At 64.0% G+C, this 92,827-nt stretch carries 91 protein-coding genes (1 of these 91 running past the window's edge); 23 read left to right on the top strand and 68 right to left on the bottom strand.

Translation table 11 applies throughout. The features are described from left to right. Nucleotides 1-21 precede the first annotated feature (21 nt). Together MTBSS4_RS04620 and MTBSS4_RS04615 are read left to right on the top strand one after the other, a co-directional pair. Nucleotides 22-1,341: a recombinase family protein gene (locus tag MTBSS4_RS04620; RefSeq protein WP_173982220.1), complete on the top strand. Its 1,320-nt coding sequence runs from the start codon at nucleotides 22-24 to the stop codon at nucleotides 1,339-1,341. Next, a complete protein-coding gene (locus MTBSS4_RS04615) occupies nucleotides 1,338-1,724 on the top strand; it encodes a hypothetical protein (protein ID WP_173982219.1) in 387 nt (128 codons plus the stop codon). The genes MTBSS4_RS04620 and MTBSS4_RS04615 overlap by 4 nt, the downstream gene beginning before the upstream one ends. Here MTBSS4_RS04615 and MTBSS4_RS04610 read toward each other — a convergent pair. From MTBSS4_RS04610 to MTBSS4_RS04590, 5 genes are all read right to left on the bottom strand, one after another. Beyond that, a complete protein-coding gene (locus tag MTBSS4_RS04610; RefSeq protein ID WP_173982218.1) occupies nucleotides 1,713-2,210 on the bottom strand; it encodes a TIR domain-containing protein in 498 nt (165 codons plus the stop codon). The genes MTBSS4_RS04615 and MTBSS4_RS04610 overlap by 12 nt on opposite strands. A 12-nt stretch (nucleotides 2,211-2,222) precedes the next feature. Beyond that, the gene (locus MTBSS4_RS04605) at nucleotides 2,223-2,849 is read right to left on the bottom strand and encodes a hypothetical protein (RefSeq protein ID WP_173982217.1); all 627 of its coding nucleotides are present in this window, start codon (nucleotides 2,847-2,849) and stop codon (nucleotides 2,223-2,225) included. Further along, entirely contained in the window at nucleotides 2,846-4,012 is a 1,167-nt protein-coding gene (locus MTBSS4_RS04600) for a toll/interleukin-1 receptor domain-containing protein (protein ID WP_173982216.1), read from the bottom strand. Before MTBSS4_RS04600 ends, MTBSS4_RS04605 begins: the two co-directional genes overlap by 4 nt. 623 nt (nucleotides 4,013-4,635) lie before the next feature. After that, the gene (locus tag MTBSS4_RS04595; protein WP_217425497.1) at nucleotides 4,636-6,528 is read right to left on the bottom strand and encodes an ATP-binding protein; all 1,893 of its coding nucleotides are present in this window, start codon (nucleotides 6,526-6,528) and stop codon (nucleotides 4,636-4,638) included. Between the two features lie 169 nt (nucleotides 6,529-6,697). Beyond that, nucleotides 6,698-7,096 carry a hypothetical protein gene (locus tag MTBSS4_RS04590; protein WP_173982215.1) on the bottom strand — a complete coding sequence of 133 codons (399 nt, stop codon included), beginning with the start codon at nucleotides 7,094-7,096 and terminating at the stop codon, nucleotides 6,698-6,700. Nucleotides 7,097-7,304: 208 nt separating this feature from the next. On the opposite strand from MTBSS4_RS04590, the gene MTBSS4_RS04585 reads away from it, so the two are divergent. Genes MTBSS4_RS04585 through MTBSS4_RS04575 form a run of 3 tightly spaced genes read left to right on the top strand, consistent with a single transcriptional unit; the run spans nucleotide 7,305 to nucleotide 10,580 of the window. Beyond that, nucleotides 7,305-8,804 carry a recombinase family protein gene (locus tag MTBSS4_RS04585; protein WP_256367399.1) on the top strand — a complete coding sequence of 500 codons (1,500 nt, stop codon included), beginning with the start codon at nucleotides 7,305-7,307 and terminating at the stop codon, nucleotides 8,802-8,804. After that, complete coding sequence (locus tag MTBSS4_RS04580; protein ID WP_173982213.1) at nucleotides 8,801-9,679, top strand: plasmid partitioning protein RepB C-terminal domain-containing protein; 879 nt, start codon at nucleotides 8,801-8,803, stop codon at nucleotides 9,677-9,679. Before MTBSS4_RS04585 ends, MTBSS4_RS04580 begins: the two co-directional genes overlap by 4 nt. Beyond that, nucleotides 9,663-10,580: a plasmid partitioning protein RepB C-terminal domain-containing protein gene (locus MTBSS4_RS04575; protein WP_217425496.1), complete on the top strand. Its 918-nt coding sequence runs from the start codon at nucleotides 9,663-9,665 to the stop codon at nucleotides 10,578-10,580. Before MTBSS4_RS04580 ends, MTBSS4_RS04575 begins: the two co-directional genes overlap by 17 nt. Before the next feature lie 181 nt (nucleotides 10,581-10,761). Here the strand turns inward: MTBSS4_RS04575 and MTBSS4_RS04570 are convergent, their stop codons facing one another. Together MTBSS4_RS04570 and dndA are read right to left on the bottom strand one after the other, a co-directional pair. Beyond that, on the bottom strand, nucleotides 10,762-13,371 hold the full coding sequence (locus MTBSS4_RS04570) for a DNA phosphorothioation-associated putative methyltransferase (protein ID WP_173982212.1): 2,610 nt from the start codon (nucleotides 13,369-13,371) through the stop codon (nucleotides 10,762-10,764). A 36-nt stretch (nucleotides 13,372-13,407) separates the two neighbouring features. After that, the gene (gene dndA, locus MTBSS4_RS04565; RefSeq protein WP_173982211.1) at nucleotides 13,408-14,544 is read right to left on the bottom strand and encodes a cysteine desulfurase DndA; all 1,137 of its coding nucleotides are present in this window, start codon (nucleotides 14,542-14,544) and stop codon (nucleotides 13,408-13,410) included. A gap of 87 nt (nucleotides 14,545-14,631) precedes the next feature. On the opposite strand from dndA, the gene dndB reads away from it, so the two are divergent. The 4 genes from dndB to dndE are packed head-to-tail and all read left to right on the top strand — an operon-like array spanning nucleotide 14,632 to nucleotide 19,618. Continuing rightward, nucleotides 14,632-15,726 (top strand): DNA sulfur modification protein DndB, encoded by a 1,095-nt coding sequence (gene dndB / locus MTBSS4_RS04560; protein WP_173982210.1) that lies wholly within the window; start codon nucleotides 14,632-14,634, stop codon nucleotides 15,724-15,726. Next, nucleotides 15,716-17,257: a DNA phosphorothioation system sulfurtransferase DndC gene (gene dndC, locus MTBSS4_RS04555; protein ID WP_173982209.1), complete on the top strand. Its 1,542-nt coding sequence runs from the start codon at nucleotides 15,716-15,718 to the stop codon at nucleotides 17,255-17,257. The genes dndB and dndC overlap by 11 nt, the downstream gene beginning before the upstream one ends. Next, entirely contained in the window at nucleotides 17,239-19,230 is a 1,992-nt protein-coding gene (gene dndD / locus MTBSS4_RS04550; RefSeq protein WP_173982208.1) for a DNA sulfur modification protein DndD, read from the top strand. The genes dndC and dndD overlap by 19 nt, the downstream gene beginning before the upstream one ends. After that, nucleotides 19,220-19,618 carry a DNA sulfur modification protein DndE gene (gene dndE, locus MTBSS4_RS04545; protein ID WP_173982207.1) on the top strand — a complete coding sequence of 133 codons (399 nt, stop codon included), beginning with the start codon at nucleotides 19,220-19,222 and terminating at the stop codon, nucleotides 19,616-19,618. Before dndD ends, dndE begins: the two co-directional genes overlap by 11 nt. Nucleotides 19,619-19,637: 19 nt before the next feature. Here dndE and MTBSS4_RS04540 read toward each other — a convergent pair whose 3' ends face one another. The 7 genes from MTBSS4_RS04540 to MTBSS4_RS04510 form a co-directional block, all read right to left on the bottom strand. Continuing rightward, nucleotides 19,638-20,588, bottom strand: coding sequence for an O-methyltransferase (locus tag MTBSS4_RS04540; RefSeq protein ID WP_173982206.1), 951 nt, complete (start codon nucleotides 20,586-20,588; stop codon nucleotides 19,638-19,640). Nucleotides 20,589-20,590: 2 nt separating this feature from the next. Continuing rightward, entirely contained in the window at nucleotides 20,591-21,925 is a 1,335-nt protein-coding gene (locus MTBSS4_RS04535) for an ATP-binding protein (RefSeq protein WP_173982205.1), read from the bottom strand. A 34-nt stretch (nucleotides 21,926-21,959) separates the two neighbouring features. Further along, nucleotides 21,960-24,134, bottom strand: coding sequence for a DEAD/DEAH box helicase family protein (locus tag MTBSS4_RS04530; RefSeq protein ID WP_173982204.1), 2,175 nt, complete (start codon nucleotides 24,132-24,134; stop codon nucleotides 21,960-21,962). Continuing rightward, the gene (locus MTBSS4_RS04525) at nucleotides 24,131-24,595 is read right to left on the bottom strand and encodes a hypothetical protein (RefSeq protein WP_173982203.1); all 465 of its coding nucleotides are present in this window, start codon (nucleotides 24,593-24,595) and stop codon (nucleotides 24,131-24,133) included. The genes MTBSS4_RS04530 and MTBSS4_RS04525 overlap by 4 nt, the downstream gene beginning before the upstream one ends. After that, entirely contained in the window at nucleotides 24,595-26,622 is a 2,028-nt protein-coding gene (locus tag MTBSS4_RS04520) for an AAA family ATPase (RefSeq protein ID WP_173982202.1), read from the bottom strand. The genes MTBSS4_RS04525 and MTBSS4_RS04520 overlap by 1 nt, the downstream gene beginning before the upstream one ends. A gap of 13 nt (nucleotides 26,623-26,635) precedes the next feature. Beyond that, entirely contained in the window at nucleotides 26,636-26,977 is a 342-nt protein-coding gene (locus MTBSS4_RS04515) for a hypothetical protein (RefSeq protein WP_173982201.1), read from the bottom strand. A gap of 97 nt (nucleotides 26,978-27,074) precedes the next feature. Continuing rightward, entirely contained in the window at nucleotides 27,075-28,091 is a 1,017-nt protein-coding gene (locus MTBSS4_RS04510; RefSeq protein ID WP_254432377.1) for a YafY family protein, read from the bottom strand. Between the two features lie 156 nt (nucleotides 28,092-28,247). Between MTBSS4_RS04510 and MTBSS4_RS04505 the strand changes: the two genes are divergently transcribed. From MTBSS4_RS04505 to MTBSS4_RS04490, 4 genes are read left to right on the top strand one after another with little or no spacing between them, the layout of a single operon-like run. Continuing rightward, nucleotides 28,248-28,700: a phospholipase D-like domain-containing protein gene (locus tag MTBSS4_RS04505; protein WP_254432376.1), complete on the top strand. Its 453-nt coding sequence runs from the start codon at nucleotides 28,248-28,250 to the stop codon at nucleotides 28,698-28,700. Continuing rightward, nucleotides 28,687-28,929 carry a hypothetical protein gene (locus MTBSS4_RS04500; protein ID WP_254432375.1) on the top strand — a complete coding sequence of 81 codons (243 nt, stop codon included), beginning with the start codon at nucleotides 28,687-28,689 and terminating at the stop codon, nucleotides 28,927-28,929. Before MTBSS4_RS04505 ends, MTBSS4_RS04500 begins: the two co-directional genes overlap by 14 nt. Next, entirely contained in the window at nucleotides 28,926-29,306 is a 381-nt protein-coding gene (locus tag MTBSS4_RS04495; RefSeq protein WP_173982199.1) for a hypothetical protein, read from the top strand. Before MTBSS4_RS04500 ends, MTBSS4_RS04495 begins: the two co-directional genes overlap by 4 nt. Continuing rightward, nucleotides 29,303-29,944 (top strand): YfbR-like 5'-deoxynucleotidase, encoded by a 642-nt coding sequence (locus tag MTBSS4_RS04490; RefSeq protein ID WP_173982198.1) that lies wholly within the window; start codon nucleotides 29,303-29,305, stop codon nucleotides 29,942-29,944. Before MTBSS4_RS04495 ends, MTBSS4_RS04490 begins: the two co-directional genes overlap by 4 nt. A 104-nt stretch (nucleotides 29,945-30,048) precedes the next feature. Here MTBSS4_RS04490 and MTBSS4_RS04485 read toward each other — a convergent pair whose 3' ends face one another. The 18 genes from MTBSS4_RS04485 to MTBSS4_RS04400 form a co-directional block, all read right to left on the bottom strand. Continuing rightward, nucleotides 30,049-30,648, bottom strand: coding sequence for a hypothetical protein (locus MTBSS4_RS04485; RefSeq protein ID WP_173982197.1), 600 nt, complete (start codon nucleotides 30,646-30,648; stop codon nucleotides 30,049-30,051). Next, nucleotides 30,635-31,264: a glycoside hydrolase family 19 protein gene (locus MTBSS4_RS04480; RefSeq protein ID WP_173982196.1), complete on the bottom strand. Its 630-nt coding sequence runs from the start codon at nucleotides 31,262-31,264 to the stop codon at nucleotides 30,635-30,637. The genes MTBSS4_RS04485 and MTBSS4_RS04480 overlap by 14 nt, the downstream gene beginning before the upstream one ends. An 11-nt stretch (nucleotides 31,265-31,275) precedes the next feature. Then, a complete protein-coding gene (locus MTBSS4_RS04475; RefSeq protein WP_173982195.1) occupies nucleotides 31,276-33,603 on the bottom strand; it encodes a host specificity factor TipJ family phage tail protein in 2,328 nt (775 codons plus the stop codon). Next, complete coding sequence (locus MTBSS4_RS04470; RefSeq protein WP_173982194.1) at nucleotides 33,600-33,995, bottom strand: NlpC/P60 family protein; 396 nt, start codon at nucleotides 33,993-33,995, stop codon at nucleotides 33,600-33,602. The genes MTBSS4_RS04475 and MTBSS4_RS04470 overlap by 4 nt, the downstream gene beginning before the upstream one ends. 72 nt (nucleotides 33,996-34,067) lie before the next feature. Continuing rightward, complete coding sequence (locus MTBSS4_RS04465) at nucleotides 34,068-34,592, bottom strand: DUF1833 family protein (RefSeq protein ID WP_173982193.1); 525 nt, start codon at nucleotides 34,590-34,592, stop codon at nucleotides 34,068-34,070. Then, nucleotides 34,585-34,917 carry a hypothetical protein gene (locus MTBSS4_RS04460; protein ID WP_173982192.1) on the bottom strand — a complete coding sequence of 111 codons (333 nt, stop codon included), beginning with the start codon at nucleotides 34,915-34,917 and terminating at the stop codon, nucleotides 34,585-34,587. The genes MTBSS4_RS04465 and MTBSS4_RS04460 overlap by 8 nt, the downstream gene beginning before the upstream one ends. 13 nt (nucleotides 34,918-34,930) lie before the next feature. Further along, entirely contained in the window at nucleotides 34,931-35,368 is a 438-nt protein-coding gene (locus MTBSS4_RS04455) for a hypothetical protein (protein WP_173982191.1), read from the bottom strand. Nucleotides 35,369-35,370: 2 nt separating this feature from the next. After that, entirely contained in the window at nucleotides 35,371-36,714 is a 1,344-nt protein-coding gene (locus MTBSS4_RS04450; protein WP_173982190.1) for a hypothetical protein, read from the bottom strand. Between the two features lie 2 nt (nucleotides 36,715-36,716). Then, nucleotides 36,717-37,283 carry a hypothetical protein gene (locus MTBSS4_RS04445; protein WP_173982189.1) on the bottom strand — a complete coding sequence of 189 codons (567 nt, stop codon included), beginning with the start codon at nucleotides 37,281-37,283 and terminating at the stop codon, nucleotides 36,717-36,719. A gap of 4 nt (nucleotides 37,284-37,287) precedes the next feature. Next, the gene (locus MTBSS4_RS04440) at nucleotides 37,288-37,698 is read right to left on the bottom strand and encodes a hypothetical protein (RefSeq protein WP_173982188.1); all 411 of its coding nucleotides are present in this window, start codon (nucleotides 37,696-37,698) and stop codon (nucleotides 37,288-37,290) included. A gap of 11 nt (nucleotides 37,699-37,709) precedes the next feature. After that, nucleotides 37,710-38,579, bottom strand: a complete 870-nt coding sequence (locus MTBSS4_RS04435; RefSeq protein WP_173982187.1) for a hypothetical protein — start codon at nucleotides 38,577-38,579, stop codon at nucleotides 37,710-37,712. 6 nt (nucleotides 38,580-38,585) lie between these two features. Next, a complete protein-coding gene (locus tag MTBSS4_RS04430; RefSeq protein WP_173982186.1) occupies nucleotides 38,586-39,083 on the bottom strand; it encodes a hypothetical protein in 498 nt (165 codons plus the stop codon). Continuing rightward, a complete protein-coding gene (locus MTBSS4_RS04425; RefSeq protein ID WP_173982185.1) occupies nucleotides 39,080-42,061 on the bottom strand; it encodes a tape measure protein in 2,982 nt (993 codons plus the stop codon). The genes MTBSS4_RS04430 and MTBSS4_RS04425 overlap by 4 nt, the downstream gene beginning before the upstream one ends. Nucleotides 42,062-42,064: 3 nt before the next feature. Beyond that, on the bottom strand, nucleotides 42,065-42,250 hold the full coding sequence (locus tag MTBSS4_RS04420; protein WP_173982184.1) for a hypothetical protein: 186 nt from the start codon (nucleotides 42,248-42,250) through the stop codon (nucleotides 42,065-42,067). Between the two features lie 26 nt (nucleotides 42,251-42,276). Further along, complete coding sequence (locus tag MTBSS4_RS04415; RefSeq protein WP_173982183.1) at nucleotides 42,277-42,792, bottom strand: hypothetical protein; 516 nt, start codon at nucleotides 42,790-42,792, stop codon at nucleotides 42,277-42,279. Next, entirely contained in the window at nucleotides 42,789-43,778 is a 990-nt protein-coding gene (locus MTBSS4_RS04410; protein WP_173982182.1) for a phage tail tube protein, read from the bottom strand. Before MTBSS4_RS04410 ends, MTBSS4_RS04415 begins: the two co-directional genes overlap by 4 nt. Nucleotides 43,779-43,801: 23 nt before the next feature. After that, a complete protein-coding gene (locus tag MTBSS4_RS04405) occupies nucleotides 43,802-44,230 on the bottom strand; it encodes an acyl-CoA transferase (RefSeq protein WP_173982181.1) in 429 nt (142 codons plus the stop codon). Next, entirely contained in the window at nucleotides 44,230-44,868 is a 639-nt protein-coding gene (locus MTBSS4_RS04400) for a DUF6441 family protein (RefSeq protein WP_173982180.1), read from the bottom strand. The genes MTBSS4_RS04405 and MTBSS4_RS04400 overlap by 1 nt, the downstream gene beginning before the upstream one ends. A 190-nt stretch (nucleotides 44,869-45,058) precedes the next feature. On the opposite strand from MTBSS4_RS04400, the gene MTBSS4_RS04395 reads away from it, so the two are divergent. After that, complete coding sequence (locus MTBSS4_RS04395; protein WP_173982179.1) at nucleotides 45,059-46,267, top strand: ankyrin repeat domain-containing protein; 1,209 nt, start codon at nucleotides 45,059-45,061, stop codon at nucleotides 46,265-46,267. A 27-nt stretch (nucleotides 46,268-46,294) separates the two neighbouring features. Here the strand turns inward: MTBSS4_RS04395 and MTBSS4_RS04390 are convergent, their stop codons facing one another. Genes MTBSS4_RS04390 through MTBSS4_RS04355 form a run of 8 tightly spaced genes read right to left on the bottom strand, consistent with a single transcriptional unit; the run spans nucleotide 46,295 to nucleotide 53,362 of the window. Next, the gene (locus MTBSS4_RS04390; RefSeq protein WP_173982178.1) at nucleotides 46,295-46,591 is read right to left on the bottom strand and encodes a hypothetical protein; all 297 of its coding nucleotides are present in this window, start codon (nucleotides 46,589-46,591) and stop codon (nucleotides 46,295-46,297) included. A 2-nt stretch (nucleotides 46,592-46,593) separates the two neighbouring features. Continuing rightward, nucleotides 46,594-47,616: a major capsid protein gene (locus tag MTBSS4_RS04385; RefSeq protein ID WP_173982177.1), complete on the bottom strand. Its 1,023-nt coding sequence runs from the start codon at nucleotides 47,614-47,616 to the stop codon at nucleotides 46,594-46,596. A 15-nt stretch (nucleotides 47,617-47,631) separates the two neighbouring features. Beyond that, a complete protein-coding gene (locus MTBSS4_RS04380; protein ID WP_173982176.1) occupies nucleotides 47,632-48,021 on the bottom strand; it encodes a head decoration protein in 390 nt (129 codons plus the stop codon). Nucleotides 48,022-48,033: 12 nt separating this feature from the next. Then, nucleotides 48,034-49,242: a S49 family peptidase gene (locus MTBSS4_RS04375; RefSeq protein WP_173982175.1), complete on the bottom strand. Its 1,209-nt coding sequence runs from the start codon at nucleotides 49,240-49,242 to the stop codon at nucleotides 48,034-48,036. 8 nt (nucleotides 49,243-49,250) lie between these two features. Continuing rightward, the gene (locus tag MTBSS4_RS04370) at nucleotides 49,251-50,675 is read right to left on the bottom strand and encodes a phage portal protein (protein ID WP_173982174.1); all 1,425 of its coding nucleotides are present in this window, start codon (nucleotides 50,673-50,675) and stop codon (nucleotides 49,251-49,253) included. A 2-nt stretch (nucleotides 50,676-50,677) separates the two neighbouring features. Beyond that, nucleotides 50,678-50,887, bottom strand: a complete 210-nt coding sequence (locus MTBSS4_RS04365) for a phage head-tail joining protein (RefSeq protein ID WP_024080787.1) — start codon at nucleotides 50,885-50,887, stop codon at nucleotides 50,678-50,680. A 2-nt stretch (nucleotides 50,888-50,889) separates the two neighbouring features. Continuing rightward, nucleotides 50,890-52,854: a phage terminase large subunit family protein gene (locus MTBSS4_RS04360; RefSeq protein ID WP_368667761.1), complete on the bottom strand. Its 1,965-nt coding sequence runs from the start codon at nucleotides 52,852-52,854 to the stop codon at nucleotides 50,890-50,892. Next, nucleotides 52,817-53,362: an elements of external origin gene (locus MTBSS4_RS04355; RefSeq protein WP_173982173.1), complete on the bottom strand. Its 546-nt coding sequence runs from the start codon at nucleotides 53,360-53,362 to the stop codon at nucleotides 52,817-52,819. Before MTBSS4_RS04355 ends, MTBSS4_RS04360 begins: the two co-directional genes overlap by 38 nt. Nucleotides 53,363-53,463: 101 nt before the next feature. Between MTBSS4_RS04355 and MTBSS4_RS04350 the strand changes: the two genes are divergently transcribed. The 3 genes from MTBSS4_RS04350 to MTBSS4_RS04340 all read left to right on the top strand — a co-directional run bounded on the left by MTBSS4_RS04350 (nucleotide 53,464) and on the right by MTBSS4_RS04340 (nucleotide 54,688). Further along, nucleotides 53,464-53,820, top strand: coding sequence for a hypothetical protein (locus MTBSS4_RS04350; protein WP_173982172.1), 357 nt, complete (start codon nucleotides 53,464-53,466; stop codon nucleotides 53,818-53,820). 97 nt (nucleotides 53,821-53,917) lie between these two features. Beyond that, a complete protein-coding gene (locus MTBSS4_RS04345; protein ID WP_173982171.1) occupies nucleotides 53,918-54,481 on the top strand; it encodes a DUF3489 domain-containing protein in 564 nt (187 codons plus the stop codon). 9 nt (nucleotides 54,482-54,490) lie between these two features. Next, the gene (locus tag MTBSS4_RS04340) at nucleotides 54,491-54,688 is read left to right on the top strand and encodes a hypothetical protein (protein ID WP_173982170.1); all 198 of its coding nucleotides are present in this window, start codon (nucleotides 54,491-54,493) and stop codon (nucleotides 54,686-54,688) included. On the opposite strand, the gene MTBSS4_RS04335 is transcribed toward MTBSS4_RS04340, so the two are convergent. The 3 genes from MTBSS4_RS04335 to MTBSS4_RS04325 all read right to left on the bottom strand — a co-directional run bounded on the left by MTBSS4_RS04335 (nucleotide 54,658) and on the right by MTBSS4_RS04325 (nucleotide 55,404). Continuing rightward, entirely contained in the window at nucleotides 54,658-54,855 is a 198-nt protein-coding gene (locus MTBSS4_RS04335) for a hypothetical protein (protein ID WP_173982169.1), read from the bottom strand. The two genes, MTBSS4_RS04340 and MTBSS4_RS04335, sit on opposite strands and share 31 nt — an antisense overlap. 3 nt (nucleotides 54,856-54,858) lie before the next feature. Next, the gene (locus MTBSS4_RS04330) at nucleotides 54,859-55,128 is read right to left on the bottom strand and encodes an HU family DNA-binding protein (protein WP_173982168.1); all 270 of its coding nucleotides are present in this window, start codon (nucleotides 55,126-55,128) and stop codon (nucleotides 54,859-54,861) included. Nucleotides 55,129-55,194: 66 nt separating this feature from the next. Continuing rightward, nucleotides 55,195-55,404 (bottom strand): hypothetical protein, encoded by a 210-nt coding sequence (locus tag MTBSS4_RS04325; protein WP_173982167.1) that lies wholly within the window; start codon nucleotides 55,402-55,404, stop codon nucleotides 55,195-55,197. 92 nt (nucleotides 55,405-55,496) lie between these two features. Between MTBSS4_RS04325 and MTBSS4_RS04320 the strand changes: the two genes are divergently transcribed. Both MTBSS4_RS04320 and MTBSS4_RS04315 read left to right on the top strand, forming a co-directional pair. Then, nucleotides 55,497-55,661, top strand: coding sequence for a hypothetical protein (locus tag MTBSS4_RS04320; RefSeq protein WP_173982166.1), 165 nt, complete (start codon nucleotides 55,497-55,499; stop codon nucleotides 55,659-55,661). A 2-nt stretch (nucleotides 55,662-55,663) separates the two neighbouring features. Beyond that, nucleotides 55,664-55,873, top strand: a complete 210-nt coding sequence (locus MTBSS4_RS04315; RefSeq protein ID WP_254432374.1) for a hypothetical protein — start codon at nucleotides 55,664-55,666, stop codon at nucleotides 55,871-55,873. On the opposite strand, the gene MTBSS4_RS04310 is transcribed toward MTBSS4_RS04315, so the two are convergent. From MTBSS4_RS04310 to MTBSS4_RS04220, 19 genes are all read right to left on the bottom strand, one after another. Continuing rightward, nucleotides 55,860-57,119: a site-specific DNA-methyltransferase gene (locus MTBSS4_RS04310; protein ID WP_173982164.1), complete on the bottom strand. Its 1,260-nt coding sequence runs from the start codon at nucleotides 57,117-57,119 to the stop codon at nucleotides 55,860-55,862. The genes MTBSS4_RS04315 and MTBSS4_RS04310 overlap by 14 nt on opposite strands. Beyond that, complete coding sequence (locus MTBSS4_RS04305; protein WP_173982163.1) at nucleotides 57,109-58,488, bottom strand: site-specific DNA-methyltransferase; 1,380 nt, start codon at nucleotides 58,486-58,488, stop codon at nucleotides 57,109-57,111. Before MTBSS4_RS04305 ends, MTBSS4_RS04310 begins: the two co-directional genes overlap by 11 nt. A 2-nt stretch (nucleotides 58,489-58,490) precedes the next feature. After that, a complete protein-coding gene (locus MTBSS4_RS04300) occupies nucleotides 58,491-59,357 on the bottom strand; it encodes a phosphoadenosine phosphosulfate reductase family protein (protein WP_173982162.1) in 867 nt (288 codons plus the stop codon). Next, nucleotides 59,354-60,562, bottom strand: coding sequence for a DNA cytosine methyltransferase (locus MTBSS4_RS04295; RefSeq protein WP_217425499.1), 1,209 nt, complete (start codon nucleotides 60,560-60,562; stop codon nucleotides 59,354-59,356). Before MTBSS4_RS04295 ends, MTBSS4_RS04300 begins: the two co-directional genes overlap by 4 nt. 386 nt (nucleotides 60,563-60,948) lie before the next feature. Further along, on the bottom strand, nucleotides 60,949-61,431 hold the full coding sequence (locus tag MTBSS4_RS04290; RefSeq protein WP_173982160.1) for a DUF6362 family protein: 483 nt from the start codon (nucleotides 61,429-61,431) through the stop codon (nucleotides 60,949-60,951). Next, the gene (locus tag MTBSS4_RS04285; RefSeq protein ID WP_217425495.1) at nucleotides 61,428-61,895 is read right to left on the bottom strand and encodes a crossover junction endodeoxyribonuclease RuvC; all 468 of its coding nucleotides are present in this window, start codon (nucleotides 61,893-61,895) and stop codon (nucleotides 61,428-61,430) included. The genes MTBSS4_RS04290 and MTBSS4_RS04285 overlap by 4 nt, the downstream gene beginning before the upstream one ends. 632 nt (nucleotides 61,896-62,527) lie before the next feature. Next, complete coding sequence (locus tag MTBSS4_RS04280; RefSeq protein WP_173982159.1) at nucleotides 62,528-62,809, bottom strand: hypothetical protein; 282 nt, start codon at nucleotides 62,807-62,809, stop codon at nucleotides 62,528-62,530. A gap of 39 nt (nucleotides 62,810-62,848) precedes the next feature. Next, nucleotides 62,849-63,604, bottom strand: coding sequence for a hypothetical protein (locus MTBSS4_RS04275; RefSeq protein ID WP_173982158.1), 756 nt, complete (start codon nucleotides 63,602-63,604; stop codon nucleotides 62,849-62,851). 18 nt (nucleotides 63,605-63,622) lie between these two features. After that, nucleotides 63,623-64,600 (bottom strand): helix-turn-helix domain-containing protein, encoded by a 978-nt coding sequence (locus MTBSS4_RS04270; protein ID WP_173982157.1) that lies wholly within the window; start codon nucleotides 64,598-64,600, stop codon nucleotides 63,623-63,625. Nucleotides 64,601-64,854: 254 nt separating this feature from the next. Beyond that, the gene (locus MTBSS4_RS04265) at nucleotides 64,855-67,881 is read right to left on the bottom strand and encodes a DUF927 domain-containing protein (RefSeq protein WP_173982156.1); all 3,027 of its coding nucleotides are present in this window, start codon (nucleotides 67,879-67,881) and stop codon (nucleotides 64,855-64,857) included. After that, nucleotides 67,878-69,182, bottom strand: coding sequence for an ATP-dependent RecD-like DNA helicase (locus MTBSS4_RS04260; RefSeq protein ID WP_173982155.1), 1,305 nt, complete (start codon nucleotides 69,180-69,182; stop codon nucleotides 67,878-67,880). Before MTBSS4_RS04260 ends, MTBSS4_RS04265 begins: the two co-directional genes overlap by 4 nt. A gap of 5 nt (nucleotides 69,183-69,187) precedes the next feature. Further along, nucleotides 69,188-69,820 (bottom strand): hypothetical protein, encoded by a 633-nt coding sequence (locus MTBSS4_RS04255; RefSeq protein ID WP_173982154.1) that lies wholly within the window; start codon nucleotides 69,818-69,820, stop codon nucleotides 69,188-69,190. Further along, nucleotides 69,817-70,614 (bottom strand): hypothetical protein, encoded by a 798-nt coding sequence (locus MTBSS4_RS04250; protein WP_173982153.1) that lies wholly within the window; start codon nucleotides 70,612-70,614, stop codon nucleotides 69,817-69,819. Before MTBSS4_RS04250 ends, MTBSS4_RS04255 begins: the two co-directional genes overlap by 4 nt. 11 nt (nucleotides 70,615-70,625) lie before the next feature. Next, a complete protein-coding gene (locus MTBSS4_RS04245) occupies nucleotides 70,626-70,982 on the bottom strand; it encodes a DUF6511 domain-containing protein (RefSeq protein WP_173982152.1) in 357 nt (118 codons plus the stop codon). Nucleotides 70,983-70,993: 11 nt separating this feature from the next. After that, nucleotides 70,994-71,221: a hypothetical protein gene (locus MTBSS4_RS04240; RefSeq protein WP_173982151.1), complete on the bottom strand. Its 228-nt coding sequence runs from the start codon at nucleotides 71,219-71,221 to the stop codon at nucleotides 70,994-70,996. Between the two features lie 40 nt (nucleotides 71,222-71,261). After that, nucleotides 71,262-72,011, bottom strand: coding sequence for a hypothetical protein (locus MTBSS4_RS04235; protein ID WP_173982150.1), 750 nt, complete (start codon nucleotides 72,009-72,011; stop codon nucleotides 71,262-71,264). 19 nt (nucleotides 72,012-72,030) lie between these two features. Further along, the gene (locus MTBSS4_RS04230) at nucleotides 72,031-72,867 is read right to left on the bottom strand and encodes an ATP-binding protein (RefSeq protein WP_173982149.1); all 837 of its coding nucleotides are present in this window, start codon (nucleotides 72,865-72,867) and stop codon (nucleotides 72,031-72,033) included. A 95-nt stretch (nucleotides 72,868-72,962) separates the two neighbouring features. Then, nucleotides 72,963-73,442, bottom strand: coding sequence for a hypothetical protein (locus tag MTBSS4_RS04225; protein WP_173982148.1), 480 nt, complete (start codon nucleotides 73,440-73,442; stop codon nucleotides 72,963-72,965). Next, entirely contained in the window at nucleotides 73,439-73,687 is a 249-nt protein-coding gene (locus MTBSS4_RS04220; protein ID WP_173982147.1) for a hypothetical protein, read from the bottom strand. The genes MTBSS4_RS04225 and MTBSS4_RS04220 overlap by 4 nt, the downstream gene beginning before the upstream one ends. Before the next feature lie 97 nt (nucleotides 73,688-73,784). Here MTBSS4_RS04220 and MTBSS4_RS04215 point away from each other — a divergent pair, with 97 nt between their 5' ends. The 4 genes from MTBSS4_RS04215 (at nucleotide 73,785) to MTBSS4_RS04200 (ending at nucleotide 76,860) form a co-directional block, all read left to right on the top strand. Continuing rightward, nucleotides 73,785-74,450, top strand: coding sequence for a LexA family transcriptional regulator (locus tag MTBSS4_RS04215; RefSeq protein WP_173982146.1), 666 nt, complete (start codon nucleotides 73,785-73,787; stop codon nucleotides 74,448-74,450). 267 nt (nucleotides 74,451-74,717) lie between these two features. Further along, a complete protein-coding gene (locus MTBSS4_RS04210) occupies nucleotides 74,718-75,161 on the top strand; it encodes a DUF2924 domain-containing protein (RefSeq protein WP_173982145.1) in 444 nt (147 codons plus the stop codon). Then, complete coding sequence (locus tag MTBSS4_RS04205) at nucleotides 75,158-76,477, top strand: recombinase family protein (protein WP_173982144.1); 1,320 nt, start codon at nucleotides 75,158-75,160, stop codon at nucleotides 76,475-76,477. The genes MTBSS4_RS04210 and MTBSS4_RS04205 overlap by 4 nt, the downstream gene beginning before the upstream one ends. Continuing rightward, nucleotides 76,474-76,860, top strand: coding sequence for a hypothetical protein (locus MTBSS4_RS04200; protein WP_173982143.1), 387 nt, complete (start codon nucleotides 76,474-76,476; stop codon nucleotides 76,858-76,860). The genes MTBSS4_RS04205 and MTBSS4_RS04200 overlap by 4 nt, the downstream gene beginning before the upstream one ends. A 51-nt stretch (nucleotides 76,861-76,911) precedes the next feature. On the opposite strand, the gene MTBSS4_RS04195 is transcribed toward MTBSS4_RS04200, so the two are convergent. The 6 genes from MTBSS4_RS04195 to MTBSS4_RS04170 form a co-directional block, all read right to left on the bottom strand. Beyond that, complete coding sequence (locus MTBSS4_RS04195; RefSeq protein ID WP_173982142.1) at nucleotides 76,912-77,892, bottom strand: DUF4268 domain-containing protein; 981 nt, start codon at nucleotides 77,890-77,892, stop codon at nucleotides 76,912-76,914. 505 nt (nucleotides 77,893-78,397) lie between these two features. After that, entirely contained in the window at nucleotides 78,398-80,302 is a 1,905-nt protein-coding gene (locus MTBSS4_RS04190; protein ID WP_173982141.1) for a hypothetical protein, read from the bottom strand. Next, the gene (locus MTBSS4_RS04185) at nucleotides 80,286-84,659 is read right to left on the bottom strand and encodes a hypothetical protein (protein ID WP_173982140.1); all 4,374 of its coding nucleotides are present in this window, start codon (nucleotides 84,657-84,659) and stop codon (nucleotides 80,286-80,288) included. Before MTBSS4_RS04185 ends, MTBSS4_RS04190 begins: the two co-directional genes overlap by 17 nt. A gap of 62 nt (nucleotides 84,660-84,721) precedes the next feature. Next, nucleotides 84,722-88,015 carry a DUF499 domain-containing protein gene (locus tag MTBSS4_RS04180; protein ID WP_173982139.1) on the bottom strand — a complete coding sequence of 1,098 codons (3,294 nt, stop codon included), beginning with the start codon at nucleotides 88,013-88,015 and terminating at the stop codon, nucleotides 84,722-84,724. Between the two features lie 15 nt (nucleotides 88,016-88,030). After that, complete coding sequence (locus MTBSS4_RS04175; protein ID WP_173982138.1) at nucleotides 88,031-90,781, bottom strand: DUF1156 domain-containing protein; 2,751 nt, start codon at nucleotides 90,779-90,781, stop codon at nucleotides 88,031-88,033. Then, a protein-coding gene (locus MTBSS4_RS04170) for a helicase-related protein (protein ID WP_173982137.1) crosses the window boundary here: on the bottom strand, nucleotides 90,778-92,827 show its 3' portion. Its footprint extends 1,466 nt past the window's final position; the window shows 2,050 of its 3,516 coding nt (coding positions 1,467-3,516); the start codon falls outside the window, past its right edge — the gene reads right to left on this strand; its stop codon occupies nucleotides 90,778-90,780. Before MTBSS4_RS04170 ends, MTBSS4_RS04175 begins: the two co-directional genes overlap by 4 nt.

The raw sequence follows: 92,827 nt of genomic DNA, 5'->3' as shown, positions 1-92,827 counted from the left end.
GAAGAACTGGAGGAAGGGGGCATGAGAACCGCCGGAACCAAGCCGATCCGCAAGCTGCGCTGCGCCGTCTACACCCGCAAGTCCACCGAGGAGGGGTTGGAGATGGAGTTCAACAGCCTCGATGCCCAGCGGGAATCCTGCGAAGCCTATGTCGCCAGCCAGAAGGCCGAGGGCTGGGTGCTGGTGCCGACCCATTACGACGATGGCGGCTTTTCCGGCGGCACCCTGGAACGTCCCGGCCTGAGGCGTCTGCTGGCCGACATCGAGGCCGGGCTGGTCGATGTGGTGGTGGTCTACAAGATCGACCGTCTCTCGCGCTCGCTGATGGATTTCTCCAAGCTGGTCGAGGTGTTCGACCGCAACGACGTCACCTTCGTCAGCATCACCCAGTCGTTCAACACCACCACCAGCATGGGGCGCCTCACGCTGAACATCCTGCTGTCCTTCGCCCAGTTCGAGCGCGAGGTGATCGGCGAACGGGTGCGCGACAAGGTGGCCGCATCGCGGCGCAAGGGAATCTGGATGGGCGGGCCGTTGCCCTTCGGTTACCGCTGCGCCGACCGCAAGCTGCTGGTGGTGGAGGAAGAAGCCGCTACCGTCCGCATGATCTTCGAACGTTTCGTCCGCCTCGGCTCCGCCACCATGCTGGTGCGGGAACTGGCCGTCGAGGGCGTCACCCGCCGCGGCAAGAAACTGGACAAGGGCGGCCTCTACAAGATGCTGGCCAATCCGCTCTATATCGGCAAGGCGGTCCACAAGGGCGTGGCCTATGACGGCGAGCACCAGCCGATCATCGATCAGGCCCTGTGGGACAAGGTCCGCTCCATCACCGAAATCTCCCCCCGTGTCCGCGCCAACCGCACGCGGGTGCAGACGCCCGCCCTGTTGAAGGGGCTGATCTTCGCCCCCGGTGGCCGCGCCATGACTCCCAGCCACACCCGCAAGAACGGGCGGCTGTACCGCTACTACGTCACCACCAACGTGATCAAGGAAGGCCCGGACGCTTGCCCGGTCGGCCGCGTTCCCGCCGCCCAGGTCGAGAACGCGGTGATCGACCAATTGCGGTCACTGTTGCGGACCCCGGAGATGGTGGCCCGTACCTGGAAAAGCGTCCGCGCCGAGGGCGCGGCCATGACGGAGAAGGAGGTCGCCGCCGCTCTGGGCCAGCTTGATCCCCTGTGGGACGAACTGTTCCCCGCCGAGCAGACCCGCATCGTCCAGCTTCTGGTCGAGCGCGTCGATATCTCCACCGACGGCGTCCACATCGCACTCCGCACCGAGGGGCTGGCCCAGCTTGCCGGAGAACTGAAACCGGCCAAGGGACGGAGGGCCGCGGCATGACCACGGTGTTCGTGCCGATGACCTTCCGCCGCATCGGCGGGCGCAAGCGCATCGTTCTGCCCGATGGTAGCCTCTACAATCCCGAGACGCGGGTGTCGGTCGATAGCCCCATCGTCCGGTCGCTGGCGCGAGCCTTCCGCTGGCGGCAGTTGCTGGAATCCGGTCGTCACGCCTCCATCAACGAACTGGCCAAGGCCGAACGGGTCGATCGTGCCTTTGCCAGCCGAGTCCTCCGCCTGACGCTGCTGGCCCCCGATATCGTCGAGGCCATCCTCGCCGGGCGGCAGCCAGAAAAGCTGACTGTGCGAGCGCTGCTGGGGCCGTTTCCGGTGGAGTGGGCGGAGCAGCGGCGGATGTTCCTGGACGGAGAATCAATTTTCTGAGCGTATTTTGATGGCTTCCTCGACTGCATTCGAAATATGCTCTTTAATCCAGTCGTACCTATCTTTGCTATTAGTCCCTTGAGGATTGTAGCATTTTACTATTGATGATAGTTTTTTTCCTGAATTTCCGTGCGTTACATAATCGAATGGATTGCTTCCCTTTTCTGCAATGTTTCCATCTGAATTCTTTAGTCCATGAATATTAATTCCAACGACCCCAAGTCCGCCGTCCCATGCCTTTATTATTTCATAGTTTATCCACTTTCGGTTTGCCGTATCTGACCCAACCAGTACAATCGCGCATGTTCGCCGTTCCATTTGCTCGGCAATCCATTTTTTGATGGCCGTATCTCCGCCCTTCTTGATGGTTTCCCACGAATTATCGGAGACGGCTTGATTGCCTTCGATTGCGCCAATTTGCCTGACTTGGCTTGCGCGCCAGTTGTCGGGAACATAGTGAAAGCTGAAGAAGCATCGACGGGCCATGGGAAATCCTAGTCAGGAAGTGGAAGAGCTGCCGCCGGTCCCGACGCTACTGTCGCAGCGTTTGTCCCGCGGATTGATTTTTAGGCTCCGGTAGAACAGGCCGAGGTAGTCCAGCGACATGGCTGTCGCGTCATCGAGCGTATGCAGCTTCTCGTGGACCTTCAGGGCGGCGCCGCCGGTCGAGGCCACACTGATGATTGGGGCCTTCGTATGGAGTTCGGCAAACATCTCCACCTCGGCTTCCGTGCCGTCCATGCCGCCGATCAGCACGGCGGCCCCGTAGTCGTAGGCTCCGATCATCTCTCGGCGCATCAGAGCTAGGCTCGCCGCCTTGTCGTCAGCCACGCCGTCGGTGTAGGTGACGTTCCCAAACGCCTTGTTGTCATCCGGGAATTTCCCATCGAAGTAGCGGCTCTGGTACAGCCTCACCCAGGCGGAATAATCGACGCCGAGATCCTCGGCGGCGGCACGGATAACGGGCGTAATGCCGGGATGACCGCCCCACACAATAAGGCGCCGCCCCAGGGCCACGGTCACCAGCGCTGAGACCGCGAACTGGATCAAGGTCACATCGGCCGTTTCATGGTAGTCCCCGCGACCGGGCTCCGGTACGCTGGCCGACAGAAAGATGGCGTTCATTGCGTGGGGGCCTCCCAATCAGGAAGCACCCAGTTAAGCTCGTGGGCAGCGATGCAACGTACAACGGGGATATGGGCACCCAGCCATTTGAGATGCTCAAGGACCCGTGGCGGGCAGCCCTTGGTGTCGTATACAAGCGCATGGGCGCCGTTGACGCCGTCCTCCGAATTGATGGCGGCTTGATGTAGGCATTCAGCGGTGGGAATGCCCAGGCTGGTGAAGGCCAGAACCTTGGTGCCGCCACTGAGGCGGATAACAGTGGAGCGATGGGGGCCGACCCCTTCCACGACACCTTGGATGGCCTCGACCTCGCTCTTGATCCAGCCAGCAAGGTACGATTGGCGGATCGCTATACTTTTGCTTCGCACCGACTCAACCTGGGAGCAGATGGCGGTCAGGGCGTCCGAGGACAATTCGCCGGTCATCGTCAGATCGTGGGCAGCCAGCTTCATGGCGGTGGCGGTAGCCATGGCGACCTTCGGTGCAACCATCGTCGCAGGCCATTCGACGCGCAGGATGCTGATGCGCTTGCCCAGCGCCCGGAAAAATTCCTGGGCCGTCCATGAGCTGGTGAAGTAGTCTGGCGTATGGAGCATCACCACCACGTCCGAGTCCGACAGCCGGTGCCACAGCTCCTCCTGGAACTTCTTGCCAGCCAGGACATCGTGGGTGTCCAGGAATACGTCGAACTTGCGCGCGCTCAACTCCTCGAACAGCTGCACCGCGGCCATCCGCGACTCCGTGCGCCGATAGCTGACGAAAACCCGTCGCCGACGGGGCAGCAGCCCCACGCATTCCAGTAAGGCTGCCGCCAAGCCAGTGTAATCCTCATCTTGGCTGTCCAAGTCGAGACCATTCAGATGACGGAGGCCGGGCGGGGTTTCTACGCCGAATTGCGTAAGGCCGGACACCACAGGAATGATGGGAACTTCCTGGCGCACCAGCCGGGTTAGCTCCGGCGTGTCCTTTGCCCCAGGAAACCCAAAGTACAGGGCTGCTGCAGCCATACCCGGCTTCGGGGTGAATGCGGCCCCCGACAAACCGACCTCGACACCGAGGGTCAGGGCGAATTCTCCCACCATGCGGCCAAGCGTTTTACGCAGCTTGGCTTCGACGTGGTCAGCAGGCTGTCCGAGAAATCCAAGATAGTAGATAGCGGACATGGAGAATTCCAACCGGAAGGCAGGGCCAACTCTTTATTCGTCCAAGCTAGCAGCACGAGCCCTGTCTGTCGATGCAACTCCCACAAAAAACAATCTTTAATCGACTCAAGTGCCGCACCTTCCCTTGCGGAACTTGCTCAACCCTCTGGTGATCTAGCTTTGTGCAGCTATGTGGGAGCGGTAACGCGCTATCAATTCGAATGCCCGCTTCCAGCCTCCCGACCGGCCCTTCCCATTCCAGCCCAAAGCCGGAGATACCGTTGATACAGCGAACGGACTCCGTCGCCGGACACCTTCGGTTCTCCACGAAAATCGCCAAACTACACGGCGCAGCGATTCCTGAAGTATTATTGAATTCCAGGGGGCTGCCGACCTGTTGATACGGAGGAGCGTGTCAACAGGTCTGGAGAGAAAAGGCGCCACAGAGAGAGAAGCCCGCAGATTCCCGGCAAACTCATGTCAGCACATAGACATGCGAAAACTGCACGGAACCTTGGGATATCCAAGGCCGCGTCTTAGCGGTAGAGCCGGTTTGTCTTGTGAGAATGGCGTAGGAAGGGGGACTCGCAACCAACCCTCTCCGCTGTAGAATCAATCACTTACAGCCCCCCCCCGGTAGCCCGTCATTCCGGTTCCGGAGGTGACACGACATAACGTTGGTCTGGGTGATTTTCCATTTCCGGAATGGTGTACTGCAGCTGCCCTTCGGCGACCATGGGGCTGAGATAGTCCCTGACCAGCGGCTTGGGATCCTGCCTTCCCAGGATGGTCGCAATCTCACGGGCGCTGAAGGATCGCCAGCGGCACAGATCCTGAATTAGCATCCTCAATGTCTCACGGCGGGGCTTACTGCCTTGGGCTGGAATGCGCTCCCGCAGGTCGGCCGGAATCGTCACCAGGAGGTGGTGACTATCTGGGCCGACCTGGTGACTATTATCGGCGACCTGGTGACTATCCGGGACGCGCCTGCCAACGCTCTGGGCCGGCGGGCGCACCATTGCCTCATGGAAGTGGGGGCCGGGGACGTAGTAGGCTCGGCTGCCGCCCCCTTTCATCTCCAGCAACTGCAGATCGCGCAACCGCCGCAAGTGGCTCGAGGCATTGAGCGTGTCAGTGCGGTTGATCGCCCGGTAGGCCGCGTTATCGATGGCGCCCAATTCGCGGACAAACACCAGGGCGCGGGCCTCCTCATCGTTGATGGCCTCGTTCGTCAGTTGCCCAAGCCAGGCGAGATCGTCTGGCCCAAGGAAATGATGGAACAGGAAGGTTGCGACGAATTGGTCCGGCCGCCGCGATGATTCGAAGGTCGGCGGTAATAGACCGTGCGCCATCATCAGCTCGCGCATAGCACGGATGCCGCTTCCCTTGGTTTCGGCGATGTTCACCTCGTGCAGGACGGCGGCAAGGCGGGGGTTCCGGGTTTCGGAGCCGGGTTCGCCAAGCTGCTCTTCGGCCTTCAACGAATGTCCAGGATTGCGAATTTCCAGGCGGTTGGCATACCGGATGATCTGAATGGCACCATGGATGCGGTAGCTGCGGTGCATCACCGCGTTTACGATGGCTTCGCGGATCACCCGCAGTGGCAACGCCGGTTCGTCTTCGCGGGCGAGAGCCCCTTCCGGTAGCGAGAAGGACTGGAACAGTTCGTCCCGCACGGTATTTGTGGCGCGCCGAATGGCGGTGAACAGCGGCACCCGGATCTCTAGGGTGTCAAAGCGATGATCTGGATTTTCCACCCATTGCCGACCGGGAACGCGAATGTAGTCGATGCGCATCATGGGGAAACAGCGACGGAGGGCCATCGCCGTTCCAAAAAGCAGAATGCCGGCTACCGTAGGCTTCAACTCACCCTTGTCGCGGCGCGCGCAGCCCAGGGACCGAAGAAGGTCTTCGTCGGGCCAGGCAAGTTCTTCGGCGTCGGGATTGATCGAACGCCGCAGTTGCCGGTACTCGCCAATCGCGGCTGGGTCAATATCGCTCAGGTCGGAGTCGGTGACGATGGCTGCATCCAACGTGTCAGTCTGGTGGCCGGAATACAAGGCGATCAGATCATCCTCAGTCCCTTCCTGATCGGTTGGGCCAACGCGCCTGAAGGCGCCGCGCGGCAGACCGAGATTCGGGAAATAGATCGGTTTATCGGTCGGGCTTGCCTCCGGCACGTAGACGACGATCACCGTCTTTCCTTTTAACTGCTCAACAGCAACGCGTGGCCGGATGGGGCGGTTGAACACGCTGGCACATTGGCTCACCAGATCAGATTGTACCTTGTCGGGATCGGCGATCCCTTCCACCACATAAGCGGTGCCGAAAAGGTCCATGGGGTCGCGCACGACTCCCAAGAGCAAATGCCCTCCTCCCAGGCCAGGTTCATTGGAGAACGCACAAACACTCTGCATAACGGAGCGGTCGACCTGGCTACAGCGCTTCGCCTCGATGCGATGAGACTCATCGAGTGATGACAATTCCTGGAGTAGGTCTTCGGCTAAACGCATCATCATTTTGTCCAAGGACAGCATATATCATCTTTGACTTCACTCCACCCGATCTGGCAGCGCAAGCCAATAAATGCAAGAGGGTGCTTCCCATCCGGAACTCGAGCATGCCCTCCATCTATCACGGCCCAATAGGACTGTCATCGCTGGCCTCCGGCCGGTCAAGGGCGCAGCCGTCCACTCCGCTTTCGCCCTAGCGGCCAGCGTGCCCGGATATTCTGTCATCGGCATCGTCCTTGGCCGTCAGCCGGTCGATAAATTCCACCGTCTCCACGAGCCTCTCGCGGACCTCGCCGAGCTTGGTCGTGGCCACCGCGCTCGGTCGGCCGGCCATGCCCAGAAACGCCTCAAGGACCGCGTCCGAATGGTGCGCCAGCGCGATCAGGTGCTCCCCGCTGGGACCGTGGGTGCCGGCGAACCAGTTCTTGACGGTTCGCTCACCGGCGCCGGTCCAGCGCATGGCGATCTTTATCCCCTGATGGCTGGTTCCAAGCTGCTCCCGCAAGGCGGCGGCGATCATCGTCGCATATTCCGCCGTGCCTTCCTGCTGGACATTGCCCCCAGGAAAAACCTTGCCCTTTTTCGGCAACATATTTCCGCCGCTCCGCGTCAAGATAAGGTGTTGGAGCGCAGACGATAGGAAGTAAACCGGCCAGATTGGGTGCTGTAACCTGCGGTCGATTTTGATGCCGGGAGATCGGCCGCCAGACCAAGGATCTCGGGAGTTGGAAAATTATGGCCGACACGGTGCCGGGGAACGCGGCGCAACACCCGCGGTCGCGGTACGGGCCGCGCAGTATGTGCGGATGTCGACCGAGCATCAGCAGTACTCGACGGAAAACCAGGAGGACGCCATCCGCCAGTATGCCGCGCGGCGCGGCATCGATATCGTCAGCACCTACGCAGATGAGGGCAAGAGCGGCCTCAACCTTGAAGGCCGGGATGCCCTCAAGCGGCTGCTCGATGACGTGCAGGGGGGACGGGCCGACTTCTCCTTGATCCTGGTCTATGACATCAGCCGTTGGGGTCGGTTCCAGGACGCCGACGAGGCCGCGCACAACGAATTTGTCTGCAGGCGGGCTGGGATCGATGTGCTGTATTGCGCCGAGCCGTTCGAGAATGATGGCAGCTTCGGCTCCGACATCCAGAAGATGCTCAAGCGCAAGATGGCCGGCGAATACAGCCGTGAGCTCTCGGTCAAGGTCTTCGCCGGGCAATGCCGCCTGATCGAACATGGCTACCGGCAGGGTGGTCCGGCCGGCTACGGTCTGCGCCGCCAACTGGTCGACCAGGCTGGCGCCGCCAAGGGTGAACTCACGCGTGGCGAGCACAAGAGCATTCAGACTGATCGCGTCGTGTTGGTCCCGGGGCCGGGCGACGAGGTGGAAATCGTCCGATGGATGTACCGGGCCTTCGTCGAGGACGGGATGTCCGAGGGCGACATCGCCGCCCAGCTCAACGGCCGCAGCCTCGTCACCGACCTTGGCCGCCCGTGGACACGCGGCACGGTCCATCAGGTGCTGATCAACGAGAAATACATCGGCAACAACATCTGGAACCGGATGTCGTTCAAACTGAAGAAGAAGCGGGTGAAGAACTGTCCCGACTTGTGGGTACGGGCCGAAGGCGCCTTCGAGCCCATCGTCGACCATCCCCTGTTTGAGGCCGCCCAGGCGATCATCCGCCAGCGGGCGGTTCACTATTCCGATGAGGAGATGCTGGATGGGCTGCGGCGATTGCTGCAGGAGCGCGGCCATCTCTCCGGCCTGGTCATCGACGAGGCCGAGCATTTCCCATCGAGCTCGGCCTTCCGCAGCCGGTTCGGCAGCCTGCTGCGGGCCTACCAGATGGTGGGCTATTCGCCCGGCCGGGATTACCGCTACATCGAGACCAACCGTGCCCTCCGGCGCATGTACCCGGACATCCTGGCCGGGGTTATCGCCAACATCGAGCGCCTCAGCGGCAGTGTCCAGTGTGATTCGGCGACCGACCTCCTCACCATCAACGACGAGTTCACCGCCTCTATTGTCATCGTGCGCTGCCTGACGATGGCGAGCGGAACGCTGCGCTGGAAGATCCGCTTCGACGCCGGCCTGCGGCCTGACATCACCGTCGCCATCCGCATGGATGCTGAAAACGAGCATCCCCTCGATTATTACTTACTGCCCCGTGTTGATGTCACCGCGGGGGCCGTCCGCCTGAAGGAGGACAATGGCATCTATTGGGATGCCTACCGCTTCGAGTCCATCGACCACTTCATCTGGCTGGCATCGCGTGCCAGCATCAGGAGCGCCGCATGAGCGAAGACGCCCAGCAGATCCACATGATCGCGGTCGACTCCATCAAGGTGCTGAACCCGCGGGTCCGTAACAAGCGAATCTTTCAGGAACTGGTCACCAGCATCGCCCATCTCGGCCTGAAAAAGCCGATCACCGTCAGCCTGCGGGGGGACGGCTCCGGCTATGACCTGGTCTGTGGCCAGGGCCGGCTAGAGGCGTTCGTCGCGCTGGGCCAGAGCAAGATCCCCGCCGTGGTCATCCAGGCATCAAGGGATGACTGCTTCGTTATGTCGCTGGTGGAGAACTTGGCGCGCCGCCACCACACCCCGCTCGAACTGCTGCGAGAGATCGGCTCGCTCAAGGACCGCGGCTATTCCATCGGCGACATCGCGGCCAAGACCGATTTCAGCAGCGAGTACATCTACGCCCTTTGCTATCTTCTGGAGCATGGCGAAAAGCGCCTCCTCGCCGCCATCGAGCGGGGGGTGATGCCCTACAGCATCGCCATGGAAATTGCCAAAGCGAAGGATGCCGACGTTCAGCAGGCGCTCGCCGAGGCCTACGAGGCCAAGGCGCTACCAGGCAATCAACTGGTGGCCATCCGACGGATCATCGAGCAGCGTAATCTCAGCGGCAAGCGCATGCAGATGACCGGCGGCAACCGGTCACGGAAACAGGTCACCGCCGACGCCCTGGTTCGCGCCTACCGCAAGGAAACCGAGCGCCAGAAGTTGCTGGTCAAGAAGGCGGCGCTGATCCAGAGCCGGTTGATCTTCGTGGTGAATGCCCTGCGTCGCCTGTTGGCCGACGATCATTTCGTCACCCTGCTGCGGGCCGAATCGATGAATACCATGCCGCGCCCCTTGCAGGAGCGTCTGGGTGGGGCCGGAGGTTGACGTGCCGCAGATGGTGAAAGCTGCATTCGAGTCCGCCCTCGTCACCCTGCCGGTGGAGGTCATCCTACCGCTGCATCAGGTGACGGCGGCCCAAAGGCAGTCGGTCAAATGCAAGCTGATCGCCACCTCCATCGCGGAAATCGGCATCATCGAGCCGCTGGTCGTCGCACGGCCCAAGGACGGCGACGGCCGCTACCTGCTGCTGGACGGGCACCTCCGCCTTGCCGCGCTCATGGACATGGGGGAACGCGAAGTCCGCTGCCTCGTTTCCGACGACGACGAATCCTATACCTACAACAAGCGGATCAACCGGCTGGCGACCATCCAGGAGCACTACATGATCGTCCGTGCCATCGAGCGGGGCGTCCCGGAGGAAAAGATCGCCAAGGCCCTCGACGTCGACGTCAAGCAGATCAAGCGCAGGCGCGGCCTTCTGGAGGGCATCTGTCCCGAGGTCATCGACCTGCTGAAGGACAAGTCGATCAATACCAAGACATTCGAAACACTGAAGCGGATGAAGCCTGCCCGACAGATCGAGGCGGCCGAACTGATGAATGCGGCGGGGAATTTTTCATCGAGCTATGCCAAGGCCATTCTTGCCGCCACCCGCCAGCACGATCTGGTCAACCCTGAGCGTCCGAAGCAGGTGGGCGGGATCACCGCCGAGCAGATGGCCCGGATGGAACGCGAGATGGAGGCGTTGCAGCGGGATTTCAAAGCCGTCGAGGCCTCGTATGGCGACGACGTCCTCCAACTGGTGATCGCCACCGGCTACCTCTCGAAGCTGATCGGCAATTCCGAGATCGAGCGCTATCTTTCCACCTACCACCCGGAATTCCTGGAGGAGTTCCGGGCGATCATCGCCGCTGCCTCTCTTGACCAGGCGGGACCGGCGGTCTGACGCCTGATGGGGGACCCGGACCCGATAAGCGCGGGGACCGCCGGAGACGCCGTCGCGAGGGACGGATCAATGGCGGGGTGGGGATGGCGGCGAACCCGCACGGAGCCCACCACGTCGGCCGAGCTATTTGCCTCCGGACAGCCTTACGTCCAACTTTTCCAAGTCACGCCATTTACCAGATTTAAATTGTCATCTTCTTTGGAATGAGCCTCCCATTTGTCGATCTCATCTCAAATACTTCGCGACTACGCTCAGGGCCGTAGCTTACGTGGATGGGGCGATCATTGCCGTAGTAGTAGAGGCGATCATATGAAGTATTCGCAGAGACCCACCTAGCCACTTCGAGCATATCCTCGTCCTGAACAAGAAAGTCGCACGCAGCCCCTAGACGCGGGCAGATGGGCCTGCCTAAGCGGTTGACCTCGTGAGCGGCATGCTGGTCCAGATTTGGCGCAATACGCCCAGGGATAAGTTTGGCTAGTTCCTGTGAGCAGAAGCCGTAGGTCAGGATGACGGAACCGTACCAGTCGATGACCGGATCAAGGACGTTTTCTGCGAGCTCGCGTAGCGCGCGGTAGCTATGGAGCTGCCGAGGAAGGTTGGGTAGTCCGGTACGCAGTGCTGTCTCGCCGCAGACAATGAGGTCACGATAGGTCAGGTGGGCGCCGCAGCGGTCGTCGAGGGCGGGAGGCTGGTCGTCGGTGACGATGGCATGGCCGTCGATCTTTAGCCCAGCCTCCCGCAGCGCCTGACCAAGCTCGACCTCGGATGGGCCGCGGGACAATTCATCGACTTCGGCCAAGTCCTCAATGCGCCGGTCAAATTCGGCCTGCTCGGCGAAGCCCAGCATCTCCTCGTTCATGAACCGGGTCTTGAGGTAGAGGGTGACCGGCTCGAACTCGGTCTCCGGTCCGTAGGTAAAGACCCTGACGTCCTGGGTTCGAAGGTTGACCTTCACCCGCTCGACGACGTTGGGGAGTGGTGCGCTGAAGTCGTCGCACAGCATCATGGTGACCTTGCCGGACGCCAGGTGGATTTTCACCAAGTCGGCCATTGAGACATCGCCATAGAGCACCGCGGCGCAGCCCACGTAGACCCTGAGGACGGCAGGCAGGCGCCCCACCAGCGAGCTGTGCAGCTGGAGTGACTTGCCCTCTATGAGCCATCCCAGGCCCTTCTCGGCGGCCCGCTGGGCGGCCTGGGCAATGGCGTCGGGCGCCGCCACTTCGGCCATCAACCCGTCCGCGGCGGCGGTCGCGCTGACGTAATCGCCCCAGAAGGCCCGGACGTCCCGCTGTAGGGTGATGTCCAGCTGCCGGTATGGCTTGCGGCGGGTGAACCGCTGCAGCGCCAGGTAAACCAGGATGTCCTCGATGCGCTGGGCTCGGGCTGCTTCCATGGCCTCGTGGTCCAGCCGTTCCCAGGCGGCTTTCATGGCCCGGCCGAGGCTGCCGAAAGCCGTCTCCAGTTCTTGGTGGTGGTCGAACTCGTCCAGGGCCGGTTCGCGGCCCAGCTCGGCCCAGCGGCGACATAGCAGGTCGAACTTGGCCGGGCAAAGCTCCCACGGATCGGGCTTGCGTGGCTTCGGCTCTTTCGGCGGCCACGGCGCCGGTGCGAGCTTGATCTTCGGCACCCGGACCTTGGGCTCCTTCGGCGGCCTGGGCGGTCGCGGCAGACGCGGGACGGGCGGCCTCAGGAACCTGATGCGAGTGCGTGACCTGCCGATTTGGAACCGCTGCTCGGCGGCTGAGTCCTTGAACACCAGGAACACACCAGGCGCCAAGGCGATGGCGCCGGTACGCAGCGTGCCCTCCACGTACTGCCGAAGCTCTGCCTGGCTGTAATATTTCTGGAAGGTGTTGCGGCGCGTCAGTACGCCATCAGCGTAGGGCTTGCCTTTCACCTCGTCTTCGGAGGCCAGCATGGCCGAGACGCAGAGGGCAACGTCCGCAAGCTCATAGGCGCGTTGTAGCGCCTCCCGTCGCTCGGCCGGGTCCTCGATGACGTTGATGACGAAGCCCAGGTTGACGAACTGTGCCCGGTGAATGGGGTTGCCGGGAGCGTAATGCGGGTCCCAACCGGCCACAGCGATACCAGCCGACCGCAGTCCTGCGATGTCGTCGCCGCGTCCGCAGCCATAGTCGAACATAGTGGTCGTGGTGTCGATGAGCCCCAGCCGGAGCATCGCCGACACCGGCGCCGACAGGCTCTGGCGGGAGAGCGCCGTCAGGTGGCGGAATACCGGCAAGCCATCGTCAGGCTCGAACTCCTCATCGCCATCGTCTTCCACGTTGCCGACGGGCACCACGTCGTGGTCAACCACCCGGTAGCCGCGCTCCCGTAGCAGTGCCTCCCACTGTAGCCGGAAGCCGATCCTGACGGTGTCCTCGAACAGGCCCAGGCCCTCGATGTCTGCGGTCAGTTTAGCGAAGCGTTCGACTTCCTGGTGTCCAGGAGGAAGGAACAGTTCCTTCCGGTGCAAAATGGGCGGGTTCTGAGAGTCGCGGTAGTCGCGGTAGGTGAACCGGCCGGTGGCCGTGTCGACCTTCCAGGACCGGGCCAGCGCGGGAAATGGCTGATCGAAGAAGCCCGGGTAGTCGAGGAGTGAAAGTGAGCCGCCATGGAGGTCCAGGCGCACGACGTTGTAGGCGCCTTCGGCAAGGCGGGCTCGTTGCGCGGCCTTGGCCACGGCCGCCTGGGTCTCGGGGGCGGCCTGGTCGAGCGCCGAGACATGCAGGTACTGCCGCAGCCCGACGACTTTGCCCTTGGCGCGGACCTCCGGTGCCTCCATTCCCCCGGCCTCCCTATGCTCTCGGCGGCGACAACATCAAAGCATCTGGCGAATTCCCGCGGCAACAGCACTCCAGTCGGGCTCGGGCGTCATATGGCACCACGATAGGCGTAGGGCGCCGGAGGCGCGTTCCTCGCTCAGGCCCATGGCCAGCAGTACATGACTCAGTTCGTAGCTGTTGGAGGTGCAGGCAGAGCCGTTCGAGACGGCAATCACCTCCTTGAGCGCCACCATCAGGGCCTCGGAGTCGATGGCGGGGATGGAGAAGTTCAGCGTGCTGGGCAGCGTGCGCGCCGGGTCACCGTTCAACTGGATGTCGAACGGCTCCAGGGCCGCCAGGGCGCGGGCCTTGAATTCCTCGCACGCCTTGCGCCGCGCTCCATGGTCGCGCAGCGCCACCTCGGCCGCCTTGCCCAGGGCCGCGATAAGCGGCGCCGGGAGCGTGCCCGACCGCAGGCCAGCTTCCTGGCCGCCGCCGACCATGATGGGGCGCAGAGGTGGCCGGGTGCCGCGGCGGCGCTTCATAATGAGGGCGCCAACGCCCTTGGGCGCGTAGACCTTGTGGCCGCTGATGCTGATCAAGTCGATGCGGGGCGAGCGTAAACCATCCAGTTCCTTGCCGAAGCCCTGGGCGGCATCGACGTGGAAATAGCAGGCGTGCCAGGCCAGCGCCTCGGCGATCTGGGCGACAGGCTGCACCACGCCGGTCTCGTTGTTCACCTGCATCACGGAGACCAGCAAGGTCTCCGGCCGGATAGCCGCCGCGATGGCCGCAGGCTCGACCCAGCCCTGCTCGTTGGGCGCCACCACGGTCACCTCGAACCCGTCCTCGCCCAGGCGCTGGCACGGCTCCAGGACGGCCTTGTGCTCAATCTGCGTGGTGACGATGTGGGTTAAGCCCTTCTTCCGGCCATGATGCGCCAGGCCGAAGATGGCGATGTTGTTGCTCTCGGTCGCTCCGCTGGTGAAGATCACATCCTCGGGCTGGGCATCGACCACCCTGGCGATGTGTCGCCGCGCCTCGTTCACCGCGACCTTGGCCCGGGTGCCGTATGCATGGGTGCGGCTGCCGGGGTTACCGAATTCGACATCGAAGAACCGCATCATCTCTTCGCGGACCTCGGGGGCCAGCGGTGTCGTCGCGTTGCAATCCAAATACGTCGGGTTGGTCATGTTGGACACCGCTGTATGTTTCCAAGTTGACAAACATGGTGCTGGTATAGCACGTTCCGGCAGCTTCGCTAATACCCAAGGCGTGCCATGACTGGTTTCGAGTATGTGTTCCCGGCTATCCGCGGCGTTCAGGCCCGGCGGGAATACTATGTCTCCATGTGTCCGTTGCGGCTGCTGCCGAAGGTTTTCCTGTTCAACGAGGCGGAAATGGTGCCCGAATTGAGGGCGCAGCGCCAATTGAACAAGGCCCGCTTGCCGGAAATGGCGCGCTACATCAACGACAATCCCGACGACTATGTCTTCTCCGCCATCACCGCTTCCATCGACGCCGAGGTGAAGTTCGAGCCCTTGGGGTCCAGCGGCGACGCCAGCAGCATCGGCATCTTGAAGGTCCCGATGAATGCCCGCTTCGTCATCAACGACGGTCAGCATCGGCGGGCTGCTATCGAGATGGCAATTCGCGAGAAACCTGCCATCGCCGATGAGAGCATCGCTGTCGTGTTCTTCCTTGACCTTGGGCTCGAGCGCTGCCAGCAGATGTTTGCCGACCTGAACCGGCACGCGCTGCGACCGTCCCGGTCGCTGGGGGTGCTCTACGACCACCGCGACGATAAGGCCAAACTGGCCAAGCTGGTCGTGGCCCGGTCGCCGGTCTTCCGCGACGTGGTCGAAATGGAAAAGACGAACCTGTCGCCGCGGTCACGCCGCCTGTTCACCCTGAGCGCCATCTACATGGCCACGGCCGCCCTGCTGACCAATGTGGACCTCGAAGGGGCCGAGGTGCGGGCCAAACTGGCCGCCGACTACTGGGAAGAGGTGGCCAAGCACATGAAGGAATGGGAGATGGTCCGGCAGGGCATGATCTCCGCCGGTGAGGTCCGTGAGGACTTCATCCACTCCCATGCCGTCGTTCTCCAGGCCCTGGGCCGTATGGGCAACTGCCTCATGCATCTCCACCCAGACGATTGGCAGTCCCGCCTTAAAGTTTTGGAGACTATCGATTGGCACCGGAAGAACTCGACCCTTTGGGAGGGGCGGGCTCTGATTGGTGGCCGGGTGTCCAAGGCCGAGCAGAATGTCATCTTGACTACGAACGCTATTAAGCAGCATCTGTCGCTCCCGCTCTCGCCGGAGGAACAGCGGCTCGAGGACGGTTTCAGGAGAGGCGATTATGTTCGGTGAAAACAGGCCCGCATCGGCATTCGCCGAGGTTGGGCTCAAGAAGGCCGTCGCGGCCTTGATGGACGAGATCGCCGAGCTCTACGAGAGCGATGAAATTCCCTGGGTCGTGGGTTACAGCGGCGGCAAGGATTCGACCGCCACCCTGCAGCTGGTGTGGATGACCCTGGCGGCCATGCCGGAGCACAAGCGCAAGAAGCAGGTCCACGTCATCAGCACCGACACCCTGGTCGAGAACCCGGTGGTCGCCGCCTGGGTGCTTCGGTCGCTGGACACCATGCGCGTGGCTGCGGACAAGTCCGGCCTGCCCATCTCGGTCCATCGGCTGACCCCGGACCCTGCCAACTCCTTCTGGGTCAACCTGATTGGCCGTGGCTATCCGGCGCCGCGCCCCAAGTTCCGCTGGTGCACCGAGCGGCTGAAAATTGCCCCGTCCAACAAGTTCATCAGCACCATGGTACGCGAGAACGGCGAGGCCATCGTTGTGCTTGGTACCCGGAGGGCGGAAAGTCAGGCCCGCGCCCGCGTGATGAACCGGGCAGAGTCGCGCCGGGTGCGCAGTCGCCTCAGTCCCAATGAGTCTCTGCCCAGCGCCTACATTTTCAGCCCCATCGAGACCTGGACGAACGACGACGTCTGGATGTTCCTGAATCAGGTACCCAATCCATGGGGCGTCAGCAACAAGCAGCTGATGAACCTGTACCAGGGCGCGTCCCCTGATGGTGAGTGCCCGCTGGTCATCGACAGCTCGACCCCCAGCTGCGGAGACAGCCGGTTCGGTTGCTGGGTCTGCACCCTGGTCGAGAAGGACCGGTCCATGCAGGCCATGATAGTCAACGACTCCGACAAGGAGTGGATGCGGCCGCTGCTACGCCTCCGCGACCTGCTGGATGCGCCGGACCGAGACAAGCGCGACTTCCGCCGTATGAACGGCCGCCTGCAGCTTTACGTCGACCATGAGGGCAAGGAGCAGCTGGTCCACGGCCCATACCTGCAGGCGGTGCGCGAGGACTGGCTGCGCGAGCTGCTGCGCGCCCAGAACGAAGCCCGTGACGCAGCACCGGTCGGCATGCAGGAAATCGAGCTCATCACCATCGAGGAGCTGGAAGAAATCCGGCGCATCTGGGTGGTCGAGAAGCACGAGATCGAGGACAGCCTGCCGCGCATCTACTTCGAGGAGACCGGCCAGTCCTACCCCGGCGGCCGGGTCGATGACGCCATGATGCTCACGGAGGCAGACGTGGGCGTGCTCAAGGACGTGTGCGGGGATGACTTGCTGCATTTCCAGCTGGTGCGCGAGTTGCTCTCCATTGAACGCAAGCACCGGGTCATGGTGAAGCGATCGGGTATTTTCCGCGAAATCGAGGACGCAATCCGCCGGGGCTTCTTTGAGAGCGAGGAGGACGCCTTCGCGCACGCGGTATCCCGTCGGCGCGCCAAGGATGGCGAGCTTCCGCTGGACGCGACCTTCGATGAATTTCCCGACGAAATGACCGACGTGCAGGACGCTGAAGAATGCTCCTCGACAAACTGACCCTCCACAACGTCGGCACCTATCTGGGGCGCCAATCCGTGGTGCTGACCCCCACCTGCCCGGACCGGCCGGTGGTGCTGTTCGGCGGCCTGAACGGCGCGGGCAAGACGACCATCCTGGATGCCCTGCAGCTGTGCCTGTACGGGCCGCATGCCAAGTGCTCGGGCCGCAAGAACCTGTCCTACGACGAGTACCTGCTGCAGACCATCAGCCGCGGCGCCGACATCCCCGAGGCGGCGGTCGAGCTGTCCTTCCGGCACATGCGCGAGGGCCGGGAGAACCGTTTCCAAATCCACCGTTCCTGGGCCAAGACCGGCAAAGGCTGCACCGAGCGCCTGGAGGTCATAGTCAACGGCCGCCTCGAACCGCTGCTGACCGAGAACTGGGCCGAGCAGGTCGAGGAATTCCTGCCGTCCCGCATCGCTCCGCTGTTCCTGTATGACGGCGAAAAGATCGAAGGCTACGCCGACCCGCAATCGTCGGCGCGGATGATCGCCACCGCCGTCTACAACCTCCTGGGCCTGGACCTGGTGGAGAAGCTGTCGGCCGACCTAGTGCTGCTCGAGCGCCGGAAGCGGACGGAGACCAAGGACGCCACCGACCGCGAGCGCATCACGGCTCTCGAGAACGAGTTCTACGAGGTCGAGCAGGAACGCCGTGCCTCCCATCAGCGACAGGCTCGCTTGCGAACCAAGCTCGACCAGTCGCGCAAGCGCCTGCATGAGTGCGAGGAGAAGTACCGCCAGGAGGGCGGTGCCTTGTATGAGCGCCGGGCGGAGCTCGAGGCCGCGCAAAGCCGGACCAGCGCCAAGCATGTCGAGGTGACCAAGAACCTGCGTGAATTTGCTGCCGGACCGGCGCCCTTGCTGCTCGTCCAGGATCTGTTGGCCGAGGTCGCCGCCGCCGACGCCCATGAGGCCAAGGCCCTGCTGATGCGTGATGCCGCCACCATCCTGAAAGAGCGCGACCAGGACATCCTCGACCGGCTCGGCTCCTGGGGCACCGGCGAAAGGACCATCACCAAGCTGAGGCGGTACTTGCAGCAGGACATCGAGGAGCGCGAGAACTCCTATGTCCAGCCGGTCTTCGCCTTGAGTCCCGAGGCGCGCGCCATCCTTACCGAACTGCGCGCCGAAGTGCTGCCGCGCACCGAGAAGGACCTTGTCGCCCTGCTGGACGAGGAGTCCGCGGCGCTGGCCCGCATGGAGGACGCCGCCGCCGCGGTGGCGGCCATTCCGACCGCCGATGCGCTGGCCGCCGTTGTCGCCCAGCGGGAGCACCTGCTAGCCGAGGTCGCCTCCCTGGAAAACGACCTGCGCAAGGCCGAGACCGAGGAAGAAGCCCTCAACCGGGACATTGACCGCCGAGCCCGCGAGTTGGAGCGCCTGCGGCGTGAGACGGCCGAGGAGCAGGTTGCCGTCGGCGAGACCATGCGCGTCATCAGCTACTCGGAGAAGGTTCGGAACACCCTGGCCAAGTTCCGCGGCGAGATCGTGCGCCGCCATGTGGAGCGCATCGAGACCCTGGTGCTCGACAGCCTGAAACAGCTCCTGCGCAAGGACAGCTTGGTCAAAACCGTCCGCATCGACCCGGACACCTTCGCCCTGGACCTCAACGACAAGAATGGCAACGTGCTGCCGCCCGAGCGCCTCTCGGCAGGCGAGCGCCAGCTGCTGTCGGTCGCCATCCTGTGGGGCTTGGCGCGGACGTCGCGGCGGCCGTTGCCGACGGTCATCGACACGCCGCTGGGCCGACTGGACTCGACCCACCGGGAACTGCTGCTGACCCGCTACTTCCCCAAGGCCAGCCATCAAGTCATCCTGCTGTCGACCGACGAGGAGATCTTCGGCCGCTATTACGACAACCTGAAGCCATGGATCGGGCGGAGCTACGAGCTCGAGTTCGACGATACCTTGGCGTCCACCACCATTCGCGAAGGCTACTTCGGCGGGGAGGCGCGCCATGGCCATTGAGCACGTCAAGCTGTCGTACCAGGCCCGCGAGCAGCTGATCCGCCTGAAGCGTCACACCGGCATCGAACACTGGAACGTGCTTTGCCGTTGGGCGCTCTGCGTGTCGCTGGCCGAAGCCACCGTGCCGCCGCCGGTGAAGATCGCGGCGGACAGCAACGTCGAAATGTCCTGGCGCGTGTTCGGCGGCCGCTATGCTGAGCTACTCACGGCCCTGATCCGCCAGCGGTGCCTCAGGGACGGTCTGGACACCGATGACGAGACGGTGTCCACCCAGTTCCGCTTGCATCTCCACCGCGGCATCGGTTATCTGGCAACCGACCGCAACATTCGCAGCATCGCTTCGTTCGCGGCCATTGCCGGAGTTCAGCAGGCGACAGGAGCAGCATAAATCCTGCCGTCTGCGAGCTTCAAAAATCAGTCGCGACGAAGTTGGGTAGATACCGATAGACCTTGGCGAACTGGTGGGCATCGCTTTCAGGCATTGAGCCATAGTCTATAGCGGTACCAGCCTTTAACGGCATCTGGCTCTCCAGCTTTTTGAGCTCGCGGCTGGTCAACTTCGGAACGTCGATACGGAAAGCCGCCTCGTCGTTACGAGTAAAATCAAGCTCTGCAAAGCCGCATTGGTCAAAAATGTTCTGCTGCCCCCGGTCAAATAGGGCGACCCCAACAGTCATCATCTTTGCGCCATCTTCATAGTGGAAGTTGAAAATCTGCCGGAACAACATTTTTTGGGGGTCTGGCCTCATGCTGTTCCGAAGTGCGAGAGCTTCTTCAATTTGATTTATAATTGCTTTTCTGAAAACCTTAGCCGTGCCCCAGCCAAGTAGGTCCGCATCGGTTAGGTTAATCTCGACGTATGGATCGCCAAGTTCATCGCGGATCGCCTGGACATTTTTGGTCGGCTCTGTCGGAGAGAAGCCCTCTGGATTGCACTGAACAGACACGATGAGGATGCTGCCACTGCATGCGCGGGACACGAAGCTGCGGACATCGTCCAATACCGATCTCGACAAGCGTCCATCGTAGTCTAGCCATGCGATACTGCGCAGTGACAAATCTATGTTTGGAAGCTGGGTTGTTGTCGTTCCCCAGTTCATCTCGATGAACGAGAAGGGAAGGTTGTCCAGGAAGCGCTGTTGGTCTCCTTCTTCCTTCTCAATGCTTATCATCCTGCTTATTCCGAGGGCCCGATGGAATAGGATGAAGTCACTGAAGTAGACGGAGCCCATCCCAATATATTGGTAGCTTTCGATGCTCCCGAATCGAATCTTCTGGAAGGCGGCGCATAGCATATTTCGCTCAGCATATTTCGCCGGGCGAATCCGATAATCAATTTTCCTGTAGCTCTTCGCCATCTTCAGCTCTCCGACGAGAACTGGCTATAATACAAGTCGAAAGTTGTTTCACCGACTTCGCGGGCTGAGCGAGCGGAAAGAGCGTTTTGAAGCGCCTCAATCTGGTCCCTTGGTCTGCGGTATTGGATAGAGACCAAAGGGGGCCCTTTCTTGATTGCGCGCTCTGGATAGATAAATGGGCCGCTCCTGGAAATATCTCTGATACGCAAAGGCGCCGCGCGCTTGATCGCATCGTTGAGCGGGCGCTCTTGTTCAGGCGAATCCTTTTCGTCGTCCAGGCGCCGCAGAAAATCGAGAACACGCCGCATCGGTTCGAGCATATCGAGAAATACTGCTTTGTATATTTCTGAAAACTCGTCCACACCAGTCTTGGTGGTATTCCAGGGGAGAAGAGAGGCATCCTCAGAATCAAAGAAAACGTAACCACGGAACATTGCGAACTGGTTGTGATATTTTGGTGCAACCACCCCGTCGGTTTCAGCCAGTCGGCCCCAGCCGGTCAATGCATTCTGATCGGCTTCCAGCACCATTCGCCCATTGCAGAAGATGTACCAGCCCGCTTGACGGGGATTGGGGGCCTGGACTCCGGCAAAAATCCTGACCAGGACCCTTGCTCCGTTAACCAGGAGCTCCTTTTCGATTTTCTCAGGCTCAAAGCCTTCTGCCTTGAGAAGTGTCCATGGAGAAGAAAGTAATGGCGTACCGTTAAATACGATTTTCAACCCTCTGTCGATGTATTGCTGCTGGGCTGATGCAATCTCCCGGCTCAAAGAGTTCTGGAATGTAGTGAGCCCAAAGGATGATGCCGTGGCGCTACGCAAGCGCGTCACAATGATTTCTGTTCCGGTCTCATCCTCAGGTATATCAAGCTCTCTTTCGGCCTCAGTGAACTTAAAGCGCCACTGAGTCGAGTCGGCCTCCCAGACATCGACGTCCACATCCAGAATGAATCTATCAGCGGCGCTTTTAGAAATTACCTTAAACTGTCTGCCGAACTTAAACAGTGCTCGCTTCATCCCGACGCCGAATTGACCAACGGAATTAGGAGTCGAAGGCATGTCCTTTGGCCTTCCAATTCTGAAAGCATATCGCTTGGCAAGGTCTATTCCTATGCCGCCACAATTGTCCTTTATCTTGAATGTATCGCCGTTGACTGTAATTTCTATTTTAAGGTCACTGAGGTCCGCATCCGGTTCAGGGCGAAGGCGTCGAGCTCCGTCAACGCTGTTGTCAACCAAGTCAATAATTGCCCTATTTAGTCCGATGTCCCGAGTCAGCATCTCGACGAATAAGGACTTTGTCGGCAGAACATCGACATCGTCATCGTGATCGGTCATATCGGCTCCTGCAGTTCGGTATAATCAGGTCTTTCTAATCTTGGTGCTGCAATGACCCGACAATGAGTTCGTGCAACAAGTCATACTCGGCCAGCAGCGGCTTCACCTTCTCGAATACCTGGGTGAAATTGCGGGCTAGGCCAGCGAACTCGGCGACGCGCTTCAGCTCGGCGCTGACGAGGCTGCGCTCCAGCGAATAGCTGTCATCGCCCATCTTCGGCACGCGGACCAGGAAGTCGTGGATGACGGCGAAGTCCTTGCCAGACGACCGGCGCAGGATACGGCCACGGCGTTGTATGAACTGCCGCGGATTGCGCGAGCTCGCCATGATGTAGGCCGTGCGGCAGGACGGGACGTCGACGCCTTCGTCCAGGCATCGGATAGCCACCAGGCCGTCGATGATACCGAGGCGGAAGTTGTCCAGGATCGCCTGACGCTCCTTGCGGCTTTCATGGGCCGTGAAGTGGCTGGTGCGCCAGCCGTATTCCCGCACCAGCAGGGACACGGCGTCGACCTGCCGCATGGACTCGGCTTCGTCCTCGTCTTCCACCGAGCCGTCGCCGCAATAGAGCAGCGTCATGGGCTCGACGCCGCGTTCGGCCAGCAGGTCGCGCAGCAGCCCCAGCTTGTTGTAGGCCGAACCCAGGATGCGGGCCCGCTGCATCAGGGCCGCCGTCAGCGCCTGGCTCTCCTCGGCGTCAGCGCCGGAGAGCATCAGGCTGCGGATCTTGTTGGAGATCTCGATGTAGTCCTGGGTCTCCTTGTCCGTCAACTCGACGACATGGACATGGTAGTCGTAGGGCGTGAGGACGTCGTCCTCGAGGGCCTCCTTGAGGCCGTAGGTGCTGACCACCGAGCCGTAGCAATCCTGGACCCGTTCATTTCGGGTTTCCGACATGTAGTCGAACGGTGTCGCCGACAGGCCCAGGCGGTAGCGGGCCTGCTTGGGGATGTTGTTGGCTAGCCGCTCGCTGCCATGGTGATGGCACTCGTCACCCACCCACATCAAATCCTCGCTGGGCAGGCGCTTCAGCACGTCCTGGAACTTGTCCGAGGTCAGGGTGGCGTTCACGACCACGAAGGACAGGGCCTGGATGCCGCCGCTCTGGAAGGACATCGACAGCTCGCTGGCCTTCTCCAGCCAGTTCTGCCAGCCGCCGAAGCAGGGGATAGCGCGCCAGCCGAACAGGGCCATTTCCTCGACCCACTGCTCGGCTAGGCTCTGATACGGGACAGCGACGATCAGGGCCAAGCGTCCCTTGGTCATCAGCATCTTCGTGGCGGCGTAGATGGCGGTGACGGTCTTACCGGCGCCGGTGGCCAGGGCGAGGATGCCGAGGTAGTCGGCCGCCTGCCACTTGTTCAGTGCCAAGCGTTGGTGACGCCGTATGTCGAACTCACGTCCCTTGTAGACCGTGGGGAGGCTGGGCAACGAGGAGGTCGTCTTGCTCTCCTCCTTGGGCGCGTATTTCCGCCGCATCTCGTCCCAGATGGCCAATTCCAGGTCGGGTGTCACCATCCCGGCCCGGGAGGTGGCGAACTTGATCAGCTCTTCCTTGGCCGCGGTTGGAAAGTCGATGACGATGGCCCGGTTCTCGTTGTTGTCCCACAGAGATTGGAAGCCACCGGAGAATTCGTCGTGGTAGTCGCGGACGGATTCCTTCCAGGACGGATAGACCGAAATGGACTCGAAGTTGAAGTCGGGCGAAAGCGCGCTCTGCGACTCGTTGGCCGACCCGGCGAAGACCACCGAGTTGCCCTCGCCGTCGTAAAAGACACCGATTTTCTCATGGTACATGCCTTTGCGGGTCAGCGCGACCTTGATGTCGAGCCGTCCGAAGGCAATGAGGTTCGACAGCGCATGCAGGCGGCATTCGAACAGGCTGTCCGAGATGTCCTTGATGAGGGCCTGGACCTCCTGGTGAATGCGCTCTTCCGCCTCGGTCTTGGCCCGTTCGGTGTAGCCGCGCATCACGGCTTCGGCTTCGTCCTCGGTCAGGGCGCCGCCGACGATCAGGCGCATGGCGCCCTGGCGTTCGACCAGGGCGCTCAGGCCCTGGGCCGCCAGAGACAGCATGGAGGCCGAAAAGAAGCCGACCGCGCGGTCGTACTTCACCGACGCCTTGAGGCAGGGGATGTAGAAGTCCTTGACCAGATCGTCCCGGCCCGACCGGTAGACGGGTTTCAGCGAGAGGGCTGCCAGGCTCAAAACGTCGGCTCCTCCTGGGAGGCTTTGGCATTCGGCGCGGGCAGGTAGCCGTACTTCTGCATGGCAACGATGATGGCCTCATGGCCGTAGGCGTCGGACGGCGTCTCGTTCATCCACTTCTGGAGCACCCCAAGACCGCCCTCGGAGAACCGCTCGAAGGCGCTTGCCAACTGGGTCTCGCTTTCGCTGCCGTCCTTGAGGATGTTGGCGTCCCGGCTCTTGGCCAGAGCGATGAGGTAGATGAGATCCATGCAGTCGGCATCACGTTCGATGACGCGGGAGTCGACGAAGTCGATTGGGTCGCTGACATCGCCTTCCTCGCCGGCATCGTAGCCCAGGCAGGCGGCGAAGCACATCAGCGCCTTGTAGGTTGGGAAGATCTTCTGCTGGTCGTTGACCGGCTTCTCGGCCAGCCGCGAGACCAGGTCATCGTACTTCTTGCTTCGGCGGATGGTGCGCATCACTTCACCTGCTGGACACGGGTCTTGTCGACCGCACATTCATAGCTGGTCAGGGGGTAGGTCCGGCCGTTGATGGCAATGACCTCTTCCCGCTTTTCGCCGCGGGGCGCCGTGTTCTCGGCCGTCAGCACGTACTCGGCGCCGACCTTGGCCCGCATGGCCCCCAGGACGTTCTCGTCGCCCTGGGAACGAGAAACCAGCACCACGACCTGCTCAGCGAGCAGGGGAACGAAGCGGGCGGTCGCCTCGCGGTAGACGTCGTCGAGCTGACCGAACGGCGAGTCGAGGATCAGCGGGGCGACGATGCCGGGGATGAGGATGCGGCCGTTGGCATTGCTGCGCATCTTGGCGTAGCGGACCAGGGCCGCGATGAATGCCAGGCTCAGCAACTGGCTCTCGCCGGTGCTCCGCGGCACCATGCTGCCATCTTCAAACAGCAGCTCCATTCGATAATCATTTTGAGAGAGCCGAAATTTGTAGTCACGCCGCGCGGTCTCTTTGATGATCCTGGACACCTCACTTTGAATTTGGATGCGGGCCGAGTTTTCATGGCCCTTGAGTTCACTACTCAGAAACCCAGCCGCCGCCTCAGCCAGCTCCTGGCGCACCTTGAGCGGTCTGGCTCTATTATTCTCGCCTGATAATTTCTGGTAGCGCCGCTTGGCCTCGGCGAAGTCGGAGTCTGCATTCCGTTTCTGGTGCAAGGCCGCGCCGATGGCCTCCGTAATGGCGCGGATTTCGTTCTGCGCCTTGCGCCGGGCCTCTTCCTTCTCCTTCACCTCGCTCGCGTCGATGGAGGCGATCTCCTTGGAGATGGCTGCGATTTCCTGCTCGAGGTCCTGCTCGTCCTGACGCAACCTGCCGATCTCCTCCTGTAGTTTGCGCAGGTAGCGGACCGAGGATTCCTTGTCTTTGCGGAGCTCCTCGCACTTGGAGCGGGCCTTCACGACCCGGTTCAGCACCAGGGCGTTGCCAGCCGACTCGAGGAGTTTGGCCACCGCCTTGAACTCGTCGGAGCCCTCGGGCAGATGGCGGCCGCAGATGCAGCTGTGGGCCTGCAGGAGCCCCTTCACGAAGGTTTCGTTGTACGGGCTGGGGATGCGGCCCTTCAGGGTCTCCTCGTCGATGAAATCGAGCGACGAGCCGGACAGCTTCTCCGCGACCAGGCGCAGGGTATCGGGGCGGCCTGCCCAGCTGACGATGGACACCTGCGCATCCGCGATCCGCCTGCGGACGTCGGCGAGGGACTTCTCCTTGGCGGCGCGGGTCTGCTGCTTGGCGGCGACGATCTGCAGGGAGGCCAGCTGGCGGCTGAGTTCGTCGACCGTCTCCTGGAAGGTGGTGCGACGTTCCTGCAGCACCTCAATCTTCTGGTCCAACTGCTGAGCGTTGGTCTCCAGACGACTCAGTTCCTGCTCGGCCTGCTTCAGGTCGCTGGCGTCGGGGATGTCGGCGATTTCCTTCACCAGCTTCTTGGCGCAGGAGGTCAGATCCTCGATGGCCAACTCTGCGATGTTGCAGCCGAGGATATTGCGGATGGCCTTGGCCACTTCCTTGTGATTATGGGTGGCGCTGAAGGTCTCGGCATGTTCGCCGTCGAAGAAGAAGTACGGCGCCATGGCCTGGGGCATCACCGACTGCACGAACGGGTCGGGGGTGCGGAGCTCCTGGTAGTCGCCGTTGATAATCTTGTGGACCTTGAACACCTGCTCGGGATAGCCGCGGTCCTGGCGGTGGAACCGTTGAGCCAGGTAATCGGTGCCCTCGTGGCTGAACTCGATGCCCACCGAGGCGGTCCGGTTGCCTTCCTTGTAGGAGGCGAAGTTGATTATTTTCTCCGGCTCCAGGAACTTCTTGGTGGGCTGGTTGTAGAAGGTCCACAGGACCGAGTTCAGAATGGTGGTCTTACCCACGCCATTCTGGGCATGGATGAGGGTGACGTTCTTCTCCGGGTCGTCGGAGATCTCGATGTCCTGGTCGCCGTAGAACTGGCGGAAGTTCGAGAGGGTGATCTTCTTGATCTTCATGTCCCGCCCGCCTTCAGTTGCTTGCCAGGGCGTCCGCGTCCTGGGACGCGGCGATGATCTGCCCGGCCACCTCGTCGACGGCATCCCGGATGCGGCGACGGCGTTCCGTCTGCGCGTTCACCAGGTCGTGAGCGTGCCGCTTTTCGATTTCGACGGCCCTAACCGCCAGTTCCTCTATCCAGTTTTCATCTGACATCTGACCCCCTCCCCGAATCGCGCCCATCGTGACTGATCTGGCCTCCCGGCCGAAATTCGTTGGATCACCAAGGATTTTGCTCTCAATCTTATAGCTACCCAGCGACGCAGCGTCTTCACCCTTGTGATTAGAAAATAGTTGGGTGACAAACACGGGCACATGTCGGCATCCGCGGTTGCCCAGCGATTAGGACTTTTATTCCCCCAACGGCCCATGCTTTGGCCACGAAATCAGCGGCGACTCACATGTGCGCTTCTCACGGCAGCGCCCCCCACGCCACCCGGCTTTCGTTGACCATCTCGGCCAACTTCGCTGGCTCCAGTACTTCGACCTTGTCGCCCCAGCAGTAGAGGTGCCAGGCCATCTCCAGGTCGCCGCCGGCGATAAACCGGACGATCAGCGAGCCGTCGGGCTGCTTTTCCATGGTCTGGGTCGGGTGGAAGACGAAATCGGCGGCATCCTCGGCCGCTTCGGGAGCGAAGCGCCAGGCCACCGAATAGGGCTCCTCCTGGAACAGGCCGAAGGAGCGGGCGGCGAAGCCAGCGAGGTCGAAGCCGGGATCGCGGACGAAGGTTTCGGCGAGGATCTCCACCTCTTCAACGTTGGGAAGGGCAAACAGGGCCACCTTGTTGGCCTTGGGGTTCTCATGCCAGCCGACCAGGTAGTTGCGGTGACCATGGAGGAAGCCGTAGGGATGAACCAGCCGCTCGGCGGTCCGCTTGGTGTGGCGGTTTTTATACCGGATCTTGACCTTGCGGCAGGCCGTGATCGCCTCGCGCAGGTCCTCGACCACGAACACCTTGATCCGCGGGCGCGGTCCGGGACGCATGGCCAGACCCTCGGCCTCCAGCATGGCTTCCAGGTCGGGCTCCACCTTGCGGGCCACGTCGGGACGCAGAAGCGCCCTCAGCTTGCCGGAAAGCGTGGAGAGGTTCGCCGCCTCGTCCTCGCGGTTGTCGCGGTCGAGCAGCCGGATGGCCGACTCCAGCGCGGCCAGTTCATCGGCGGTGAAGATGATCAGGCGATCCAGGGTGCCGGACGGAATTCGCCAGCGCTTGATCCGCTCATCGGTTTCCACCTCCTCGCACTGAGGGAAATTGCGCAGGACCGCATCGCGCATGCGCATGGCGGTGCGCCGGCCGATTCCGAATTTGTCCTCGATATCCTTCAACGACAGGCCGCCGCGCGCCGCCTGCATCTCCAGCGCCAATTGCAGCAGGTTGTCGGCCTTCTCGTAGCGCACCGCCGCCCCCAGTCCATGAAACGTGTCCAATTCTGACACGGACAGGCCGTCAAATGAAGTGGGCAAGATCAACCGGCGGCTGCGATGCGGATCTGTGGGGCTTTGGCACTGTCGTTATTGATCATGCCACCCGCCTGGGCCGGCGATGCCCAGGTGTGCTTCACGCCGGGCGAAGACTGCACCGGTATGCTTGTGACTGAGCTCGCCACCGCCCGGCGCGAGGTCCTGGTTCAGGCCTATGGCTTCACCAATCCCGCCATAGCCCAGGCGCTGTCCGACGCCCGTCGCCGCCAGGTCACGATAAGCGTGATCCTCGACGGTGGCGCGCTGGGGCAGAAGGCCGGCAGCGCTGTGGCACAACAGCTTGCCGCCGCCGGAATTCACATTCTGGTCGATGGAGACCACGCCATCGCCCACAACAAGGTGATGGTGATCGATGGGAGCACGGTGGTGACGGGATCGTTCAATTTCACCCGCTCGGCCCAGAGCCGGAACGCCGAAAACCTTGTTATCCTACACGACGAGACCCTGGCGGGGCAGTACGCGGCCAATTGGCACCGACACGCCGATCACTCGCCCCCCTTCGAGGCAAGACTGGCGGAAACGAGCGGGGAGACCAGGCGACATGACCGTTTCTGACACCCGCCCGTGGCAGCCTGAGGCCATGATCACGCCGCGCATACCCATACCCGAGATTGAGGTACAGCATGCCGCCCGGCGGCTGGTCACCCTGTTCGGATGCGCCGCCAGGACCGAGGCGGCGGAACGAGCGGCCCGGTTGGCTCGGCTGGCCCGCTGGCCGGAACATGACGTCGCCATGCGAGTGTTGACCGTGGTGGAGACCCTGGCCGAGGGACGGAATGCATGATGCGTGGTTGGTGTCTCTGGCTGCTCGCCATCCTGGTCGCCTTGCCGTCGCGGGCCGACGATTTCATTGTTCGCGACCAGCGAGGCCGAACCGTCGGGACGGTCGAACAGGGCATCGGCGGCGCCATGGTGCGCCGAGACGCCTCCGGCCGCAGGATTGGAACCGTGGAAGACGGCATCGGCGGGCAGAAAATCCTCCGGGATGGCGATGGACGCAGGACGGGCACCGTCGAGCCCGGATACGGCCAGGAAATGGTCATTCGCGATCTGACCGGCAAACGTCTTCAGACCATTGAACCCGACGCCATCACCGGAGGCTATGCCTTGCGGGACAATATGGGGCGCCGCATCGGAACGGTGGAGAAGCGCTGGAAATGAGCGAAATCGGCGGCCGTGCATGGCAACGAATGCTCTCAGGTCGGCGCCTTGACATCATTGATCCCTCGCCGCTGGACATCGAAATCGACGACATCGCCCTTGGGTTGGCCCGCCTTAACCGATGGAATGGCCAAACTCACGGCGAACACGGCTATTCTGTCGCTCAGCATTCGATCCTGGTCGCGGAATTGGTCGCCACAGAGACGCCGTCGGCGCCGGCCCCCTGCCTGCTTGCCGCCCTGCTTCACGACGGTCCCGAATTCGTGACATCCGATCTGGTCACCCCGTTCAAGAGAGCGATCGGTCCCGCCTATGTGGAACTGGAGGCTCGCCTGGCCCGAACCATTCACTTGGCGTTCGGGCTGCCGGCTCTGTTGCCGCAGGAATGGCGAGAGATGATCGACCGCGCCGACAGGCTTGCCGCCTTCATCGAGGCCATTCATCTCGCTGGCTTTACCGAAGCCGAGGCCCGACAGGTCTTCGGCTTCCGTCGCCCCGCGCCCGACGTTGATATTGACCCCTGGGATGCTCCGACAGCACGGAAGCGCTTTCTGACAGTGTTTCAGGATTTGGCTGCCGGTGGAATGAGCTGTCGTCGGCAGTGGCGCATCGCCCTCAACAGTCAGGCGCTGGCGTGACAGGGGCGGTGGAAGCGCAGATCCCCTGCGCCCACCAGAACGCAAAAAAGCGGCCGACCAGGGTTTCCCCCGGTCGGCCGCGTCAATGCGAAATTCGATCTGTTCTATTTGCCGATAGGCGGCGCCTGCGCCAGCAGGGTGCGGGTCTGCTCGGAATCCGCCGATCCGCCGAACTCGAAATCGAAGGCGGTGGCGAACTTGCCGGCCAGCAGGGTCACCACCGAGATGATGCAGCCTCCGACGGCGGTGTTGCCATCGACGTGGCCGAATACCATGAAGGCGATGCCGCCGACGATGCCTGCTCCCGCCGTCACCAGCAGGACGTTGGCGCGGACATTACTGCGCCCGGCCTTGATGAACTCGGCGTCGCGGGCGCGGGCGTCCTGGCGGTCGGCCAGGGTGGCGGTGAGCGTGGTGATGGCGCCGGCCATCTGCTGCATGCGCTCTTCGTGAGCGAATACTTGCGCTTGGGAGCGAAGCTGGAAGACGAGGTTGGGATCGGCCAGCGCTTCGCGGGCCTTGTCGGGATCGTCGGTACCGGTGATGGCGCGGACGGTGTCGGCCAGCTTGCCTACCGCCTTCTCGGCATCGTCACCGAACAGGCCGGCGATATCGGGAGCCACGTCCAAGGCCACCTTGGCGAGACCGGAGACCGGGTTGGCGGCGATGGCGGCGGCATCGCCGAGGAGATCAAGCAGGTTCATGGGAGACCTCCAGGGCAGCGCAGGCATGGGCGTAGCAGGCCTTGCGGTCGTCGAGACCGGTGAGACCGCCGTTGATGCGCCGGGTGATGGTGGCGATGTCGCGGGCGTCGGCGAGGCGGTTGAGATCGTGGCGGTGCCAGAACCATCCGGCCGAGCGGGCGGCGGAACCGGGCTGCTCCAGCAGCTCGGGCTGGGCGATCAGGTCGACGCCGAGGGCGGTGCCGCAGGCGGCGTAATTGTCGTGGCCGGTCACCTGGATCAGGCCCCGCCCGCGATAGCGCCAGCCGTCGCCGCCGGCCTCGTCGCCATTGCCCATGCGGTTGGCGTAGACCCTGGAGCCGATGCGTTCGGGCTGGCGGGCGTAGGCGGCGGCTTGGCCTGCGTCGAAGTGGCGGGGAAAGATCCGCAGCAGCGCCTCGGCGGAGTAGTTCAGGTTCTCTGCCAGAAGGCGCAACTGCCCGCTCTCATGGGCGATCTGGGCGAGGAAAGCGGCCAATCGCAGCGGCGTGTCGATGCCCCATTCGGCGCAAGCCTCCGTCAAAGGGGTGGCGAAGCGGGCAATATCGGTGGACCGCGCCGCCGGCAGGGCGGCACGCAGGATGTCGACAGACAGCATGGGAACCTCGGTCAGTTGATATGGACGCGGGAATCTTCGGCGACGGCGGTGATCTCCACCTGCTCGGCGCGGGGACGGATGGCGAGGACACGGGCGGCTTGCGCCCAGGCCTGGCCGGGGCCGAAGCTGAAGTAGGTCCGCTCCTCGGAGCCGCCGGTGTAGGGGATGACGGTCAGGGGATCGGCGAGACGCACCATGGTGGGCGCATCGGCCACCGGCTCGACCCGGAACGGCCCGGCGAGGCTGCCGTCGCGCCGGCGCAGCGCCAGGTAATGGCTGGCGCCCTCGGTCCAGGTCAGCGGTTCGGACAGCACCAGAACCGCCCCCGTCCAGGGCGGCTTGGCGGATTCGGCCCGCCAGTCGATCACCTCGCCGCCTTGCCCCCAGCGGGGCATGTCGTGGGTGATGGCGACGAGATCGCCATAGGTGGGGATCATCCCTTCCAACTCGGTGCGGAAGGTCACAAGGCGGCGGCGGTAGCGGTTATTGGCGGCGATGTAGAGGCCTTCCCGCTGGGCGTGGTCCTTGGCGGTGCAGCCGAACAGATTGACCTTGGCCGGATTGTCGCCGGAGGAATCGTCCAGCTTGGCGGTGACCTCGTCGGGCTTCCAGGTGCGGGACGAGAAATACTCCACCGTCACCGCGTCGGCGGTGTCCTCGCCCGGCATGACGTATTTGATCTTGAACGAGCCTTTGACGATGTTGCGCGGCCCGAACAGCGCCACGGGGATGGCCTGGGGCTGGTCGCGGATGATGCGGACAATGCCGCCCTGCTGAATGGGCACGGCGCGGCCACAGCGGGCGATACGGGTCAGCGCCTCCCACACCGTCATGCTGGTGTCGAACACCGCGTCGAAACTGTCGCCTCGGGCGGTCCAGATGGCATCCAGGGCCAGCAGCGCCTTCAGGTCGATGCGGGCATCAGCCAGCTTGCCGCCGTACTGCGCCTTGCAGGCGTCGGCGAAGGCCCAGGCGATGGAGCGGGTTGGTTGGGGTGCCGACCACCCGCCATCAGCCGACCACACCGGCAGCTTGCGGGTGGCGATGACGTTGACCATGCGGCTGGATCGTTGCGACAGATTGTCGGTGGCCCGCATCTTTACCGCCAGCAGGGTAACGGCGCCGAAATCGGGCTGGCCGACAAGGTAGGCGCGCAGCGCGGCCCAGCGGAACTCATGCCCGGCCCGCTCGGCGGTGTCCTTGGTGTCGAGGCGTCTGAGGCGGACCTCGTAGCGCCCGGTCGGCACCGCATAGCGGAAAGACAGGCGGATGGCGGTATTGGTGGCGGCGGTGTGGGATTCGGTCGCCAGCACCAACCAGCCGGCAAGAGCCTCGCCATCGGCACCGATGGCGCGCACCTCGACCTGCCATTGGACGGTGCGGGTATCGAGGCTGCCGCCGTCATTGGCGTAATAGAGGCCGCGCGGCATCACCACGTCGATGCCCAGCGCCCCCGCGGACGTGTCCACCGGATTGGCGGTGAACGGGCCGATATATCCGTCGTCGCCGGAGGCCACCAGATTGGGGGCGACCAGTTCCTGGCCGGCGATCTCGGCGGCGGTGATGACGTCGGGCTCGAACAGCGTCACCTCGCCACCGGGCGGGACGATCTGGGTCTGCACCTCCTCGAAGGAGGCGATGGGGGTGTCCTCGATGCGGATCTGTTCGACCGCATACTCGCCCTGGCCGATGACATGGAGCTGATACAGGTACTGCTCACCGCCGACGTAATCCTGGTAGGGCTCCGCGGCGAGGTCGGGGAAGATCAGGTGGCGGCCATAGATCACCGGGATCGGCTGGCCCAGTCGCCCCTGGTTGCCCTGGGCCTGGAGCGAATAGGTCGGACTGGGAGCCGGCGCGCTGCCGCTGCCTCCCCAGTTGAGCGAGGGCATCGACGGCTTGGGCGCCGGGATCACGGTGTTGATCAGCACCGAGCCGACCATGGCGATGCCGGCGGTGGCCATCGCCGCGGCGGTGCCGGTGGCCGTGTAGCCCATGGCGACCGCCGCCATTGGCCCGAGATAGATGGCGGCCACCATCACCGCGATGGTCAGCACGATCCGCAGGGGGTTCTTGCCGCCCCCACCTCCTCCGCCGCCTCCCTGCGGCCAGCGAATCACCGAGACGATGTCGCCCTCGCCGATGACGCGGACGGTGAACACCTCCGGCGGCACCGAAGACCCGCCGATGCGGATTTCCGGGCCATCGTCCCAGCGGTCCTCACCGATGCCGCAGTCGAGCAGCAAGGCTCCGACGGTGATTCCAGAGGCCACGGCATGGACCGAGCGGCTGGCCACCGGCTCGAACGGGTTGGCGACGATGACAACGGACGCGCTCACGGCGAATACCGGTAGAAGCCCTCGACCGCCCAGCCGTTGAGGCGGAGCGCGTCGGGGCGTTGGAACACCACGCCGGACTCCTGGCTGCAATGCAGGACACCGCCGCCATCGACGTCGAGCCAGATGCCGACATGGATGGGATGGCGGGACCGGCGCAGCAGGACGCAATCGCCTTCCAGGGAATCGACGACTTTGGCCCAACGCCGACGTTCCGGGTGGTCGCGGAAGGTACGCCCCATGGCCAGCATGTCCTCGGGATTGGCGATGTCGGGCAGGACGCGGCCAAAGTGGCGGTCCTGCACCACCCGGACGAATTCCCAGCAATTGAACGCGTCCGGCCCGCTGCCGTGGGCGGACCATGGCAGGCCGATATAGGCGGCAGCCCAATGCATTAAGCACCTCGAATGGAACGGAGGTCTGGAGGCGATCCTCCAGGCGGGCGCGGGCGGCAGCCCGCAATCACCTCACCGCGCCAGACCGGGAAACCGCTGGGCGGTATAGGTGATGGAGGGGAACGATTTGTTGCCGGCGTCGAGCATGCGGGCTCGGCAGGTGACACGCAGGGTGTCGGCCTCGACCTCGGCCAGAGTCAGGGTGATGGGCGGGTCCATGTGAGGCCCCTCCAGGTCGGTGGAGAGGAAGGGCCGATAGATGACCTCGATCCGGTCCTGGCTGATGGCGGCGGCCTCGAGCGCATCCGAGAGCTCGCGGCCGACATTGTCGAGGGTGACGGCGATCTCGGGGACCGGCCCGGTGTCCACCGGCGGCAGGTCAAGATCGAAGGTCAGCGCGATGAAGGTGACCCTTTGCCCCCCGTCCCGCGCCGCCCCCGCCTCCAGCCGGGCGGTGAGGTCGGCATGGTCGCGGACCACCCGGATCGGTTCGGTGAAGGTCGGGTGCCAGATTTCCAGGGTGTGCAGGATGACGGTGTCGGCGGGTGCGGCGGCATAGGCCTCGCGCAACGCCTGGCTTAAGCGCGGATCAGGCATCCCGCCGGTCCTCGCCATAGGGGCACAGGGTGCGGGCTTCCAGCAGCAGGCGGATCTGGTGGACGATCTCGGACAGCCCTTCGACCGCTGAGCGTAGCGCCTCGGTCTGGCGAGCCTGCTCCTCGACCACATGGGCAAAGGCTTCGACAGGGACACCGGAGGACTCCGGCAGTTCCCGCCGCCGCGACCAAGCCCAGGCCAGGATCGCCACCACGATCACCACGGCGATGATGGCAGCGATTTGGACGACGGGTGCGGCACTGCCCCAGGCGCCGACATACTGGGTGGCGACGCCGGCCCAGACCTCGGGTGATTGTTCAGTCATGACGGATCGTTCCCTACCAGGAGAAGGCCAGGATCTCTTCCGGGGAGGCGAGTTTGGCGATGGCGGCTTCGGCCTCGTTGCTCGCCATCCGAATGAGCTCGCGCTCGGTATAGACGTCCTGGAGGGTCGTCGTGCCGTTCAGGGCATCCCGCTCGCGGGCGCGTTCGACCTTCCAGTCGAGAGCGGCGATCCTCTGCGCCGCTTCCCCTTTGACCCGTCGAACCAGGGCGGTTCTGGCCGCCTGGAGTTCCTCGGCCTGCCGCTCGACGACGCGCGCGGCATCAATCTCGCGGACCTCGTCGTCGGTGGCGCCGTCATAGCGGTCGACGACCTCGCCGTCGACGAGATGGAAGCGGTGGCCCAAGGTCGAGTCCACCGGCAGATCGTGGTCGCCCTCGGGACCGATGACGCCCCAGTCATTGCCGTGGGGGAAGCTGATTTTGGCGGCCATGATCAATTCCCTCCGATGATCGGAACGATGTAGGGGTAGTTGGTCGAGTGATAGGCGCTGTCGAAGATGTAGACGTTGAAGCCCGGCACCTTGGAGCTCATGTCGCCCTTGTCGGCGATGGCCTGGAACACCGTCCGGGTGTCGATGTGCGACATGTAGATGCCGTAGCCGCTGTCCGAATTCGGGCTGTACGAGACCATGAAGTCGCTATCGCGGATGGGCGCGAACGACCGCCCATAGCTGGAATCTTGGTATTGCAGGAAGGCGTACTTCCCGTCCGACACCCGGATCAGGAACACCTCGGCGCCAGCGCCATAGTAGTAATAGGGCTGGTAGCAGATGACGTATTTGCCGTCGTTGGAGATCTGGAAGCGGATGCCGTTGCGATCCCCGGATTCCATGCCGTAGGTGGTGGTCGTGCTCAGGGTGTGGGTGGCTTCCTTGGTGTAGCCCCCGGCGCCGTTCGGCGTGAAGCGGTCCAGCATGCAGTAATTGCTGGGTTCCATCCGCACGATGATGATCTTGCCGTCGTCGCAGGGAATGACGATGCCGCGATACAGGCTCTCGGCGTACCCCGCCGAATTGGCCGTCCAGTCGTAGACGGTGTGCTTGGTCTCGTCGAGGCCATTGAACCAGGCGTGGCGGTTGCTGGCGGCGATGTCGAACGGCGGGACGTTGGAATAGACGTGCAGCCGCATGGAGGTGCCGCCATTCCTGTTCTCGTTGATGACCAGCGTGCCGGTTTTCTCGTTGTAGCCGATCATCCCGTACTTGTTGTAGGTGCCGAAATTGTTCTGGGCGTAGAACTTGGTGTTGGTCCAGGCCAGATGCCAACCCTCGGTGCCGGTCAGGCGGCCAGGGGCGATGGCGCGCGGCGCCACGCCCGCATACTGGTTCTCCATGAACAGGGCGAGGTTCTTGTTGGTCTTGTTGTTGACCCAGACACCGACATTCCTCAGCGCCGTGCCGGCATAGGGGCTGGGGCGGCCGATCATCGAGCCGTCGGGGCCAACGCCAAGGGCGATATGGCCGAGATGACCGCAGCGGGCGGTGCCGTCACCATAGGAGGTGTCGGTCGAGCTGATGTTGGAGTTGGTCTGGCCGTAGGAATACCAGTTGTTGAAGAACTCGGTGCCCATGCTGCTGGTGCTGCCCTGCATGTAGCCGCTGTCATTGTAGTGCTGGCGGCAAAGCTCCTGGAGGTAGTGGTTGTAGACCACCGTGCCCCAGGGCGCCGAACTGCTCATGGTCACCACGGCGAAGGCCGGGCGCTTCCAGGGATCGAGAAGATCGCGATCAAGGTGGCGCTGGTGCTGTTTCAGCGCGTTGAAGGTCAGGATATCCATCGTCAAACCTCCGTAACGGCGGCGAGTTGGCCGTCGGGCGTGTAGCTGAAGGTGAAGGCGCGGGAATAGGTGATGCCGCCGAGGGTCAGCTCTTCGGCGTAGCCCGCCATGGTGCCGTCGTCGTTGTAGGTGATGCCGCTGATCAGGCGCGGCCCCTGGCGGATGGAGACCGCCCGACCGGCAACGTCGTAGACGACATCGCCCGCGACGATGGCCCCGGTGAACAGGGCGGCATTGGCGGCATTGACCGAATAGCCGGCGCCGGTGCCCAGGTAACTGGCAAGATTGACCTGAAATTCGGCCATCTGATCGTTGATGCGGGTTTCGATCCCGTTGGAGAAGGTCTCGATCTTGGCGATGGCGGCGTTCAGGCCGGCGATCACCGTGCCATTGATGAAGCCGGTGGCCGTGGCCAGCCAGAGCGTATTGATGTGGTCCTTCAGCGCCTGGGCGATGGCATTGAGCCGGGCCGGAATGTCGCGGGCCTTGGAATTGCTGAAGATGCCGACATTGTCGGAGAACGCCGCGAAGGGAGCGGCATTGGGGATCGGGGGGATGGTCAGGGGCATGGAATCAGGTCTCCGCGTAGAAGGTTTCGAGGACGCAATCGCCGAAGGATTCCAGGCTTCGTTCACCGACCATCACGGCGCCGGTGACATCCATGTTCCGGTCGTCGCGATTGAGCAGTTGCCATCGCTCTTCCCCGCCATGGGGGATGTCGCCCAGCCGGGAGGCCCGGGTGAGCATGAGGATGTCCTCGCCGCTTAAGTTCGGGGCGTAAAACCCGGCAGCCTTGGCGACCACCTTGCGCAGCAGGGCATTGAAGGAATCCGTGTCCTGGACGGTCTCGATCAGCTCGATGGCCTTCACCATCAGGGCGAAATCGTCCATCCGCAGGTTGGGGTCGTCGAGCTTGGCCGAGATGGTGGCGAAGGCGTTGTCCTGGGCGGCCTTGACCGTCAGGTAATGGGCAAGGGTGGTCATGGGCCTTCCCTTCAGAACAGTTCGATGCCGAGCGTCCGGTAGTCCGAGCCCCTGCGGGCGGAAACGATCAGCGTCGGCAGATCCAGCCCCGTCGCCTCGGCGACGATGGTGGCCGCCGCTTCGGCCGCGACGGCGAAGCTCTCGGCTTGTCCGGCCCGAATGGTGCTCATGGCCTCCGACTGCGCCGCCGCCGTGGCCGAGCCTGCGGCGGCGGCTTCCGAGGCGCGGGCCTGGGCCGCCGACGCGGAGGCACTGGCCTCGGCGGCTACTGCCACAGCCGAGGATTCGGCCGCTTGCTGTTCGGACAGACCCGCCGCCTCCGCGCTCGCCTGGGCGGTAGTTTCGCTGGCACCAGCCGCGATGGCCGAGGCATTGGCCGCCGCTGCCGAAGCACCGGCATCCGTCGCTGCCTGCGAAGTGACGGCCTCCGCCGCCGTGGTGGCGATCCGGGACTGCTCCGCCTGGGCGGCGGCGTTTTCCGCCGCTTGCCGGGAAGCCTGCGCCACGTCCGCGCTGGTATTGGCTGCGGCGGCACTGCCAGATGCGGATAATGCACTGGCGGCGGCATTTGTTTCCGACAGGCTGGCGGCCTGAGCATTGGCCGCGATAGCCGCCTCGCTCGTCGCCGCCGTATCGGCGCTGCGGACGGCGACAGCCGCGCTGGCCGCCGCCGCGGCAACCTTCTGGTCCAGCGTTTCCAGACCGGACTGAAGCTGGGTGTCGATATCGGCGATGGCCTTGGCCACCGTCTTGACGACCCCGCCCTCGGTGACGACCTGGCACTCGGTTCCACTGGCGGGGCCATGCACCACCTTGTGCAGCAGGGTGCTGTCCGCGGTCACCTGGGCGACGGCAGCGGCGAGATTGGTTTGCAGGGTCATGGGCGATCACCAGCGAATGCTGACGGACAAGCCGACATGCAGGGTGGTATGGAGGGTCTGGATGTTGGCGAAGAGAGCGACCACGTCCTCGGCCAGCAGGATGTCCAGCGCTCCCTCGTCGAACATGGGGCGCTCGCGAATTTCCAGCACCGAGGTGACGATCCAGGAGCCGCTCCGGCCGGGCACCGCCCGGTAGGGGCTGCCGCTCTGGCCAGGAAAGCGAGCCTCGTGACCGGCGACGCCGATCCCGCTCAGCAGGTCGACCGCGAACCATTCGGCACCGTCGGCCAGCTTGAGGCGGAACCATGCCTCGAAGGTGGCAAACTCGATCTGGGACATCCGCCAGCGCACCGGGATGCGGGTGGGCGTGCCGGTGAAGCGGCGCCGCTGCCGCGCCGGCCCCGCCTCCATGTCGGTGCGCGAGGTGGCGTCCTGGGGTTCGAGGGCGTAACCGTCATAGGTGGGACGCGGCAGCCGGGCGGGCCAGGAGATGGTGGTGGTCATCGGTAGGCTCCGGCCGCCGGATTGAGGCCATAGCGATGCTCCAGCACCGGCGCCATGCCCTCGCCGCGGCCGATGCGGCGGTTGAGGCGGTTCTCGATTTCCTCGACGAAGACATCGACCTGGACGTTGCCGTCCGCTCCCTGCGACCACTGGGCCTTGGCCTCGGTGCCGGCGGCATTGTTATGGACGGTGACCTGCACGTTGACCGCTGCTGCCGGCCGGGACAGGGCCGCGCCCAGCAGGCGGTCGGCATTGTCCATCTGCCGCGGCGTGAACACGCCCTCGCCGACGCGGGCAACGATGGGGCGTTCGCCGGCTACCAAACCGCCACCGTGATACTTGGGCGCATTGGCGAAGACGGCGGGGTTGTACGAGCGGGTCTGGAGGCGGTCGAGGCCGACCAGGCCACCGGTATGGGCGATGGCGAAGGCGCCGGTGTCGGGCACCGGGACCGAGCCGCCGCTGCTGGCGCCCCCGCCGGAGAAGAAGCTGCCGATGCCGGCGATCAGGCCGCCGAACAGGCCGCCGCTGGCTCCGCCGAACAAGGGCGCCACTACTGCCATGCGCCAGGCGGCGCGCAGTGCCTCCTCGGCCAGGGTGTTGAACAGGTCGCCCGCCGCCAGCTTGCCGGTGGTCGCCCACTGGACGAAGGCATCCTCGGACGATTTCAGCATGCCGTTCATGGCGCGCTCGGCCGAGGCGGCGGCATTGGTGGCCTCATCCACATAGGCCCGCACAGCTCGGATGGCGCCGTCCTGCCATTCCCGGCTGGCCGCCAGTTTGTCCTGCTCCAGTTCCTGATAGCGGCGGGCGTAGGCTTCCTCCGACAAGGCGCCACTGGCCCGCTGTTCGTTGAGCTTGGCCAGCTCGTCCCTGAACCGCAGGGTGGCGTCGTAGGCCAGATTGGTCTGCTGGGCCTCGTCCTTGACCGCCTCGGCATACTGGCGTGACCGGGCCGACCGGTATTCGTCGACCTTGGGATCGTCCTCGGCCAGCTTGCGGCTGCGGGCAAAGCGGGCCACGTCGGTGTCGATGGTGACGTCGCGGACCCGGGCGCGGTCGCCGCTGCGCACCGCCTCGGCCAGCCGCCTCTGGGCATCGATCTCGCGCTCCAGATCGGCGATGGCACGGGCGGCCTCGCTTTCGGCGCGGGATTTCTGCACCTGATCGTAAGAGCGGGCCAGGTCACCGTTGGCGTCGGTCAGCCCCTTGGAGGCCTGCTCTGCCAGCCAGTTGGTGCGCTCCGCCAACAGGGTGTCGGCCACCGATCCCCGCGCCGCGTCGGCAAGGCGGTCGTTGGCGGCGGATTCCTGCTCCAGCGAGCGGAGCAAGCCGTTCTTCTGCTCCAGCAGCTTGGCGTCGTCGATGCGCCGCAGCGCTTGGTCGTAGGCGGCGACGGCGACACCGCCGTTCTTGAAGGCGAATTCCAGCACCTTGGCGGCGCGGGCGGCGTCGATCTGGGCGCGACCACCCTCGCGGGCGGCCAGGGCAAGGCGCTCCTGGCCACGGGCCTGAAGCTCCAGCCCCAGTACCTCGGCCTGGGCCTGGGCGGACATTTCGCCCGTTCCCTTGGCCTGGGCCTCGCGCGCCAGCAGGTCGCGGATTTCCTGTTCCTTGGCCGGGGTGCGGTAGACACCACCCTGCTGGAACAGATCCTTCTCAAGCTGGCGGAAGCCCTTGGCGGCATCGTACTGGGCCTTGGTGCGGGCGAACTCGGCGTTGCCGGCGGCGCGAGCGGCGTTGAGGCGCTCCTGCCATTCCACCTCGAACTTCAGGTCGGACAGCTTCTCCACATAGGCCGGCTCGCGCTGCCCTGCCCGGACCCGGTCGCGCTCGGCCTTGGCCCGGACCTCCTCCTCGGCCGCCCGCCGGTCGGCCTGGGCGATCTCATCGAGGAGGCGCTGGCGCTCGGCGCGCAGCTTGACCAGTTCCTGGTTGTCCAACTGCAGCGACGTGGTGGTGCCGCGATAGCCGGTGGCCAGCGGCTTGCCCATGGCAGAACCGCTGGAGGCCTGGGCGATGCGGGCCTCAACTGCCTTCAACTGGGCGGCGAGGCTGCCGTCCCCCGGCGTGGCGTCCTCCAGCAGGAAGGTCCCGGCATTGGCAGCGCCGGACAGCACCTTGCGCAGCCACGGCGCGTTGGTGAAGTTGGTCCAGGCGTTGGACAGCCGCTGGAACGACCGCTCGCTGGTGTCGGCGCTGTCGCTGGCGGCGGCGTCGAAGCTCTTCAGCGCCTTGATCAGGGTGTCGCGGAACATGTCCGCCGTCACCTTGCCCTGGGCCACCATCTGGCGGAAGCCGCCCGATGGCAGATTGGCTGCCCGGTCCAGAGCCTGCAGCAGGCCGGGCATGGGCTCGACCACCTGGTTCAGCTCCTCGGCGCGGAGCGTGCCCGAGGACAGACCCTGGGCGAGGCCGAACAGCGACTGCTCCAACTGCCCGGACGAGGCGCCCAGCGCGATGGCGGTGGCCTGGAAGCCCTCCAGCAGAGCGCGGGATTCGCCGGTGGTGATGATCCCCGCCTTCTGCAGCGCCGCCAGCCGGGAATAGGCGTCGATCACCGTCTCGAGGGCGGTGCCGGTCTTCTGGGCCTGGGCGTAGAGATAGCTGGTGGTTTCGGCCAGGGCCGCAGTGCCGACCAGACCCTTCAGCCGCGCTTCCAGGGTCTCCATCTTGACGGTGGAGTCGACCATCGCCTTGCCGAACAGGCCGATGGCCGCACCTGCCGCCAGCCCAGCTGGCCCCAGCGCCATCATCACCGAACCGATGGGGCCGAGCCGCGAGGCGAAAGCCGCCATGCCGCCCTGGATATCCTGGCTGGCGGCGTTGATGGCCAGCAGCGACTTGGACGCGGGCTGCGCCGCCCCTTCGATCCGGGCCAGCGCCTTCTGCCCGTCCTCGCCCAGCTTCAGCAGGGCACGACGAACGGTTTCGCCGTCCTGCAGGGACAGGCGGATGGAGACGGATTTGGTGGCCATGAATCAGGTCTCGGTGTGCATCTTCGCAGCCCCTGCCACCATGCCCCGCTCGGCGAAGGGCAGCAGCCGCGCCACCAGGGGCTGGTCGTAACCCAGGGCCTCGGCCTGGATCAGCAGGGCGGGAAGGTCGAGGCCGGTGATGCCGCCACGCGGGCCAATGCGAATGGCGCCGATGGCCCCGGTCAGCAATTCCCAGGCCTGCCAGCCCGCTTCGGTCAGGGGGGCGTTGGTGTCGTAGGGGCAGTCGCAGTTTCCACCGCAGCCTCGGCAGTAGTCCGGCCCGCCGCCGAAGTGCCATTCGGCGCGGGCCTGGAGACGTTTCCCTCGGCGATGACCGCTTCGTGGGTTTCGGTGTATTGGACGACGAAGGACTCGGCCATGCGGGGAAGCTGCATCAACTCGGCGATAGCGGCGTCGGAGATCTCGGCGGCCTGATCGTCAGCCCCCAGCACACCCTCCCATTTGGTGATGGCCGAGCGGGCCAGACCTTGGGCGAACAGCATCTGCGACAGCCCGGCCAGGGCGTCCTCGTCGGACAGGTCCGGCAGGCCGGTGATGTCGGCCCCGGCCGCCTTGAGATCCGCATGTTCGGCGGCAATGGCGCGGGCCATGCGCCACCCCCTTGCCCGGGCAGCCTCGTAGACTGCCGTGGTCAGGGGGCGGACGAACACCCGCACGCCATGGGGCAGATCGATCCAGTAGGGTTCCTTGGGGATGGTCAGGCGGATCATGGCCCGTACCCCGCCACGTCGTTGACCAGGGTGACGCGGAGCAGATACCCGGCCACCGGATCGCGGGCGGCCCGCCAGTCGTAGCTGGCCTGGATACCGCCGGGGCCTTTGATCTCCTGCTTCTTCTTGGGCAGGAAGACGCGGGGCAGATGGAAGGTCAGGGCAAAGGGCGACGTTGTTGAATTGCCGCCTCCGGCAGCGGGAATGGTGAAGCCGTATTCCATCTCCACCGGGCTTTCGGCGGCGATGGCGGCGGTGAGCGTGGTATCGGTGCCGAAACGGATGTCCACCGAGCCTTCGGCGGTGGCCTCGGTCTCGTCGACGCCGTCGATCAGGCCGTCGGCGCGGATGGTCTCGACCCGCTCCAGATTGTTGGAGAAGGACAGCTTGCCGCCGACCACGTTGGCCAGTTGGCCGCCGCCGATCCGGATGGTGCCGCTGCCCTGGGAAAAGCGTTTCAGAGGAAAGGCCGCCGGGGCGGCGTCGATGGGGGCGGCGGTTTCGGTCTCGCCCTGGGCGATCACCGAGACGGTGGCATTGGCGGCGCCGGAGCGGGCCATATCGAAGGACAGCTTGTCCAGCTTGGCCCCGGCATGGCGGAAGAACTTAGGGATGGCCAGCTTGGCGTGGCCGATTTCCAGCGCCAGGCTGGGCAAGGTGCCGCCCGAGGTGAACACATGGGTGAAACCGGTGTCGGTATCGCCCGTGGTGGCGGGTGCGCCGAACAGGCCCTTCAGCCAGAACCCCAGCGCCCGCACATCGAGTGGCACGCCGACATCGCCCTCGTCCTTGACCGCCTCGTAATAGGGATCCTGGGCATCGCGGCCCTGGCCTAGCAGCGGGTCGTAGCCCAGGGGGCGCTCGGCCCCCAGGCTGCATTCCGTGAATGACAGCCGGGTGTAGCCGTTGGCCGGAAGCACGCCGTAGCCCGCCTCGAAGGCGGCCAGCAGCACGCAATCGGCGCCGTAAGCGCGCGTTTTGCCCATGTCGAAACTCCGATTGGAAAGGATCAGCCCAACGGATCGGGGCTGCTGTAATGGATGGTGAGGGGCACCGTGGCGCCGCGTAAGGAAGCAGCCCCGTCGATGGCGAGGCCCGAGGTCTTGGGGGCGCCCCAGTCCAGCCATTCAGCCAGACCACCGAGGGAACGGTCAGCCGCCAAAGCGATTCCCACCGCCACCAGCAAGGCGTCCAATGCCGCACTGTCGTCGTCCTGGCCGCGTTGGCGGATCACCTCGATCTCGGTTTGGTGTTCCCAGAGATAGGTGACGGGCGACAGCACCACTTCCGGGTCGCCAGGATCGCCGTCGCGCAGGATGATCAGCCCACCGGCGGGCACTGTCTCCGGCAATGGGGCTTCCCGCTTGGCCGTCGCATCGGGGACCGTTTCCAGCCGTGCCAGCAGGGCGGTGAAAATCTGTTCGCGGATGGACGGCATCAGGACCTCCAATTCCCCACGATCAGCCCCGGCAGGGCATCGGCCCACCGCTCGGCGGCGGCGTTCACGTCCAGGCGTTTCTTCAAGCTCACCTGCAGCACCAGGATGAACATCACCACGGTGGCCAACCCGCGTCCGGTGCGCAACGCCGAGGCACTGCCATGGCCGAACCCGCCCCGTTTGCCGGTGCGTGCCCGCATGTTCTCGGCCACCAGCAACGAGGGAGCGCCGCGGCGGTAGATGAAGCGGAGCCGATTCCCGTGCATCTGTTCCCACAGGCCGGGCGTCATGCGCCGACCTCGGGCGCCGGTGCCGGCGGCGGGCGTGGGGATCGCCAGCCAGAAGCCATGCCTGGACTTGATCACCGCCCCCTCGTCGAAGGCGCGGATGATGGTGGGGGCCTTGGTGAAGACGAAGCCCGCCGCCTTGATGCTATTGCGGCCCTTGGGATAATGCTCGGCCCGCCAGGTGTTGGCAAGGCGCTGGCCCATTCCCGCCTCGGTGATCTGGCGGCGGAGGTCGGCCTTCAGCCCGTCCGCAGCCTGACGCATGGCGGCGGTGACGGCATCCTCGGCGGCCTTGACCTCCTCGGCCATGATCTTGCGCAGATCGCCGGAAAGGGCTGCCGCGAGTTTCATGCCGGTCTCGTATCCAGGGTCCACACCAGCGACCGCAAAATCATTAGAGATGACGGTCCCTAATGACGCGGAAGTTGCCGCGTCTTCCCAGTGACCTTAGGCTGTCTTCAGGCTGTTGATCGTGACCAGACATCGGCACTGCGCCAACCCACGAGCCAACATCTAGAATACGGGGCGCGGGAGGGGAACGATGTCCGACCAAATGTACTGGGATGGCGTCATGGGCGTTCCGGAAAACGCCAATGCTGACGCGCTGGCCATGCGGCACGAATTGGCCGATGCCGCCAAGAGTGCCGATTGGAACAAGCTCCTTACCATGATCGGGGAATCGCCGGAACTGATCAACGCCATCCGACCGGGCGGGAATTTTCACTATACCCCGCTGCATCAAGCAGCTTACTCAGGCGCTCCAGTCGCCGTTATCCGGCGTTTGTTGGATCTCGGGGCCTCCCGCACTTTGAAGAATCGGGATGGGGAAACTGCCCAAGAGATTGCTCGGCGACGGGGGCATGCGGAAATTGAGAAACTACTGGCACCGGAACGCCGGGTCCAAATTGACCCTGACGTGTTATCCCGCATTCAAGGTCAGTTTCATCGGCTTATTCGCGGTCGAGCCAATTGGTTGATTGAGGAGGGGTGTATCAGATTGCCCGATCTGGAATGCCTTACCGAACTTGAACAGGGAAAAAGGGTTTGGTTCGCTGTCCCCGGCATGCATGGCGGCTTCCTATACTGGTTCTCCGACGAAAAAGGGACGGAGGCTTGCCTGTGTGTCGAGTCTTGGTGCCGCGTAGCTGATGGTTCCGAACGCGGGCATCTTGTCTATGCCGACCGCGTTATGCAGACCATGACAGGAAATGCCTCGGGTGACCTAATCCCCGCGTTTTGCGTGTTAAGCAACACGAATCTTCCGAACCTCCTGAGCTATGCAGAAGCGTATTCGGCTGCGGACAGCATCGTGGAATTCATGACCCAACCCGGAATTTTCTCCGACATATCGAGAGCCAATGTTGTTGATGCAACTAGCCATGCCATTCAAATTATTTTGAAGCCACATTTACAGCACCTCGGCTTCTCATCTGAGCAGACTGATCTATTCGCCGCTTATGGCACCAAGAGCCTCCGACCTGACTATTTCCGACCGTACCGGGACGGTGGAGGGATTCTGATCGAGGTGGAACGGGGAAAAACGCTTGAGAACAACATGGATCTATTGGACCTGTGGAAGTGCCACATCTGCACACATGCCAATTATCTAATTATCATCGTACCAAAGATCCGGAATAACAAGAAAGGCAACCGGACACTGGTCTTTGACCGTGTAGTGAATCGGCTCACGGCATTTTTTCAGTATGGAAACGAAGTCAATGTCGATGCGGCGTTCGTCATCGGATATTGAAACCGGATACGATGAAAGCGTTTGATTTCATGCCGGTCTCGTGTTCAAGGTCCAGACCAACCGCTCGGCATCCAGACGGGGTTCGCCCTGGACGACGAAGCTGTCGCCGTCATGGACGATCACATCCCCCGCCTGGGGAGTTGGAAACTCCCGCCGCCGGATCTCGAACACCGCCGTCGCCGTCTGAATGGTGATGTCGGAAAATTCGAGATCGCGATCGGGTCGGAGTACCAGGGCACGCACGGGACGGCCCTGGTAGCTGACGGTGGCGGCGATGTTGGGATCGGCGAACAGGTCGTCCAGAGCGTCGGCGAAGGCCGACATGGTCAGTTGCCCGAGAACAACCGCACCGCCAGGCGGGGCCGCTTGTTGACCGGCAGGATCGACGCCTCGGTTTTGACGTCGATGGCGCTGCCGTCCATGCGGGCAAGCTGGCGGGCGTACATGGGCACGCCCAGGGTGTTGACCGTCTCGATCAGGTTGGCCGGGGCGCCATAGGTGACGAAGGTGTCCATGGTGCCCAGCGGGAAAGCGATACCTTCGCCGGCCGGGATCAGGGTTTCCGTCTGCCCCGTGGAGAGGGTGACGGTGGCGTTGTACTCTTCGAACACCATGCCGGCGAAGGGGAAGCGGCGGCGCACGTCTTCCCTGAGCGGCTGGGCGCCGGCCGACGAGAAGAACTGGTAGGCCGTCTCGACCCTGGCATGGCCGATCAGCTTGTCGAAGAACTCCGGGCTCACCAGGGCCAGCACGCCGGTCATGGTCTCGCCCTTGAGTTCCGTCTCCACCTTGCGCAGGACATCGCGGATCTTGCCCTGGACGTTGGTGGCGGCGGTACCGAGGGCGAAATCCACCTGCTGGCGATTGAGCCCGAACTCGGCGAAGTAGTCGTACAACGTGCTGCCGGCGCCATCGCGGACGATGCCCTTGAGCGCATTGACCTCCATGAACTCGCGGGTCTGGGCGTGCTTGCTCCGCATGCGGGTGAGCTTGCGCTCCATCACCGTGGCCAGCGGGTCGGCGGCATCGGCGACGCCGAAGCCGCGCACCCCCTGGACGTCCTGGGGCGTAATGGCGTCGTCATGCGGGATCCACGGCACCGTGAACGAGCGCATGGCGCGGCTGTCGCGATTGGCGACGGTGGCCGGGCCGCCCAGCGGCACGGTGGGCAGCAGGTTGAGGACACCCTCGGCCTGCTCGATGATCACCGATCGCTGGGTGACGCCTTCGAAGCGGAACAGCCCCATCTGGCCGAGGCGGGTGTAAAGGTTGGGCAGCAGGTTGATGGCCTGGGTCATCTCGGCGAGCGAATAGCCGCCCGCGTCGAAGGGGTTGAGAATCTCGACCATGAAGAGGAACTCCGTTCAGACGGTGGCGCGGGCGACGAGGCCCTGGGCAGAAAGCTGGGTGACCTTGGCGGCCCGTTCGGCGGGCTGATCCACCGAGGCGTCGAACACCAGGGCAGCTTCGGCCAGGATGACCGGGCCGCGGGCGGCGATCAGGCCGGTGGTGGCGGCGCCGGTGGCGTCCACCGCTTCCAGCAGCACGGCGATGGCGGTTTCGGCCCCCTCGTCCCCGACCACCTCGGCGGCGGGCGACAGGCGGTATTCGCCGCTGGCTGTGATCTTGCCGAGCACGGAGCCGAGCGGGTAATTGGCGCCGGCCTTCATCGTTACGGTCTCGCGGCCATAGCTGGGATTGCACTCGAATTTCAGCAGGTCACCCAGGGTGGGCGATGCGGTCAACGTCGGCATGGCGATGAGTCCTTATTTGCGGGAGGCGGCTTCGCGGGCACGCCGGACGATGGGGCTTTCGGTTTCGGTCTTGGGGGTGGCGAACGGCGGAGCAGCGGCCACCACGTCGGTGGCATCGGAACGCTCGGCCAGTTGATCCAGCACCGAACGGCGCAGGGCTTCGGGGCGGATGCCCTTGGCCATGGCCTCGGCGGGATCGATGGTCACGCCGAGGCGGGCGGCCTGGGCGGCGACGGCGCTGATCTCGGCATATTCGGCGCGCAGGCGCTGCTCCAGATCGGCGTTGGCCTGGGCGGGCGGCTGGGGCACCGCAGCGATCACGGGGATTTCCCCCTGGGATTCGGACATCGGGACTTCCTTTCGGGCGGCGATGGGGCGGGAAATGGTGGGTCGGGCCAGCACGGCCCCGAGATCGGCCAGGGCGACACGCAGGGTGCCGACCTTGTCGGCCAGCCCGGCGGCCACAGCCTGGTCGCCGCGATAGACCGCCGCCTCGGTGGCGCGGATCGCTTCGGGCGGCTTCTTGCGGCACTTGGCGACCAGATCGACGAACCGGCCATAAAGGGCATCCACGTCGGCCTGGAGCGTGGCGCGGGCAGAGTCGGACAGCGGCTGGTGGGGATTGCCGTCCACCTTGCAGGCTCCGGCATGAACGAAGCTCCAGGTCAGCCCGGCCTGGGCATCGGCCCCGGATTCGTCGCGGTGGACCGCCACCACGCCGATGGAGCCAACCTCCCCGGTCTGGGTGACGTACAATCGGTCGGCGGTGCAGGCGATGGCGTAGGCCGCCGACAGCGCCGCCTCGTCGGCTACCGCCCAGATGGGCTTGCCGCATTGCGCCCGGATGGCCTGGACGTGGTCGACCAGATCAAACAGACCGCCCACCTCGCCGCCGGAGGAATCCACATCCAGCAGGATGGCGCGGATGCCGGGATCGGTGGCCGCCGCCTCGATGGCTTCGGCGATGTCGGAATAAGCGGTCAACCCGCTGGCGGCACCCAGATATCCGGAGCGGGCCACCAGGGTGCCGATCACCGGCACGATGGCGATGCCGTCGGTGGTGACCACGACATCGCCGATCGAAGCTGCCTCACCGTCGAAGGAAAGAGGCTGCCCGGCCAACCGAGGGGTAAGGGCGCCAAGGATCACATCCAGCTTGCTGCGGGCAACCAGCAGCGGCGTCCCGTACAGACGGGCTGCGAGATGGGGCAGATCGTGCATGTCGGTCCTTACGGTGTCGGTGGGGGCAGCAGGAGCGGTGACGGATCGGACCCGAAGGCCAGCCCCAGCCGCTGTTCCCGGTCCCGGTCGGCGGCGATCTCCGCATCCACCTGCTCGGCGTCGAAGCCGCGCTCGGCCAGGGCCTGGGTGCGGCTTTTCAGGCCGGCACCGATCTGCTCGATCTCGGCCTTGGTGTCTTTCAGCGGATCGACCCAGTCCCATTTCGGCGGCAGCCAGGAGCAGGCGATGAAGCTGGCGCGGTTGCGCTCATAGCCGGGAATGTCGAGCGCCCCGGACAACACGGCCACGTCCATCCAGCGCTGCCACACCACCCGGCACATCTGATGGACCATCACCGAGTGCTGCCACGCCTCGACCCGGCGGCGGAACTCCAGCAGCGCCATGCGCGAGTTGGAGTAGTTGGCCTTCAGCATGTCGTTGGACAGGTAGGCGTAGGGCACCCCGGTGGCGGCGGAGATCTGCAGCAGGGTGCGGTACTCGAACGGCTCATACGATCCGCCGACATCGGCAGGGGCCGAGGTCTGGATCTGCTCGCCCGGCTCCAGCGGCACCACCTGGCCGGGCTGCACCTCGACGATGCGGTCGCCGGAACCATCATCGACCACGTCGATCACGTCGGCGGGGGCCGGCGAGGTCACGAACATGGCGTACATGGCCGCGATCTTCTTGCGCTCCAACTCTGCGTCGTCGTACTGGTCGAGCAGGAACAGCTTCACCACCGCCGGAGCCAGCCGCGACACGCCGCGAAGCTGGCCGGATTCCACCGGGTCGATGACGTGAATGATCTCGGACGCCGGAACCCGCACCGTCTCGCCCGCCAGGCCGGGATCGGTGAGATCACCGGGGTGGCGGCGCAGGAAGTGATAGGCGACGCGGCGGCCGATGCGGTCGAATTCGATCCCCTGGCGGATGACGTTGCCGCCGGGCAGGGTTTCTGTCCTGGTCAGCGGCAGCATTTCGGAGGGCAGCATCTGAAGCTGCAGTGGCACCGCCAGCCCGTCCTCCGGCCGGCGGGGACGGAAGCGGAAGAACACCTCGCCGGCGATGAACACCTCACGGGCAGCACGGCGCTGCTGCCCATAAAAATCGGTCAGCCCCTCGGCATCGGACTCGTCGGTCCAGGCCAGCCAGAGCTGCTGCACCCGGGTCTTCAGATCCTTGTCGGCGATCAGCGACGACGGCTTGATGCCGGTGCCCACAGCGTTGCCGGTCCAGCTTTCGGCGGCGTTGAGGGCATAGCCGTTGTTGCGCACCAGATAGCGGGCACGGGCGGTGATGTCCGAGCCGGCGGCGGCGATCAGGGTGTTGACGTGGGCGCGGCTGGGCTGGAAGCCCTTGAGCCGGCGGCTGCCCTGGGCGGCCTCGAAGCCACCGATCAGAGCGCCGATCCTCCTGCGCAGTCCCGACAGCATGATCACAGCCCCTTGGTGGCGACGGCGAGAATCCGGCGGCGGGGCTTCTTGCCCTCCAGCACGGCGATGCGGCGGTCGAGATCGGCCAGAACATGATTGGCCTGGGTCAGGTCGTATTGGACGGTGCGGTCGCCCACGGTGACGCGGGCCACCAGGGAATTGCGCCGCGCCAGCACCCGTTCGCGTTCGGCCTTCATTTCGTCGAGGGTCATGATCAGTGCATCCCGCTGAACTTGATGATCCGCCGGGGACGGCGGGCGATCCGGCGCACCTGCCCGGCTTCGGGGTCGCTGGTGCTGGCGACGACGACCAGTTGCCCTTCCAGATCGCGCCATTTGGCCTCGGGCCAGCGGTCGGCACCGGCGATCCAGGCGGCGGCGCGGGCATAGACCCGGCAATCCAACGCCTCGTTGCGCTCGCGCAGCTTCTGCCATTCCAGCTTGGAGAAGCCGCGGCGGTTCTTGACCGTCACCAGTTGCTCGGCGACGAATTGCTTGCACCACTCCGAATCCGCCCACGATGGCAGATGCACCGTTCCGGCCGGGAAACGGACACCCTCGGCCAGTTCCTCGTCGGTGGGCCGTTCGAGCCGCAGGTACCGGTAGGTCTCCGACTTGAAGGTGGACACCGCTACCGTCCACAGGCGGGCACCACGGCGCACCTTCTTGCCGCCCTCGGTGGCATCGACCAGGGTGGGGCCGGAGACCGGGCTGGAGCGGTTGAAGCCCTCCACGCCCTTGATGGGCGAGACCTGGCCGACGCCCATCCGGCGGCCCCAGGTATAGACCGCCGAGGATTCGTAACCGCTGTCGATGGCCAGACGGGCGATCTTGAGGGCTGCGCCGCTGGCATGGGTCCAGGTCTGGCCCAGCACCCGCTCCAGCGCCGTCCAGGTTTCGGCATGTTCCGGCCCGCTATCGATGACGATGTGATCGACCAGCCAGCTTTCCAGATTGCGGCCCCAGGCCCAGACGTCGATCTCGACGCGGTCCTTCTGGACGTCGGCCCCGGCGGTGAGGAACAACCCGCCGGCAGGCACGCTGCCATTGGCCCAGGTTTCGCGGCGGTCGTAGAGCCGCTGCCAGTCGGGGGCTTCACCGCTCTCGACCCAGGTTTCGCCCAGCACGGTGTTGCGGAACACCCGCAGTGCATCGTCGGATCCCTGCGCCGCTTCCCACAGACGGGCGATGCTCTCCCAGGACTGCCAGCCGGGCGGCGAATAGAGCGCCGAGATGTGGAAGCCGACGGTGCCGGGATCCTCGGCCACCGCTGTGGCCCGCCAAACGCCTGCCGCCAGCATGGTGGCCTTGGCCGATTCGGTGATCGGCTGGTCGCAGGCCTCGCACAGGTAATGGACTGAGGCGGGTTGGCCCTTGTCCCATTTCAGCCGCTCGAACTTCAGCCACTGCATTTCGCCGCAATGGGGGCACGGCACGAAGAAGCGGCGCTGGTCGGATGCCTCGAATTCCCGCTCGATCCGCGACAGCCCGCGAATGGTCGGCGTCGAGACCAGGAACGCCTTGGCGCGGTGGGCGAAGGTGGCCATGCGGGCACAGGCCAGCGCCACCGGGTCGCCCTCCTCGTCGGCCGAGGCCGGGTAGGCATCGACCTCGTCGAGGAACAGGTAACGGGCAGGCATAGAGCGCAGGCCCACCGCGCTGTTGGCCCCGGTCATTACCAGGGTGCCGCCGGGAAAGTCCTTCGACAGCATGGTGTTGCCGGCGTCGCGCGAGCGGGCCGGCTTGACCCGCTCGCGCAAGATGGGGCTTTCGTCAATCAGGGTATCGATGCGCTGGCGCGAGTTGCGCTTGGCCATCTCGACGGTGGGCTGCACCGCCAGCACTGGGCCGGGGGCATGGTGGATGATGAAGCCGAGGAAGTTGTTGCCGGCTTCGGTCGCGCCGACCTGGGCGCCCTTCATGAACACCACCCGCCGGCAGGGATGGGACGGCGACAGGCAATCCATGATCTCGCGCAAATACGGCGTGCGGGCCGTGCGGTAGCGGCCCGGCTCGGCGGAGGCGCGGCTGGACAAGACCCGGTGCCGGTCGGCCCATTCCGACACCGTCAGCAGCGGATCGGGCCGCAATCCGTCGCGCCAAGCCTGGAGCAGGATCTCCGATCCCCGGAAGCCCAGGGTGTCACCGGAAATTCGGCTCGATGGCGGCGAGTTCCCCAAGGTGATCCCTCACATAGGTTTCCAGCAGGGTCTGCATGGTGTGGGCGTCGATCCCGGCCTCCAGCGCCATCTGGGCGGCGACCCGTGCCGGCCAGGTGATCCAGGCATCGCGCTCCTGGCGGGCCAGCTTGAACACCAGGGCCGAGGCCCGCGCCCGGTCGACCACCTCTTCCTTGAGGCGATCCACCTGCAGCCGTGCCTTCTGCGCCTTGGCCACCTCATGCATGGTCCGCGCCTGGGCGAAGGTGGCGCCGGAGGCGGCGGGTGGCGGTGGCGATGCTGTCGGCTTCGGACTAGGGGCGACCGGCGGCGGAGCGGCTATCGCAGCCACCGGGGCTGACGGCGCTTTCCGGGCCGGATCAGTCCGGGCATCCCAGGCGGCGTCGGCCTTGACCGGGTCGATGGTGCCGTCGGGCTCCTGCGGAATGCGCCCCGTCTGCACCGCCTTGCGCACGGCGGTATGGCTGACGCCCCGCCTGCGGGCGTATTCGCGGACGGATAATCCCATGATCGGAAGTCGCCTGAGAAAGCAATGAAGGAACCGGCTTATCCGGTTGATGTGTCCCGCCCGCAGAGTGATTGATGGTCCCACGAACAAAGGAGGCCAGCATGTCCACCCTGCCCACCAACAACCCCGATTGGGGCTTCTTCGGAACCATCCGCCACCACGCCGATTCCGCCGCGGCCTGGGGCTTGGCGATGCCCGCGATCCAGGCCGCCACCGGCTGCCCCGACGCGGCGGTGCGGGACTTCCTCGACTCGACCTGCGGACGCCACTTCGCCGACGACGTCGCCAACGGATTGTTTGCCGGCCAGCCGCTGGCGACGGCCACCGAGGCGGCGGTGGCCCGCTGGATGGGCTGGCGGATCAGCCGGAACACGTCGCGCGACACCGGCATCCCCCACGGGCGGCCCTACCTGACGGGCTTCGTCACCCACTTCGAGATCCAGGCCGACGTCGCCTGATTGGTGCCTTTCCCTGCCGCCCCGACCGGGTCTCCCCGGCGGGGCTCGGGGTGGTACAGGCGTGGATTGCCCGCGTCGCATCCCGGAGGGAACCACCATGTCGCTGTCCGATGCCCAAGCCGTCATCCTGTCCACCGCCTGCGCCCGCAAAGGTGGTTTTCTGCTGCCCATCACCGCGTCCCTGAAGGGCGGCGCGGTCAACATAGTGCTGAGCAGCTTGATCAAGAAGGAACTGGCCGAGGAAATCCCCGCCGAACCCGGCGCCCCGGTCTGGCGCGAGGACGAAGACGGCACCCCGCTGACGCTCCGCGCCACCGCCGCAGCCTACGCGGCCCTGGGCATTGTTGGCGACACGGGCGCAGACGGGGCGCCGGAAGAGGTGCCGGCGACTGACATGGCCGACCAGCCAGAAACTCCGCCCACGGGCGCCCACGGCCCGAACGCGCCGCGCAAGACCCGCGAGGGCACCAAGCAGGAGGCACTGATCACCATGCTGCGGCAGCCCGAGGGCGCCAGCATCGCCGAAATCGCTGCGGAGTTTGGCTGGGCGGCACACACCGTCAGGGGGGCGATTGCCGGGGCCTTGAAGAAGAAGCTGGGCCTGACGATCACCAGCGAGAAGCATGAAATCCGGGGCCGCACCTACAAAATTGCCGAGTAGGAGCCGCCCATGCCCCGCTACAGCGTGATCATCACCCGCGACGTCACCGAAAGCACCGTCGTTGAGGTCGAGGCGGCAACGCCGGAACAGGCCGAGACGGCGGCCTTCGAGAAACTGCACGACAGCGCCGACACCGAGTGGGAACTCGACGAAGGGTCTTGGAACAAGGGCGATTCCTACATCACCGGCGTGGACGAACTGCCCTGATGGCGCTCGATTTCGGTCAGAACCATCAGGGCTTGATCGAGGGCCGGCATATCACCGGCCCTCGATGCGCGGTCCACCTGCGTCTTGGCCTCATCGAGAGCGGCCCGACCATAGTGATCCATCAGGTCATTCGCAGCACGGGCCACATGCTCGGGATTGACCGCCATGACTTACAGCGACTTCTTCAAAGCCGCTGCCGTGCTGAACTTGATGCTCGTGGAGGCGGCAATGTCGATGGTCTCGCCGGTCTTTGGATTGCGGCCCTGGCGCGCGGGGCGCTCGGCCTTGGCAAAGGTGCCGAAGCCGATCAGGCGGAAGCTGCCATCGGTCTTCACACCGTCGATGATGGTGGACAGCATGGCCTCGACGGCGGCATCGGCCTGGGCGACGGTGCAGCCGGTGGCCTCGCGGACGGACTTCGAGAGGGCAGACTTGGACATGGTTAACGAAACCTTTCTTGGACGCGATTTCGAACAGTAGATTCGGGCGCGCCCGAATCCAAGCCCTCACCGGAATCGCTCGAAGACCCGCCGTAGGACGAAACCGCGCAGCAGGGACACCAGGGCGAAGATCCCGCCGATGGCCAAATCGTCCGAGATGGCGATGCGGATACCGAACAGCGGGAACACCGCCACCTGCGTCGCCACCGCCAGAATGTAGCCGATGATCACGTTGGCGATGGCCTCGGCCAACGACATGCGGCGGGATTGGGCCATCACTCTAATCCATTGAAAATGATTGAGTAATCGACTTGATAAGCCTGCGCAGGAGAGCGTTACTGGGTCCACCAAAACGGAGGGACACCACGATGCAAACCCGCGACGAAGCCCTGGCGAACATCGCTGCCACCATCCTGGACATGGAAACCCTGGAGACCCGCAACAGCGACCGCCTCGACTTCCACGAGCTTTCGGTCTGGGGCATCAAGGCCGCTCTGGAAGCCGCCTACGCAGCCGGCCAGGAGGCGAAGTGAACATGGCCTTGACCGTTCGCCCCACCGCCGCTCTGAAGGCCCATCCGCAGTGGTCGCAGACCGACTTCGAATACTTCCGGGGCAAGGGCTATTCCAACCAGCAGATTCTCGAATTCTGGGAGCGTGACCTGCGCCTCGGCTGCCAGCCGCTGAACTGGAAGCCCACCGACGCCAAGTACCAGCATTCCCTGCGCCGGATCACCCGGCGCTGACCGCCTTTCCGGCGACGATCTCCTCGAAGCTGCGGCCATCGCCGTCCAGCACGGCCTTCTGCCCGGTCAGCTTCTGCCAGCGGCCGACGATCACGTCGGCATAGGCCGGGTTCAGCTCCATGGCGAAGCAGACGCGGCCCGTGGTCTCGGCGGCGATCACCGTGGTGCCGCTGCCGGCGAACGGTTCGTACACCCCGTCGCCCTCGGCGCTGTTGTTGAGGATCGGGCGGCGCATGCATTCCACCGGCTTTTGGGTGCCGTGAACCGTGGCCTCGTCCTCATCGCCGTTATTGCCGATGGCCCAGACGGTGGCCTGGTCCCGCGCCCCCTGCCAATGGCCGGTGCCGGTCTTGCGTACCGCGTACCAGCACGGTTCGTGCTGCCAGTGGTAATCGCCGCGGCCCAGGACGAACCGGGACTTCGACCAGATGATCTGGGCGCGGACCTTGAAGTCGTTGGCCTCCAGGCTCTCGGCCACCACCTTGGCGAAGATCGCCGCGTGCCAGACATAGGCGACCTCGCCGGGAAACAGCGCCCAGGCTTCCCGCCAGTCGGCACGGTCGTCGTTGGCCACCTTGCCGGTGCGGGCGGTGGACGACACCCCGGCCTCGTTGCGCCAGGTGGGATCGTATTCGACCCCATAGGGCGGATCGGTCACCATCAGGTGGGGCGTAGCGCCGGCCAGCAGGCGTTCCACGTCGGTGGCCACCGTGCTGTCGCCGCACAGCAGGCGGTGACGGCCCAGGATCCACAGATCGCCCGGTCGCGTCACCGGATCGGCGGGCGGTTCGGGAATCTCGTCTTCGCCGGCCTCACCGACACCGTCGCCCTCGGCTTCCGTGTCGGCCATCAGCCGGTCCAGGTCTTCGTCGGAGAAGCCGATCAGGTCGAGGCTGAATCCGTCCTCCTGGAGGCGGGCCAGTTCGGCGGCGAGCAATTCGTCGTCCCAGCCGGCATTCAGCGCCAACTGGTTGTCGGCCAGGCGATAGGCGCGGGCCTGGGCGTCGGTGAGGTGGTCGAGCCGAATCACCGGCACCTCGGTCAGCCCCAGATGGCGGGCGGCCAGCAGGCGACCGTGGCCGGCGATCAGCACGCCCTTGTCATCCACCAGGATCGGAGCGTTGAAGCCGAATTCGACGATGCTGGCGGCAAGCTGTGCCACCTGGGATTCGGAATGGGTGCGGGCGTTGGCGGCATAGGGCAGCAGCCGGTCGAGCGGCCATTTCTCGATCACTTCAACCAGCATGGTCAACTCCACGCTCGGCCGCCACCGCCGCATACGGGCGGCCATCGGCCAGCGTCACCGGGATTTCAGGAAACAGCGCCTGCCAGCGCAGGATCGCCACGTCGCAATAAGCGGGGGCCAGTTCCATGGCGCGGACGATCCGCCCGCACCGCTGCCCGGCGATGATGGTGCTGCCCGATCCGCTGAACGGCTCGAACACCAGTTCACCCGCGTCGGAATAGGCCCGCATGACGAAGTCCGGCAGCGCCACCGGAAACACCGCCGGATGACTGCCGTCGCCTTCGATGGCGCCCTTGTGGCGGGTCACCCGCAGCACGCTGTCGGGAATGCGGTGATCCTGGATAGCGTTGCCCTGGCCGCTCTTCCGCGGCACGGTGCCGTCGGCGGCTCGCAATCCGCCGCCACCGAGTTTCTCCCCGGCATGGGCGCACGGGACGATCTTGTTGGGCTGGCGCGAAACCTTGTTGAAGTGGAACACCAGTTCGAAGGCGGGCGCCAATCGTCCACCCCAGTCGCCCGGCAGGCCCGGCCCCTGATCCCAGGCATAGAGGCCGAACTGCCGCCAGCCGGCATCGCGCATCGCGTCGAGCCAGCCGTGCCAGTACGGCACCCATTCCCCCTCGCGGTGGATCAGGCCGAGATTGACCAGCACCTGGGCGTCGGGTTTCATCGGCAGGGCGGCGAACACGCCTTCCATCAGCCGGTCCCAATCGGCGATACCGCCGGAGGCATAGTCCCGCTGCTGGCCGTAGGGCGGCGAGGTGAACACCAGCGCAGCCGTTTCCCCCGCCATCAGCGTGGCGATGGCAGCCGCGTCGGTGGAATCGCCGCACAGCAGGCGATGCTCGCCAAAATGCCAGAGGTCGCCAGGACGCGACACCGGGTCACGGGGCGGCTCCGGGGCCGTGTCGTCGTCGTCGGCATCAGCCGCATCTTCCTCCGGCACGTCGTCGAGCGGGGCCATCAGGTCGGCCAGTTCCTCATCGGAAAAGCCGGTCAGCCCCAGGTCGAAGCCGTCGCCACTCAGCGCATGCAGTTCCGCCGCCAGCAGTTCCTCATCCCAGCCGGCGTTGAGCGCCAGCTTGTTGTCGGCCAGCACGTAGGCGCGGCGCTGGGCCTCGGTCAGGTGGTCGAGCACCAGCACCGGCACGGTGTCCAGCGCCAGCCGCTGGGCCGCTGCCAATCGACCGTGGCCGGCAATGACGTTGCCCTGGCTGTCGGCCAGCACCGGGTTGGTCCAGCCGAACTCGACGATGCTGGCGGCGATCTGGGCGACCTGACCGTCCGAATGGGTCCGCGCGTTGCGGTCATACGGGCGCAGCCGGGCAATCGGCCAGTGCTCGACCGTATCGGGAAGCGGATGGGGCATGGTCAGTCCGTGCAGTCGCAGGGCAGGCAGTCATCGGATGGCCCGCCCTCGAAATCCCGCTGGCGGCGGACGAAGCGGAGCATCTCGCGGTAGCTGGGCCGGTCGGCCCGGAACAGTGCCATCTCGGGCTTGGTCAGGGTGCCGAGCGCCGGGGCGTTGCGTTCCATGTCGATCCACCATTTGGCCCGATCCGGGAACAGGCGCATGATGCCTTTGATGGTCGCCGCGCCCTTCATGAAACACAGGTCGCAATTGCCCAGCGGTGTCTTGCCGTCATTGTCGGGCAGGCCAAGATCGAAGGGCTGGCGCTTCCAGAACGCGGAGACGTCCTGGCGGGTGACCTTCGCCTGATCCAGCGGCAGGATGGTCTCGAACCGTTCCTTGCCGGCCTCGTTCATGGCCTTCTGGCGGGCGACCCGGCGGGGCTCGTCATGGCGCAGGCCGACGACGTTGACCCATTCCGGGTAGCCCAGCAGGTCGCGCATGTAGGCGATGCCGCGCTTGACCTTCAGGTAATGGGTGCAGAGCCGCATGGTCGGGTTGGGCAGGAAACCCCGTGCCTGGATCACCTTGGCGAACGGTTCCCCATCTCGGCTGGCGCTGTTGTACCCCACCACGCCGGTGTCGAACGGCTCGGCGGGATCGTATTCCAGCCAGGTGATCAGCACAGACCACCGCGACCCACATTCGTGGACGAAGCGCAGCGTCTGCTCGAACTCGCGGCCGGTGTTAAAGAACACCACATGGACGTCGTCGGGCAGACGACCATCATGGGCGTCGAGAATCTGGCGCAGCATGAACCCCGATGTCCGCCCGCCCGAGAACGACACCAGCGCCGGGCCGTCGATGCGATAGGGATTGCGGGTCACGACCTGGTTCCTTCGATGCGGCGGCCGATCCAGGCCATCACCGGCACCGCCATGCTGTTGCCCAGCGCCCGATAGCGCGGGCCGTCGGGACAGCGATCCGCAGGGCGGCCGCGCCAGGAGATGCGGGTGTAGTCGTCCGGGAACCCCTGGAGCCGCTCGCATTCGGTCGGCGTCAGGCGGCGCACCGCCAAGCCGTGCTGGACAGCCAACTGGCCACCGGCATTGTCGCGGCCAACAGCATTCATCGCCCGCAAGGTCGGCGCGACGGTCTCGCCGGCAACCGGGGTGGCGGCCTTGCAGTCGAAGGCGACCGGCACCAGCGGGGTGCCGCGCCCGGTTCCGTCCTCCGAGGCGTCGAAGCCCTCGCCGCGCAGGGAATGGGTGACGAAGGTCTCGGTCTCGAAGTCCATCCGCCCGCTGGCCGAGGCGCAGGCATTCAGTGCGGTGGCGACGTCGATGGGACCGGAGGTGTTGTTACCGCCGAAAGCGACGGGCAGGTCGTCGAGACTGAAGCCGCCACGGCGGCGAGCGCCGCCCGCAAGGGTTCCGGCAAGACCTTGTTCCGGTTGGCGGCGCGGCGAATAATCCCGGCGCACGCTTTCGCGCTCAAATAGTACCTCGACGGGATCGGCCCGGTCTCCAGCACCCGCGACAACGAACACACGGCGGCGGCGTTGGGCCAGGCCGAAATATTGGGCGTCGAGCACCCGCCACGCGACTGTTCGCGCGGGTCCAACGACAACACCAGCGTCCGACCATTTTCTCCCTGGCGGGAGCAACGGACCATCTTCTCCGGCCAATCCGCCCAGAAGGCACCCGAAGGCATTGTCGCGGGTGGACAGCACGCCGGGGACGTTCTCCCAGACGATCCAGGCGGGGGCGATAGCATCGGCAAGGTCCACGAAGGTAAGGGCGAGATTGCCTCGAGCGTCGTCCAGCGACCTGCGTCGGCCCGCCACCGAGAACGCCTGGCAGGGCGTGCCGCCCACCAGCACGTCGATCCTTCCCCGCCACGCCGACCCGTCGATGGCGGTCATGTCACCCAGGTTGGGGATGGCCGGATGTCGGTGCGCCAGCACGGCGGAGGGGAATGGTTCGATCTCGGCGAAGAACGCCGGCTTCCAGCCCAGCGGCTCCCACGCCACCGTGGCAGCTTCGATGCCACTGCACACCGAGCCGTAGACCAGCTCGGCGGCGCACGACATCGCGCCGACGGCCGGGGGAGCCGGCTCGGAGAGAGCAAGATGCATGAAGCTGGAAACCTATGTCTGCGTGGAAACCGGAATGGAAACCTGACCGGGTTTCCAGGGGGCGGTTTCCAGCGGGCGATTTCCACCCCGCGAAGACGCAAAAGGCGCGGAATGCCTAGGCGCCGCGCCTTCTGAATGGAAACCTGGAAACCAGAGTGGAAACCTGGAATTTTCGGCTGTCGCTACCGATCTTCGGCGCTGAGCCCTCCCGCATAGAGAAAGTGCCCGGGAGGAACCAATTTCCCTCCGACACGCCTTGACTTGTTCTATTGTTTCGCCCGCTTCGGGCGGCGGATCATTTGATGATCGTTTCCGCCGCCCCTCGCGAGCCTGGGTCCGTTCTACGCTTTCATGCCCCCCTGTGTCATTTCGGATTTTGTCCTCCTGATCGTCGGCTGGCTGTTGGCCGCCGCCCTGGTGCGGGCGATCAGCTCGGCCTTGGTGATGTGCTTGGGGATGCGGTGGCCATTGAGCTTCCAGGCGATGACGCACAACGCGAACAGCCAGTGCCGATGGGCGGCGGATCGGGTCATGCCGACCTCCCAGGAAATCACCTTCCACGGTTTGCCATCGGCCCGCGCCCAGACGATCTTGGCATCGACCGGATCCAGGAGCTGGAGCCACGGCAGAGTTTCGTCCATGCGGGTGATCGCGGCGGCCGAGGGTGGCGGACGACGAAGCGTCACTTCATCGGTCGACCAGCTTTCCCGGATGTAGGGCGGCCAGGTGCTGGCGTGGCCCTGCACTCTGGTCTCGGGCAGACGGTGCAGGGTGTCGGCGGCTTCGGCGAGACGGTCTTCGACCAGGGACGGCGTCCAGTTCATCGGGCACCTCCCTGGGTGTCGATGGCCCAGGACAGGATGGCCAGGGCGTCGGCCTCGTTGTCGTCCTCGGGATTGAAACCGCGGGCCTGCATGGCGGCGATCACCGCGTCCTTGCCCGCATTGCCTTTGCCGGTGGCGTGGCGCTTGATGGTCCCGACCGGCACGCCCTGGTACGGGATCTGCTTCAGCTCGCACCAGGCGGCGAGATGGGCGAGGAAGCCGCCATAGATGTGGGCGGCATCGGTGCCGGCGTGACGGCGGACTTCCTCGAAATGCAGGAGGTCGATGGTCCTGGCGCCGTCCAGCAGGTGGTCGAGCCAGGAGCGGAAGCGAAGGAAGCGCATGCCGCCGCCTTCGTATCGGCCGGGTTTGAATTCCATGGTGCCGGAAACAACGGCACCATCGGCCAGGCGCATGGCCCAGCCGGTGGTCGTGCCCAGGTCAAGGGCGAGGATGGTGGTCATGATGAAGGCTCACGAGAACAGTGGGCCTCCGGCTTTGGTCGATGGGCACTTTATGAATCGCGGGATTACGGTTCAAACCGAATTGCACGTCCATTTGCGTGTGGCCACCAGTGGCCACCGAGTGGCCACTCGCGGGATTGAGGTGGCCACTACTTTTTCTCTTTAAAAACAATAAGTAAGTAAGGTTGTGGCCACTGTGGCCACCTTTTCCGCCGGGAATAGCCTCGACGCGCGACCAAAAGATTTTTTTCGGGCACCTGGGACGAACAGAAAAATTCTCATCTATGCCCGACCTCACGCCGGGAAGGTGGCCACAGTGGCCACTGTGGTCACAACCTGGACAACACGTTGATCTGTAATGGGAAATTAGTGGCCACCTGAGAATGGCCGAGTGGCCACTGGACGGTCGCGGTGGTCACCAGTGGCCACGGCCAGGGCCTGCCGACGGGATTTTCCGTCGGCCCGGCGGTTGATGACAGTCGTGGGGGTGGCCACAATGGCCACTCCTCGATGGCGGAGTGGCCCATGACGTTTCGGGAGTATATTGCGGGCAGGCTATGCTGGGACCGCAAGTATTTCGACGAAGACATACGGCGTGATCCGCGCTTCAGCGGACAGCTGGAACATGTTGTTTACCACGCGGACTTAAGGCGGCCGGTCCGATAGCCGACGGTGATCAGGGAGTCGTCCGGTGCGACAACAGCATACGCTGACCGAGCCTTGTCAGGTTCTGCCAGACCGAGGCCGCCGAGATAGGACGAAAGCTTCTTCCAGGTGCGCTTGGTGAAGGCGTAGCGGCGAACGCCTTCACCAAGAAACTCCTCTTCCCCGAACTGAATAAGCCAGTCCAGGACCGCGGGCGGGACGGAGCGCTGCTGGGCGCGGCAGGCGCCATGACGGGTCATCTGCAACATGGGTTACCTCCAATAGCTCGGGTTTGTCCTGGGCTCGACTTAGACGGCCAGCAGCGCTCGCATGGTCGACGTGGCACGGATCTTGGCGCTATCAATCTTGGCGGCGTTGGTCTTGGGGGAGAGCGCCTCTCGGGCCTTTCGTCCCAAGAAGTAAGAGATGCGCTCGGCGTTGGCGCCAGAAGGGTGCGGAAGCCCATCCAATACGCGCGGTGACAATCCCTTCAGTGCGGCCACGGACGACAGCACCTTGGCCACCTTGTCGCCCAGTGGAACCCAAAGGGCATTGGGGAGCTGCTCCAACTCCCGGCCGAACCAGTTGTCAATTTGCTGGCGCAGCAGCGGATGGGCCAGCATGTCAGGCGAGCTGCCGCTGTAATCCTTGCCGCCGACAAACACCGGGTAGCGCAGCACCGAGGTGAAGTGTGCCAGGTGGAGGTTCTCCGCCCAAAGCGACGCTGTCGACGGAATGCCTAGCCACTGGGCGACACCGACATGGTCAAGCATGGCGACCAGATTGGAACGCATGGCGCCGCTAAACGAGGCGTAGTCCTTGGCGGAGCGCAGGGCATCCTCAAGGCTGGCACCACGTTTCAGGGCGTTGTGAGCCGCGGCTAAAGCATTGCCCGACTGCTGGGCCCCAGGCGTGATGCCAACGATGACGACGCGCGCGGTCGGGCGAACGTAATCGAACGGGCTGTAGTAGACGGTGACGTTGCCGTCCTGAGCCATTATAAGTTCGCTGTCCTGCGGGTTAAGCGAACGAGCCGCAATGGCGGAATGAAAGCGGTTTTCCATCGTTTTCCCCTCCCTCAGTTAGCCAGCGAGCATCCGCTCGATTTCGGCGATGGACATGCGCTTCCAGCCCTTGCCGATGACAATGCTGGGGCGGCCGGAGCCAGTGGACGGACGGCGCCACCGAGGCGTATCCATCTCCTGAAGCCGGTTCATCGCAGCCCAGAAATCATCGAATTTTTCCTCGGCCCCCTTCGGCCCCAGGACGTACCCGCCGGGCGTCTTGACGTCGGGAAGAAAGGCGCGGCCATCAGCGTCATGGGGTACAAAAACAGGACGGTCGATGCTCGGCGCCGCCTCGGGCTTTTGCCGGGGCTCGGCATCACGCCAGCTCGACGGTGTGAAGTTCGGGCTGCCATTGAGCCAAGCCTCGGCGGAGTCAGCAGGGATAGTGCTCCCTTCCCGCTGGAGATCGCCCTTGGAGAGCAGGTTGCGAATGGTCTTGGCCGACACCTTGGCCAAAGCAGCGACCTCCTCGACGGTCAGCGCCTCGCGGGTGATGTCGAGCTTCCAACGGCCTTGCGCTGCGGCGATGGTTTTGGGTAAGTCGTCCAGGGGCGCCAGCCAATGCGAGGGTACGTTGGCCAGGAGCTCGGCCGCCCAGTCCAGCATCTGACGCAGTTGCTGCTCGACGGTCAGCGGGTTCTCTCCGGAGGCGTCGTATCCCTCGGAGTAACCGTCAATGCCATACCGATAAAGCTCGCAGCACCACTGGGCCGTCTCGTTCCTGTCGTAGTCACTAGGGGAGACGTGGCTGTCCTCGCCGTCGAGGGCTTCCCACACGGCGCGCCAGCCGCCGGTCGCCATGGCCGAGGCATAGGGCTCGATGGTGAGAAGCCCCTCGTTTCCAATCTGCGCAAGCAGTTCCTGGATTAAAGCAATCATCGCCGCGTTGGCGGCACGCTTGCCATACATGACCTCGGCCAACTGGCCGACATGGTCGCCCAGCTTGAACAGCTCGTAGCCGTCGTAGGAGTCATACTGAAATTCGAAGTTCATCGCCTGCACCTTATAACGGGATGCGGGACATTCCCGCCTCCCGCTTTTATAAGCCCAGGGCACGGTGGGCGCAATATATTTTTTAGGAAGAAGGATTTTCCCGCGTCCCGATGACTTAGACCCCTCAGATGGGGTGAGTGCGTGAGGGAGAGGAACTGAAGCGCTATCTGGCAATGAGGGGAGCTGCGAGGAGGCCGTCGCCGGTCTGGCAGGGATATCGCGCCGCCCTGCGGCGGCAGGCGGGTGCCTGATCCCTACAGGTCGTCGTCTTCGTCGACCCAGCGCCCGCTGCGGCCCAGTTCGGAGCGTTTCAGCGCATAGGCGTCGATACGCCCGATGCCGGGGATGTAACGGATCGCCGCCCGCTTTTCGTCGCCTCGGCGGGCCAGCATATCGCGGTCGGTCAGGATCCTGCTGATCTGCGCCGCCTTCAGGGTTTCGCCTGCCGCCTCGCGCAGGCGGTGGGCCGGGATGTAGATGGCGTCGCGGTCGTACCAGGCGACGGCCTCGCGGTTGTTGTGCTTGCGGTCGAAGCCGTATTCGCCCGCGTCCACAGCCTTGATGGTGACGTCCCAGCGTTCGGCGATCCAGGCCCGCAGCATAGAGACGACTTGATCGCCGGGGGTCAGCGCCTCGGCATCGGACGATTTCTGGAAGCGGCTCCACGCCCAGCGCACCGGGGTCTCGATGTCGATGAACGACGGCAGCAACCCGAATTCCTGCGCCAGTTGCCCGGCGACCAGCGGCAGGGCCAGACAGGTGGCGGCGCGGATGCGGGCGGAATCGGTGGTGTCGCCCGCCAGCTTGCGGGCCTCGGTCAGGATGCGGTCACGCAGCGCGTCGGGCGTGCGGTGCATGTCGGCGGCGATGATCCGTTCGACGAAGGCGGGTCCGGCGTGGCCATGGTGATTGTTGATCCCCGCGATGGCCTGCAGGGTGGAGGCCGGAACGTGACGGTCCACGTCGGTGACGTCCACGTCGACGATGCGCACCGCCATGCCGGCGATCCAGGCGCCGCCGTCGGCGCGGACCTTTTCTTCCAGGGAGCATTCGCTGGACAGCAGTGCATAGGTCGACCAGGCGTAACGCTGCTTGAGCATGGCGCCTGCGGTCATGCGGGCTTTCCCCTGCCCACCGGCAATGGCGTAGATCAGCTTGGCGATGGTGCGGCCATCGACATGGGCCAGCTCGTCCAGGGCCAGAACGGTGCCGCTGGCGGCCTGGGCGAAGACTTCCACGGCGTTCTCGGTGGAGCGCATGGATTGCAGCAGGCCGTCGCCGATGCCGGTGGCGGTCCAGGCGGACACCGCCAGCTTCTGCGCCGTGGTCTTACCGCTGGACGACAGGCCGCTGAGATTGAGGCCGCAACTGTCCAACCCGGCCAGCGACTGCACCACACCCGAGAACCCGGCCAGGACGCCGAGCAGGAAATGCGGACAGCCGGTGACCGAGGTCGCCGCCACCACCGCCGCCTTCCAGCCGTCGAGATTGCCACGCACGGACTCGCTGCGGGCATTGGCGGCCAATTCCAGCGCAGTGGCCTCGCCCATGGCCTGCCCGGCCGGGGTGACGAACACCGGGTGGTCGCGCCCCTCCAGCCGATGCCAGCCGGGACGGCTAACCACCAGGGTCTCGGCCTGGGGATTGGCGGCCTTCAGCAGCATGACTGCGACCTGATCGCCATCGGCCAGGGTGCGCAGACCAGCGGCGTAGAGGGCGGAGCGGATTTCCTGCGCCCCCTGCTGGGCAATGGCTGCGCGGGGAAAGTCCACCACTCGCGGGTTTCCCTGCATGTCGCGAATGACGACGCGCAGGCCGTAGGCATCGTCGTGGTCGAGATAGCGCAACCGGGAGGGAATGCCGAAGGGGCTGGCGACCGCCTGCCACATGGTTCGGCCATCCTTGCCGCTGCCCATGTTGCGATGGACCAGGATCTCGCCGGAGCGGGACGCGCGGCACAGACGCAGGTCGACGCCCTCGGTGCGGGGCAGCGGAAAGAGGGTGGCCATCTGCCGCACTTCGTCGTCGAAGCTGACATCGTCGGCCTCGTGATCCGCCGCCGCTGCATCCAGCGTCTTCCGCAGGGCGGCCACCTGTTTCCGCGATGTGGGGATGCCGATGCCGGCCTGCTTCCTGATGGCGGCGAATAACTTGTCCTGCTGGAAAATCTCCAGGTTGCAACTGGCGATCTCGGCATAGAGGCGGCCCAGGGCGATGGCATCGCCGTCTTGCAGGCTGTCCACCTGTGCCATCAGGCTCTCGAAGGTCGGAGCCTCCTCGGCGGCGGGCTGCACATTATTATAATGTGCGAGCGCCGCGCCCTTGCGCAGATCGTCGTTGAAATCGTCGCCGTGCAGGGGCGAGACGATGGTGGACGGGATGTCGGCGGCATTGAGGCGATCAGCCAGGGTGGCGGCGGCCTGCTGACCGGCGTCGCCGGCATCGGCGAAGATGGTGACGCGGCTTGTGCCCTCGGGCCATTGCCATTGGCGGATGCCGCCCGCCGACAACGCCGCCCAGGTGGGGATGCCGAAGATGGCCCAGGCCGACAGGGCGGTCTCGATGCCCTCGGCGACACCGAGATGCCCGTCGGCAGGCAGCGGCGCGAGCCGAACCGAACCGCCATCGACAGCCCCCAGCATCTTCTTGCCCGGCGGGGCCTTGCCCGAGCCATCGTCGAGCAGGAAGGTGCGGTGGATGCCGCCGGTGGGATTGCCGGCGCCGTCACGGACGACGCCCACCAGACCCGGCCAGCCGCGCCGTCCCTCGAAGTCGGGAAGGTCATCGTGGTACAGCAGATCGGGCGAACGGGGATTGCCGACCCCGCGGTGGCGGAGATAGGTCTCGCCGACGGTCCCGGCCAGCGGTTGGGCAGAGCCGATGATGCGGGCCACTTCCAGGTCGTGGGTGGGCTTGGGGTTGTTGGCTCGTGGTGGCGCGGGCAGATCGAGGCGGGCCAGCCGGGCGGCCTCCTCGAACAGATCGCGGTCGGCGAGGCCGGTGGCGTGGTGGATCAGGTCGATGGGGCCGGCGCTCTCGCCGGTGGCGTGGTCGAAGCCCCAGCCGGCGTGGGGGCCGGCGAGGTGGAGAATGCACGACCCTTCCTTCCGCGGCGCCCGGCCCGACAGGTCGGCGCAACGCAACGTCCGCCGATCCTGCGACCACCGCGCCTGCGGAAACAGCCCCGGCAGCCAATCCGGTGCCGTCGCGGCGAGGCGGTCGCGGATGTTGTGCAGGTCATGGCGGGCCGGCGGCGCCCAGACGTCGTTGAGGTCGATCATGCCAGGATCACCAGCCCCCGTTCGGCTCGGGTGATGGCGGTGTACAGCCAGCGGCGGCGGTCCTGTTCGGTGCGGCCCAGCCCGTCGTCCCAGACGATGACGTTCTCCCACTGCGAGCCCTGCGCCTTGTGGCAGGTGATGGCCCAGCCGAAGGTGGCCTCGGCCAGCTTTTTCTTGTCCCGCCAATCGCGGTCATGTCGGTGGGGATCGAGGGCAACATGGTCCTGGAAATGGCCCTTGTAGAGCATCAGCCGCCCCGGCTTGCCGTCCCTGGCCGGTGGACCGATGGGGGTTCCTTCCTCGTCGGTGACCACCGCCGAGAAGTACAGGCTGCCCTCGTCGACGATGTCGGCCAGCGACAGGAACATGCCGTTGATCAGGCCGAGGTCGTTCTGGTTCTTGAGGCAGATGATCTTCTCCGCCGGCCCGGTCGGCAGGAACGATCCGCTGAAGCCGGCGGCACGGCGGAGCGCGTTGTTGAGCTGGAAACGAGTGGCGTTCTTGCCGCAGATGACCTGACCGCCGCGCAGACATTGTCCCGGCGTGACGTCGGCCATCCGCATCTTCCAAGCATGGTCGTCGTACTGGCCGAAGCCGATGGGCCTCCCCTCGCGCGCCAGGGTGGCCAGCCGGATGATGGCGCTCTCGGCCGCCTGGCGGTGGATCTCGGTCAGCATGATGTCGGGCGCAGCTTGGGTGAAGGCGCCTTCCCCCTTGATCGGCGGTAACTGGCCGGGATCGCCCAGCACTAGGATGGGACGCTCGAAGCTCATCAGGTCGCGGGCCATGTCCTCGCCGACCATCGACACCTCGTCCAGCACGATCAGCCTGGCCGATGCGGCAGGGCTGTCGGGATTGATGGCGAAACGCGGCTTCTTCATCTCACGGAGAGTCTGGCGCATCGCCTCGATGGCGGCCTCGGCGGAGGTGCGGTCGAAGCCGACGAGGTGGCGGGCGTCGATTTCCGCCTGGGCGATGCGCTTCTGGGCTTCCTCGATCTCGTCCTCGGTGGCCTCGATGACGCTGTAGATCAGGCTATGGATGGTGCGCGCCGGGGTGCCCTTGCGCCGCAGCACCAGGGCGGCCTTGCCGGTGAAGGTGGCAGTGACCACGCCGGGGCGGTCCTCGGAATGGGGCGAAAGGCCCAGATCGTCGAGGGCGAACTTCAGCACCGTGGACTTTCCCGTCCCGGCATAGCCGAACAGCCGGAACACCTGCTGCTCGCTGGTGCGGGTCTGGAACCAATCGCGGATGGCGGCGATGGCCTGGGCCTGGGTGTCGGACGGAGTGATGTCGCCCATTATCGTCACCGGGGCTGGAAGCGTTTCTCGACCTCGGCCAGCCGGTTGGCCAGGGTGCTGGCCTGGGCGACCAGGGCTGCGATGTCGGTGCGCAGCTGGTCGAGTTCGGGATCGGTGCGGATGGGGCCATAGGCCGCCTCGCGGATCTGCTCGATCATCTTGCGCGGCAGCTTCAGGTCCTCGGCGACGCGCTGATCGGAATAGCCGTCCAGGTACATGCCCTTGGAATCGTCGAACACCTCGTCCAGCTTGTGGCGGATGCGCATGCGTTCGTCGGGAGTGGCGGGACGGAGGGCGGGCGTGGTCATCGGCATTTCCTTCGGGATGGTTGGTTTGATGGGTTTCGGCGCTGCCGCCTTGACCGGCGGGGCGGAGCTCCGGGTCACAACGTTTGCCGGCGTAGCCGGCGGGCGCGGGCGGGCCTTGCAGTCGGGGCAGAGGGTGCGGCGGGGGCGGTTCTTGTCGCAGTCCCAGCCCTTGGCCCGAGCCATGCGCTCGACACCATCGGCGTGATGGGTGCTGTTCAGGGTGAGGTCCAGCGTCTCGCCGCATTGGGCGCACCACAGGCGGGCGACGGTGCGCGGGCCGCTGGTGTCGCGCACCTGGAGCACGTCGTAGCTGAGGGGGCGGGTATTCATCGGCAGGCTCCCCAGCAGCGGTCCTGCCAGGAACAGGCCCCGTGCCACCCGCCCGCCGTCCTGCCGCCGCGGCAAACCACCGAGCTGCGTTCGGCTGCGGCACGGGGCAGCAACTCGTGGGCATCACTGGCCTGCACCACCTGGAGGGCACGGTCGCTCATGGCCTGGGCCAGGGCAGCGTCGAACGGCACCAGCTCGCAGTAGACCTCCCAGGTGTCGCGGTTGAGAGCCGTGAACAGCGCCGGTGCCGGCAGATCCATGTAGGCCTGATACAGCGCAATCTGCGCGGCATAGACCGGCTTGGACAGCACCACGCCGCGCTTGACGACGTCCTTCCACGATGAGGCGCCGAGCGCCTTGTTCTCCCATAAGGCGGGATAGGCCATCGCCACTGGGCCGCCGACCAGGCAGCCGTCGATGTGGCCCTTGAAGCGGCCGTTCAGCGCCGCGAAGCCGAACTGCTTTCCGTCGCGACGTTCGGTGCGCAGATCGAACCCGGCCGATCTCAGCCATGCCGCCACCACGTCCTCGCCGCGATGGCCGGCCTCGAAGATGCGGAGCGTCTTGGGCTCGAAATCGCGGCCCTCGTCCTTGGGCACGGCTAGGTAGTCGTACTGGATCTGGCGCAGGCAGTCGCGGCCTATGCCCGAAGTGCTGACGTACTGGCGAGCCACCTGCGCCCGGTTGCGGGCGACCAGCATGCTGTCGATGGCGGCGTTCACCGCCACGGTGATGCCGGGATCGCGGGCAGGTCCCAGATACTGGCAGCCGGAGTCATGATTCAGGTCGAGCATGGCGGCGGCCTTCAGAACGGGATGGGATCGTCGAAAGCGGTACCGGTGCGTTCCGGCACACTGGCCTGCCGTTGCATGGACTCGACGTAGCCGGTGACGGCGGCCTCGATCAGGCGGTCGATGTCGGCGGCACTGCGGTTGAAGAAATGCTCCATCAGACCCAGCGCCGTCAGGGCCTCGGCGAAGAGCGGACGGGCATCCTTGATGGCCTGGGTTTCGCGGGCGGTTTTGTCGATCATGCCGTTGCTCCGTCGGGCGATTTCGGCGCCGGCCTGCTGGCAGCGCGTCGAGCAGAAGCCGTAATGGGGGTAGATGTCGTGGCGCAGGCGGTGGACGTAGCCGAAGCCTCGGGCTTCCCGCCCGCACACCGCGCACAGCGTCAGGCCAGCAAGAGCCGGGTCAGGTCCGGGTGTTCGCCCGGCTCGTCCTTGATCCGCGAACAGCCCAGCACCACGAAGCTGCTGATGGCCGCCTGAGCCATGGCCTCCAGTTCCCACAGGGCGAGAACCCTGATGGGCTGGTGCAGTCTTCCGCGGGCTTCGAGCCATTCACCGATCGCCTTTGCCGCCTGACGCGTCACATGCGCCTGCCATTCATCGTCCGTCATGGGGTGAAGCCGCCCGCCGGGCCGACGGGCGGCGTCTCCGTCAACCATTGAGCCAGGCCGGGCCGTTGGCCGACGGCTGGGCGGTGGACTGCTGGGTGGCGGGCTGGGGCTGGGCCGCCCCCTGCTGGTTCCAGGGAACATTGCCGGCCTGCTGCTGCGGCGCCTGCGCCGGTGCGGCATCGGTGGCCCAGGCCGGGGCGTTCTGCCCGGCACCGGCATTGGTCGGTTTGCGCGGCTTGGCATTGATGGGATCGGGCTCCACCACCTCGCCCTTCATCACCGGCTCGTATTGCGGCTCGCCGGGCAGTACCACGTTGGCCAGCCGGTTCTGGTCGCGGTATTTGGGGTCGCTGGCCGGCTCGACCATGATGCGGGCGGCGAAGGTGATGCCGTCCAGCTGCTTCAACCCCTGCAGCACCCGCTTGGCCTTGGCGGCGTCGCTCATGTCCTTGGGGTTGAGGCCGAGGGCGGAATCCACCATGGCGCGGAACGACGCCTTCGAGATATTCCAGCCCTTGGACTGGCCCTTGTCGTCAACCTTGCCGCCGGCCACCGTGAAGTTCTGCCAAAACTTGCGGCGCACGAACGGCCCCTCGACCACGGTGAATTCGCAGTCGAGCATCCTGGCGTCGCTGTCGGTGCCTGCCTTCAGCAGCCCGGCATCCATGGGGGCCGAGCCGTTGGTGCCGCCGGGGCGGATGGTCATGCGCACCTTGGCGAAGGTGCCGTCGGGGATCAGTTCGCCCGTGGGCATCATCTGCGGCTGGGCGTCGTTGAAATCGTAGGACATGGGGGTAGGTTCCTTTCAATCAGGCGGAGGCGCGGTTGATCTTGGAAAGCAGGGCGCCGAGATCCGGCGGCTCGGTCACGTCCAGGCGGCCGGAGCGATCCTTGGCGGGCAGGCCGTAGGGATTGCCGGAACGGCAGACCAGGCGACGCTCAACGGCTTTCTCGTCCAGCAGCCAGTTGCCCTCGGCGTCGGCCGAGAACAGATGCATGGAGATGACCTGATCGACGATGCCGGGCAGTTCCCGCCCCGCTTTCGATCCCTCCATCTGCGGCTGCCAGGTGGCGACGTTGAATTCGTCGGTGACCTTCTCCAGCACGCCGACAAAGATCACCGTCTTGTCCGGTGCGTGCTGCAGGTGCTTCAGGGCCTGGATCACCTCGCGCCCCAGCAGGCCGTAGGCGCCGCGCACGTCGGGTTTGCCGGTGCGGTCCGAGAACGCCTCGGGCTGCTGTTTGGCATAGGCCATGGCCTGGCGGGTCAGGTCGGTGATGGAATCGACGAACACCACCGGCATCGAGGCCAGGAACTCCTCGACCCCAGAACCGGAATAGACCGAGCGCACATGCTGATGGTGCTGGGCGCTATACCAGGCGTTGGGATCGACCGCCGGATCGGGGCCGCCGATGAGCACGGCGAGGTCGCGGAAGTCGCCGAAGCTGCGCACTGGGATGCTGGCGCCCGGCCAGTCTTGCACCGATTTCATCCCCGCTTCCAGATCCAGGCAGACGGTCTGGGCGGGCGGCAGGGTCTTCAGCAGCGACGTCTTGCCGACACCGGGCGGGCCGAAAATGGCCACCGAGGTCTTGTTGCCGGCGGACGACAGGCGCTCGTCGGCGGTGATGATGCGAACGGCCATGGGGTTCTCCGATTCAAAGGGGGGACGACGGGGCGTTGACCGGGCGCCGGAGGGGAACCTGCCCGCCCTTGCGGAACGGGCCGCCCCGCCGTGTCTCATGGGCTGTTGGACTTGAGCGCGAAGGTCGGCTTGCCGGTCTTCACCGTGCGGGCGGCCTCGAACGCGGTGCGGATGTGGGCCGGCCAGGCGCCGTACTTGCGCTCGGACACCTTGAACGCCATCTCGACGTACTCGCCCGGCTCGCCACCGCCCGTGCGGATGCGCTCGACGATGGCCGCCAACTGCGTCTGGTCCCACTCGATCTTCTTGGGCAGATCGGCCACCACGGTGACGGCGCCGTCATCGAAGCGAACGGTGCCGGAGTCCTTGCCTTCGACACGGCGGCGCTCCGCCGCCAGGGCGCCGTACTTGCGTTCCAGGGCGCCGTCGAGCCAGTCCTTGGCTGCCTTGGCGCGACGCAGGGCCTCCTCGGCCTCTTCCTGCAACAGAGCCAGGGTCTCGCCGGACAGGGCAACGATTTCGCCGAGCGGCATGTTGGCCATGTCGGCCAGGCGGGGGCGATTGGGGATGGTCATGCCCGACCTCCCGCCATATTCTGCTTTTGTTCGGCAATATACTCGCGCAGGCGGACGGCCATGGCGAAGGTCAGACGGCGGCGGCCCTGCTCGATATGGCGCAGCAGGTTCGGGTCGTTGACCGCCTTCTTGCAGAACATGGTCGGCGCGGTCCCCGTCTCCGCCAGCCACACCTCGACCTCCTTCTGGACGTCGGAGATGAAGGTGCTGACGTGATCGGTGATGTTGGTTTCGGTGGCGTCCATTCGGTCCCCCTTCGTTTCCGTTGGACGGACCCTATCAAGCTTGACACGATTAGGACCAATCCTATTTTATGGATCCGCACGAACCCGAGGAGCCATCATGACCGACACCCTGGCCGACCGCATGCGCGCCCGCATGGCCGAACTCTCCCTGCGTCCGCTGCATGTGGCGGAGGCGGCCGGGGTGGGGCGCTCCTTCGTCTACGACATCCTGCGCGGGCGCTCCTCCGACCCGTCCAGCGAGAAGCTGGCTCGCGTCGCGACGATCTTGAAGATGCCGGTCGAGGCGTTGCTGTATGGCGACGGCGGCGGGAATGCACCCGCTGTCGCCGCCGTCTCCAGCCGGACCTATGTCACCGTGCCGTTCGTCGCCGTCGAAGCCGACATGGGTGGCGGAGCGGTGGTGGACAGCGAGGAAGAGTGCGCTCCCTGGCGGTTTCCCAAGGCGTGGCTGCGCGACGTCCTGCGCCTGGGGTCCGGCGGCCTGAAGCTGATCCGCGTCCGCGGCGACAGCATGGAGCCGACCCTCCTGGGCGGTGACGTGGTGATGATCGACACCACCCAGACCATGCCCGATCCCACCGGCATCTTTGTCCTTCACGACGGCTTCGGGCTGGTGGCCAAGCGGCTGGAGCGCCTGGCCGGCGGCGAGGTTCCCTCCGTGCGCATCATCTCGGACAACACCCGCTACCAGCCCTACGAGCGCACTGCGGACGAGATCTACATCGTCGGACGCATCGTGTGGTTCGCGCGGAACTTGTCCTGAAATTCGGATTAGACCGAATACGGAGCGGTGCGGCATAAGGCGACGATCACGGATCGTTCTCTGGTGCCGCCCGATGCCCAACGCCCTCCATCCCGACCGCATGTCCGCCGCCGAACGTCTCGACGAGGTGGCGGACATCTTGGCCTCTGGTCTGATCCGCCTGAAAGCGCGGAAGTCGAGGCGTTTATCTGCTGACCGCGGAGACAGTTGCCTCGACTTCACGGCCCGCCAGAGCGGTCATGTCCCCGTCAACCGACGGAGGAAATCATGACCGAGGATCCCTTGCTGGCCCGCTTGGCCGCCCTGAAGACCGCGCCGATCCCCGACCTGAAGGCGCTGTGGCGCGATCTGTTCGAGGCCGAGGCACCGCCCTACAACCGAACCTTCCTGGAAAGCCGGCTGGCCTACCGCCTCCAGGAACTGGCCTATGGCGGGCTGGCGGTCACCACCGTCGCCCGGCTGGAAAACATGGCCGAGGATTTCGACACCAGCAAAGCGCGCCGCGCGAAGGAACTCGATCGTCCCATCGCCGGCAGCCAACTGGTGCGCGAATGGAAGGGCATCGAGCACTGCATCACCGTCCGCGAGGACGGCTTCGAATACCAGGGGCGCCCCTACCAGTCGCTGTCGGCGGTGGCCCGCGCCATCACCGGCACGCGGTGGAACGGGCACGCGTTCTTCGGCCTGAAGAACTGGAGGAAGGGGGCATGAAACCCACCGGAAGCAAGCCAATCCGCAAGCTGCGCTGCGCGGTCTACACCCGCAAATCCACCGAGGAAGGGCTGGAGATGGAGTTCAACTCTCTCGACGCCCAGCGCGAAGCCTGCGAATCCTATGTCGCCAGCCAGAAGGCCGAGGGCTGGGTGCTGGTGCCCACCCATTACGACGACGGTGGTTTCTCCGGCGGCACCCTGGAGCGGCCCGGCCTGAAACGTCTGCTGGCCGACATCGAGGCCGGACTGGTCGATGTCGTGGTGGTCTACAAGATCGACCGCCTGTCACGTTCCCTGATGGATTTCTCTAAGCTGGTCGAAGTGTTCGACCGCAACGACGTCACCTTCGTCAGCATCACCCAGTCGTTCAACACCACCACGTCGATGGGGCGGCTGACGCTCAATATCCTGCTGTCCTTCGCCCAGTTCGAGCGCGAGGTGATCGGCGAGCGCGTCCGCGACAAGGTGGCGGCGTCTCGGCGCAAGGGGATCTGGATGGGCGGGCCGGTGCCGTTCGGCTACCGCTGCGCCGACCGCAAGCTGCTGGTGGTCGAGGAAGAAGCCGCCATCGTGCGGATGATTTTCGAACGGTTCATCCGCACCGGCTCCGCCACCCTGCTGGTCGGCGAACTGGCGGCCGAGGGCATCACCCGCCGCGGCAAGAAGCTCGACAAGGGCGGCCTCTACAAGATGCTGGCCAATCAGGTCTACATCGGCAAGGCGGTCCACAAGGGTGTTGCGTATGACGGCGAGCACGAGGCGATCATCGACCAAGCCCTGTGGGACAAAGTTCGATCCGTGATGGAGGTCAGCCCGCGCACCCGGGCCTGTCGCACCCGGGCGCAAACGCCCGCCCTGCTGAAGGGGCTGATCTTCGCCCCCGGCGGTCGCGCCATGACACCGACCCATACCCGCAAGAACGGGCGGCTGTACAGCTACTACGTCACCATGAATGTCATCAAGGAAGGCCCCGACGCCTGCCCGGTCGGGCGCGTGCCTGCCGCCCAGGTCGAGAACGCGGTGATCGACCAGTTGCGCTCCCTGCTGCGCACCCCCGAGGTGGTGGCCCGCACCTGGAAGAGCGTCCGCGCCGAGGGCGAGGCTATGACGGAGCGGGAGGTCGCCACCACCCTCGGCCAGCTTGATCCCCTGTGGGACGAACTGTTCCCCGCCGAGCAGGCCCGTATCGTCCAGCTTCTGGTGGAAAAGGTCGATCTCTCGCCCCAGGGCATCAATATCAGCCTGCGCACCGACGGCCTGGCCCAGCTTGCCGGGGAACTGAAACCGGCAAAGGGACGGAGGGCTGCGGCATGACCACCGTGTTCGTGCCCATGACCTTCCGCCGCATCGGCGGGCGCAAGCGCATCGTTCTGCCCGATGGCAGCCTTTATAACCCGGAAACGCGGGTGCCGGTCGACAGCCCCATCGTCCGCTCGCTCGCCCGCGCCTTCCGATGGCGGCGCATGCTGGAATCGGGGCGCCATGTCTCGATCAACGAACTGGCCAAGGCCGAGCGCGTCGATCGCGCCTTCGTCAGCCGTGTTCTCCGCCTGACCCTGCTGGCCCCCGATATCGTCGAGGCAATCCTCGCCGGCCGCCAGCCCGAAAAATTGACCGTGCGTGCGCTGCTGGAGCCGTTTCCGGCGGACTGGGCGGAGCAGCGGCGGGTTTTCCTGGAAAGCAATCATGCCGCTTGAGAACTGACACAGCGGCCGACAATCGATTCCGCTGACAGCGCCGGAAGCCATCTACTCGGGCGGAGGGTTGACAGCCACCTGAAGCGCCATCTTAACCCTGGGGCCAAAGACCTGCTTTAGCTTCAATAGGCGGGTCACCAGCCACGTCCGCATCTCGTCACCCTGTTCGGGAGCGTCGTCAATGGTCGTGGCGGGACGAACAACGGCAATCCGGCAGGCTCGCTTGGCGTCCAGCCGCTCCCAAGACAGTGGCTCGCCCATGGCCGCTTCCAGTTCGATTTTCTCCGCCAGGAAGAAGTCGAAAATGGCCTTGTTGCGGGGGGCATCGCCAACGTCGATATAGACCTCGGCCTGGAGGCGGTCGCCGCGGGCGAACGCGACGCCGTAGGTGATGCCTGAGGCCACCCCGCTGGCGAACGAATACCAGCTCTGCGGCTGCGCCGCTTTGGCGTTGGTGAACCGATGCTTCTCGCGCAGTTCATCGAGCAGGGGCTGCCAGAACGCCTGGTAGCTCGCCATTCTGCTCGACGTTTCTCCCCGTGATGCGCCGGCAGCTGCCGTCTTGGCCCAGGCGTTCGGCGATGCCGCGAGGCGGAAGATGACGGCCGGATCAGAATTTCCGATCCGCACGACCTCCAGCGCAGCGGCAAAGAAGTCTACGGTTTCGCGGGTGTGGCGGTTGAGCCAGTCGATGGCTTCACGGTGCTCGTCACGCACTTCCGGCGAGATCCATACCACCACAGCGGCGTCCAGGCCGGCAGCATAGGTGAGTAGTTGCCCCAGGTGGCTGTGGTCGGTCTGCTCAAGCTGGTTCTCGACGATGACCTTCCGACCCGTGCCCTGTTCTCTGCATTCGATGTCGCAGGAGAAACTGCCGACGGCGACTTCGGTCTGCACCAGTTCCAGATCAAGGCCCAATGCCTCGCCGAGCAGCCCCAGGTTTTCAGCCAGCCATGGCGTGAAATCGCGGGCCTCCGACTCCCACAGCGTCCTTGGCGGAACCTGCTCCAGCCTGCCCAACGTGACCGACATGGTAACTCTCCCGTCCACGACTGCGTGTCCGGTGGTTGTGCCACGGACAGACCAAGGAATCCATCCGGACGCATCCTTCATCGCTGAATCCGACCGGGTGAGAGGTACCGCTGACGATATGTCCCGTTGATACGGCGTGAGGAGTGCGATCCGGGCATCTGTCGATCCTCCACGAAAATCCGCAAACTGCACGGTGGGGAATTTTTTGGGTTAAGGTGGAAATGCAGGCGGTTGCTGGCCTGTTGATACGGAACGGCGTGTCAACGGGTCTGGAGAAAAAACGGCATTGGAGAGAGAATTCGGCCGATCCTCCGCATGCCCGTGTCAGCGCCTATACCACGCAAGACCGCGCGGAACCTTGGAGCATCCAAGGTCGCGTCACTGCGGTAGAGCCAGTTTTTCTATGAAGATTGGCGTAGGAAAGGGAGCCGCCAGCCAACCCTCTCCGTAATGGAATCAATCTGTTATCGCCCAAGAGAATGGCGGCATTGGTTACCTTCCGTGCTTACCGGTCTGCCAGCCTTGCCAACGCCTCAGCCCGACCAAACACCCAATCCTTTGCAGGAACCAAGCCCTTCATTGCTGTGAGCGTCTGGACCATATCGCCGTGCCAAGCGCCCATCGGCATCGTCGCCGCATAGGAAGCGAGGCGGTCCGCCAGCCATTCCTTCCAGTTCGGCAGGACGGTTGAGGCGGTCAGCAATGACCGAAGCAGAAGGTCGGACCGATCTTGGCCCTCCGTTTCAGTTGATAGATTGCGCGCCTCACGGATACATCGATCCGCAACAGCATTCGCCAGGGACGCGGAAGCCTGCCTACTTGCTGCCAAAGCCAGGAACATCAGGGGCGTGAGAGCGGCGGAAACGCTCTCGGTTTCCAGCGGCATGGTGGAGGCCGACTGGACGGCCAGGGCAATAATATCCTCATCCAGCGGGATGAATCCCGCGCAGGCCATCAGTAATCCGCATGTGGAACGCGGATCGTCCCGGAATCCGGCGACCAGTTTTGCGGCCGCTTCCTCAGGCAGGATGCGATCCTTACCGTGCGTAGTTGGCCGCTGATGGCCCTCCAGCGGTCCAGGCAGGTAAGGGAATTGTCCTCTGGCGATTATGTCTTCGCTCGCAGCTTCCAGGGCTTCCTTATGCGGAAAAGAACGTCCAGCCTCCTCTTCCCGAACCTTCAGCAGATGTAACCGCCCAATGACCTCGGCCCTGATTTTTAACGCGTTCAAGTCGTCAGCGTTCCACATGGGGTCAGATCGGCAGTTCAGTATCTCGCCCAGGACATCAATGATTTCCCGTTGACGCGACAACCAGTCAGCCATCTCCTGCGGCTTGAACTTCAGATCGCTGATAATGGAAAGCAGGTGCCCGGCATGGGTAAAGGCACAAAGCCTCTGCCAGCACGGGGGCGAGGTGCCCAACCCCTCCGTTCGTCGGATACCCTGCAAAGACAAACCGACCAACGCGGGGTAGACGATGGAGATATTTACCCCATCTGGGCGGCAAAAAGGCTCTGCCAACAGCCTTTCCACCAGTTCGTCCGCCAATGCACTAAAATCGGCGTGGCCCTCGCGACGTTCCAGGGCGATTTCCAAGAGTCCCAATAGTGAGAATGGATCGTCCTGCACCGGGAGATCTTGAACAGCCGACCATATCCGAGCGTTGTCCATATCAGACAGCAGAGCGGCAGGACCGAGGTCGTGGCGCAAAGCGCCTGGCAGAATCGCCGCCAGACCGCTAACCAGATCGGCGTCCAGCAATGCGCGCCGATGGTCGCGGAGCGGCCCATTCATCCATTCATCCGGGGATTGATCAAGTGGGAGTGGGCCGCATAATCCAAGGAAATAGCCACTGTCGTCCGGCACCAGATCACGTGCCCGCATTTCCCGTGCGTCGATCTTTTCCCTGATCCAGCTATGCCACTGGCTGGATGATTCCCGTATCTCGGTGTAAAGGCTTCCGACTTCATCTTGTGTGGCGGGGCGTTCTTCCAGCAACGGGCGCCAGCGCGTTGCTTTGGGACCCGTAGCGCCATATTCAGCTATCAAGGACGAGAGCGCCTGGAGTCTTCTCGTCGGATCAGGGGCAAAAAGCTGAAGATCCGGTGGGGCGATGATTTCTTCGGTTCCGTCTGGCCGCGTCCTTCGAGCCGAAACCCATTCACCATCAAAGGCGATATGGACGGGCACGCCGAACAAGTCTGTTACCGTCTTGTTCTTGCCCTCTGCAACTTGCTGTACCGCATCCAGCAGGATGCTCCACGGTAAACTTCTCCACCCCTCATACGGGCTGGCCCGAAGATCCAGACCCGTGGTGCTTCTGAATTCGGCATTCTGGGCGATCCGGTCGGCGATGATTTCCGGTCGTCCCCGCAGCAGGTATAGGGCGACGCTAGCCTTCAGATTCATCGGGTATCTCCGAGATCATCCCTGCGAACTGTTGCGCCAAAGATTGCGCGACCAGATCGATGACACCGGGACTGGTGGCGCGGAAAGGCTGAACCAGACGCTCGTCGGCCCATTTTCCATATGCTGCCTGCCGCATTTCAGAGGCGTCAGGCGGGCGCAGAATCAATAGCTGGAAAAGTCGCTGGGCCATGCCAAGATCCACGTCGATCCAATGCCCCTCGGCAAGACTGTCCTGCCAACCAACGGGCCATGGCGTTACGTTGTCGATCAGCCAGTCGGAAAGCGCTCGTGCTCTTGGTTCCACGATGGCTTCATCGCTCCAAATATTGACGATTGTCATGACCGCGGTCTGAGCCAAATGGTCCAGCCATGCGTGATCATCGCCAATTCGCAGCATCTTGAGTGACCGAATGCGACAGAGAGTTTCTCTCACGGCACGCAGTTCAGCGCTTTCACGCAGCATCGCTGCCCCGTCATCCCAATAGCAATTCGTGAGATCGGTCAGAAGGTTGCTTTCGTGAAGCGGCAAAAACGCGAAGCCGCGACGCCAGAGGCGCCGAGTGGCTTGCAGCCTTTGTTCATCCGAGATACCGCATAGGCCGAGCAGGTCGGTAATGCCGAAGAGCGGGACTGTCCGACCGGCCTTATCTGCGGCATTCGAATGCCGGCCCAGCCACCTGTCATCCAGTGCGATGGCATCAACCGTTTCCACATCGTTGAACAGATCGTACAGCAAAAGCATCCGGTCGTCTTTCTCGGGCCCCTTGTCATCCTCCACCACGGCAGCTTCCGGAAGGAAAGAAAGGGTGCCCTGGCGATAGCATTCGGCCACCCGACGGCGCAAAGCCTGCAATACCTCGACTGCACTCCGGCCCTCCTCGTCGGCAGCAATCAGATCCCGTGCCTCCTGATCTGTGGAACGGTCGATGAAAAGCGGAATGCCGCACTGGGCCAATTTGTCCAGCAAGCCGGCCCCGGTGAGGTGTTTCAGCGCCAGATTGTCGATGAACAGCGGCTGCTCGGAGCGCATTTGCGGGCCGGGAGGGATGCCCCTGTCCTGGGTCATCAGAAATTGGCAAGCGGTGTCGCAGCTCCCCTGGTCAATATAGCCCAGGTGGCGAATTCCCTCAGCCAACTGAGGGGTCGACAAGACCAAGGGGGCGGCATCACCCCAGTCGGCGAATTCCTCCATCAGGGAGCCGATCTTGTGCATTTCGGCGGGGGCGACGACCCGGCCGCCTTGGCTTTTGGCAGCCGCGACGAGGCGCGCCATTTCGTCGCCGAATTCAGCAATAAGACGGGTATCAACAGCTTCGGTCTTCAGCACGGCGATCCGTTCCGCCGACACATGGCTGCGGAGCGTCCGAGCCTCGTCGACCAAAGACGGCTGATGATAGGGGAGCTCGCGCATTTCCCGTGCCAGAAAATCCATCAAGCGCGGGGACACCTTGACGTGCCCGACTGCCGCCACGACGGCATCGAACAGATCCAGTTCATGCAGAAGCAAAAGCGTGGAAACATCGAGAGCAATCGTCCCGACTCCCCCCATGGCAATTGGCGGCCTATTTCCCGCTCGAATCGCTATCGGCAACCGCTTGCGAGCGTCCCGCTCGCGTTCGTTGGCCCGTGGAATGACGATGAAAAACCGGCTCATCGGAACACGGAAGTCCATGGATGCCATATGCAAGGCGATTTCGCCGGAGAAGAGCCGGCGGTGCTTCTCATCCCGTTCCCGCGCATGGGCGGGGGCCATATCAACAAGTTCGCGCAGAGATACGCTGCGAACCGGTCCTTGACCATCCTTCGACAGCTCCACGCCACGTTGCAGCCATAGCCCCGCCTCGTGATCGCGACCAATGGTGCTGGCCAGCATGTAGCAATTAAGTTGAAGCTGAGGGTTTCCTGGTTCTCGTTTCGCGGCAACCTTCAGCAAGTCCATGGCCCGATCCGGCACGATGTTGCTGATCATCTGCGCGAGATGCATCAGCACTGTCAGATCGAGGGATTCGCGCTTCTCAAGTTGGCGATCAAGGACGGCCGCAAAATGTTCCCATGCTCCGCTGCGCAACGCGATGTTCAAATCGTGGTGAATATACCGGGGATCATCGGGTGACACGGTCAGGAGTTGATCATTGATGTCGCGCGCCTCACGGAACCGGCCCAAGCGAAACAGACAATCCGCCTTCTTTTCCATTAAATGGCGACCGATGTCGCTATTGGTATGGACCAGATCTGGGTGGGCTTCCAGGATGTCCAGGGTGGCCTGATGCCCGTGAACGCTGGAGGAGCAGTCGGTCGCCAAACCCAGATTGCGTGCCGTTCGTTCGTGGCCGAACAGTTCTTGCGCATAGGGTAACATCTGGCTCCAACGCTTCTCGCGCAGCAGAACGGTCACGATGTTCTTCAGGTCGCTGAGTCGGCTGCCCGATTCATCATGGTCTCGGCCTTGGTCGTAGAGTCGAATGGCGTCACCAAGAACGTCCTGCCCTCGCAGGTCAGCAATGGCCAGACGTGCCCCTGACACCTCGGGATCGTCCTTGAGGACAGGGTCTTCATCCAGAATGCGTTCCGCCGCATCCAAACGGCGATCTGCGATCAACGCCTCTACGCGCATCAGCGCCAAATGGGCCGGAGTAATAAAATCCTTCAGCTGGTCCGCCGCACTATCGAGGTAATCGAGCAAGCGTTGCGGCGTGCTGCGGAACCTAAGCAGGCCGAGACGCGCCACATGTTCCTGTGGTGTCAGCCCTCCATCCAGTTCGCGCACCCGAAAATGCCGCTCTACCGCTTCATGATCGAAGTCGACGCCATAGGTGATGGCGAGGTCCACAAAAAACAGTCCGTCCGGCCCCGCCGCAATTTGTTGCCGCAGGCGCGTGGCGGTTTCTGCCCTTGTACTGGGGGCGCTCAATCCGAGCCACAGCAGCCAGTAGTCACACCCCTTGACACGATCTTGGGCATCAATTTCGAGCAGCAGATCACGCGCCTGTCGGAATCGGGTAATCGCCGCAGCACGATGAAGCTCTGCCTGCTCTCCTTCGTTTACCTGCAGCCCAGGCGTGATCGAAGTGAAGGTCAGGACACGCTGACGAATGGGTTCGGGAAGAAGAAAACCGGCATGGAAAGTGCCCAGCACATAGAGGATGTCCGGTTCCGCGGCCATATCAATGTCGGCAAGTTTTTCCAGGACTTCAACTGCGCCATCCCATTGCCGGGCATTATGACGCAAAATCGCTAGGTTTTTCCATCCTGCAGGGGAAAAGAAATCATTCTCCACAGATCCGTGGGCATCGAACCACTCAAGCGCGTCGCTGTCGCCATTAGACCGGCAAAGGAACAGCAACATGACACTGCGGGCATGAGAGGTGTTTTGGCTGCGCAAGAAACGTAGTGCTTCATCCGGGCTTTCGGCATGAAACAATAGCCATGCTTTGGCAATGGCTGCATCCGAGGAGCCGGGGATGATCGCCTCAGCCTTCGCCAAGTAATCGGCAGCCGCAGTCCCGGAAGCCGCGTCCGCCGCATGGAGGCGGGCCGCCCAGAGAAGAACTTCTCCGATAATCGGCCTGGATGCCGATGTCAGCTCGCCGTTTTCAATCCGCTCCAGCAACGCGCAAATTTCAGGACGGACATCGATGCCGGGTACAGTCCGACGACGACAAATCTTCCGCAGTTCTTGCCTGATCGCGCCATCAATGATGGGATTGGGTGACTGACAGACGACGTGACCGATCTTGTGTGACAATTCCGCAAGCTGCTGACTATTCCCCTGGAGGCCATCCATCAGAACCTGCTGGCCTGGGCTCAGGGCCGCCATTCGCCCGGCGACCAAAACCGCGACTGCGATCTCGATGGCTCCATCGGCAAGGATGGAGGCCTCCAGGGTCGCTTCCGAGTATGCCGTTCGCAACCCAGCCCAGGTTTCTTCTGATGGGGAAAGCCCGCGCAACCGCGCCCGAGCCAACGCACTCAGCCCCGCCTTAACCTCATCTCTCGATAGCCATTCACGGATCGCCGGCTTCTCGAACAATTCCGGCTGAACGAACTGCAGTTCAAATCGTCGCAGCAGGCCTTCCCACCAGGAATGATTCTCTGAAATAGCCCCCAATCGCGTCAGTGCATCGCCAAACTGAGCATCCAGTGCCAGAGAGTTGGCGGGCGAGGCAAACGGGGACACCGCCGCAGATTTCTCCGCCCGGACGACCTTTATGTGGGGCATGGCCGCCGCCACCGCAGCAACAAGCGGGCGCAGGGCGGGTGCAAGCAGGGACAGACCACCATCGACCATCGGTACCGCCTGACTGTGAGGAGGAATAATATAGCCTGCCGGGGAATCCTGCTGCTCCTCGTCCTTCAACCACGCAACCATGCATCGGCGAAGGTGAGGCATGCGCCCCCCTCGACGAAAGGCTGTGAAACCTACTCGATCACCTTATCCAGGAACCCCAATGTGTTCGCATTTTCAACAAGCGTCCGGACCTTCGCCCGGTCCAGCCCCGACGGCACTTCCGCGTCGATCTCCAGCTTAAGGGAGACCTGACTGCCGGGAATGGTGGTCAACTGCTCGACAATGGCTTCGACGATCTGGTGGATGTCACGGGCTGGGCGCTCCGATGAAATCATCACCGTCCCGAAAAAGCGCGTCGGCTGCTTTTCTGTGGTGGTCCCCGGCGTGCCGCCACCACCACCGCTTCCGGGCGGCGGCGCATCGGGCTGCGGCACTCCGCCACCGCCACCAGTGTCAGGCAGCGGTCCGCCGGTCGGACGGTTGGCTTCCGCGACGGCCGCCTTCACGATCACGCTGTCGCTGTCGATGACCACGGGCGCATTGGGCGCCCTGTCGATGACCAGGCCAAGATAGGTCTGATTCTTTTCGTCCCAGCGCTCGGCGTAGGCGAATGGGCCGGGAAGCATGCCGCAGACCGCCGCCTGCACGGCCTTGACGAGGACAGTCTGCCCTTTCAGCCGTGGCAGATAGAGGTAGCGGTTCAGGTATTCCCAGAGGTCCTTGAGGGAGAGGTGCCCCTTGCCGTTCCAGATGTACTTCTGAAGGTCCCGATCCAGCCGCGTCGGGCCAAGCTCGGGCAGCAGACCTTCATCGCTCACCAACTTCTTGCTGGCACGCGACAACACCCCGTCCTGGGCCGGAATTTTGCCGGAAACCCATTCGACCTCGGCTTGGGCGCTTTCCTGCACGGGGTAGAGCAGGTAGCACCAAGCTTCTTTCAGCCGAGTCTTCATGGTTTCGTTCGCCTCGGCCACCTTTGCCTTCGCCAAGGCGCTGTCGCTCTGGGTAAGATTCAGCCGGTCGATATCGCGGACAATTTCACCCCAGGCGATGGCCGACCGCACCGCGTCTTTCAGATGGTCGAGCTGGCGGGTTTCGGCGGCCAGAAACACCAGCATGTTGCGGTAGACGCGCGGGACGGTACCGCGCTGCATCATAATATCCTTGGCCTCGACCATCGCTTCAGACGTATCGCGGCCGCTGTGGGGATGAGCGACACCCAGAACCACGGCGCGAACACCGCCGGCCTCGTCCGGCACTTCGCCCGAAGAGGCCGGTGCCACCTGCACCGCATCGAAATGACCCCGGTCCGCGATGCCGTTGATGTATTTCTTCAGTTCCTCATCGATCCGCATGAGGACAAGCGCGTCCTCAAGCTGGCCGGCGCGGTCGGCGGCGATCCGGTTGAGGCTGGCGGACATGGAATACCAGTAGCGGCCCATGTCGGCGTGCATGAACTTGGCCTGGTTGGCGAGCCGGCGCAGGGCATCGCCGAAGATGGCCGGACGCTCGCCCGGTTGCACGACCCCCAGGTTGATCTGCTTGTCATCCAGCCCCTTGTTCTGCTCCTGCCAAGTTGGCGCCGTACCCAGGAAGATGGCGCGGGCAATACGGCGAGTTGCCGAATAGCGGTTCAGGTTAGGAGCCGCCTGATCGATCTTATAGGGGGTGGCCGCAGAGCCATCGACGTCCCCGGCAATGACCGACTGCCAACTGACATCGAGATAATGCAGCAGCTCGGGTTCAACGCGCGGTGAACTGATCGCCACGCTGCCCGGCATGATCATGACGGAGGGATCGCCGTTCATCCAAAGCTCGTGGATGATCTGGGCCATCAGTCGCAGCACACCGCGTGTCCGTTGGAATTTTTCCAGCGATCCCCAGCTGGTGTAGAGCTGATCGAAAAGCTCGGGGTGGATGGGATAGGCTTTTTCCAGCTTCCGGCGGTAATCCTCATCGGCGCAGCCCTGCGGGAAATCGTTGCCGTTTTCACGGTAGAGCTTGGCGAACTGCTTCAGCGTATTGTCGCGGTGATGGAAGCGGTCACCGGGGATTTCCTTGAACAGCCGCCGCCGGACGATTTCGTAGCTTTCCTCCTGCGAGGCCGGTCGCCAAGAGGATTCCACGCGCGAGAAGGTCTGCTTCAGCCGGGCCAGCGCTTCCTGCCCGCCTTCACCACCCACCTCGATCTGCGAGGCCGGCAGCGAGGCCACCAGCAGGGTACCGGGGCTGGCCTTGACCGCCTCGGTCAGGGACTGGACGAAGGACAGGTTGGCATCGAACGAGCCAGAGGGCAGGCCCTCCACCCGGTAAATCTGACGGAGATAGGCGACCCACTCGTCAATCAGGATCAAGCATGGCGCGCATTTGCGGAAAATCGCCTCCAGCAGGTTCGAGCCGGGGGCGATGCCGTTGGCATCGTTCTCCGCAATCATGTCGTAGGCGTCGGCGCCGCCAAGCTGCCAAGCCAGTTCACCCCAGGTGGTGCGGAGCTTCCGCCCGCCCTCGACATTCAGCACGTCCAACGGCCCGCGCGATGTTCCCACCAGGACGGCGCGGCGGATATTTGCTGGCACGGTCAGACTATGATTCTTCAACAACTGATCGAGACCAGACAGGTCCTGGGCGCGGGTGCCGCCGGCCATGTGGTAGAGCGCCAGCATGGAGTGAGTCTTGCCGCCGCCGAAATTGGTTTGCAACTCGACCACCGGATCGCCGCCAGCTTGTGACAGCCGCTTGGCGGCGCCCACTAGCAAGGTGCTGAGGCCCTCGGTCAGATAGGTGCGGCTGAAGAATTCCTGCGGGTTGAGATATTCCGAGGCCGCGCTGCCGGCATGGACCTTGCCCAGATCGGCGGCGAATTCGGCCTGCTGGAAATCACCTGTCGCCACATCCTGGTGCGGCTCCACCACCTCGCGCCACGGCAACAAGCCTGCCGTGGTTTCAACCGATATATCGGATCGAGTCTTCCGGCGCTCCTCGTTGCGCTGAAGCTCGGTGAACTTGGTGCGCAAGATGGTATCGCGCATTTTCCCCAGTTGATCGGCCGTCTCACCGGCGCTGATCGCCTCCATGAGGCGGCGCATGGAATCCAGGGCACGCTCGGCATCGTCATAGGTGAAGGTGTCGTTGTGAGCCAGCTTGTTGCGGACATCGACTAATTCGTTGACCAGCGCCCGCTCGGCACGCCCCAGGACTGCTTTGAATGCATCCGCCCAAAAACGATCCATGGCATTAAACAGGGCCGATTGGTCCCAAGCGATTTCGCCCTTACTGTTGGGACGCAGGCCCTGAAGCTTCTCGACCACCTGCACCTGCCAATGTCCGGTCAGGGAGCTTTCCAGGCGCTTTTCAACAAAGGGGGTCAGAGCCGACGGCAAGAGCTCCATGCCCTCGAACACATACTGGCGGGTGCTTTTGGCCATGTCTTAAATCCCCCCTCACAGATCCAGGCTGGCCTGAACATTAATGCGCGTATCCTGGATCGCCGCCGCCTGGCGGGTCAGCTCAGTCCAAACCGCAATCAATGCGTTATAAGATGTCGCCTCCTTCGCGTCACTGCGTTTTTCGCAGATTCCATAGAGGCAGTAGGCCAAATCCTTGACCGCGTCGGCCTTATCCGGGCCGATCTTTTTTAGCAGCACGGCCGCGTCGTATTCCCCCGCTGTCTCCAGGGCTCGAATGAGATACTGGCAGCATTCCCAGACGGTCAGATGCGTGTCGGTAGCCGGGTCCCAGTCAGGCATCAACTCGTCGCGCTTCAGAATGCGCACCTTGCCGACGGAGCTTTCCACAATGCCAGCGTGCTTTACGCTCTCGACCGAAATGCCGCGTGCCTGGGCAATGCTGTTCGCCGTACCGTAGTCACCCGTGGCCATACCGTTCTGCTCGAACCAAGTGATGGCAAAGCGGCTGTCCGCATCGAACTCTCCCTGGATGCCGCCCAAATACTCGTCCAGCTCACGGTTGATAAGCTGGAGGGCGGCCTTCACCGACATCGGGCTGTCATCGCTCTCCAGCACGGCCTTGTATCGACTGAACACGCCCATGCCCGGCCCAATGGCCGACTGTGGCATGTCGGCGGGGGCAATGTTAGCAGCCTGAAGTTTGGCGATAGCCGGGGGAAGCTCCCGTTTCAGCGCCCGAATGAACTCGGCGCGGCTGACGGTTTCGGCCGAAGCCACCTTCTTTCTGCAAACAAGTACCACAGAGTTTGCCAATGCGTTCATGCCCTTTTTAAGGGCATTAGTCGCTTCGGTTCGGACCGGCCAAGTTCCAACTATGATGAAACCTGACGCGATTACAGCTTCCAAGAAAGAACTCCAGCCCGGTGATGATATTCCATCTTTCTCGATCTCAGACTGCTTGAAAGCGTAGTAGATTGCAGCGGGGAATTTGTCTGTGGAACGACTGGACAAAATACGCATTGCCTGCGTCATACCCGACATAAAATGGGCTTCTGCAGCGTCAGCACTTCCATATCGTGCGGTGCTTGCGACAAGCTCCTCTCGCTTTGGAACAGAGATTACGCCCATGATCTCTGGAAAGTCTTTATGCAAGCTTCTTCGAAGCCACGCATAAAAAAAGTCTGATAGATCAGCGTACTCTATATTGTCATAATATGGAGGATCGGTTGAAATCAGGAAATCACTTATTGAACTGTTCTCTTCAGATGCGTTGTGCTGGACAACAGAGCCATGAGAAGTGCACGTCAAGCAATCCAAAACCTCTGAAACAGAAAGTGCAGTTCCGGCAATATCACCGCCAGCACCCGCAAAAGGATTAGTTTCGGCAAATGTCCACTGCATAGGGAGTGCTTGGCGCCCCAGCGCACCGGCCAACCTTCCCATTCCCGTTTCCCAGATTGCCAAGGAACAATTTCTTGTAAGTGCCTTGCTTATTGCAAACGAAAGATACACCCGAAGGGCGCGAGTGTACTCGGCCATTTGACGCTCATCAATTTTAACATCCGCACTCACTTCGCTGCGCACTGTAAACTCTAATTCACGCAGAACATCTACAAACGCATTTATTGCAGTTAGCTGCCGATTAGTGAAAACATCGCCAAAACGCGTCATTCCGTAGAGCGGCGTCTGGAAATTCCTATGCTTCAATGGAATCTGTACATCTGGACGCCAACTCGGCTCAGCACCTAATGCCAGCAATTCTATTTCAGGTGTTGGAGAAATATAGTTTCGGCCAGCCTTTGTTTCGACGACGACCGCCATAAGCCGCTGTGCCATTCTTCCAGCCTGAGCCTGCTGTCTGATGTAGGCAAGAGGAATGGCTTCGCCGGTTACTACGCAATTTGCTCCTGTGCGCCCAATATTTGGTGGAAGTGCGGGGCCATTTCCTTGCCGAACAACGAACTTAAAATCGGTCTTGTCGGGATTCACGATCGGCTCGACCCAAACCTTTCGATCTTCTTTGTCGAGCAGATAGAAATTGCGCACAAGCGGCGTCTGCAAAGGGCTCAAAGCTGGGTTGGGACTCGGCACTGTCCGCGCCCAGATCCAGGCGATCACGGTTGCCTTGCCGCCACCGTGTTCTTTAGGCAAATCTACCTGCGGATAGAGATGCCCGACGCGCTCCCACGCCTTTTCCCGCATCCATTCTCCGTAGTATTTCACATCCTCCGCCAGCCCTTCGGCATTACGGTAGAATTGGCGCTCCTTCGGCCCGGGGTGAATCGGTGGCATGTCCTTGAATTTCGGTGGGATCTCGATCATCGCCTTGCCGATCATCACAGCCACGGGATTCAGGTCGGACCCATAAGCGGGCAGGCCAAGCCGTTGCGCCTCCAGCGGGATCGAGCCTCCGCCAGAGAACGGGTCATAGACCGGCGGCAATACCCCACCGCACGACCGGCGGATCTCCGCACGCGCGCGCTCCAATACCTCCTCATTAGTGCTATTCTCCCAGATCACCAAGTCCTCGATAATCCGGAACAGACGCTGCCGCTCGGCGTCAACCGCCTCTTCGGTCGGGAATTTGTCGGGATGGCTGGAAGGGTCATCGACCAACTGGGCGAACAACACCGCACGGCAGGTGGCCAGTGGGCGCCGTGCCCACCAAAGATGCAGGGTTGAGGGATGTCCATGCCGGATCGACTTTTCCTTGGCCGCAGCCGCATTGATCTTCTCCAGCGGGATCGCGACCTCAATGAGCTTCTTCTTGTAAGGCTGGGTCATGCGGGCCTCCCTGCCCGCTGAAGCAGGCTCTTGAGATTGAACTGGATCGCGGTGTGCTCGAATGCCGGCTCGTGGTCAGCCAGCGGCCCTCGCACATAGCGCGGCTCATTGGCAAAGCCTTGGTCGATCTGCACCACCGCCAGGATGTATTTCTCGGGTTCATGCAGCGAGGTGATGATCTCCTGGCGGGTGATCATCACCGTGTCGGCACCATTGATCCGTCCTTTGACTTCAATGAACCGGAGACTGCGGGAGGCCGGGCAGAAGGAAACGATGTCGTAGCCGATCTTCTGCGCCGACACGTCACTCGGTACGTTGCCCAAAGCCCTTTCGGCCGCCATGACGGCGGACATGGCTGCCAATTCGATTTCCCTGCGCGCGGCTGCATCTTCGGCAAAGCCGGACGGCATGGCCCCCTGCGCAGGCGTTTGCGGCGCTCGTGCGTCCAGCAGCCCACGGGGAATGACCACCATCCCGCCTCGCACCCGGGGCGGCTGCGAGGAGATGAACCGTTCTTGCTCCAGTTCCGCCATGCGGCGCTTCTGGCGCTCGGCCAGATCCTCCGCCCGCCGCTGGGCGTTCTGCCAGTTAAGGCGGGTTTTCTTGCCGGCCTTTTCCTCTTCCTTCAGCTCGAAGGCGCGGGCATCCCAGTAATTGACTTCCTTCTTGAGGCGAGTGCGGACCTCCTGCTCGACCTTCGCGATCTCGGGCAGGCGGCGGGCCTTGACCTCGGTGACGTGGGCCTGGGCCAGATCCACCGTCGCGTAGCGCACGGCCTCCTTTTCCAGGTCGATGGTCAGCCAGTCTTCCTGAAGCAGGTCATGCACCAGGGCGATTTCCTCGGGCTTGGCCGGCCGCAGATTGAGGTGCGGGGCGATGCCGGCATTGACGGTGCGCCCGGTCCCATCGACGGCGGCGAACTGGAGCTTCTGCGAGACGATATGCGGCCTGCCCAGGCTGGTGGTGCGCCCGTCCTGAACGCTGTGCTCCAGCAGGAACACGGCCGAAATCGTGTCACCGGGATCGGTGTCGTCCACCAAGATTGCCCCCTGGCGCATCAGCTGCTCATACTCCTCGCGGATGATGCTGATAACGGCCTCCAGCAAGGGATGGCCGGGACAGACGAAGGTGGCGACGGGCTGTTGGTTGATGCGGCTCTTTTCAAAGCAGATGCGCTCGTACTTTTTCTGGATGGTCGCGCCGGTGCCAATCTGGCGGTCCCGCTCGCGGATGCGCACCGGAACGTGGGAGATTTCCCAGCGGCCTTCCTCGCGGCGCTTCATCCGGCCACCGAGATGCTGGAACGCCTCGACGAAAAAGCTCTGAACATGGTGGGGCTGGAGGCGTTGGGCCTCGGCACGCTCCATCTCCAGCCGCAGTTCCTCGACCTTGGCTTCCGGCATGGTGTCATTGGTCAGCGCCCGGCGCTGCAACAGCTTCAGCAGATGGTCCTGGTCCACTGCGCCATCGACCTGGCGGAACAGCTTCGCCTTGACCTCTTCCTGCTCACCGTACTGGATGGCCTGGAACAGCAGGTCCTTGAGAGCAGTGCCCTCGAACAGCTCGCCCAGCACGTCGTAAACACGCCCCCCCAGGGCTTGGCGGGCCGCCTCCAGCTTTTCCAGCAGGCGGGCATAGACCTCACCCTCGCGGGTGTCGGCCGCCACCAGATTCCACAGGTGGCAAACCTCGGTCTGGCCGATACGGTGGATGCGGCCGAAACGCTGTTCGATCTTGTTGGGGTTCCAGGGCAGATCGTAATTGACCATCAAATGGCCACGCTGAAGGTTCACACCTTCGCCGGCCGCGTCATTGGCGACCAGCACCAGCATGTCGCGGTCCTGCATGAAGCGCTCGATGATCTTGCGGCGATCCTCGCGCGTGACACCGCCATGGATGGCCTCGACCGCCTCAGGCCTACCCAACCGTGCGCGGACCTTGTCCAGCAGGTAAAACAGGGTGTCCTTCGGTTCGGTGAAGATGATGAGCTTGCGCCGGTTGCCCTCGGCATCCACCATCAGCTCATCATCCAGGATGCGGTTCAGC

Origin of the sequence: Magnetospirillum sp. SS-4 (assembly GCF_902729425.1) — a bacterium.
Lineage (GTDB): Bacteria > Pseudomonadota > Alphaproteobacteria > Rhodospirillales > Magnetospirillaceae > Phaeospirillum.
The sequence above is the reverse complement of the archived record's forward strand: the minus strand, read 5'-3'. Positions and strand labels throughout refer to the sequence as shown.

Excerpts from the sequence above, each read along its gene's own strand:
- MTBSS4_RS04415 (WP_173982183.1), bottom strand. The coding sequence starts at position 42,792 with ATGATCCGCCTGACCATCCCCAAGGAACCCTACTGGATCGATCTGCCC.
- MTBSS4_RS04365 (WP_024080787.1), bottom strand. The coding sequence starts at position 50,887 with ATGACCCTCGACGAAATGAAGGCCGAACGCGAACGGGTGCTGGCGCGG.
- MTBSS4_RS04290 (WP_173982160.1), bottom strand. The coding sequence starts at position 61,431 with ATGAACTGGACGCCGTCCCTGGTCGAAGACCGTCTCGCCGAAGCCGCC.
- MTBSS4_RS04385 (WP_173982177.1), bottom strand. The coding sequence starts at position 47,616 with ATGGTCGAGATTCTCAACCCCTTCGACGCGGGCGGCTATTCGCTCGCC.
- MTBSS4_RS04440 (WP_173982188.1), bottom strand. The coding sequence starts at position 37,698 with ATGACCACCCTTGCCCATTACCTGACGGTCAAGGCCGCCCAGGACAAC.
- MTBSS4_RS04315 (WP_254432374.1), top strand. The coding sequence starts at position 55,664 with ATGGCCTTGACCGTTCGCCCCACCGCCGCTCTGAAGGCCCATCCGCAG.
- MTBSS4_RS04200 (WP_173982143.1), top strand. The coding sequence starts at position 76,474 with ATGACCACCGTGTTCGTGCCCATGACCTTCCGCCGCATCGGCGGGCGC.
- MTBSS4_RS04320 (WP_173982166.1), top strand. The coding sequence starts at position 55,497 with ATGCAAACCCGCGACGAAGCCCTGGCGAACATCGCTGCCACCATCCTG.
- MTBSS4_RS04425 (WP_173982185.1), bottom strand. The coding sequence starts at position 42,061 with ATGGCCACCAAATCCGTCTCCATCCGCCTGTCCCTGCAGGACGGCGAA.
- MTBSS4_RS04610 (WP_173982218.1), bottom strand. The coding sequence starts at position 2,210 with ATGGCCCGTCGATGCTTCTTCAGCTTTCACTATGTTCCCGACAACTGG.
- MTBSS4_RS04525 (WP_173982203.1), bottom strand. The coding sequence starts at position 24,595 with ATGCGCACCATCCGCCGAAGCAAGAAGTACGATGACCTGGTCTCGCGG.
- MTBSS4_RS04405 (WP_173982181.1), bottom strand. The coding sequence starts at position 44,230 with ATGCCGTCCATCCGCGAACAGATTTTCACCGCCCTGCTGGCACGGCTG.
- MTBSS4_RS04435 (WP_173982187.1), bottom strand. The coding sequence starts at position 38,579 with ATGACCCTGCAAACCAATCTCGCCGCTGCCGTCGCCCAGGTGACCGCG.
- MTBSS4_RS04455 (WP_173982191.1), bottom strand. The coding sequence starts at position 35,368 with ATGGCCGCCAAAATCAGCTTCCCCCACGGCAATGACTGGGGCGTCATC.
- MTBSS4_RS04580 (WP_173982213.1), top strand. The coding sequence starts at position 8,801 with ATGAGCGAAGACGCCCAGCAGATCCACATGATCGCGGTCGACTCCATC.
- MTBSS4_RS04340 (WP_173982170.1), top strand. The coding sequence starts at position 54,491 with ATGCCCCGCTACAGCGTGATCATCACCCGCGACGTCACCGAAAGCACC.
- MTBSS4_RS04240 (WP_173982151.1), bottom strand. The coding sequence starts at position 71,221 with ATGACGGACGATGAATGGCAGGCGCATGTGACGCGTCAGGCGGCAAAG.
- MTBSS4_RS04265 (WP_173982156.1), bottom strand. The coding sequence starts at position 67,881 with ATGATCGACCTCAACGACGTCTGGGCGCCGCCGGCCCGCCATGACCTG.
- MTBSS4_RS04235 (WP_173982150.1), bottom strand. The coding sequence starts at position 72,011 with ATGTCCTACGATTTCAACGACGCCCAGCCGCAGATGATGCCCACGGGC.
- MTBSS4_RS04410 (WP_173982182.1), bottom strand. The coding sequence starts at position 43,778 with ATGGGCAAAACGCGCGCTTACGGCGCCGATTGCGTGCTGCTGGCCGCC.
- MTBSS4_RS04505 (WP_254432376.1), top strand. The coding sequence starts at position 28,248 with ATGCTTGTGACTGAGCTCGCCACCGCCCGGCGCGAGGTCCTGGTTCAG.
- MTBSS4_RS04480 (WP_173982196.1), bottom strand. The coding sequence starts at position 31,264 with ATGCTGTCTGTCGACATCCTGCGTGCCGCCCTGCCGGCGGCGCGGTCC.
- MTBSS4_RS04195 (WP_173982142.1), bottom strand. The coding sequence starts at position 77,892 with ATGTCGGTCACGTTGGGCAGGCTGGAGCAGGTTCCGCCAAGGACGCTG.
- MTBSS4_RS04215 (WP_173982146.1), top strand. The coding sequence starts at position 73,785 with ATGACCGACACCCTGGCCGACCGCATGCGCGCCCGCATGGCCGAACTC.
- MTBSS4_RS04470 (WP_173982194.1), bottom strand. The coding sequence starts at position 33,995 with ATGCATTGGGCTGCCGCCTATATCGGCCTGCCATGGTCCGCCCACGGC.
- MTBSS4_RS04590 (WP_173982215.1), bottom strand. The coding sequence starts at position 7,096 with ATGTTGCCGAAAAAGGGCAAGGTTTTTCCTGGGGGCAATGTCCAGCAG.
- MTBSS4_RS04570 (WP_173982212.1), bottom strand. The coding sequence starts at position 13,371 with ATGGAGGCACCGGAGGTCCGCGCCAAGGGCAAAGTCGTCGGGCTGCGG.
- MTBSS4_RS04175 (WP_173982138.1), bottom strand. The coding sequence starts at position 90,781 with ATGACCCAGCCTTACAAGAAGAAGCTCATTGAGGTCGCGATCCCGCTG.
- MTBSS4_RS04310 (WP_173982164.1), bottom strand. The coding sequence starts at position 57,119 with ATGCTGGTTGAAGTGATCGAGAAATGGCCGCTCGACCGGCTGCTGCCC.
- MTBSS4_RS04270 (WP_173982157.1), bottom strand. The coding sequence starts at position 64,600 with ATGAACTTCGAATTTCAGTATGACTCCTACGACGGCTACGAGCTGTTC.
- MTBSS4_RS04400 (WP_173982180.1), bottom strand. The coding sequence starts at position 44,868 with ATGAAACTCGCGGCAGCCCTTTCCGGCGATCTGCGCAAGATCATGGCC.
- MTBSS4_RS04450 (WP_173982190.1), bottom strand. The coding sequence starts at position 36,714 with ATGGATATCCTGACCTTCAACGCGCTGAAACAGCACCAGCGCCACCTT.
- MTBSS4_RS04220 (WP_173982147.1), bottom strand. The coding sequence starts at position 73,687 with ATGGACGCCACCGAAACCAACATCACCGATCACGTCAGCACCTTCATC.
- MTBSS4_RS04190 (WP_173982141.1), bottom strand. The coding sequence starts at position 80,302 with ATGAATCTGAAGGCTAGCGTCGCCCTATACCTGCTGCGGGGACGACCG.
- MTBSS4_RS04390 (WP_173982178.1), bottom strand. The coding sequence starts at position 46,591 with ATGTCGGCCTTCGCCGACGCTCTGGACGACCTGTTCGCCGATCCCAAC.
- MTBSS4_RS04540 (WP_173982206.1), bottom strand. The coding sequence starts at position 20,588 with ATGGCGAAGAGCTACAGGAAAATTGATTATCGGATTCGCCCGGCGAAA.
- MTBSS4_RS04535 (WP_173982205.1), bottom strand. The coding sequence starts at position 21,925 with ATGACCGATCACGATGACGATGTCGATGTTCTGCCGACAAAGTCCTTA.
- MTBSS4_RS04225 (WP_173982148.1), bottom strand. The coding sequence starts at position 73,442 with ATGACCATCCCCAATCGCCCCCGCCTGGCCGACATGGCCAACATGCCG.
- MTBSS4_RS04595 (WP_217425497.1), bottom strand. The coding sequence starts at position 6,528 with ATGCTGTCCTTGGACAAAATGATGATGCGTTTAGCCGAAGACCTACTC.
- dndA (WP_173982211.1), bottom strand. The coding sequence starts at position 14,544 with ATGACCAACCCGACGTATTTGGATTGCAACGCGACGACACCGCTGGCC.
- MTBSS4_RS04375 (WP_173982175.1), bottom strand. The coding sequence starts at position 49,242 with ATGCACGATCTGCCCCATCTCGCAGCCCGTCTGTACGGGACGCCGCTG.
- MTBSS4_RS04305 (WP_173982163.1), bottom strand. The coding sequence starts at position 58,488 with ATGCCCCATCCGCTTCCCGATACGGTCGAGCACTGGCCGATTGCCCGG.
- MTBSS4_RS04330 (WP_173982168.1), bottom strand. The coding sequence starts at position 55,128 with ATGTCCAAGTCTGCCCTCTCGAAGTCCGTCCGCGAGGCCACCGGCTGC.
- MTBSS4_RS04260 (WP_173982155.1), bottom strand. The coding sequence starts at position 69,182 with ATGGGCGACATCACTCCGTCCGACACCCAGGCCCAGGCCATCGCCGCC.
- MTBSS4_RS04490 (WP_173982198.1), top strand. The coding sequence starts at position 29,303 with ATGAGCGAAATCGGCGGCCGTGCATGGCAACGAATGCTCTCAGGTCGG.
- MTBSS4_RS04495 (WP_173982199.1), top strand. The coding sequence starts at position 28,926 with ATGATGCGTGGTTGGTGTCTCTGGCTGCTCGCCATCCTGGTCGCCTTG.
- dndC (WP_173982209.1), top strand. The coding sequence starts at position 15,716 with ATGTTCGGTGAAAACAGGCCCGCATCGGCATTCGCCGAGGTTGGGCTC.
- MTBSS4_RS04230 (WP_173982149.1), bottom strand. The coding sequence starts at position 72,867 with ATGGCCGTTCGCATCATCACCGCCGACGAGCGCCTGTCGTCCGCCGGC.
- MTBSS4_RS04620 (WP_173982220.1), top strand. The coding sequence starts at position 22 with ATGAGAACCGCCGGAACCAAGCCGATCCGCAAGCTGCGCTGCGCCGTC.
- MTBSS4_RS04280 (WP_173982159.1), bottom strand. The coding sequence starts at position 62,809 with ATGTTGCAGATGACCCGTCATGGCGCCTGCCGCGCCCAGCAGCGCTCC.
- MTBSS4_RS04500 (WP_254432375.1), top strand. The coding sequence starts at position 28,687 with ATGACCGTTTCTGACACCCGCCCGTGGCAGCCTGAGGCCATGATCACG.
- MTBSS4_RS04345 (WP_173982171.1), top strand. The coding sequence starts at position 53,918 with ATGTCGCTGTCCGATGCCCAAGCCGTCATCCTGTCCACCGCCTGCGCC.
- MTBSS4_RS04485 (WP_173982197.1), bottom strand. The coding sequence starts at position 30,648 with ATGAACCTGCTTGATCTCCTCGGCGATGCCGCCGCCATCGCCGCCAAC.
- MTBSS4_RS04465 (WP_173982193.1), bottom strand. The coding sequence starts at position 34,592 with ATGCCTGATCCGCGCTTAAGCCAGGCGTTGCGCGAGGCCTATGCCGCC.
- dndE (WP_173982207.1), top strand. The coding sequence starts at position 19,220 with ATGGCCATTGAGCACGTCAAGCTGTCGTACCAGGCCCGCGAGCAGCTG.
- MTBSS4_RS04460 (WP_173982192.1), bottom strand. The coding sequence starts at position 34,917 with ATGACTGAACAATCACCCGAGGTCTGGGCCGGCGTCGCCACCCAGTAT.
- MTBSS4_RS04255 (WP_173982154.1), bottom strand. The coding sequence starts at position 69,820 with ATGAATACCCGCCCCCTCAGCTACGACGTGCTCCAGGTGCGCGACACC.
- MTBSS4_RS04445 (WP_173982189.1), bottom strand. The coding sequence starts at position 37,283 with ATGCCCCTGACCATCCCCCCGATCCCCAATGCCGCTCCCTTCGCGGCG.
- MTBSS4_RS04210 (WP_173982145.1), top strand. The coding sequence starts at position 74,718 with ATGACCGAGGATCCCTTGCTGGCCCGCTTGGCCGCCCTGAAGACCGCG.
- MTBSS4_RS04350 (WP_173982172.1), top strand. The coding sequence starts at position 53,464 with ATGTCCACCCTGCCCACCAACAACCCCGATTGGGGCTTCTTCGGAACC.
- MTBSS4_RS04250 (WP_173982153.1), bottom strand. The coding sequence starts at position 70,614 with ATGCTCGACCTGAATCATGACTCCGGCTGCCAGTATCTGGGACCTGCC.
- dndB (WP_173982210.1), top strand. The coding sequence starts at position 14,632 with ATGACTGGTTTCGAGTATGTGTTCCCGGCTATCCGCGGCGTTCAGGCC.
- MTBSS4_RS04205 (WP_173982144.1), top strand. The coding sequence starts at position 75,158 with ATGAAACCCACCGGAAGCAAGCCAATCCGCAAGCTGCGCTGCGCGGTC.
- MTBSS4_RS04615 (WP_173982219.1), top strand. The coding sequence starts at position 1,338 with ATGACCACGGTGTTCGTGCCGATGACCTTCCGCCGCATCGGCGGGCGC.
- MTBSS4_RS04275 (WP_173982158.1), bottom strand. The coding sequence starts at position 63,604 with ATGGAAAACCGCTTTCATTCCGCCATTGCGGCTCGTTCGCTTAACCCG.
- MTBSS4_RS04600 (WP_173982216.1), bottom strand. The coding sequence starts at position 4,012 with ATGTCCGCTATCTACTATCTTGGATTTCTCGGACAGCCTGCTGACCAC.
- MTBSS4_RS04380 (WP_173982176.1), bottom strand. The coding sequence starts at position 48,021 with ATGCCGACGTTGACCGCATCGCCCACCCTGGGTGACCTGCTGAAATTC.
- MTBSS4_RS04335 (WP_173982169.1), bottom strand. The coding sequence starts at position 54,855 with ATGGCGGTCAATCCCGAGCATGTGGCCCGTGCTGCGAATGACCTGATG.
- MTBSS4_RS04285 (WP_217425495.1), bottom strand. The coding sequence starts at position 61,895 with ATGACCACCATCCTCGCCCTTGACCTGGGCACGACCACCGGCTGGGCC.
- MTBSS4_RS04395 (WP_173982179.1), top strand. The coding sequence starts at position 45,059 with ATGTCCGACCAAATGTACTGGGATGGCGTCATGGGCGTTCCGGAAAAC.
- MTBSS4_RS04325 (WP_173982167.1), bottom strand. The coding sequence starts at position 55,404 with ATGGCCCAATCCCGCCGCATGTCGTTGGCCGAGGCCATCGCCAACGTG.
- MTBSS4_RS04430 (WP_173982186.1), bottom strand. The coding sequence starts at position 39,083 with ATGACCACCACCATCTCCTGGCCCGCCCGGCTGCCGCGTCCCACCTAT.
- MTBSS4_RS04605 (WP_173982217.1), bottom strand. The coding sequence starts at position 2,849 with ATGAACGCCATCTTTCTGTCGGCCAGCGTACCGGAGCCCGGTCGCGGG.
- MTBSS4_RS04355 (WP_173982173.1), bottom strand. The coding sequence starts at position 53,362 with ATGGGATTATCCGTCCGCGAATACGCCCGCAGGCGGGGCGTCAGCCAT.
- MTBSS4_RS04295 (WP_217425499.1), bottom strand. The coding sequence starts at position 60,562 with ATGTCGTGCGCCGCCGAGCTGGTCTACGGCTCGGTGTGCAGTGGCATC.
- MTBSS4_RS04520 (WP_173982202.1), bottom strand. The coding sequence starts at position 26,622 with ATGAAGATCAAGAAGATCACCCTCTCGAACTTCCGCCAGTTCTACGGC.
- dndD (WP_173982208.1), top strand. The coding sequence starts at position 17,239 with ATGCTCCTCGACAAACTGACCCTCCACAACGTCGGCACCTATCTGGGG.
- MTBSS4_RS04180 (WP_173982139.1), bottom strand. The coding sequence starts at position 88,015 with ATGGCCAAAAGCACCCGCCAGTATGTGTTCGAGGGCATGGAGCTCTTG.
- MTBSS4_RS04370 (WP_173982174.1), bottom strand. The coding sequence starts at position 50,675 with ATGCTGTCGGGACTGCGCAGGAGGATCGGCGCTCTGATCGGTGGCTTC.